Annotated in this window: 98 protein-coding genes, 2 tRNA genes and 1 pseudogene; 42 read left to right on the top strand and 59 right to left on the bottom strand. The window is 69.1% G+C overall.

All coding sequences use genetic code 11. The annotated features are described in order from the left end of the window. The 6 genes and pseudogenes from amrb99_RS26080 to amrb99_RS26055 form a co-directional block, all read left to right on the top strand. Positions 1–285 (top strand): annotated as a pseudogene (locus amrb99_RS26080) (hypothetical protein); the annotation flags it as partial. 18 nt (positions 286–303) lie between these two features. Further along, positions 304–705 carry a hypothetical protein gene (locus amrb99_RS26075; protein ID WP_190860664.1) on the top strand — a complete coding sequence of 134 codons (402 nt, stop codon included), beginning with the start codon at positions 304–306 and terminating at the stop codon, positions 703–705. Continuing rightward, positions 702–992, top strand: coding sequence for a hypothetical protein (locus amrb99_RS26070; RefSeq protein ID WP_190860662.1), 291 nt, complete (start codon positions 702–704; stop codon positions 990–992). Before amrb99_RS26075 ends, amrb99_RS26070 begins: the two co-directional genes overlap by 4 nt. Before the next feature lie 103 nt (positions 993–1,095). Next, positions 1,096–2,499, top strand: a complete 1,404-nt coding sequence (locus amrb99_RS26065; protein ID WP_347256864.1) for a replication initiator — start codon at positions 1,096–1,098, stop codon at positions 2,497–2,499. Then, positions 2,496–2,678 (top strand): excisionase family DNA-binding protein, encoded by a 183-nt coding sequence (locus amrb99_RS51440; protein WP_190860660.1) that lies wholly within the window; start codon positions 2,496–2,498, stop codon positions 2,676–2,678. Before amrb99_RS26065 ends, amrb99_RS51440 begins: the two co-directional genes overlap by 4 nt. Next, positions 2,678–3,937, top strand: coding sequence for a site-specific integrase (locus amrb99_RS26055; RefSeq protein WP_241755932.1), 1,260 nt, complete (start codon positions 2,678–2,680; stop codon positions 3,935–3,937). Before amrb99_RS51440 ends, amrb99_RS26055 begins: the two co-directional genes overlap by 1 nt. A gap of 64 nt (positions 3,938–4,001) precedes the next feature. Here the strand turns inward: amrb99_RS26055 and amrb99_RS26050 are convergent. The 3 genes from amrb99_RS26050 to amrb99_RS26040 form a co-directional block, all read right to left on the bottom strand. Then, positions 4,002–4,077, bottom strand: a tRNA-Thr gene (locus amrb99_RS26050). Positions 4,078–4,160: 83 nt separating this feature from the next. Next, positions 4,161–5,687 (bottom strand): alpha/beta hydrolase, encoded by a 1,527-nt coding sequence (locus amrb99_RS26045; protein WP_347256863.1) that lies wholly within the window; start codon positions 5,685–5,687, stop codon positions 4,161–4,163. A 44-nt stretch (positions 5,688–5,731) separates the two neighbouring features. After that, positions 5,732–6,646: a TetR/AcrR family transcriptional regulator C-terminal domain-containing protein gene (locus amrb99_RS26040; RefSeq protein WP_347256862.1), complete on the bottom strand. Its 915-nt coding sequence runs from the start codon at positions 6,644–6,646 to the stop codon at positions 5,732–5,734. Between the two features lie 101 nt (positions 6,647–6,747). Here amrb99_RS26040 and amrb99_RS26035 point away from each other — a divergent pair, with 101 nt between their 5' ends. Further along, on the top strand, positions 6,748–8,250 hold the full coding sequence (locus amrb99_RS26035) for an MDR family MFS transporter (RefSeq protein ID WP_190860658.1): 1,503 nt from the start codon (positions 6,748–6,750) through the stop codon (positions 8,248–8,250). A gap of 283 nt (positions 8,251–8,533) precedes the next feature. On the opposite strand, the gene amrb99_RS26030 is transcribed toward amrb99_RS26035, so the two are convergent. From amrb99_RS26030 to amrb99_RS26010, 5 genes are all read right to left on the bottom strand, one after another. Further along, positions 8,534–8,992 carry a hypothetical protein gene (locus amrb99_RS26030; protein WP_190860656.1) on the bottom strand — a complete coding sequence of 153 codons (459 nt, stop codon included), beginning with the start codon at positions 8,990–8,992 and terminating at the stop codon, positions 8,534–8,536. A gap of 22 nt (positions 8,993–9,014) precedes the next feature. Next, positions 9,015–9,626 carry a hypothetical protein gene (locus amrb99_RS26025; RefSeq protein ID WP_190860653.1) on the bottom strand — a complete coding sequence of 204 codons (612 nt, stop codon included), beginning with the start codon at positions 9,624–9,626 and terminating at the stop codon, positions 9,015–9,017. 735 nt (positions 9,627–10,361) lie between these two features. Beyond that, positions 10,362–11,666, bottom strand: a complete 1,305-nt coding sequence (locus amrb99_RS26020) for an ABC transporter permease (RefSeq protein ID WP_190860651.1) — start codon at positions 11,664–11,666, stop codon at positions 10,362–10,364. Then, positions 11,663–12,469 (bottom strand): ABC transporter ATP-binding protein, encoded by an 807-nt coding sequence (locus amrb99_RS26015; protein ID WP_347256861.1) that lies wholly within the window; start codon positions 12,467–12,469, stop codon positions 11,663–11,665. Before amrb99_RS26015 ends, amrb99_RS26020 begins: the two co-directional genes overlap by 4 nt. Next, positions 12,466–13,665 (bottom strand): biotin/lipoyl-binding protein, encoded by a 1,200-nt coding sequence (locus amrb99_RS26010; protein ID WP_190860649.1) that lies wholly within the window; start codon positions 13,663–13,665, stop codon positions 12,466–12,468. Before amrb99_RS26010 ends, amrb99_RS26015 begins: the two co-directional genes overlap by 4 nt. Before the next feature lie 193 nt (positions 13,666–13,858). On the opposite strand from amrb99_RS26010, the gene amrb99_RS26005 reads away from it, so the two are divergent. From amrb99_RS26005 to amrb99_RS25995, 3 genes are all read left to right on the top strand, one after another. Continuing rightward, positions 13,859–14,611, top strand: a complete 753-nt coding sequence (locus amrb99_RS26005; protein ID WP_190860647.1) for a DUF427 domain-containing protein — start codon at positions 13,859–13,861, stop codon at positions 14,609–14,611. Positions 14,612–14,833: 222 nt separating this feature from the next. Further along, the gene (locus tag amrb99_RS26000; protein WP_190860645.1) at positions 14,834–15,916 is read left to right on the top strand and encodes a ferredoxin reductase; all 1,083 of its coding nucleotides are present in this window, start codon (positions 14,834–14,836) and stop codon (positions 15,914–15,916) included. A gap of 12 nt (positions 15,917–15,928) precedes the next feature. Continuing rightward, positions 15,929–17,047, top strand: coding sequence for an acyl-CoA desaturase (locus amrb99_RS25995; protein ID WP_190860642.1), 1,119 nt, complete (start codon positions 15,929–15,931; stop codon positions 17,045–17,047). Between the two features lie 17 nt (positions 17,048–17,064). On the opposite strand, the gene amrb99_RS25990 is transcribed toward amrb99_RS25995, so the two are convergent. Then, positions 17,065–17,886 (bottom strand): GNAT family N-acetyltransferase, encoded by an 822-nt coding sequence (locus tag amrb99_RS25990; protein WP_190860640.1) that lies wholly within the window; start codon positions 17,884–17,886, stop codon positions 17,065–17,067. 152 nt (positions 17,887–18,038) lie between these two features. Between amrb99_RS25990 and amrb99_RS25985 the strand changes: the two genes are divergently transcribed. Further along, positions 18,039–19,469, top strand: coding sequence for an MFS transporter (locus tag amrb99_RS25985; protein ID WP_206700103.1), 1,431 nt, complete (start codon positions 18,039–18,041; stop codon positions 19,467–19,469). An 84-nt stretch (positions 19,470–19,553) separates the two neighbouring features. Here the strand turns inward: amrb99_RS25985 and ricT are convergent, their stop codons facing one another. The 8 genes from ricT to topA all read right to left on the bottom strand — a co-directional run bounded on the left by ricT (position 19,554) and on the right by topA (position 31,014). Further along, positions 19,554–20,390 (bottom strand): regulatory iron-sulfur-containing complex subunit RicT, encoded by an 837-nt coding sequence (gene ricT, locus amrb99_RS25980; protein ID WP_190860680.1) that lies wholly within the window; start codon positions 20,388–20,390, stop codon positions 19,554–19,556. Positions 20,391–20,454: 64 nt separating this feature from the next. Beyond that, positions 20,455–21,489, bottom strand: coding sequence for a hypothetical protein (locus tag amrb99_RS25975; protein ID WP_347256860.1), 1,035 nt, complete (start codon positions 21,487–21,489; stop codon positions 20,455–20,457). 131 nt (positions 21,490–21,620) lie between these two features. Beyond that, positions 21,621–22,481 (bottom strand): fructosamine kinase family protein, encoded by an 861-nt coding sequence (locus amrb99_RS25970; protein WP_190860638.1) that lies wholly within the window; start codon positions 22,479–22,481, stop codon positions 21,621–21,623. 1 nt (position 22,482) lies between these two features. After that, positions 22,483–22,962 (bottom strand): low molecular weight protein-tyrosine-phosphatase, encoded by a 480-nt coding sequence (locus amrb99_RS25965; RefSeq protein ID WP_190860636.1) that lies wholly within the window; start codon positions 22,960–22,962, stop codon positions 22,483–22,485. A gap of 114 nt (positions 22,963–23,076) precedes the next feature. Beyond that, positions 23,077–24,780: a S8 family serine peptidase gene (locus tag amrb99_RS25960; protein ID WP_190860634.1), complete on the bottom strand. Its 1,704-nt coding sequence runs from the start codon at positions 24,778–24,780 to the stop codon at positions 23,077–23,079. A 208-nt stretch (positions 24,781–24,988) separates the two neighbouring features. Continuing rightward, positions 24,989–26,131: a DNA polymerase III subunit delta' gene (locus amrb99_RS25955; RefSeq protein ID WP_190860632.1), complete on the bottom strand. Its 1,143-nt coding sequence runs from the start codon at positions 26,129–26,131 to the stop codon at positions 24,989–24,991. Positions 26,132–26,231: 100 nt separating this feature from the next. Further along, a complete protein-coding gene (gene tmk, locus amrb99_RS25950) occupies positions 26,232–28,349 on the bottom strand; it encodes a dTMP kinase (protein WP_190860630.1) in 2,118 nt (705 codons plus the stop codon). A gap of 28 nt (positions 28,350–28,377) precedes the next feature. After that, on the bottom strand, positions 28,378–31,014 hold the full coding sequence (topA, locus tag amrb99_RS25945) for a type I DNA topoisomerase (protein ID WP_190860676.1): 2,637 nt from the start codon (positions 31,012–31,014) through the stop codon (positions 28,378–28,380). 313 nt (positions 31,015–31,327) lie between these two features. Here topA and amrb99_RS25940 point away from each other — a divergent pair, with 313 nt between their 5' ends. Beyond that, complete coding sequence (locus tag amrb99_RS25940) at positions 31,328–31,513, top strand: DUF5703 family protein (protein WP_151540728.1); 186 nt, start codon at positions 31,328–31,330, stop codon at positions 31,511–31,513. A gap of 380 nt (positions 31,514–31,893) precedes the next feature. On the opposite strand, the gene amrb99_RS25935 is transcribed toward amrb99_RS25940, so the two are convergent. The 3 genes from amrb99_RS25935 to amrb99_RS25925 all read right to left on the bottom strand — a co-directional run bounded on the left by amrb99_RS25935 (position 31,894) and on the right by amrb99_RS25925 (position 36,550). Next, positions 31,894–34,233, bottom strand: a complete 2,340-nt coding sequence (locus amrb99_RS25935) for a chaplin family protein (protein WP_190860628.1) — start codon at positions 34,231–34,233, stop codon at positions 31,894–31,896. 132 nt (positions 34,234–34,365) lie between these two features. Beyond that, positions 34,366–35,139 (bottom strand): hypothetical protein, encoded by a 774-nt coding sequence (locus amrb99_RS25930; RefSeq protein ID WP_190860627.1) that lies wholly within the window; start codon positions 35,137–35,139, stop codon positions 34,366–34,368. A 100-nt stretch (positions 35,140–35,239) separates the two neighbouring features. After that, positions 35,240–36,550, bottom strand: coding sequence for a M20/M25/M40 family metallo-hydrolase (locus amrb99_RS25925; RefSeq protein WP_347256859.1), 1,311 nt, complete (start codon positions 36,548–36,550; stop codon positions 35,240–35,242). Between the two features lie 122 nt (positions 36,551–36,672). Here amrb99_RS25925 and amrb99_RS25920 point away from each other — a divergent pair. Continuing rightward, a tRNA-Leu gene (locus tag amrb99_RS25920) sits at positions 36,673–36,758 on the top strand. Here the strand turns inward: amrb99_RS25920 and amrb99_RS25915 are convergent. The 4 genes from amrb99_RS25915 to amrb99_RS25900 form a co-directional block, all read right to left on the bottom strand. Further along, positions 36,723–38,438 (bottom strand): recombinase family protein, encoded by a 1,716-nt coding sequence (locus tag amrb99_RS25915; protein ID WP_190860623.1) that lies wholly within the window; start codon positions 38,436–38,438, stop codon positions 36,723–36,725. The genes amrb99_RS25920 and amrb99_RS25915 overlap by 36 nt on opposite strands. After that, positions 38,435–38,596, bottom strand: a complete 162-nt coding sequence (locus tag amrb99_RS25910) for a hypothetical protein (RefSeq protein ID WP_190860621.1) — start codon at positions 38,594–38,596, stop codon at positions 38,435–38,437. The genes amrb99_RS25915 and amrb99_RS25910 overlap by 4 nt, the downstream gene beginning before the upstream one ends. Before the next feature lie 166 nt (positions 38,597–38,762). After that, positions 38,763–39,674, bottom strand: coding sequence for a DNA methyltransferase (locus tag amrb99_RS25905; RefSeq protein WP_190860619.1), 912 nt, complete (start codon positions 39,672–39,674; stop codon positions 38,763–38,765). Further along, on the bottom strand, positions 39,671–40,585 hold the full coding sequence (locus amrb99_RS25900; RefSeq protein ID WP_190860617.1) for a hypothetical protein: 915 nt from the start codon (positions 40,583–40,585) through the stop codon (positions 39,671–39,673). The genes amrb99_RS25905 and amrb99_RS25900 overlap by 4 nt, the downstream gene beginning before the upstream one ends. A 476-nt stretch (positions 40,586–41,061) precedes the next feature. Between amrb99_RS25900 and amrb99_RS25895 the strand changes: the two genes are divergently transcribed. The 10 genes from amrb99_RS25895 (at position 41,062) to amrb99_RS25850 (ending at position 52,831) form a co-directional block, all read left to right on the top strand. Continuing rightward, positions 41,062–41,913, top strand: coding sequence for a hypothetical protein (locus tag amrb99_RS25895; RefSeq protein ID WP_190860615.1), 852 nt, complete (start codon positions 41,062–41,064; stop codon positions 41,911–41,913). A gap of 216 nt (positions 41,914–42,129) precedes the next feature. Then, positions 42,130–42,555: a pilin gene (locus amrb99_RS25890; protein WP_241755931.1), complete on the top strand. Its 426-nt coding sequence runs from the start codon at positions 42,130–42,132 to the stop codon at positions 42,553–42,555. 233 nt (positions 42,556–42,788) lie between these two features. Beyond that, positions 42,789–44,252 (top strand): hypothetical protein, encoded by a 1,464-nt coding sequence (locus amrb99_RS25885; protein ID WP_190860613.1) that lies wholly within the window; start codon positions 42,789–42,791, stop codon positions 44,250–44,252. Beyond that, positions 44,249–45,220: a PrgI family protein gene (locus amrb99_RS25880; RefSeq protein ID WP_190860611.1), complete on the top strand. Its 972-nt coding sequence runs from the start codon at positions 44,249–44,251 to the stop codon at positions 45,218–45,220. The genes amrb99_RS25885 and amrb99_RS25880 overlap by 4 nt, the downstream gene beginning before the upstream one ends. Beyond that, the gene (locus amrb99_RS25875; protein ID WP_190860609.1) at positions 45,217–45,642 is read left to right on the top strand and encodes a hypothetical protein; all 426 of its coding nucleotides are present in this window, start codon (positions 45,217–45,219) and stop codon (positions 45,640–45,642) included. The genes amrb99_RS25880 and amrb99_RS25875 overlap by 4 nt, the downstream gene beginning before the upstream one ends. Next, positions 45,639–47,465 carry an ATP-binding protein gene (locus amrb99_RS25870; protein WP_190860607.1) on the top strand — a complete coding sequence of 609 codons (1,827 nt, stop codon included), beginning with the start codon at positions 45,639–45,641 and terminating at the stop codon, positions 47,463–47,465. The genes amrb99_RS25875 and amrb99_RS25870 overlap by 4 nt, the downstream gene beginning before the upstream one ends. Continuing rightward, a complete protein-coding gene (locus amrb99_RS25865; protein WP_190860605.1) occupies positions 47,462–49,924 on the top strand; it encodes a type IV secretion system DNA-binding domain-containing protein in 2,463 nt (820 codons plus the stop codon). The genes amrb99_RS25870 and amrb99_RS25865 overlap by 4 nt, the downstream gene beginning before the upstream one ends. Continuing rightward, positions 49,921–50,844 (top strand): replication-relaxation family protein, encoded by a 924-nt coding sequence (locus tag amrb99_RS25860; protein ID WP_190860603.1) that lies wholly within the window; start codon positions 49,921–49,923, stop codon positions 50,842–50,844. The genes amrb99_RS25865 and amrb99_RS25860 overlap by 4 nt, the downstream gene beginning before the upstream one ends. Continuing rightward, positions 50,835–51,893: an NlpC/P60 family protein gene (locus tag amrb99_RS25855; RefSeq protein ID WP_241755930.1), complete on the top strand. Its 1,059-nt coding sequence runs from the start codon at positions 50,835–50,837 to the stop codon at positions 51,891–51,893. The genes amrb99_RS25860 and amrb99_RS25855 overlap by 10 nt, the downstream gene beginning before the upstream one ends. A gap of 167 nt (positions 51,894–52,060) precedes the next feature. Then, on the top strand, positions 52,061–52,831 hold the full coding sequence (locus amrb99_RS25850; RefSeq protein WP_190860598.1) for a transposase family protein: 771 nt from the start codon (positions 52,061–52,063) through the stop codon (positions 52,829–52,831). 1,472 nt (positions 52,832–54,303) lie between these two features. Here the strand turns inward: amrb99_RS25850 and amrb99_RS25840 are convergent. Next, entirely contained in the window at positions 54,304–54,504 is a 201-nt protein-coding gene (locus amrb99_RS25840) for a DUF397 domain-containing protein (RefSeq protein WP_190860594.1), read from the bottom strand. Continuing rightward, positions 54,501–55,400, bottom strand: coding sequence for a helix-turn-helix transcriptional regulator (locus amrb99_RS25835; RefSeq protein WP_241755929.1), 900 nt, complete (start codon positions 55,398–55,400; stop codon positions 54,501–54,503). Before amrb99_RS25835 ends, amrb99_RS25840 begins: the two co-directional genes overlap by 4 nt. A 314-nt stretch (positions 55,401–55,714) precedes the next feature. Between amrb99_RS25835 and amrb99_RS25830 the strand changes: the two genes are divergently transcribed. The 4 genes from amrb99_RS25830 (at position 55,715) to amrb99_RS25815 (ending at position 57,943) form a co-directional block, all read left to right on the top strand. Beyond that, positions 55,715–56,083: a hypothetical protein gene (locus amrb99_RS25830; protein WP_190860592.1), complete on the top strand. Its 369-nt coding sequence runs from the start codon at positions 55,715–55,717 to the stop codon at positions 56,081–56,083. Beyond that, on the top strand, positions 56,080–56,718 hold the full coding sequence (locus tag amrb99_RS25825; protein ID WP_190860590.1) for a MerR family transcriptional regulator: 639 nt from the start codon (positions 56,080–56,082) through the stop codon (positions 56,716–56,718). Before amrb99_RS25830 ends, amrb99_RS25825 begins: the two co-directional genes overlap by 4 nt. Positions 56,719–56,735: 17 nt before the next feature. Continuing rightward, on the top strand, positions 56,736–57,197 hold the full coding sequence (locus amrb99_RS25820) for a hypothetical protein (RefSeq protein WP_190860587.1): 462 nt from the start codon (positions 56,736–56,738) through the stop codon (positions 57,195–57,197). Positions 57,198–57,685: 488 nt separating this feature from the next. After that, a complete protein-coding gene (locus amrb99_RS25815; RefSeq protein ID WP_190860585.1) occupies positions 57,686–57,943 on the top strand; it encodes an STAS domain-containing protein in 258 nt (85 codons plus the stop codon). A 700-nt stretch (positions 57,944–58,643) separates the two neighbouring features. On the opposite strand, the gene amrb99_RS25810 is transcribed toward amrb99_RS25815, so the two are convergent. Beyond that, on the bottom strand, positions 58,644–59,249 hold the full coding sequence (locus amrb99_RS25810) for a hypothetical protein (RefSeq protein ID WP_190860583.1): 606 nt from the start codon (positions 59,247–59,249) through the stop codon (positions 58,644–58,646). Between the two features lie 70 nt (positions 59,250–59,319). On the opposite strand from amrb99_RS25810, the gene amrb99_RS25805 reads away from it, so the two are divergent. From amrb99_RS25805 to amrb99_RS25795, 3 genes are all read left to right on the top strand, one after another. Then, positions 59,320–59,976: a hypothetical protein gene (locus amrb99_RS25805; protein ID WP_190860581.1), complete on the top strand. Its 657-nt coding sequence runs from the start codon at positions 59,320–59,322 to the stop codon at positions 59,974–59,976. A gap of 154 nt (positions 59,977–60,130) precedes the next feature. After that, complete coding sequence (locus tag amrb99_RS25800; RefSeq protein ID WP_190860579.1) at positions 60,131–60,304, top strand: hypothetical protein; 174 nt, start codon at positions 60,131–60,133, stop codon at positions 60,302–60,304. Between the two features lie 191 nt (positions 60,305–60,495). Beyond that, positions 60,496–60,690 (top strand): hypothetical protein, encoded by a 195-nt coding sequence (locus tag amrb99_RS25795; protein ID WP_190860577.1) that lies wholly within the window; start codon positions 60,496–60,498, stop codon positions 60,688–60,690. Here amrb99_RS25795 and amrb99_RS25790 read toward each other — a convergent pair. The 21 genes from amrb99_RS25790 to amrb99_RS52595 form a co-directional block, all read right to left on the bottom strand. Next, positions 60,687–61,673, bottom strand: a complete 987-nt coding sequence (locus amrb99_RS25790) for a hypothetical protein (RefSeq protein WP_190860575.1) — start codon at positions 61,671–61,673, stop codon at positions 60,687–60,689. The two genes, amrb99_RS25795 and amrb99_RS25790, sit on opposite strands and share 4 nt — an antisense overlap. Positions 61,674–61,679: 6 nt before the next feature. After that, complete coding sequence (locus amrb99_RS25785) at positions 61,680–62,618, bottom strand: hypothetical protein (protein WP_190860573.1); 939 nt, start codon at positions 62,616–62,618, stop codon at positions 61,680–61,682. 56 nt (positions 62,619–62,674) lie between these two features. Further along, positions 62,675–63,655, bottom strand: a complete 981-nt coding sequence (locus amrb99_RS25780; protein WP_190860571.1) for a hypothetical protein — start codon at positions 63,653–63,655, stop codon at positions 62,675–62,677. Positions 63,656–63,721: 66 nt separating this feature from the next. Then, positions 63,722–64,198, bottom strand: coding sequence for a hypothetical protein (locus amrb99_RS25775; protein WP_190860569.1), 477 nt, complete (start codon positions 64,196–64,198; stop codon positions 63,722–63,724). 571 nt (positions 64,199–64,769) lie between these two features. After that, positions 64,770–65,159, bottom strand: coding sequence for a hypothetical protein (locus tag amrb99_RS25770; RefSeq protein WP_190860567.1), 390 nt, complete (start codon positions 65,157–65,159; stop codon positions 64,770–64,772). Between the two features lie 105 nt (positions 65,160–65,264). Continuing rightward, a complete protein-coding gene (locus tag amrb99_RS25765; RefSeq protein WP_190860565.1) occupies positions 65,265–66,284 on the bottom strand; it encodes a MarR family transcriptional regulator in 1,020 nt (339 codons plus the stop codon). Positions 66,285–66,958: 674 nt separating this feature from the next. Further along, complete coding sequence (locus amrb99_RS25760) at positions 66,959–67,444, bottom strand: ATP-binding protein (protein ID WP_190860563.1); 486 nt, start codon at positions 67,442–67,444, stop codon at positions 66,959–66,961. A gap of 804 nt (positions 67,445–68,248) precedes the next feature. Next, on the bottom strand, positions 68,249–69,721 hold the full coding sequence (locus tag amrb99_RS25750; RefSeq protein ID WP_190860559.1) for a protein kinase: 1,473 nt from the start codon (positions 69,719–69,721) through the stop codon (positions 68,249–68,251). 265 nt (positions 69,722–69,986) lie between these two features. Further along, on the bottom strand, positions 69,987–72,728 hold the full coding sequence (locus tag amrb99_RS25745; RefSeq protein WP_190860557.1) for a BTAD domain-containing putative transcriptional regulator: 2,742 nt from the start codon (positions 72,726–72,728) through the stop codon (positions 69,987–69,989). Continuing rightward, positions 72,725–73,120 (bottom strand): pilus assembly protein TadG-related protein, encoded by a 396-nt coding sequence (locus amrb99_RS25740; RefSeq protein ID WP_190860555.1) that lies wholly within the window; start codon positions 73,118–73,120, stop codon positions 72,725–72,727. Before amrb99_RS25740 ends, amrb99_RS25745 begins: the two co-directional genes overlap by 4 nt. 56 nt (positions 73,121–73,176) lie before the next feature. Then, on the bottom strand, positions 73,177–73,566 hold the full coding sequence (locus amrb99_RS25735; protein ID WP_347256865.1) for a TadE/TadG family type IV pilus assembly protein: 390 nt from the start codon (positions 73,564–73,566) through the stop codon (positions 73,177–73,179). A gap of 47 nt (positions 73,567–73,613) precedes the next feature. Next, complete coding sequence (locus tag amrb99_RS25730) at positions 73,614–73,952, bottom strand: pilus assembly protein (RefSeq protein ID WP_190860553.1); 339 nt, start codon at positions 73,950–73,952, stop codon at positions 73,614–73,616. A 53-nt stretch (positions 73,953–74,005) separates the two neighbouring features. Continuing rightward, complete coding sequence (locus tag amrb99_RS25725) at positions 74,006–74,245, bottom strand: hypothetical protein (protein ID WP_190860550.1); 240 nt, start codon at positions 74,243–74,245, stop codon at positions 74,006–74,008. Between the two features lie 15 nt (positions 74,246–74,260). Then, positions 74,261–75,154 carry a type II secretion system F family protein gene (locus amrb99_RS25720; RefSeq protein WP_190860548.1) on the bottom strand — a complete coding sequence of 298 codons (894 nt, stop codon included), beginning with the start codon at positions 75,152–75,154 and terminating at the stop codon, positions 74,261–74,263. A gap of 10 nt (positions 75,155–75,164) precedes the next feature. Then, positions 75,165–76,034 carry a type II secretion system F family protein gene (locus tag amrb99_RS25715; protein ID WP_190860541.1) on the bottom strand — a complete coding sequence of 290 codons (870 nt, stop codon included), beginning with the start codon at positions 76,032–76,034 and terminating at the stop codon, positions 75,165–75,167. After that, entirely contained in the window at positions 76,034–77,221 is a 1,188-nt protein-coding gene (locus amrb99_RS25710) for a CpaF/VirB11 family protein (protein WP_190860539.1), read from the bottom strand. The genes amrb99_RS25715 and amrb99_RS25710 overlap by 1 nt, the downstream gene beginning before the upstream one ends. Before the next feature lie 167 nt (positions 77,222–77,388). After that, positions 77,389–78,060 carry a hypothetical protein gene (locus amrb99_RS25705; protein ID WP_190860537.1) on the bottom strand — a complete coding sequence of 224 codons (672 nt, stop codon included), beginning with the start codon at positions 78,058–78,060 and terminating at the stop codon, positions 77,389–77,391. A gap of 134 nt (positions 78,061–78,194) precedes the next feature. Then, a complete protein-coding gene (locus tag amrb99_RS25700; RefSeq protein WP_190860535.1) occupies positions 78,195–78,839 on the bottom strand; it encodes an SAF domain-containing protein in 645 nt (214 codons plus the stop codon). 857 nt (positions 78,840–79,696) lie between these two features. Then, positions 79,697–80,245, bottom strand: coding sequence for a hypothetical protein (locus tag amrb99_RS25695; RefSeq protein ID WP_190860532.1), 549 nt, complete (start codon positions 80,243–80,245; stop codon positions 79,697–79,699). A 1,024-nt stretch (positions 80,246–81,269) separates the two neighbouring features. Beyond that, on the bottom strand, positions 81,270–81,950 hold the full coding sequence (locus tag amrb99_RS25690; protein WP_190860530.1) for a dihydrofolate reductase family protein: 681 nt from the start codon (positions 81,948–81,950) through the stop codon (positions 81,270–81,272). Further along, positions 81,947–82,072: a hypothetical protein gene (locus amrb99_RS52595; protein WP_277820021.1), complete on the bottom strand. Its 126-nt coding sequence runs from the start codon at positions 82,070–82,072 to the stop codon at positions 81,947–81,949. Before amrb99_RS52595 ends, amrb99_RS25690 begins: the two co-directional genes overlap by 4 nt. 272 nt (positions 82,073–82,344) lie before the next feature. Between amrb99_RS52595 and amrb99_RS25685 the strand changes: the two genes are divergently transcribed. Beyond that, positions 82,345–83,016, top strand: coding sequence for a DUF433 domain-containing protein (locus amrb99_RS25685; RefSeq protein WP_194737176.1), 672 nt, complete (start codon positions 82,345–82,347; stop codon positions 83,014–83,016). Continuing rightward, positions 82,976–83,434 (top strand): hypothetical protein, encoded by a 459-nt coding sequence (locus amrb99_RS25680; RefSeq protein WP_190860528.1) that lies wholly within the window; start codon positions 82,976–82,978, stop codon positions 83,432–83,434. The genes amrb99_RS25685 and amrb99_RS25680 overlap by 41 nt, the downstream gene beginning before the upstream one ends. A 557-nt stretch (positions 83,435–83,991) precedes the next feature. Here amrb99_RS25680 and amrb99_RS25675 read toward each other — a convergent pair. The 7 genes from amrb99_RS25675 to amrb99_RS25645 form a co-directional block, all read right to left on the bottom strand. Beyond that, on the bottom strand, positions 83,992–84,948 hold the full coding sequence (locus tag amrb99_RS25675) for a hypothetical protein (RefSeq protein WP_190860526.1): 957 nt from the start codon (positions 84,946–84,948) through the stop codon (positions 83,992–83,994). Continuing rightward, the gene (locus amrb99_RS25670; RefSeq protein ID WP_190860524.1) at positions 84,945–86,261 is read right to left on the bottom strand and encodes a hypothetical protein; all 1,317 of its coding nucleotides are present in this window, start codon (positions 86,259–86,261) and stop codon (positions 84,945–84,947) included. Before amrb99_RS25670 ends, amrb99_RS25675 begins: the two co-directional genes overlap by 4 nt. Positions 86,262–86,265: 4 nt before the next feature. After that, positions 86,266–89,712, bottom strand: coding sequence for a DEAD/DEAH box helicase family protein (locus tag amrb99_RS25665; protein ID WP_190860521.1), 3,447 nt, complete (start codon positions 89,710–89,712; stop codon positions 86,266–86,268). Between the two features lie 30 nt (positions 89,713–89,742). Beyond that, positions 89,743–90,951, bottom strand: a complete 1,209-nt coding sequence (locus tag amrb99_RS25660) for a restriction endonuclease subunit S (protein WP_190860519.1) — start codon at positions 90,949–90,951, stop codon at positions 89,743–89,745. Beyond that, positions 90,948–92,465: an N-6 DNA methylase gene (locus tag amrb99_RS25655; RefSeq protein WP_190860517.1), complete on the bottom strand. Its 1,518-nt coding sequence runs from the start codon at positions 92,463–92,465 to the stop codon at positions 90,948–90,950. The genes amrb99_RS25660 and amrb99_RS25655 overlap by 4 nt, the downstream gene beginning before the upstream one ends. A 541-nt stretch (positions 92,466–93,006) precedes the next feature. Beyond that, positions 93,007–93,474 (bottom strand): NUDIX domain-containing protein, encoded by a 468-nt coding sequence (locus tag amrb99_RS25650; protein WP_190860515.1) that lies wholly within the window; start codon positions 93,472–93,474, stop codon positions 93,007–93,009. Positions 93,475–93,497: 23 nt separating this feature from the next. Then, complete coding sequence (locus amrb99_RS25645; protein ID WP_190860513.1) at positions 93,498–94,724, bottom strand: helix-turn-helix transcriptional regulator; 1,227 nt, start codon at positions 94,722–94,724, stop codon at positions 93,498–93,500. Between the two features lie 114 nt (positions 94,725–94,838). Between amrb99_RS25645 and amrb99_RS25640 the strand changes: the two genes are divergently transcribed. The 8 genes from amrb99_RS25640 to amrb99_RS25605 are packed head-to-tail and all read left to right on the top strand — an operon-like array spanning position 94,839 to position 103,331. Continuing rightward, positions 94,839–95,990 (top strand): glycosyltransferase, encoded by a 1,152-nt coding sequence (locus amrb99_RS25640; RefSeq protein WP_190860511.1) that lies wholly within the window; start codon positions 94,839–94,841, stop codon positions 95,988–95,990. Positions 95,991–95,998: 8 nt separating this feature from the next. Next, positions 95,999–97,234, top strand: coding sequence for a methionine adenosyltransferase (locus tag amrb99_RS25635; RefSeq protein ID WP_190860509.1), 1,236 nt, complete (start codon positions 95,999–96,001; stop codon positions 97,232–97,234). A gap of 16 nt (positions 97,235–97,250) precedes the next feature. Further along, a complete protein-coding gene (locus amrb99_RS25630; protein ID WP_190860507.1) occupies positions 97,251–98,153 on the top strand; it encodes a sugar phosphate isomerase/epimerase in 903 nt (300 codons plus the stop codon). Beyond that, the gene (locus amrb99_RS25625; protein ID WP_190860505.1) at positions 98,150–99,268 is read left to right on the top strand and encodes a Gfo/Idh/MocA family oxidoreductase; all 1,119 of its coding nucleotides are present in this window, start codon (positions 98,150–98,152) and stop codon (positions 99,266–99,268) included. The genes amrb99_RS25630 and amrb99_RS25625 overlap by 4 nt, the downstream gene beginning before the upstream one ends. Beyond that, on the top strand, positions 99,265–100,293 hold the full coding sequence (locus amrb99_RS25620) for a Gfo/Idh/MocA family oxidoreductase (RefSeq protein ID WP_190860503.1): 1,029 nt from the start codon (positions 99,265–99,267) through the stop codon (positions 100,291–100,293). Before amrb99_RS25625 ends, amrb99_RS25620 begins: the two co-directional genes overlap by 4 nt. An 8-nt stretch (positions 100,294–100,301) precedes the next feature. Next, the gene (locus amrb99_RS25615; RefSeq protein WP_190860501.1) at positions 100,302–101,195 is read left to right on the top strand and encodes an AAA family ATPase; all 894 of its coding nucleotides are present in this window, start codon (positions 100,302–100,304) and stop codon (positions 101,193–101,195) included. Then, positions 101,192–102,817: a carbamoyltransferase C-terminal domain-containing protein gene (locus amrb99_RS25610; protein WP_190860498.1), complete on the top strand. Its 1,626-nt coding sequence runs from the start codon at positions 101,192–101,194 to the stop codon at positions 102,815–102,817. Before amrb99_RS25615 ends, amrb99_RS25610 begins: the two co-directional genes overlap by 4 nt. Positions 102,818–102,866: 49 nt before the next feature. Next, entirely contained in the window at positions 102,867–103,331 is a 465-nt protein-coding gene (locus amrb99_RS25605) for an NUDIX domain-containing protein (RefSeq protein WP_190860496.1), read from the top strand. Here the strand turns inward: amrb99_RS25605 and amrb99_RS25600 are convergent. From amrb99_RS25600 to amrb99_RS25585, 4 genes are all read right to left on the bottom strand, one after another. Beyond that, complete coding sequence (locus tag amrb99_RS25600; RefSeq protein ID WP_190860666.1) at positions 103,273–104,256, bottom strand: MEDS domain-containing protein; 984 nt, start codon at positions 104,254–104,256, stop codon at positions 103,273–103,275. The two genes, amrb99_RS25605 and amrb99_RS25600, sit on opposite strands and share 59 nt — an antisense overlap. A gap of 187 nt (positions 104,257–104,443) precedes the next feature. After that, entirely contained in the window at positions 104,444–104,938 is a 495-nt protein-coding gene (locus amrb99_RS25595) for an RNA polymerase sigma factor (RefSeq protein WP_190860492.1), read from the bottom strand. After that, positions 104,928–105,140 (bottom strand): hypothetical protein, encoded by a 213-nt coding sequence (locus tag amrb99_RS25590; RefSeq protein WP_190860490.1) that lies wholly within the window; start codon positions 105,138–105,140, stop codon positions 104,928–104,930. Before amrb99_RS25590 ends, amrb99_RS25595 begins: the two co-directional genes overlap by 11 nt. Positions 105,141–106,285: 1,145 nt before the next feature. Further along, complete coding sequence (locus amrb99_RS25585; RefSeq protein WP_190860488.1) at positions 106,286–107,434, bottom strand: beta-propeller fold lactonase family protein; 1,149 nt, start codon at positions 107,432–107,434, stop codon at positions 106,286–106,288. A gap of 599 nt (positions 107,435–108,033) precedes the next feature. On the opposite strand from amrb99_RS25585, the gene amrb99_RS25580 reads away from it, so the two are divergent. Both amrb99_RS25580 and amrb99_RS25575 read left to right on the top strand, forming a co-directional pair. Next, positions 108,034–108,333, top strand: coding sequence for a hypothetical protein (locus amrb99_RS25580; protein ID WP_190860486.1), 300 nt, complete (start codon positions 108,034–108,036; stop codon positions 108,331–108,333). Between the two features lie 129 nt (positions 108,334–108,462). Continuing rightward, positions 108,463–108,921, top strand: a complete 459-nt coding sequence (locus amrb99_RS25575; RefSeq protein ID WP_206700100.1) for a hypothetical protein — start codon at positions 108,463–108,465, stop codon at positions 108,919–108,921. Positions 108,922–109,037: the final 116 nt, after the last annotated feature.

Raw genomic sequence — 109,037 nt, 5'->3', positions numbered from 1 at the left:
CCGTCCGCGTCGCCGTCCGCGTCGCCGTCCGCGTCGCCGTCCGCGTCGCCGTCCGCGTCGCCGTCCGCGTCGCCGTCCGCGTCGCCGTCCGCGTCGCCGTCCGCGTCGCCGTCGCCGGCGGCTGCGCCGCTGGTCGACTTCGCCCGCCGCGTCGCCACCGAACACCACAACCGGCACGGGCGCCCCATCACCCGTGACGCGCTGCGCGCCCGGCTCGGGGTGTCCAACCAGCTCGCCTCCGACCTGCTCCGCCAGCTCCGCACCGAATCCGCGCCCGTCGCCTAACCCCTGGAGAGACACGCCATGACCACGCCCAACGCGCCCCGCACAGACAACACGTCTCGCCCGGTCGTGCCCGGTGACCTGTTCACCCGGCACCAGGTGATCAGCGGCCTGCGCGCCCTGGCCGACTTCCTGGAAGCCAACCCGGCCGTCCCGGTCCCCGAGTACGGCGACACCTTCGACGTCTTCCCCCGCGACTGCGACGACGCCTGCTCGGTGGCCCTGGTCAATGACGTCGCCGAGCTGCTGGGTGTGGCTGTGGATGACGACCGGCCGTTCGGGGGCCACTACACCGCTTCCAAGAGCTTCGGTCGGATCGCCTACCGCATCGTCCACATCCCCGACCGCAACCGGCGCGAGTACGAAGCGCGCATGAGCTACCGCGACAACGTCCGCGTCGACGAGGAAAGCGCCGCCCGATGACCGCCGACATCTCGACCACATGGCGGCTGCGGTGCCGGGCCTGCAACGTCACGAGCGGTGGCCTCACCTGGGTGACGCTGCTCGCGCTGCGGAGCGGCCCCGCGTGCCCGGCCTGCGGCTCCGATCAGGTGACCGCGCAGGATGCCGCGACCGGATCGGCCATCGCCTTTCCCCGTCCGCTCGCCTCGCTCGGCGAGTGGTGGCAGTGCTGCGACTGCGGCGGGACCGGCCTGGACACCTACGGCGACACCTGCCCGCACTGCCAGGGCCTCGGCAACTGCCAGTGATCTAAAGCGCCCCCGGCGTGGCCGCACAAGCCGCCAAGCACACACGTGCCACGTCGGGGGCTATCCCCATCCCGCTTCACATCGGTTAGGAGACCCGTTCATCGTGCCTCACGCGGTCATCACACCGCAGGACGCCCGGCTGATGGCGAAGGTTATCGACCGGCCGGATTTCGAGCGCTGGGCCGCTCGTGCCCGCGCCACCGGCGGTTGCTCACAGCCGGTGTTCCTCACCGGGACCGTGGACCACGTCCACACCGGTACCGGGGAACTGCTGCACCGCTACACCACCGATCACGAGCCGGACGGCGCGCTTCCGGTGGCCTGCAAGACCCGGCGGGCCTCCCGCTGCCCGGCCTGCGCCGAGATCTACCGGGCCGACACCTATCAGCTCATCCGCGCGGGCCTGGCAGGCGGGAAAGGCGTCCCTGAGAGCGTCTCTAGCCACCCGGCCGCCTTCATCACCCTCACCGCGCCCTCCTTCGGTCCCGTCCACGGGCGGCGGGTACGCAACGGCGGGCGGGTCGAACGCTGCCACCCTCGGCGAGACGCCCGACCGTGCCCGCATGGCGTCGTAGCCTCCTGCGGCGTCCGGCACAGCGAGGATGACCCTCGGCTCGGTGAGCCGCTGTGCCCCGACTGCTACGACTACACCGGATCGGTGCTGTTCAACGCCATGGCCCCGGAACTGTGGCGGCGCTTCACCCTCGCGCTGCGCCGCTACCTGGCCAAAGCCGCAGGGCTGACACAGAAAGAGTTCCGCGAAACTCTCGCCGTCTCCTTCGCCAAGGTCGCCGAATACCAACGACGCGGCGTCGTCCACTTCCACGCTGTCATCCGCTTCGACGGACCCAACGGACCGACCACCGCCCCGCCCGGCTGGGCAACCATCCGGCTCCTGGAGGACGCTGTCCGGCACGCTGCGGGCGCGGTGTCGGTCACCACTCCGGCGGCTCCTGGCATGCCCGCGCGAACGCTGGCCTGGGGTGCCCAGGTCGACATCCGACCCATCACCTCCTCGGGCGCGCTCACCCAACAGGCCGTCGCGGGCTACATCGCCAAGTACGCCACAAAGGCGGCTGAGTGCGTGGGCACGCTGGACCGGCGGCTTCGTCCCACTGACGACCTGGCCGCGCTGCCGGTCACGCCGCACGCACGGCGGCTCATCGGGGAGTGCCTGCGCTTGGGTGCCCTGGAGGAGTTCGCGGACCTGCGGCTGATCCAGTGGGCTCACATGCTCGGGTTCCGCGGCCACTTCTCCACCAAGTCCCGCCGCTACTCCACCACCCTCGGCGCACTCCGCCAGGCGCGCATCGACTACGTCCGCGAGCAATTCCCCGGCTGGCTGCCACCCGACGACCAGGACCCTGACCTCATCCTCGCCATCGGCGAATGGCGCTTCCACAGTCAGGGCCTCACGCGCGGCGAGGCACTCGTCACCGCCGCACTCACCGGAAGTCCCCTCCCACCCCCCGATCCGTCCGCCCTGCCCTCACGGAGTGCCGCGTGACCAAGCTCCTGCTAACCGTCCCGGAAGCCGCCAAAGCGCTCGCCATCTCGCGCAGCAAGCTCTACGAGCTGCTCGCCTCCGGCGCCATCCGCTCTATCCGCATCGACGGCTCGCGTCGCATCCCCCTCGACGCCCTGACCAGCTACATCAACACCCTGATGGAAGAGGCTGCTGCCTGATGACCAAGACTGCCCCGGCCACGCCTGACGAGCCCCGCAAGCCCACCAACACGCGCAAGTCCACCAAGAGCAAGCCCAAGCTCCGTGACGGGGTCATGAAGCGCGGCAAGACCTGGTACTACGTCGTCCGCGTCACCGACCCTGACACCGGCATCTCTAAACCCAAGTGGGTCGGCGGCTTCCCGGACGAGGACGCTGCGAAAGAGGCCAGGGACGAAGCACGCGTGAGGGCCCGACGCGGAGAGTACATCGACCGCAACGCCATCACCGTGGCCGACTACCTCGATCAGTGGATCGAGTCCCACGCCGTCGAGATCCGGCCGCGCACACTGGCCAGCTACCGCACCATGATCCGGCTCTACATCAAGCCGCACATCGGCGGTCTGCGCCTCCAGGCCGTGCGCCCGGCCCGGATCACGAAGCTTTACCGCGACCTCCTCACGAAAGGTGGTGAGGACGGGAAGCCACTCGGCATCTCCACCGTGACGCGAACGCATGCGATCCTCCGCAAGGCGTTCGGTGACGCCGTCCTCGTGGACGAACTCATCCCGAGCAACCCTGTTGAGCGGGCCAAGCGGCCAAAGGTCGCGCTCAACGAGCCCGGCGCGGTCTGGACGGCGGCGCAGCTCCGCACGTTCCTCGCAGCCATCCGCCGACACCGGCTGTTCGCCTTCTACCACTTGGCCGCCTACACCGGCGCCCGGCGCGGGGAGCTGCTCAACCTGCGGTGGTCTGCCCTCGACCTGGGCGCGAAGCAGATCACGATCAGCGGGTCAACAGGCGTCGTCGCGGGCGAGCGTATCGAGGGGGCGACCAAGAGCGGCCGGTCCCGCGTCGTGAGCATCGATGACGAGACCGTGACCGTGCTCCGGGAGCATCGCAAGGGCCAGGCGGCTGACAAGCTCCTCGTCGGCGACAAGTGGCGAGGCAGCGGAGACGACTACCTGTTCGCAACCGCGTGGGGCGAGCCGATCCATCCTGACTCGGTGGGCTGGCTGATGACCAAGACCATCCGGGCCTACAACAAGCCGCAGGACGGGCCGCGTCCGGCTGAGCTGCTCCCCCATGCCCGCGTTCACGATCTCCGGCACATCCATGCGACGACGCTGCTCCTGGCGGGCGTCCCCGTCCATGTGGTCGCCGCCCGGCTCGGGCACGCTGACCCGGCGATCACGCTGCGGGTCTACGCGCACGTGATCCGGTCTGCCGAGGTGGCTGCGGCAGACGTGTTCGCGCGGGTCATGAACGAAGCGGCGTAGCGGCCGCTGTTAGCAAGCCTGTTAGCAAAAGCCCCCTTGCGAAGATCGCAAGGGGGCTTTGAGCTGGAGCCGCCTGTCGGAATCGAACCGACGACCTATTCATTACGAGTGAATCGCTCTGCCGACTGAGCTAAGGCGGCGCGCCGTGCGCGAACACGGCTGGATGCAGTCTACCGGGTCCGCGGGGGTGGATGCGCACTGGTTAATCCGCGGCACGGCTCGGTCAGTGGCAGAGCGTTCCGTTCTTCGGCGGCTCCGTGGTGACCAGGTAGGTGTCGGTGGCCTTGGTGATGCAGGCGTTGCCCTGCAGGTAGGCGGTGTGGCCGTCGCCGTCCAAGGAGAGGAGGACGCCGGAGTCGAGCTGCTTGGCGAGGCTCTGCGCCCACTTGTACGGGGTGGCGGGGTCGCGGAGGGTGCCGATGACGACGATGGGCGGGGCGCCCTTGGCGTGCACGGCCTGGGGCTGCTGCTTCGGCTGGACGGGCCAGTAGATGCAGGGGAGCCCGCCCCAGACGACGAAGGGGCCGAAGTGGGGGGCGGCCTTCTTGGCCTGGTCGGCGGCCTGGCCGTAGGCGGCGAGGTTCGGCGGGTTGGGCTTGTCGACGCAGTTGACGGCCATGTTGGCGTCCGTCTGGTTGCTGTAGCTGCCGTTCGGCTTGCGCTCGACCATCTGGTCGGCGAGGGCCAGGAGGAGCGTCCCGTCGCCCTTCTGCATGGCCTGGCTGAGGGCCTGGCGCAGGAGGGGCCAGTAGTCCTTGAGGTAGAGGGCGGTGGCGATGCCCATTACGGCGAGGGACTCGGTGACCTTCCGCGAGTCGCGCGTGTTGGCCAGCGGGGTCTTGTCGGTCTTGGCCATGAAGGCGGTGAGGTTCTTCTCGGCCTCGCTCGTGGACGTCCCCAGGGGGCAGCCGGCCGACTTCACGCAGTCCTCGGCGAACGCGCGGAAGGCCGTCTCGAACCCCTTGGACTGCTCCACCAGGGTGCCGATCGCGGACTCCTTGGGGTCCACGGCGCCGTCCAGTACGAGGGCACGGATGTTCTTCGGGAACTCCTCCGCGTAGATGGCGCCGAGGTAGGTGCCGTAGGACGCGCCGTAGTAGGTGAACTTGGAGTCGCCTACGGCGGCGCGGAGGATGTCCATGTCGTGAGCGGCGTCCTTCGTGCCCACGTAGGGGAGTTCGGCGGACGCCTTGCTCTTGCAGTTGTTCGCGAACTGCTTGCTCAGGCCCGCGAAGGCGTCGACCTCCTGCTTGTCGTCCGGCGAGGAGTCGGCGGCGAAGAAGCCGTCGAGCTGCGGCCCGGTGTTGCAGCGGACGGGGTCGCTGGCGCCCACGCCGCGCGGGTCGAAGCCGACGATGTCGAAGCGCTTGCGCAGGTCGGCCCCGAAGCTCGAGGCGGCCTGGCGGACGAAGTCGACACCGGAACCGCCCGGACCGCCCGGGTTGGTGAACAGCGAGCCGATCCGAGCGGACTTGTCCTGGGCGGGGAGCCGGATCATAGAGATCCCGACCTTCCCGCCGGACGGCTTCGCGTAGTCCAGCGGGACCTGCGCGGTGGCACACTGGAACCCGCCGCCGCAGCTCTTCCAGTCCAGCTTCTGGCCGTAGAAGGCGCCGAGCCCGGACGGGGCGGTGCCCGGCGACGTCGCGGCCGTCGCCTCGCGGCCCCCGCCGCCGTCGCCGCCGCTGCACCCGGTCGCCGCCGCCAGCGTCGCCGCCATGGCCACGCCGATGTACCTCGCTGCCCGCACCTGGACCCCGTCTCGTCGTAGCGGCACGTACCCCGGCGCCTACGCTACGTCGGACTGCTGGTCGAGGGCCACTTCCCTCGGTGATCGTGTTCGATGCCGTCGAGCAGCCATTTGAGCCCTAGGTCGAAATCCTCCTGGTTGTAGATCCCCGTGTCGAGGGCCGACCTCAGATGCGGGAACTCCCCGCTCTCCAGGAGTTTGGCGATGTAGGTCTGCTCCAGCGCGCTCTGCCGCGCCTCGCCCAGGCCCGTCGCCCCCATTTCGCGAAGTCGCTGTTCGCGCAGGACGAAACCGAGCATGTAGTGGTCGACGGTCGTGACGATGGCCAGCATCTCCTCGGGATCGTCGGTGAGCCTCGCCGCGGCGGCCATCGACTGCTCCGCGTGCCGCAGCCCGTTCGGCCCGATCCGCGGCGACCGGCCGGCCAGCTCGAACATCCAGGGATGCCGGAGGCCGGCGGCGCGCTCCTTCCGGGTGATCGCGATCATCGCCTCGCGCCAGTCGTCCGGCAGCCCGTCCTCGACCAGGACCTCCACGGCGACCACGTCGTACATCAGGTCGAGGAGGTCCTCCTTCGCCTCGATGTGCGTGTAGAGGCTCATGGCGCGCACGCCGAGCTCGCTCGCGACGCGGCGGATGGAGACCGCCTCCAGCCCCTCGGCGTCGGCGATCTCGACGGCCTTGTCGACGATCGCCTCGCGCGTCAGCTTCGGACGCCGGCCGCCGCGCGGACGTGCCCAGATGTCGTTGGGACGGGCCCGTTCGCGACGCTCGGCCCGCTCGCCGCGTTCATCGCTCGCGGCCCGCTCGCCGCGCTCGGCTTTTTCGGGGCGCTCGCGGCGCCCGGCCTGCTCCACGCGTTCCGTCCGCTCTGTGCGGTCGCGGCGCTCGGGCCGCTCGTGCTCGTCTCGCTCCGGCCGTTCATGGTCACGCTCGGGCGGCTCACTGCTCTCTGCCACGCCAGCGATCCTAACCGATACGGCGTATCGATACGGTGTACAGATTGGGCGAGACGGTGTACGGTGTGACCGATACGGCGTACGGAAACGGAGGGTTGATCTTGACGGCCACTCAGCAGGCGCCCCCGCCCGAGGCGAAGACGGGCATCGATCCACATCTGCGCAACCTGGCGATCGTCGTCGTCCTCGGCGTGATCATGACGGTGCTCGACAGCACGATCGTCAACGTCGCGATCACCGCGCTCGGCAGGGACTTCGACACCTCGCTGTCGACCATCCAGTGGGTCGTGACGGGCTACACCCTGGCGCTGTCCATGGCGATCCCGATGACCGGCTGGTCGGTGCGGCGCTTCGGCGCCCGGACCATGTGGCTGGTCTCGCTCGGCCTGTTCATCGGCGGCTCACTGCTGTGCGGGCTGGCCTGGTCGGTGCCGTCGCTCATCGTGTTCCGGGTCCTGCAGGGACTGGGCGGCGGCATGCTGATGCCCGTCGGCCAGACGATGCTCGTCCGGGAGGCCGGGCCGAGCCGGATGGGACGGGTGATGAGCATCGTCTCCGTGCCCGCGATGCTCGCCCCGGTGCTCGGCCCGCTGCTCGGCGGCGCGATCGTCGACCACCTGAGCTGGCGCTGGATGTTCTACGTCAACGTCCCCTTCTGCGCCGCGGCGCTGCTGGCGGCCGTCCGGATGCTGCCGCGCGACACCGAACGCGACGCGGACGCGCGGCTCGACGTGGTCGGCATCCTGCTCCTGTCACCCGGGCTCGCCGCCCTCGTGTACGGGCTGTCCGAGGCCGGGAACGGCAGCAGCCTCACCGGTGCCCGCTTCCTCACCAGCGTCATCGCCGGCGCCGCCCTGGTGATCGCGTTCGCCCTGCACGCGCTCCGCAAGCGCGAGGGAGCGCTCATCGAACTCCGCCTCCTGCGCACCCGCGCCTTCACCACCGCCACCGGCGGGTTCTTCCTCTACAGCGCGTCCGTGTTCGGGCTGATGATCCTCATCCCGCTGTTCGCCCGGATCGTCCGCGGGGAGTCCGCGCTGGACTCGGGATGGCTGCTCGCCCCGATGGGCGTCGGCGCGATGATCACGATGTCGGTGGCCGGACGGCTGGTCGACCGGTTCGGCGGCCGCTGGATCGCCGTGGGCGGCGCGGCGATCGTCCTGGCCGGCACGCTCGGCCTGACCGCGCTCGATCCCGCGACGGGGCGGGCCGTCATCATGGGCGCGATGTTCGTCGTGGGGCTCGGGCACGGCATGATCGCCCCGTCCCTGATGGCGGCGAGCTACCAGGGACTCCCCCGCGAGGCGGTCGCCGCGGCGACCACGGGCGCGAACATCCTCATCCGGGTCGGCAGCTCGTTCGGCACCGCGGTGATGGCCGTCGTCCTGCAGATCGCCATCCGCCACGAGATCCCCGGCGCCGGCGGCAACCTCGGCGAGGCCGCGTCCCAGCACACCGCCCGCACACCGGAACTGCTCACCAACGCCTTCACCGAGACCTTCTGGTGGACGGCGGCGATCCTCGTGGCCGCGCTCCTGCCCATCCTGGCCGTCCCTGGAAAGGCGAAGGCCGTCCCCGGGACGGCGAAGGCAGCCGAATCATGACGCCCTCAGCCGCGCCGCGCGCCCGGTTCCGAGCAGCGGCATGCGAACCACGCCGGCGCTGAACGACGCCGACCGCGCCGGCGCCGGCGCGTGGTCTCACGTCAGCCGGGGCGGTGGGGCCCGCGGAGGTGGACGGGCCCCACCGGCGCGCACCGCTACGGGGGATCGGAGCGCGCGTCTCAACCGGCAGCCCCGCCGACAACACGAACCTGCCGAACCAATGCCCTCCCGGCACCCCAGCGGTTAGGAGGCCGGGGTGGCGTGGGCCGGGGTGCAGTGTCGGTTAGGAGGCGGGGGTGGCGGAGTTCTGGCCTCCGTTCGGGGGGTTGCCGGGCCGGCCGCCCCAGCCGCCTCGGCCGCCCTGCGGGGCCAGAGAGGCGCAGGCCTGCATGGCCTTCTGCTGCGCCGCCGAGCGCGTCGGGCGGTCAGTGGGGCGACCCGACGGACGGCCCGAAGGTGCACCGCTGGGGCGTCCCGACGGCGGCGCGCCGCCGGGTCCACCGGACGGAGCACCGCTCGGACGGCCCGAAGGTGCCCCGCTCGGGCGGTTGCCGCGGTCCGGCATCGTGACGCCCTGCTTCTCCAAGCAGGCACGGAACGCCGACATCTGGTCCGTGCCGGCGGCCTTGCTGGAACTCGCGTTCGCCTTGCCGTCGTCGCCGCCTCCGCAGGCCGCGGTGAGCAGCAGCGTCCCGGTGACGGCGAGACCGCCGAGCAACCGGCCCACGCTGGCCTTGTTCATCTCATCGTCTCCTCATCGGTGGTCAGCGGCCGGCGCCCTGGTTGACGGTGGTCGCGGTCACCGAGCCGTCCTTGCCGGTGGTGCCGCGCACGATGACCGTGGCGCCGGAGCCGAGGTCGCGGAGCTTGCCGTCCTTGGTGACGCTGATCCTGGTGCTGCCGCTCGTCTTGACCTTCACGGTCTTGCCGTCCGAAGTGCGCAGGTAGAGGGTGTCGCCGACGACCTTGGTGACGGTGCCGAATGTCATGCCGCCGCCCGCTCCGGCTCCCGCGCCGCCGCCCGCCTGGCCCGGGAAGCCGCCGCCGGGGCCGCCGGTCCCGCCGCGGCCGCCCTGCTCCGTGCCCGTCCCGCCGCCGCCCGCCTGTCCAGGGAAGCCGCCGCCGTAACCGCCGAAGCCGCGCCCGCCCGTCCGGCCGTAACCACCCGCCGCGGCGGGGCCTCCGCCCGGCGAGCCGGAATCATCGGACGTCCATTTCTGCGCTTGGACACCGCCGAGGAAACCGGCCACGAGGAGGAGCCCGGCGCCCAAGTAGAGGGTCGGACCCGGCAGGGAGCGCTTCGCCGGCTTCGCCGCCAGTTCCGCGTCGAGGTCACCGTCGAACGGAGAACTCGCGAGGAGCTCGGAGTCGCCCATCGGCCTTTCGAGCACCGGCTCCGGCCCTCGACCCGGCCCTCGTCCCGGCTCCCGGTCGAGCAGCGGCGCCGCGCCTTGCCCTGGGGGCAGGGCTGCCCCCTGGCCTGATGCCGGTCCTTGGGCTGGGGGCTCTCCCTGGCCTGGTGTCATGCTCTGGCCCGGCGTCGCGCTCTGGCCCGATGTCGCGCTCTGGCCCGGCGTCGCGCCTTGGCCGGGTGCGGGTGGTTGCCAGGAAGCCGCGCCTTGGCTCGGCCTCGTGGGCTGGCCTGGGGTTGCGGCTTGGCCTGGGGCTTCGGTGTAGTCCGGTGTCGGGGCTTGGGTCGGCTCTGCGGGCTGGCCTGGGGTTGCGGCTTGGCCCGGGGTGGGGTGCCAGGGGGCTGGGGCTTGGCGGGTGTGCTGGGCGGGGCCCGTGCTCGCCCATGGGCGGACGTGTTCCGGGCCGGATGCGCCGGGGGTGTCCGCGGCGTCGCGGTCTTGTCCGTCGTGCCCTGAAACGCTCATCCGCGCCTCCTCTCCGTCGAAGTCCGAGGGCATCGGCTGCTCTGCCCGCCCGGCGTCCGGGGCGTGGGCGGGCGGCGTGTCCTTGGGCGGGGTAGGGCCGCTCGGGTTCGTGCGTCCCGCCGCCGAGCGGTCGCCCGGCTCGGCTCGCGTATCGCGGCGGGCGGGCGGCGGCGTGGCGCGGTCGGGGCGGGTGGGTCTGCGGCGTCTGCGGGTCATGGGCGGTTCCTTGGTCGGTCACTCATGGCGGAGCGCCTCGATCGGGCGGAGCTTCGCGGCGCGGTTGGCCGGGTAGCTGCCGAAGAACAGGCCGATGGCGACCGAGACGGCCAGGGCGAGCACGATCGACGACGGCACCAGGACGGGTTTGACGCCGACGATCGTGAAGAGGCTGCCGACGACGCCCGCGACGACGCCGAGGACGCCGCCGATGAGGGACAGGACGGTGGCCTCGGCGATGAACTGGCCGAGGATGGCGCCGCGGGGCGCGCCGATGGCCTTGCGGATGCCGATCTCGCGGGTCCGTTCGGTGACGGTGACCAGCATGATGTTGGTGATGCCGATGCCGCCGACGAGGAGGCTGATCGCGGCGACGGCGCCGAGCAGGACGGTGAAGGTCTTGTTCGACTCGGAGACCGCGGACTGCACGCTGGCCTGGCTGGAGACGGTGAAGTCGGCGGTGCCGGACGAGGCGATGTCGTGCCGCTGCCCGAGGATCTGGGTGACCTCGGCCTGCGCGGAGTCGACGGCGTCGCTGTCCTTGGCCTGGACGATGATCTGGCTGAGGGCGCCGTAGCCGGTGAGGGTCTCCTGGACGGCGGGCAGCGGCGCGATCGCGATGCTGTCGGGGTCGGAGAAGCTGGAGGAGGACGAGCCGGTCGCCTTGAGGACGCCGACGACGGTGAAGCGGATGCCGCCGACGTCGATCTTCTTGCCGAGGGGGCTGACGCGTCCGAACAGGTCGGAGGCGGTGGTGCTGCCGAGGACGACGGTCTTGTTCGCGGCGGTGACGTCGGCGGTGGTGAACGCGGCGCCGGACGCGACGGTCTTGTTCGCGGCGGCGAAGTAGGTGGGGGTGGTGCCGACGAACTGGTTGATGGTGGCGCTGGTGCCCTCGTAGCCGGCGGTGACGGACTGGCTGGTCACGACCGGGGAGGCGCTCTTGACGGACGGGGCGTCGGCCGCGTTGACGAGGGCGGCGGCGTCCTGGGTGGTGAGGTCGTGGGCCTGGGTGCGGGGGCCGGAGCCCTCCCCGGAGCCGGAGCCGGCGCCGGCGCCGCCGAACCCGCCGAAGCCGCCCGGGCCGCCGCCCGGGCCGCCGCGCCCGCCGCCGCCACCGGTCGTCGACTTGGTGACGGTGAGGGAGTCGGCGCCGAGCCGCTGGATGCTCTTCTTGATCTGCTCGGACGAGCCGTTGCCGACGGCGACGAGGAGGATGACGGCGCCGACGCCGATGAGGATGCCGAGGGTGGTCAGGGAGCTGCGCAGCTTGTTGGCGGACAGTCCGCGCAGCGCGAACCGCAGGATCTCGAAGGGGCTCACCGGGCGCCCTCCGGGTTCCAGGACGCGTCCCCCACGGTCCAGGACGCGGCGGGCGTGGTCCAGGACGCGGCGGGCGGCGGGCCGGCGACGGGGGTGCGGCGGACGTCGTCGACCACGCGGCCGTCGACGAGCCGGACGACGCGTTTGGCGTGCGCGGCGACGTCGTCCTCGTGGGTGATGACGACGATGGTGCGGCGGGCGAGGCTGAGCCGGTCGAAGACGGCGAGGACGTCGGCGGTGGAGCCGCTGTCGAGGGCGCCGGTGGGCTCGTCGGCGAGCAGGAGGGTGGGCGAGGTGACGAGGGCGCGGGCGACGGCGACGCGCTGCTGCTGCCCGCCGGAGAGTTCGTTGGGCTCGTGCCGGGTGCGGTCGGCGAGGCCGACCTCGCGGAGGGCGGCGAGGGCGCGGCGGCGGCGTTCGGGGCCTTTGACGCCGCCGTAGGCGAGCGGGAGTTCCACGTTGGCCTGGGCGGTCATCCGGGGGATGAGGTTGAAGGACTGGAAGATGAAGCCGATGCGGCGGTTGCGGAGGATGGCGAGGCGGCGCTCGTCGAGGGAGCCGACGTCGATGCCGTCGAGGAGGTAGCGCCCGGCGGTCGGGACGTCCAGGCAGCCGATGATGTTCATCAGGGTGGACTTGCCGGACCCGGACGCGCCCATGATCGCGACGTAGTCGCCGGGTTCGACGGTGAGGGTGACGCCGCGCAGCGCGTGCACGGCGGTGTCGCCCTCCCCGTAGACCTTGCCGACGTCGCGGATGCTGAGGACGGGCTCGGGGCCGTCCTGGCGGGCGGCGGGGATCACCTGCGGCCCCCGCCGCCGCCCGGCGCGCCGCCGCCGAAGCCGCCGGCGGGTCCGGCGCCGCCGCCGGGGAAGCCGCCGCGCTGGGTGGTGCCGCTCGTCCCGGTGCCGGTGGAGGTGACGACGACCTGGTCGCCCTCGTTGAGGCCGGAGGTGATCTCGGTGCCCTGGTCGCCCTTCACGCCGGTCTCGACGGTGACGGTGCTCTGCCTGCCGTTGCGGACGACGGTGACGGTGCTCTGCCCGCCGGCCGTCCTGACGGCGGCGGTCGGCACGTAGAGGACGTCCTCGGCGGACGCGGTGGTGATCTCGACGGTGGCGGTCTGGCCGAGCCGGACGCCGGACGGGACCTTGGTGAGCGAGATCGTCGCGGGGAACTTCACGACGTTGTCGGTGGTGGTCGGGGACAGCCCGATCGAGGTGATCTTGCCGGTGGCGGTCGTGCCGGTGAGGGCGTCGAAGGAGATGGACGCGGTCTGGCCGACCTTGAGCTTGGTGGTGTCGGCCTCGGTGAAGTCGCCTTCGATCTGGAGGTGCTTGGTGTCGACGAGCTCCATGAACCCGGACGAGGACGACGACCCCGACGACGACGAGGAGGACGACGAACCCGACCCGCCGCCGCCCGACGCCCCCGCGCCGGACGCCGCGGAACCGGACGAGCCGGACCCCGACGAGGACGACCCGGACCCGCCGGAGCTGCCGCCGACGGTTCCGTTGACGGCGGTGACGGTGCCGGCGAACGGCGCCTTGATGACGGTGCCCTGGTAGGCGCGCAGCGCGGAGTTGTAGGCGTTCCTCACCTGCAGGTAGCTGGCGTAGCCCTTGGCGGACGTGGTGTCGCCGTCCTCGGCGGCCTCCAGGTTGGCCTTGGCCTCGTCGATGTTCTCGAGCGCCTCGGTCTGGTCGAGCCGGGCGAGGACCGCCCCGGCGACGACCTTCTGGCCCGCCTTGACGTAGATCTTCGCGACCGTGCCGGACGTGCCGAAAGACAGGTCGCGGCTGCGTGCGCTCTCCACCGAGCCGGACGCCGACACCGACGCCGACACCGTGCCGCGCTCCACCCGCGTGACCCGGGTGGCCGCCGCGGCGCCGTCACCTCCGTCGCCGAGGGTGAGGTATGCGGTGCCGGCCCCGGCCACCAGCAGCACGCCGAGGGCGCCGTTGATGAGCGTGGTCCGGCGTTGGAACGGCCATTTCATGCGAGAAGGCTCTTGGCCGCGCATGGGGCTCTCGTGAGGTGAATATGAGAATTGGATGAGAGAGCCGGGACGGGTGTGACAGGACGGGCCCGTGCGGGCAGGTACAAGGGTCGCCGTCCCGCGTCGCGGCGCCGGGCGGACGGCGGCCGCATGCGGTCGAAATAGGGGCGTCGCGGGGGCGGTTGGCCCAGTCATGAGTGCAGCGAAGGAGCGGACCCGCGTCCGCATCGAGCAGAGCGGCAAGCGCGTCCGGGCGTACCTCGGCGGCAACCTGGTGGCCGACACCATCGCGCCGACCCTCGTCTGGGAGATCCCCTACTACCCGACCTACTACGTTCCGGTGGCGGACGTGCGGGCCGAGCTCGTCGAGGACGGCCCGGGCGAGCGCTCGCCGAGCCGCGGCGACGCGACGGCGTACACGGTGAAGGTGGACGGCGCCGAGGCCCCGGGCGCGGCGCTCCGCTACCTGGAGTCGCCGGTCGAGGAGCTGCGCGGGCTCGTCCGGCTGGACTGGGGCGCGATGGACTCCTGGTTCGAGGAGGACGAGGAGGTGTTCGTCCATCCCCGCAACCCGTACACGCGCGTGGACGTGCTGGCGAGTTCCCGGCGCGTGCGCGTGGAGGTGGACGGTGTGACGGTGGCGGAGTCGTCCAGCCCCAGGTTGCTGTTCGAGACGGGTCTTCCGGTGCGGTACTACCTGCCGAAGACGCACGTCCGGATGGATCTGCTAGAGCACACGGACACCGCCACCCACTGCCCTTACAAGGGGACGGCGGAGTACTGGTCGGTGCGGGCGAACGGGAAGGTCCACGAGGATCTCGCCTGGTCGTACCCGACGCCGCTGGAGGAGTCCCGGAAGGTGGCGGGGCTGGTCTGCTTCTACAGCGAGAAGGTCGACATCTACGTGGACGGGGTGCTGCAGGAGCGGCCGAAGTCGCGTTTCTGAGCGGAGCCGGTCCAGGGCGATCTCGTCACCAGGCTGAGAAGGGTTAGCCACCAGGCCACATTCGAGCGCGGAAGTTATCACCGGGCATTACACCATCGGATGGAACATCATGCGATGGTGTGATGCCTGTCGCTTTCTCCGAGCAGGACTTGCGACCTTCCTACGGCTACGTAACCGTAGGTTACTAAAGCGTAAGTTAAGCGCGCCGACGGGGAGGCACCCTTGACCCCTGCACTCTCAGCACGGCCGGAACGGTCCGGAGCGGGCGGCCGGCTCGCCGCCGCCGCGCGCCTGCTGACGACGCCGCTCCTGCCGGAGGACTACCTCGGCCTGCTCAACCCGCTGTGGTCCACCGCCGAACCGCGCGGACGCGTCGAGGCGGTGCGGCACGAGGCGCCCGGCGCCGCCACCCTGGTGATCAGGCCCGGGACGGCCTGGCGCGGGCACCGCCCCGGCCAGTGGGTGAAGCTCGGCGTGGACATCGGCGGCATCCGGCACTGGCGGACGTTCTCGCTGTCGTCCCCGCCCCGGCCGGACGGCCGCATCACGATCACGGTCAAGGCGGGCGAGGACGGCTTCGTGTCCGCGCACCTCGTGCACCGGATCCGGCCGGGCGCGATCGTCCGGCTCGGCGAGGCGGACGGCGACTTCACGCTGCCGTCGCCGGTGCCGTCCCGGCTGCTGTTCGTCACGGCGGGCAGCGGGATCACGCCGGTCATGGCGATGCTCCGGCACCTCGCCGCCGCCGAGGACGCGCCCGACATCGTGCTCGTCCACTCCGACCGGCACGCCGGCGACGTCATCTTCGGCGAAGAGCTGCGGACGATGCCGGGGATACGCCTGCACGAGCGGCAAACGTCCACCGCCGGCCGGCTCGCCCCGTCCGGCATCGCCGGCCTCTGCCCGGACTGGGCGGAACGGGACACCTGGGCCTGCGGCCCGTCCGGGATGCTCGACGGCCTCGCCGAGCACTGGCGCGCGGCCGGGATCGAGGACCGGCTGCGCGTCGAGCGGTTCCGGCCCGCGCTGGCCGCCGGCACGGGCGGCGAGGGCGGCCGCGTCCGCTTCACCGAGAGCGGCGTCGAGACCGACGCCGGCGGGAGCACCCCGCTGCTGGACGCCGGCGAGCGCGCCGGCGCGCTGCTGCCGAGCGGCTGCCGGATGGGCATCTGCTACAGCTGCGTCGGCCGCCTCCGCGCCGGGCGGGTCCGCGACCTGCGCACCGGCGAGGTGCACGGCGAGGAGGGCGAGATCGTCCAGACCTGCGTCTCGGCCGCCGCCGGCCCCGTCGACATCGAACTCTGAAAGGGACCGACGATGCCCGCAACGACCGACCACCTCACCCCCGCCGATTACGCCGCGATCGCCCGCGAGCTCGACGCCCTCCGCGACGAGGTCACCGCCGATCTCGGCGAGCGCGACGCGGACTACATCCGCAAGGTGATCCGCTGGCAGCGCGGGCTGGAGATCGGCGGCCGCGCGCTGCTGATGGCGTCCGCGCTGCCGCCCGCCTGGCTCGCCGGGACCGCGACCCTCGCCGTCGCGAAGATCCTGGAGAACATGGAGATCGGGCACAACGTCATGCACGGCCAGTGGGACTGGATGCGCGACCCGAAGATCCACTCGACGACCTGGGAGTGGGACAACGTCTCCCCCGCCGAGCAGTGGAAGCACTCGCACAACTTCGTCCACCACACCTTCACCAACGTCCTCGGCAAGGACAACGACGTCGGCTACGGCATCCTGCGCGTCGCGCCCGAGCAGCCGTGGCACTGGGGCAACGTGCCGCAGCCGGTCTACAACCTGCTGCTGGCGATGTTCTTCGAGTACGGCGTCGCGCTGCACGACCTGGAGCTCGACAGGATCCGCGAGGGCACCCACGACGAGGAGGTGACGAAGGAGAAGCTGCGCGCGATCGGGCGCAAGATCCGCCGCCAGTGGGGCAAGGACTACCTGGCGTTCCCGCTGCTCAGCGGCCCGCAGTTCCTGTCCACGCTGTCGGCGAACCTCACCGCGAACATCGTCCGCAACGTCTGGGCCCACATGATCATCTTCTGCGGGCACTTCCCCGGCGACGTCGACGTGTTCGAGGAGGACTACCCGCTCGACGCCGAGACCAGGGGCGAGTGGTACGTGCGGCAGCTGCTCGGCTCCGCGAACATCACCGGCGGCCCCCTCTTCCACCTGATGACCGGCAACCTCAGCCACCAGGTCGAGCACCACCTGTTCCCGGACATCCCGAGCAACCGGTACGCGGAGATCGCCCCGCGCGTCCGCGACCTGTGCGCCCGCTACGGCCTGCCGTACCACACCGGCTCGCTGGCGAAGCAGGTCACGAGCACCTGGAAGAAGATCTTCCGCTACGCCCTCCCCGGCGGGGCCGCGAAGCCGAAGCCCGCTCCGAAGCCCCCCGCGCGCGAACCCGTCGCCGCCTGACGCCCGCCCCGGTCGCCCTAGCCGAGGGCCTGGGCGACCGGCAGGAAGAGCCGGGCCGGGTCGTTCTCGATCGGTTCGCCGTACTCCATGACCGTGGTCGTGAAGAACGGCCTCAGCCCCCGCCTCTCCGCCCACGCGACCAGCTCCGGGTGCCGGTGGTCGATGTCGAGGCGCACCGGCCCCGGCGGGACGATCTCGTCCACGAGCGCCAGGGCGGTCCCCTCGTCGCGGGCGACGACGGGGCCGACGAGGGCCCGCCCGTCGTTCCACCACACGCCGCCGAAACCCGCGATGCCGGACCCGTCGCGGACGACGTTGAAGGTCGCGCAGAACGACGGCAGCCCGTCCACGACCTGCGTCCGGTCGGCGCCGAACACCTCGGCGTCGAGCGCGCGGACGGCGGGCATGTCCGCGGGCGTCGCCGGCACGGACACGCCCTGCCGCGACGGCCCGTCGGCCTCGCCCGTGTACGTGGTGCAGGTCCCGACCGAGCGGAAGCCCAGACGCTCATACAGCGGACGGCCCATCTCGGTGGCGGTCAGGCAGAGGCTCGCCGTCCCCGCCTCGTCCATCGCATGGCGCATGATCCGGGCGCCGAGGCCGCGCCGCTCGTAGCGCTTGGCGACCAGCACCATGCTGATGGCCGCGACGTCCTTGCCGTACGGCGTCGACACCACCGTGGCGGCGAGACTGCCGTCCCCGTCGTCGATGCCGTAGATGTCGCCGACGGAGAAGAGGAAGCGCCACTTGCGGTCCTCCCTCCCCCACTCGCGGTCCTCGGCGAGCCGCTGGCACGCGGGAAGGTCGTCGATCGAGAGCCGCCGCACCGGTGAATCCATGGGACGCGACGCTAGGACGCCCCCGAACCCGCCGACAACCGAATTACCCGGCCGCTCACGTCCCGCATTACCCCTCACGTCATCGACCCGATGACCGTCCGCGGGAGATCGTCATGGTGCACGCACCGAGACGGACGAACCGGGGAGATCCCTTGTCAACCACCGCGACACCGCGAGCGGGCAGGCGGCCGCAGGGCGGCGCGCCCGCGCACGCCGCGCCGACCGGCGGCCTGCTGGTCCTGCTGATCGGCATCTTCATCACGACCCTCGACTTCTTCATCGTCAACGTCGCGATCCCCGACATCCAGGCCGACCTGCACGCGGGTACCGCCGCCACGCAGTGGGTCGTCGCCGGGTTCGGGCTCGCGCTCGGCGGCGGGCTGATCACCGGCGGGCGGCTCGGCGACATGGTCGGACGCCGCCGGATGTACGCCGCCGGGCTCACCGCGTTCACCGTCGCATCCCTCGCCTGCGGCCTCGCCCCGACGCCGGGCGCGCTGGTCGCGTCCCGGGTGGCGCAGGGCGTCGCCGCGGCGATGCTGATGCCACAGGTCCTCGGCATCATCAACGGCGCGTTCGAGGGCGCGGCCCGGGTCCGCGCGTTCACCGCCTACGGCCTCACGATGGGCTTCGGGGGCGTGTTCGGGCAGCTCATCGGCGGCGCGCTGATCCAGGCGGACGTCCTCGGCAGCGGCTGGCGGAGCATCTTCCTGATCAACGTCCCGATCGGCGCCGCCACCGTCGCGCTCGTCCGCCGGACCGTCCCGGCCACCCCCGCCGCCCGCGGCACCCGCCTCGACCTCGCCGGGACCGCGCTGGTCACGCTCGGCCTCGTCGCGCTCGTCCTGCCGCTGATCGAGGGGCGCCGGCTCGGCTGGCCCGAATGGACCTGGTTCTCGTTCGCCGGCTCGGCCGTCCTGCTCGCCGCGTTCGCGCTGTGGCAGCGGCGCAGCGGCGCCCCGCTGATCGCCCCGGCGCTGTTCCGGGAGCGCGCCTTCACCGCCGGCGTCGGCATCGCCCTCGCCTACCAGCTCGCGATGGCGTCGTTCTTCCTCTACCTGGCCCTCTACCTGCAGCAGGGACGCGGCCTCAGCGCCCTGCAGTCGGGCCTGCTGTTCACCGCCCTCGGCGCCGGCTACTTCGCCGCCTCGACCCGCGCCGCAGCGGTCGCGGCCCGGATCGGCCGGCAGGTCCTCGCGCTCGGCGCCGCCGTCCAGGCGGTCGGCTGCCTGCTGCTGATCGACGGCGTCGCGCAGGACGGCGGCGTCGCCTGGCTGATCCCCGGCCTCGCCCTCGCCGGTGCGGGCATGGGCCTCGTCCTCGCCCCGATGTCGGCGATCGTCCTGGCCGGTGTCGGCGAGCGGCACGCGGCGTCGGCCGCGGGCGTCCTGTCGACCTTCCAGCAGGTCGGCGGCGCGATCGGGGTCGCGGTCGTCGGGATCGTGTTCTACGGCGTCCTCGGCGCCCACCCGCTCCCGGCGGACGTCGCCGGCGCCTTCAAGGCGGGCCTGCTGCCGATCATCGGCTTCTGCGCCGCGACCGCGGCCCTCGCCCAGCTCCTCCCCAAGCCTCCCCGCCCATGACCCGTCCCTCCACCCGCCCCGGCGCCCGCCCGCCGGGGCGCCCGCATGCCGCCAGCCGGACCGCAGCGGCCCAACGCGGAGGGGTCAGTCGGCGGGGTCGTCGGCCGAGGTGGGGTTGTAGTGGGCGTCGTGTTGCTGGCGGGGGGAGCAGACGGAGGCGGACGGGCAGGAGCAGCGGCGGGAGCCGACCTTCACCGTGATGCGGTCGCCCGGGACGTTGTAGCCGATGACCTGGCCGTCGCCCTCGGGGGTCGAGACCTTCGCGCCGAGGCGCGGCGCCTTCTCCTTGAACTCGGTGTAGAGCGGGTGCTCGTACTTGAGGCAGCACATGAGGCGGCCGCAGGCGCCGGCGATGCGGAGGGGGTTGACGGGGAGGTCCTGCTCCTTCGCCATGCGGACGGAGACGGGCTCGAAGTCCTTGAGGAAGGTGGCGCAGCACAGGTCGCGGCCGCAGGGGCCGATGCCGCCCTGGAGGCGCGCCTCGTCGCGGGGGCCGACCTGGCGGAGCTCGACGCGGGCCTTGATGTTGCGGGCGAGGTCGCGGACCAGGGCGCGGAAGTCGACCCGGTGCGGGGCCGTGAAGTAGATCTTGAAGACGTTGTCGGCGTCGAGGTAGTCGACGCCGATGACCTTCATCGGCAGCTCGTGCCGGCGGATGAGGCGCTTGGCGATCGAGCGGCCCTCGGCGCGGCGGCGGCGGTTCGTCTCGTCGCGGGCGAGGTGCTCGTCGGTGGCGGGCCCCGCGCATTCGGGCAGGCCGCCGATGTCGTCGGACACCCACTGCGGCGCCCACACGCATTCGGCGACCTCCGGGCCCCCGTCGGTCGGGACGAGGACCTTGTCGCCGACCTTCGGGGTGTGCGGGCCCGGATCGAGATAGTAGAGCCGGCCGTAACGGGTGAAGCTGACGGCCATCACCATGCCCACGGTTCCGCTCCGTTCGCCCGGTTTCGTGCGTCCACTGTACGGCGGACCCGGGCGGAGATCACCAGGCCGCGTCGGCGAGATCCGTTCCGGGGAGCGTTCCAGCGCCCTCGGCGTAGAGGCGGCCGTCGCCGCCGGTGATCAGGAGCTTGCCCTCGCCGCCGGTGTCGAGGCCGGTGATGAGGCCGTTCAGCCGCTGCTTCCAGACGACCCTGGCCGGCGCGCCGGTGGCCGTCGAGTACGCCTGGACGGACGCGACGGAGCGCTGGACGACGCCCGCGGCGGCGGTCTTCCCGTCGCGGCTGAGGACCGCGCTGGTCGTGCCCTTGGGCAGGACGGTGACGGGCTTGCTGGCCTTGAGGTCGCCCCCGGCGCCGCCGGTGTCCAGCGTGCGGAGTTCGTGGCGGACCTCGGTGTACTTGCCGCCCGCGCGCCGGACGGGGTTCCACACGAACGCGAGCGTGTCGCCGGCCCAGGAGAGGCTGCTGACGCGCGCGGAGTAGCCGGTCGTCCACGTCTTGCGGGCGCCGGTGCGGGCGGACACGACGTCGATGCGGGCGCGGGCGCCCTTGTAGGTGACGTAGGCGATGCGGTCCCCGTCGGCGGACACGGCCAGGTCCGACCAGGGCGCGGAGGCGCCGGGGATCGTCGCGGCGGGGATCTCGGTGAGGGACTCGGGACGCCCGTCGGCGGCGAGCTTGAGCCGCTGGAACGTGACCTTCCCGGCGCCGGAGGACGCGACGACGTAGGAGTCGCCGTCGCCCGCGACATGGTGGAACCGGCGCCCGTCGGGGGCGGCGACGGGCAGGCCGAGGGCGGCGCCGGTGCGGGCGTCGCGGACGGTCAGCGCGGTGCCCGCCCGGGTGACGCCGACGACGGCCCGCGGGCCCGCCGGCGTGGTGTCGGCGGCGGCGGCCTCCGCGTCGTGCTTCTTGTTCGCCTCGCGCTGGTGCCGGTGGACCAGGTCGACGCTGCCGCCGGCGAAGAGCGCCGCGGCCGCGGCGACGCTGACCGGCAGGGCGGTCCGCCACACCTCCCGGAACCGGATACCGCTACCGCCCTTGTCGTTCCCGCCGTCCATGGGGTCGGTCCGCACCGCCTCTCCACTGCTCGGCATCTGATATATCGCGCGGCATCGTCCCGGATGGGCGGAGTTACCACTTCGAGTCCGAGCCCGGTGCCGCGAGGCGCAACGACCCTAGTGGATCGCCGCGCCCGACCGTAATGTCAGCCCAGGGCCGAACGGGCCGCCTCCACGAGCGAGGCGCGGTACGAGCCGCCGAACAGCGCCACATGGACGAGCAGCGGATGCAGCTGGTGCAGCGGGACGCGGTCCCGCCAGCCGGGCGCGAGCGGCGCCTCCCGGTCGTAGGCGGCGAGGATCCGGTCCAGGTGCGGCGTCCCGAACAGCGCCATCATCGCCAGGTCCGTCTCGCGGTGGCCGCCGTGGGCCGCCGGGTCGATCAGCATCGCCCGGCCGTCCGTCCACTGGACGTTCCCGGACCACAGGTCGCCGTGGATACGGCTCGGCGGCTCCGGCGGCCCGGTGAGGTCCTCGACGGCGGCCATGACCCGTTCGACGAGCCGGACGTCGTCCGGGGACAGGTGGCGCTCGGCGCGGCGCAGGAACGGTTCGAGGCGGCGTTCGGCGTACCAGCGGGGCCAGCCGCGGTCGTCGAGGGTGTTGTCGAGGGGCAGGTCGGCGATGAACCCGTCCCAGGGCGCGCCGTAGGCGTCCGGACGGGCGCGGGTGTGCAGGGCGGCCAGCTCGCGTCCGAACCGTTCGGCGGCCTCCCGGGTGGGCGACGCGGACGGCAGCCATGGCAGGACGAGCATGTGGTCGTCCGCCGCGAGGACGTCCGGGACGGGCGCCTCCGGCCCCGCCTCGCCCAGCCAGCGCAGCCCTGCCGCCTCCGCCGCGAACACCCCCGCCTGGTCGGGCGCGGCCTTCACGAACACCTCGCGGCCGTCGTCCAGGGACGCGCGGTGCAGCGTCCACGCGTGGCTGGAGCCGAGCCCGCTGACCGCCCCGACCGGGCTGCCGAGCAGCCGCGCGACGCGTTCCCGCAGATCGGCCGGGCCGGGCATGTCAGGCGGCCTTCAGGCCGGCCCGGATCTCGTCCAGCAGGCCGGGGATCGCCGCCTCCACCTGCTCCAGCACCAGGTCGAAGTCGGCGCGGCCGCCGTAGTAGGGGTCGGGGACGTCCAGGTCGGCGCCCGCCTCGGGGTCGAACTCGCGCAGCAGCCGGATCCGCGCCCGCGCCGCGTCGTCCGGCGCCATCGACCGCAGCGCCCGCCGGTGCCCCTCGTCCAGCGCCAGGATCAGGTCGTAGCGGTCGAACCAGCCGTCCTCGAACTGGCGGGCGATGTGCGCCGACCGGTACCCGGCCCGGGCCAGCGCCGCGATCGTCCGCTCGTCGGCGCCGTCGCCCACATGCCAACTGCCGGTGCCGGAGCTGTCGACCTCGACGTCCAGGCCCTCGGCCTCGACATGGTGGCGCAGGATCGCCTCCGCCATCGGCGAGCGGCAGATGTTCCCCGTGCAGACGAAAGTGACTCGGTACGGCATGGCCCCATCATGCCCCAGGTCACCGCACCCGGCTCACGGAGGCGGCGGGCGCGGGAACGGACGAGCGCGGCCCCCGGCCGGGAGGGTCCCGGGGGCCGCGTGTCGGGAGAGGGCCTACCGCTGGACGGCGTGGAGCGCGTCCACGATGCCGTTGCCGAAGAACCCGTTCTGCTCCTTGGTCCCCTCACAGGTCTGCGTGGAGGTGTGCTTCACCCACTTGCCGCCGGTCTGCGTGTACCAGACGTATTCGACGGTGCCGGGGCTCGGGCACGCCTTGGGCGTGGCGCTGCCGCGCAGCTTCCACTCCACGAAGTCCGGGTCGAGGGTGAGGCCGCCCTGGCGGTCGCGGTGCCCGTACTTGCTGATGATGAGCGCGGCGACGCCCACCGCGTGCGGCGACGCCATCGACGTGCCCTGCAGCGACTGGTAGTAGGCGCACGTCTTGCCCTTGCAGCTGCGGATCACGTACGACACCTTCGGGGTGCCGTCCGCGTTCAGCTCGCCGCGCTCCTTGGCGAGGCGCTCGGGGTAGGCGGCCCAGATGCCGCCGCGGTCGTCCGGCCGCTGGGCGGCGTTGTCGACCTTGTCGCCGCCGGGTGCGGCCACCGCGACGTACCCGTTGCCGAAGCTGCTGTAGTACGACTTGCGGGTGCTCGGCCCGGTCGCCGAGATCGCGATGACGTGCTTCCCCTCGGACGGCATCGACTGGCAGCTCGCCGGGATCGTCCGCTCGTACGGCTTCTCGCCCGGGTAGGACGGGAAGTCCGGGCTCGTGTCGTCGATGTTGGTCTTGGTGTAGTCGACGAAGTCGTTGCCCGCCGCGGAGATCAGCGTGACGCCGTGCCGGTGCGCGAAGTCGAGCGCCCGCTGCGTCGCCTGGATGATGGTGCGCTGCTCGAGCTGGTCCTCGGGCTTGTCCGCCGGGTTGTCGGCGCAGTTCCACAGCCACGGGTCGATGTAATAGGACATGTTGACGACGTCGATGCCGTGCTTCGCCGCGTAGGTGAGCCCGTCGACGGTCGGCTGCAGGTAGAACTGCCCCGAGTCCTGCCCGACGCGCAGGTTCACCAGGGTCACGTTCGGCGCGACGCCCGCCGTTCCGAGGCCGTTCCGCGGGGAGGCGATCTCGGACGCGACGTGCGTTCCGTGGTCGTTGTCGTCCCAGTCGACGGGGTCGACGCAGGACGTGAACTCGCATGGGCCGTCGAGCTCGTTGCCGTCGGCGTCGGTCGGGATGTCGTGCGTGAAGTTCCGGCTGAGCCCGCGGTCGAAGTTCGGCTTGATGTCGGGGTGGTTCCCGTCCACGCCGGTGTCGAGGATGCCGACGAGGACCTTCTTCGAGCCGGGCTCGGCCTTGTACGACCCGTCCGCCGTCGCGTGGATCTGCTTCATGTCCCACTGCAGGTCGGCGAGGGGCTCGGTGTCCTTGGACGGCTTGCCCTTCACCGCCACCGGGCCCTGCGCGCCGACGGTCTTCTCGACCTTCGCGGCGGCCTTCTTCTCCTTCGGGGCCTCGCCGATGACCCGGTTGTGCGCGGCGCCGTCGAGGGCGCCCTGCCTCATCACCGCCTGGACGAACGCCGGATTCGCGGACCGGACGGTGGCGACGCCCACATCGGTGTTCTCCTGGACGATCGAACCGCCGGCCGCCTTCACCGCGTCGTGGGCCTTGCCGAGGGAGACGCCGTCCTTGTAGAGGACGACGTACTCCGACGCCTCGCCTTTCTCCCGCGGCTCGGCCGGTGCCGCGGACGCTGGAATCGCGAGCGCCGCCGTGGTGACGACGGCGCAGGCGGCGGAAATCAAGGCTCGCCGCAAAGCAGACCTCCTGGCCATGGGGGGAGCTCGCCCTTGTTCGGCGTGCTATGGCCAGCAGACGGTACGGGTGCGTCTGTTGAGAGACGCGCTCAAATTTGTAACAAAAGAGGAGGATTTATGTTAATCCAAGACGAGTCGTCGAATAACGGTGCTCATCCGGCGCTCGGCCGGAACTCGGCCGGAGTACGCGGAAACGCGGCGCGGGCGCTCAGCCGGTGCGGAGCGCGAGCGTGAGCGCCTCGAACGCCAGCTGCGGATTGACGTTGGCCGCGACCCGCTCGCGGCACTCCATGATCGCGTCCAGGCGGCGCAGGGTGTCCTCCGGGCGGCCCGCCGACGCCGCCGTCCGCAGCTCCGGGCCCAGCTCGATGTTGACCAGGTCGCTGCCCGCGCCGAGCTGGAGCGCCAGCACGTCCCGGTAGTAGGACGCGAGGTCCAGCAGCGTCCGGTCCAGCGCGTCGCGCATCACCCGCGTCGCCCGCGACTTCTGCCGCCCTTCGAGCTCCTTCAGGGCGCCCGCCGTCCCGCGCGGCATCCGCCCCTTCTCGCTCTCCCCCAGCGCCTTGCGCAGCGCGGACGTCTCCGTCTCGTTCAGCTCGACCGTCTGCGCGTCCCGCTCGGCCTCCGCCGCCTTCACCAGGACCTCCGCCGCCGCGACGGCCGGGCTCACCCCGGTCAGCCGGCGCGGGATCGCCACCACCCCGTCGCGGACCCGGCGCATCCGCGGGTCGCTCGCGAGCAGCCGCGCCCGGCTGATGTGCCCCTGCGCGGCCCGCGCGACGATCTCCGCGGTCTCCCGGTCGACGCCGTCGCGCTGGACGAGCATGTCCGCGACCGCCGCGATCGGCGGCGTCTGCAGCGTCACCTGCCGGCACCGCGACCTGATCGTCACGAGCAGGTCCTCCGCCGACGGGGTGCACAGCAGCCACACCGTCCGCGCCGGCGGCTCCTCGATCGCCTTCAGCAGCGCGTTCGCCGCGCCCTCGGTGGCCCGGTCCGCGTCCTCGAACAGCACGATCTGCCAGCCGCCGCCGCTCGGCGACGACGACGCCCGCAGCACCAGCGCGCGAGCGTCCTTGATCCCGAACGACAGCCCCTGCGGGCGGACGACCTCGACGTCCGCGTGCGTCCCCTGCAGGACCTGGTGGCAGGACGCGCAGTGCCCGCACCCGCGCGGCGTCTCGGTGCACTGCAGCGCCGCCGCGAACGCCCGCGCGGCGGTCACCCGTCCGGACCCGGGCGGCCCGGTGAACAGCCAGGCGTGCGCCATGCCGCCGCCGGTCCCCGCGGCCGCCGAGGACAGCTGCTCGACGACCGGCGCCTGCCCCACCAGGTCATCCCACACGCTCATGGAACAAGGCTAAGGGCTGCGCGCCCTCCGCCGGGACGCGTCGCCCATGCCCGGCGGCGCCGCCGGGCCTCCGGACGCGGCGCGGGCCGTGGACGCGCCGCTAGACGTCGGTGATGGCCGGGAAGGTGCTCGTCGCATCCTCGGTGCCGGCCGGGATCGGGTCCGGGAGGATCTCGCGGATGCGGTACTGGATCTCGCGGCTCAGCTCGGCCTGCGGGCGGCTCGCGTCCAGCACCAGGTACCGGTCAGGATCGGCCTCGGCGAGCGCGCGGAAGCCGGCCTGGACGCGCTCGTGGAACTCCTGCGGCTCGGACTCGATGCGGTCGGCGGGGGCCGACAGCCGGCGCAGCCCGTCCGCCGGCGGGACCTCCAGCAGGACGGTCAGGTCGGGCAGCAGGCCGCCGGTCGCCCACGCGTTGACGCGGGCGATGTCGTCGACCGGCTGCCGCCGCCCGTACCCCTGGTAGGCCAGCGACGAGTCCAGGTAACGGTCGCTCACCACGATCGCGCCGCGCTCCAGCGCCGGCCGGATCACGTTCGCGACGTGGTCGGCGCGGTCCGCCGCGTACAGCAGGGTCTCGGCGCGGTCGGATAGCCCGGTGGTGTCCCGGTCCAGCAGCATCGCGCGCAGCCGCATGCCGATCTTGGTGGCGCCCGGCTCGTGCGTGGTGATCACGTCGTAGCCGTGGTCGCGCAGCCAGATCGCGGCGAGCCGCGCCTGGGTGGTCTTGCCGGCGCCCTCGCCGCCCTCGAACGCGATGAACACGCCGTGCTCGCGGCGGACCGGCTCCGGCTCCGCGACCTGCGACGGCGGGACGTACACCTCGCCGCGCAGCGCGGCCCGCAGGTCCGCGACGAGCGGAATGCCGCGCCGGTCGTCCAGCCTCCGGTAGGCGACGGCCCCGGCGACCAGGGCGAGGACGGCGGCGATCAGCAGCGCGGCCATCGAGCCGTCGAGGTCGTAGCCGTCACCGACGTCGATCCGGTGCGAGCCGAGCGCGCCCGCGACCGCCGGGACGGCCGCGACCGAGACCAGCACGACGACGAGCGCGATCGACCGCAGGAACGCGCGCGGCCGGTCGGCCCCGGATTCGTCGCCGGGCCCGCGGACGGCCGCGGACGCGGTGGACCAGGCGGCCCCGGCGGCGACGCCGAGGAACGCCGTCACGAACGCCACGACGACGAGGTTCCGCACGAGCGCGGCCACGATCAGCAGCAGCGCGGCGGCGATCACCGCGAGGCCGAGGAGCCGGCGGCGGCTGAACGGGCCGAGGACGCGCGGGCCGAGGAACAGGCCGGACGCCAGCCCGGCGGCCAGCCCGGTGAGGACGGCGCCGTAGCCGGCGTCCCCGCCGCCCAGCTCGCCCGCGTGCACCCGCGCGACGGCGGCGACCGCGCTCGCGGCGAGCGCCGCGCCGCCGATCGCCAGGCCGAGGCCGCGGCCCGCGCGGTCGAGCCCGGTGCCCTGGAAGAGCAGCTTGAGCGGCGCCGGAACCGTGATCGGCTCCGTCGCCGGGACCTCCCTGACCAGCGCCGTCAGCGCGGCCGAGACGGCGAACACCACCGCGGTCGCGTACAGCGGGAGGTCGGCGCGGTGCGGCGCTCCGAGCGCCGCGTTCGCGATCACCGCGAGCAGCGCGAACGCCAGTGCGGCGAACGGCGCGGGCCCGAACGCGGCGCGGGCCGCCGAGCGGCGCGCCCCGGCGCGCAGGTCGTCCTCCGGGGCGCCGCGCGCCACCACGGCCCCGCCCGCGGAGGCGCTCACGGTCGCGTCCGAGACCAGCGCCGGGAGCCCCGCGGCCGCCGCCGGCGTCCACAGCAGCGACAGGCAGCCGACCAGGAACGCGGCGGCCAGCGTCCACGGCAGCGCGTCCACCAGCGGCACCGTCAGGACGACCACGAACCGCAGCCCGTCCGCGATCAGCAGCGCCAGCCGCCGGTCGATCCGGTCGGCGAGCGCGCCCGCGAGCGGCGCGAGCAGCACCGCCGGGAGCACGAGCAGGGCCAGCACGCCGCCGACCGCCCGCAGCCGGGCCCCGGTGTCGTCCTCCGGCAGCACCGCCATCGCCGACAGCGCCGGGACCGCGAGCCATTGGCCCAGGCCGGACACCGACAGCGCGAGCCGTAGCCGCCGGAACGTCCCCGCCGCGGCGGAGAGCGACGTGGCACCCGGCTGCGGCGCGGCGGGGTGCGGCCGGGTGGCGTCCGTTCTGGTCATGTCGGTCAGGGTATCGGCGCGAATGTCGTTATGAGCCGGACTTTGCAGAGGTGCGGCGGCGGGTCGGCGTCTTCTTCTTCCCGCCGCCCGCGGCCACCTTCTCACGCCGTTCCGCGAGCAGTTCCGCGGCGCGCTGGATCGTGATGGACTCGACCTCGTCGCCCTTGCGCAGGCTGGCGTTCGTCTCGCCGTCGGTGACGTACGGGCCGAACCGGCCCTCCTTCACCACCACCGGCTTGTCGCTCGCCGGGTCCTTGCCGAGCTCGCGCAGCGGCGCCGCCGCGGCGGCCCGCCGGCCCCGCTGCTTCGGCTGCGCCAGCAGCTCCTTCGCCTGCTCCAGCGTGACGGTGAAGAGCTCCTCCTCCGACCCGAGCGAGCGGCTGTCGGTGCCCTTCTTGATGTACGGCCCGAACCGGCCGTTCTGCGCCGTCACCGGCTCGCCGTCCAGCTCGCCCAGCGTCCGGGGCAGCGACAGCAGCTTCAGCGCGTCGTCCAGCGTGATCGTGTCCAGCGACATCGACTTGAACAGCGAGCCCGTGCGCGGCTTCGGCGCGTCGGCCTTCTTCGTGCGCTTCTTCTTCTCGCCCTCGGCGGGCGGCGCGGCCTCGGGCAGGATCTCGGTGACGTACGGGCCGAACCGCCCCGACTTCGCCACGATCATGTGCCCGGTCTCGGGGTCGACGCCCAGCTCCCGGTCGCCGCTCGGCTGCGCGAGCAGCTCCTCGGCCTTCTCCGCCGTCAGCTCGTCCGGCGCGATGTCGTCGGGGATGTTGACCCGCTCGCCGTCCCGGTCCAGGTACGAGCCGTACCGGCCGACTCGGACCACGATGTCGGAGCCCTTCACCGGGAACGAGCTGATCCCCTTGGCGTCGATGTCCCCGATGTCCTCGGTGAGCTCCTTCAGCCCCTCTTCGCCGTTGTCGCCGAAGTAGAACCGGGTCAGCCACCGGACGCGCTCGGCCTCGCCGCGGGCGATCTCGTCGAGACCGTCCTCCATGTGCGCGGTGAAGTCGTAGTCGACCAGGTTGCCGAAGTGCTGCTCCAGCAGGTTCACCACGGCGAACGCCAGGAACGACGGGACGAGCGCCGTGCCCTTCTTGAACACGTAGCCGCGGTCCAGGATCGTCCCGATGATCGAGGCGTAGGTGGACGGGCGGCCGATCTCCCGCTCCTCCAGCTCCTTGACCAGGCTCGCCTCGGTGTAGCGGGCCGGCGGGCGGGTCGAGTGGCCCTCGGCGTCCACCGCGTTCGCCGACAGCGGGTCGCCCTGCTCCAGGTTCGGCAGCCGCCGCTCCTGGTCGTCGCGGTCGGTGGACGGGTCGTCCGCGCTCTCCACGTACGCCTTGAGGAACCCGTGGAAGGTGATCGTCTTACCGGTCGCGCCGAACTCGGCCAGCTCGTTCTGCGTGGACGTGCCCGTCACCCGGATCGACACCGAGCGGCCCGCCGCGTCCTTCATCTGCGACGCGATCGTCCGCTTCCAGATCAGCTCGTACAGCCGGAACTGGTCGCCGGACAGGCCCGTCTCGGCGGGCGTCCGGAAGCTGTCGCCCGCGGGGCGGATCGCCTCGTGCGCCTCCTGCGCGTTCTTCACCTTCGACTGGTAGACGCGCGGCTTGTCCGGCACGTACTCGCCGCCGAACAGGGTCGCGGCCTGCCGCCGCGCCGCCGTGATCGCCGTCTCGGACAGCGTGATCGAGTCGGTTCGCATGTAGGTGATGAAGCCGTTCTCGTACAGCTTCTGCGCCACCGACATCGTGTACTTCGCGGAGAAGCCCAGCTTGCGGCTGGCCTCCTGCTGCAACGTGGTCGTCCGGAACGGCGGGTACGGCTTGCGCGTGTACGGCTTGGACTCGACCGACTTGACCTCGTACGGCCTGCCGCGCAGCCGGTCGGCCAGCGCGCGCGCCGACGGCTCGTCCAGGTGCAGCGCGTCCTTCGTCTTCAGTGTGCCGTCGGACGCGAAGTCGCGGCCCTGCGCGACCCGCTTGCCGTCGACGGAGACGAGCCCGGCCTTGAACGCCTTGGGCTCGTCCTCCTTGCCGGTGTCGAACTCGGCGAGGATGTCCCAGTAGTGCGCCGGGACGAACGCGATGCGCTCGCGCTCCCGCTCCACCACCAGCCGCGTCGCCACCGACTGCACCCGGCCCGCCGACAGCTTCGGCATGACCTTCTTCCACAGGACCGGGCTGACCTCGTAGCCGTACAGGCGGTCCAGGACGCGGCGCGTCTCCTGCGCGTTCACCAGCGGCATGTTCAGCTGGCGCGGGTTCGCGGCGGCGCGCTGGATCGCGTCCTTGGTGATCTCGTTGAAGACCATCCGGTGCACGGGGACCTTGGGGTTCAGGACCTCCTGGAGGTGCCAGGCGATCGCCTCGCCCTCCCGGTCCTCGTCCGTCGCGAGGAAGAGCTCGTCGGCCTCCGCCAGCAGCTTCTTGAGCTTGGCGACCTGCTGCCTCTTGTCGGAGTTGACCACGTACAGCGGCTCGAAGTCGTGCTCGACGTTCACGCCGAGCTTCGCCCACGGCTCGCCCTTGTACTTGGCCGGCACCTCCGAGGCGCTCCCGGGCAGGTCCCGGATATGGCCGATACTGGACTCCACGATGTAGCCACGGCCCAGGTAACCCGCGATCGTCTTCGCCTTCGCAGGCGACTCGACGATCACCAGGCGCGTTCCGGCGCCGTTCGCCCGGCCACTCTTCGCAGTGCCGTTCTTGGCTGGCACAGTCGCTCCAACCTCGCTGTCTGGTCTTCTAGCTCACACTCTTCTTACACAGGCTTCCTACAACGTCGCATCATGGCGGGTTCATGCCCGGATGCCCCACTGCCGCCCCTTCGGTTCCGCTCCGCCCGCGGCGGGCGCAACTCTCATCCGCCGCTCGCCTCCGGACAGGATGACATGCCGCCACCACCCGTGCGGACCGGGCCGCCCACCGTACGATGCACAACACCCGGTCCACCAAGTAATAATGGTCGCAATGGTGCAGTACACCTACCTCGTCCTGTCACTGCCGGCCGGCACCACGCGTGACACCGCCCGGCAGATCCTGACCGAGCACGCCGAACACGGCGGCTGGGAGATCGATCGGTTGCGCCTCTACCCGGACGGCCGCCGCCGTATTCAACTGCGCCGCAAGGTCATCCGGGCCGTCCGCACGTTCTGACCGCCCCGCCGGGCGTTCCGGCCGTTCCGGCCGATGGCGGAGGTTCGCTCCGTTTCCCCCGTTCCCGGTGATCAGGGGCCGTTCGCGGCGGGTCCGCCGAGTCTCGGACGGATCGTAGCACTACGTACGAATGCTATGACGTCCCGTAATCATAGTCGCCGGGCGGCGTGCTCGGACCGGCGTCCGGAAAAGGCTTCGCCCGCCCCGGACCGCGCCTCCGGGACGGGCGAAGCGTTCGTGGACGGGCCTGCCGGGCGGGAGTGGATCACCGCCCGGCAGGCCCCGCTGGACCGGCCCTCACCCGCCGGCCGTGACCGGCGGGCGCGGGCCGGGCCCGGTCGGCGGCCGGCGGGAACCGGCCGGCCGCGGACTCGGATCGGTCAGCCGCGCGCGGGGCGCCGGCGGCGGGTCAGCGCGACCGCGCCGGCGAACGCCGCGGCGATCACCGCCGTGCCGAGCGCCCACAGCGACCCGTCCTCGGCGGCGGGCGCGATCGGCGTGCGCTCGGCGACGGTCCGGACCGGGCCGAGGTCCTTCACGGCCCCGGGCGCCTGGACGGCCCCGGCGGGCAGCGCGGCCTTCCCCGCCACGGGCAGCTTGACCGCACCGGTCTTCGGGAGCTTGACCGCACCGGTCTTGGGCAGCTTGACGGCGCCGGTCTTGGGGAGCTTGACGGCGTTCGTCCCCGGCAGGCCGGTGTTCGGCAGCGGGTCGCCGGAGCGGGACGTGCGGGCGTTCGGGCCCACCGGGACGACCGGGGCTACGGGCAGCGCCTTCCCGGCGTTCCCGGTCACCGCGCCCGGGTTCAGCGGCAGCGTCGCGATCGTCATGCCGTTGCCGCCGGTGCCGCCGGTGCCGCCGGTGCCGCCGGTCCGCCTACCGGCGGCGAGGCCGTTGACCTTGGGCGTGATCTTCGGCGTCATGGCGCCGCCGAGCAGGGCGTTCACCGTCGGCAGCGAGCCCTGGACGGGCAGGCTCCGCACGCCGGGCAGCTGCGAGGCGGCGACCGGGCCCAGGGACGGGGCACCGGTCCGCTGCGCGGCGGCGGTCCGCTGCGCACCGGCGTTCGGCAGCAGGTTCGTCGCGGACAGGACGTCCGAAACCGGGACGCTCTTGGTCGCGGGCACGCCGTTCACCTGCCCGACGACCCCGGACAGGGCCTGGCCGGCGTCCGGCAGCCCGGTCACCGGCAGCCCGGCCGCGGGCGAGCCGGTCGCGGGCAGGCCGGCCGGCCCGCCGTCGCGGTGGTTCGCGGTGGCGGGCAGCTTCGGCAGGACGGGCAGCCCAGGGTTCACCGGCAGCGGGGCCGGGTTCTGGCCCGCGGACCGGGCATAGGGGTGGTACCCGCCGAAGCCGGGGCCGTCCTGGCAGTGCCCGAGGGCTCGGCCGACCACGGCGCCGGCGTTCCCGCACGCGTCCACGGGAGCCTTCGCCGGGGCGTGGGCCTGGTTCCCGCCGCCGACGCTGCCGTTGCCGGACGTCCGGCCGCCGGACCCCTGCGGGCCCTGGACCAGCGTCTGCCCGTTGCAGTGCGCGGCGGCCGCGCCGACGACCGCGGCGGCGTTGCCGCAGACGTCGACGGGCGCGGTGATCGGCGCGTTGCCCTGGTTGCCGCCGCCGACGCTGCCGGTGCCGGAGGTGTGCTGGCCGCCGCCGGAGCTGCTGCGCGCGTGCGCGCCGCCCTCGCAGTACGCGCCCGCCCGGCCGACCAGCGCCGCGGCGTTGCCGCAGACGGTCGCGGGGACGCTGATCGGCGCGTTCGCCTGGTTGCCGCCGAGGACGCTCGACACCCCGTCGGTCTTCTGCCCGCCGGACCCGTGCCCGCCGTTGCGCACCGACGCGCCGCCCTCGCATTCGGCGAGGGCGCCGCCGATCGCGTTGCCGCACACGTCCAGCGGCGCGCTGACGGGGGCGTTCGCCTGGTTCCCTCCGATCACGCTGTGCAGCCCGGACGTCTGCTGGCCCGCCCCGGTGCGCCCGCCGTTCTTGACGATCGCGCCGCCCTCGCAGCCGGCCACGGCCTGGCCGACGATCGCGACCGCGTTCCCGCAGACGTTCACCGGCGCGCTGATCGGCGCGTTGACCTGGTTGCCCGCGATGACGCCGAGCGCGCCGTTCGTCGTCTGCCCGCCGCGGCCGTGGCCCGACCCGCCGCCGTTGTGCACGGTCGCGCCGCCCTTGCAGCCCGCCTCCGCCTTGCCGATGATCACCACGGCGTTGCCGCAGACGTCCACGGGCGCGGAGATCGGTGCGTTCACCTGGTTCCCGCCGATCACGCTGTGCTCACCGGACGTCTTCTGCCCGCCGGACCCGCCGCCGTTGACCACCGACGAGCCGCCCTTGCAGCCCGCGTCCGCCTTGCCGATCAGCGCGACCGCGTTGCCGCAGGCGTTCACCGGCGCGCTGATCGGCGCGGTCACCTGGTTACCGCCACCGACGCTGCCTCTGCCGGAGGTGTGCTGGCCGCCTCCGCCGCCGCCGTTCAGCACGGACGCGCCGCCCTTGGACGCGCCGTGGCCGCTGCCGACGATCCCGGCGCCGTTCCCGCTGACCTCGACCGGCGCCGAGATCGGCAGGTCGACCTGGTTGCCGCCGAGGACGCTGCCGTCGCCGTTGGTGGCGTCGGCGAAGGCGTTGGCGGGAACGACGCTGACACCGAGGGCGACGAAACTCGCGGTGAGCGCCGCCGTGCGCGCGGTGCTTTTTGCCCACGTTCGCATGATGCTCCGTTCGGGTGATGAGGAAAGGAATGCCGAGACAGCGGTTCGGTCTCGGGAAAGGACACGCCTGACGGCACGCTCCGACCGGGCCCGAGCCGCACGGGCCCACGCCGGGAGCGTTCTGATCAGGGATTAGTCAGGCGCGAAGGAGGGCTCGTCCGCAGCGGTGCGGACGGCCGGGGGAACCGCGCCGAAACGGCGCGGAACGCAGGCTCGCGGCGGAGCCGGAGCCCAGGGGAGAACCGTCGGCAGGCCGGCGGCGGCACCGATAGGAACACCGCCGCAGGTCGCCGAATGCGTGCCGGACTGGCCCGGCGCCTGGAAGGGCGCGGGGTGCCGCTCGATGGCACGGTGATGCCGGGTATGGGACGCCTGGCGCGTCCCGGAGACCTCCTGTGACCGGCCCGGCGACCGGTGCACCGCCACCACGCTCCTCGCCGTGCGGCGGGGAGCGCCGTGCGCCTTCTGCGGACCGGTGGCCCGTTCCGCCGACGCCGCGGCCTTCGCCGCTCGCGCCGGCCGTTGGGGCGCCGCCGGCTTCAGGGGGTCGACCGGTGCCAGTGCCTGCACGGGCGTCCGGTGCTTCACGGCCCCGGCCACCGACGGGAGCGGTGTCCGGGGGGCCTTCAGCACGCCGGCCAGCGCCGGAGCGCCGTCCGCGACGGCCGTGGCCGACGTGGCCGGGACCGTCTCACCGGCCGGTGCGGCCGGGACGGACGGCACCGGCCGGACGGGCGGCGCCGGAAGCTCGGCGGCGCGGGCGGTGGCGTGCTGCGCCATGCCGCCGAGGAGCCAGCCCGCGATCAGCAGGCCGGCGAGGACGAGCAGCCGCCGGGCGATCCGCCCGGTGACGGCACGGCGCGGCAGGACGGGGACCGCCCCTGCCCGCGCCGCGACACCCGCCACCGTGAGACCTCCGTTGCGACCGCCGCCCATCCCTCACGGGACGGGCGGTTCCCTACGAACGGTGACGATAGCACCACGCATCGCATTGGCAACGGGAATTTCAAGACCGGTCGAGGAATTGGTCGAGAACGCGCGCTCCGAAGCGGAGACCGTCCACGGGAACGCGCTCGTCGATGCCATGGAACATTCCGGAAAAGTCCAACTCTGGGGGCAATTTCAGCGGCGCGAAACCGAAACACCGCATCCCCAGCCGCGCGAACGACTTGGCGTCCGTCCCGCCGCTCAGGCAGTACGGGACCGGCAGGGCACCCGGGTCCTCCGAGGTCAGCGCCGCCTCCATCGCGGCGACCAGCGCGCCCTCGTACTCGGTCTCCACCGCGTGGTCGTGATGCACGAATTCGCGCTCGACGCCCGGCCCGAGAAGTTCGTCCACCGTCGCGAAGAAATCGTCCTCGAAACCCGGCAGGAAACGTCCGTCCACCTGAGCCGTCGCGCTCTGCGGAATCACATTCGTCTTGTACCCCGCGTCCAGCCGGGTCGGGTTCAGCGTGTGCCGCAGCGTCGCCCCGATCATCCGCGCCAGCGGGCCGATCTTCTCCAGGGCCTCCTCCGGGTGCTCCGGATCGAACTCGACCCCGTACGCCAGGCACGCCCGCTCCAGGAACGCCCGCACCGTCTTCGTGAGCCGCACCGGGAACTCGTGCTCGCCGAGCCGCGCCACGGCCGCCGCCAGCGCCGTCACGGCGTTGTCCGGATGCACCATCGACCCGTGCCCGGCGGTCCCCTTGGCGGTCAGGTTCATCCACGCGATGCCCTTCTCCGCCGTCTCGATCAGGTACATCCGCTTGTCGCCCGGCACGGTCAGGCTGAACCCGCCGACCTCACCGACGGCCTCGGTGCACCCCTCGAACAGCTCCGGATGCTCGTCGACGAGCCACTGCGCGCCCCACTTCCCGCCGGCCTCCTCGTCCGCCAGGAAGGCGAGCACCACGTCCCGCGGCGGCCTGCGCCCCTCCCGGAGCCGCTGCCGCGCGACCGCGAGGATCATCGCGTCCATGTCCTTCATGTCCACGGCCCCGCGGCCCCAGACGCACCCGTCCGCGATCTCCCCGCCGAACGGGTCCCGCGTCCAGTCCTCCCTCCGCGCCGGCACCACGTCGAGGTGCCCGTGCAGCAGGAGGGCGTCGCGCCCCGGATCCTCCCCCTCGATCCGCGCGACCACGCTCGCCCTGCCCGGGTGCGACTCGAGGATCCGCGCCTCCAGCCCCACCTCCGCGAGCTTCTCCGCGACGTACTCCGCCGCGACCCGCTCGCCGGGTCCCGAATGATCTCCCGGATTGCTCGTGTCGATCCGGATCAGCTCCTGGCAGAGCCCGACGACCTCGTCCTCAGCGGTCGGCTGGTGGGCCACAGTGATCACCTTCGCGCTAGCCGTCCTCGTACCCCACCATCGTGCCCGCTCGATCGACTTCGCCGCGACTCGGCTCCTTTGGTATGGTGAAGCCCGCCGCAGCACGCTGCGGCCTGCGACCGGTCCGGGTGGCGGAATAGGCAGACGCGCTAGCTTGAGGTGCTAGTGCCCTTCACGGGGCATGGGGGTTCAAGTCCCCCCTCGGACACAAACCATCTGCACATGTGGAAGCCGGGGCCACCCTGGCTTCCACAAGTTTTTTCTCGGGGTAGTACGTCATCGTGAGCCCGAGCTTGGTGTAGAGATCCGCCTTGTCGTCCGGACGCGCGCGCACGACCGCGTCGACCAGGCCACCGGCCCGCCGCAGCAGCTCCGCCACCACATCTGGAGAGACCGCCTGGTCGGTGGGCACGGCACGGAGCTCGCCTACCACCCGCTGTCGTTCCTGTTTGGTCTCGTTGATCCACTTGGCGACCTGGACGGCGTCGGCACCGGCGTTCAACGCCGCCCGGTACTGGGTGAGACGCTGGTCACAGGCGGCGAGCTGTTTGCAGAGCTGGGTCTCGGCCGGGTTCTCAGTAGCGCGGGCCTGCTCGGTCATCGCCGCGATGGTGGCCTGGATCCGGGCGGGTGAGAACGCGGTCGCAAGCCAGGTGTCGATGTCCTCGATGATCTCTGCTTCGCGCAGGTAGACGACCTTGGGGTGGACGATCTTGTTGACGAGCGCGTACTCGGCCGGGAACCGGCACCGGTAGTACGCCTGGTCGTTGTTCCAATTGCCCTGCATCCTTCGTTCGCAGTATCCGCAGTACAGGCGCCCCCGAAACGCGTACGGGCGCCGGGTGCGATGCGGCTTGTGGGTAGCAGGGCCGCGCCCCCGCGAGGCCAGGATCGCTTGGGCGCGTTCGAACTCCTCGATGGACACGAGCGGCTCATGGGCTTGCTGTTCGGACCAGACCCACTGGTCGCGGTCGTTCCAGCGCAGCTTGGTGGTGTGGCCGAGGGCGACGTCGTCGACGTCGAGCAGGACCTCGTCTTTGCGCTGCTTGTTCCACACTTGGCGGCCGGTGTAGCGCGGGTTGGTGATGATGACCCGCACCGCCGACTTCGACCAGGCGACCTGAACGCGATGCGAGTTGCGGTCCGGGTCGGCGGCCGAGGGACTGGGGATACCTTCGCGGGTGAGTTCCTCGGCGATGTCGAACAGCCCGCGCCCGGCGATGAACTGCACGAAGATCCACTTCACCACCAGGGAGTACGCCGGATGCGGGACCAGCCTCCGCAGGCGCTTGCCGTCCGCCGCCTTGGCCGGGTTGGGGTGCGGACCGGCGTCCACCAGCTCATACCCGTAAGGCGGGCGCCCGCCCAGGTAGCGGCCCTCGGTCGCGGTGATGGCGGCCATGGCCGACCGGACGCGGATCTTGATGCGGTTCCGCTCTCCCTTGGATAGGCCACCGAAAACTCCCATGATCATGTCGTGGGCCTCGTTGGCCGGGTCGATCGGCCCTCCGACCTCGGGTACCCACAGCGGCACCCGGAAGTGCTCGAACAGCGGGAACGTCAGCGAGTACTGGTTGCCGTAGAACGCGCGGTGCGGCTCCCCGACCACCACCGCGTCGAAGTCGCGTGCCGGGTTCTTGAGGGCCTCGACGAGGGCCGAAGCCTGCGGACGGCGCGCCCACGGGATCGAGCGGGACTTGTCGACGTCGAAGTACTCAGCGACGATCATCCCGCCCTTGGGTTCGACCAGCCCCTGCGCACGGCGGAGCTGCCAAGCGCGGGAGGCGGCGGGGTCCTGGTTGTCCTCGGTCGAGACCCGCCCGTAGAAGGCGAACCGCAATCCTTGCGGGGCGGGCGCCTTCGGGAGCGGTGCGCTCGGCTGCGTCATCTGTCTTCCTCCTGCCGGTGTTGCGATCCGGAAACGGGTGCGGAGCGTGCGGCGAGCACGATCCGCAGCAGAACGCGCGCCACCTCCGGCGTGAGGCGTGGCGGCTCGTCCGGCACCGAGACCTGGATCCGTCGTCTGGTCTTGTCCGGGGCGCTCATCGAGTGACCACCCGGCCCGTCCCGGTGTCGTCGCCGAACCGGGACCGGCCGGTCGATCCAGCCCGACCTCGTCCGACAAGGTCAAGCCCCGTCAAGCCCGCAACCGCAGGCCGCGAACGCCTCTTGAGCCGGCCTTCCGCCTGCGCTTCAGAGCGACCGGGAAGAGTCATCGGCCGCCTCCGGCGCCCGGCTCGGTCCGGGCCTGGAACACCAGGAGGTCTTCGTGGGCGGTGGCCATGGCGGGAATGCCGTGATCGCGGAGGCGGCGGGCCTCGGTCATCTGGAAGAACGAGGCGCGGGTGATGATCCGGCCGTCGCGGATGGCGCACAGCAGGGCGGCGAGGCGGTCGACCAGAGTCAGGCCGTGGTGTTCGGCGGTGGCGATGACCTGGCCGGGCAGGTCGACCAGTTCCCCGGTGACCCGGAAGGGGCGGACGGTGACGGCAATGAGCCCGCCGGGTCGCAGGAGAGTGGTGCAGCCGGCGAGGATGCGGCCGAAGCCGTTCAGGAGTTCGGTGGTGGGTCGGTGGGCCAGGTTGGCGCGGTCGGTGGAGTAGCGGTTGTGCCACTTGTCGACGCGGCCGCCGCCGTTGTCTCTGGCGGTGCGCACGTGCCCGTGCGTGGTGGATCCGTAGGGCGGTGAGGTGAGAACGAGTGCGGCACGGCCTTCCCGCTCAGCGAGTGCGGTGGCTATGTTGCGGGCGTCGCCGTGGACGACCTGTGCGGTGCCGGTGGCGCCTTGGGCTCGGGCGTGGCGGAGGTTGGCGGCCGCCATCTGCGCGAAGTGCGCCTCGTACTCCATGCCGATGGCGTCGCGTCCCTGGTGGACGGCCTCGACGAGCGTGGTGCCGATCCCGCACATGGGGTCGATCACCAGGTCACCGGGCTCGGTGTAGGCCGCGATGACCTGCGCGGCGATCGCGGGCAACATCTTGGCAGGGTGGGCGATCGACTCGGGGGTGTAGCGGCCTTTGCGCTGGACGCGTGAGGGCTGCTGGCCGGTGAGCAGCACGGAGGTGAACACGCGGCTGTTCACGCCGGTGTTCATGTTCATGCCCGTGTTCATGCCGGTGTTCATCGGGCGCCTCCCTGGCCGTTGCCGCCGGGTCGAGTCAGCAGGCAGACGTCAGCGTGGACACGTGCTGTCGGAGGCAGGGCGCGGGAGCGGATGTCGCGGAGTTGGCCGAGGTCACCAGGGCTGGCTTGGATGAGGAGGGTGTCTCCTTCGACCGGGACGCGGACGGCTATGACGTGCTGGCTGTAGCGGAAACCGGCGGTGCGGGCCTGCTGGATGATCACCGGTGCCGGGTCGACGAGGCGTCCGCGGTGGTGACGGGCGGTGGTGACGACCGCCAGGTGCCCGCCCGGGCGCAGCAGGCGGAACGCGGCGGGCAGGAACGAGCGGGCCTGGAAGGCGCTGTTGACCAGGACATCGGACAGGCAGGCCGGGCACGCGCCACGAGCCTGGCGGGCTCTCGTTCCGGTGTCGGTCGCGGTGGCGCCGGGCGTCGGCGGTGTCGCGATCACCAGGGAGACCTGGCCGAGGTGGTCGGCGATTCCGCGGTGCATCTGGTCGGCGCGGCAGGGCCGCATCTTCACGCGGCCGAGGTGTTCGGTCGGCAGTGCCGCGCGGAGTTGGGTGCCGATGTGGCGGGCGAGCGGGAAGTGCGGGACGCAGGCGACGGCCCGCCGGTCGAGCTGCGCGGCGGCGTGGAGGGTGGCGGCGTTGGCGGTGAACGCCTCGGCGACCAAGTCTCCCTGCTGGGTGGCGGTGGTGATGAGGTGTCGGGCCAGCGCGGTGTTGATGCAGGCACGGTGCCAGTCGCAGGTACGGACCGGCGCGGCGGTGTGCGCTGGCCCCGGACACTGGTGTCCGTCGTGGCGGAACGGCTGGTCGGTGGTGTCGTCGGGACAGAGCCAGACGGTCAGCGGCAGGAGTTGCCGCGCGCCGGTGGCGGGCGTCGGCTCGGGCTGGTCGGTGTTGGTCATGCTGGGTGGCCCGTGATGGCCACCCGGTCCCCGTGTCTCAGCAAGTAACCGACATCCTCAAGCCCGTTCTTGGACACTCGCTGGCGCGATTTCCTGCCCGGTGAACGTGAACACGTCCTGGACATGCGCGGGTCACGGCATCGGGCGTCGGTGGACGCGGAGTGCCCTGCAAGAGGTTCTGAGCAGAGTTTGATCTCTCTTTGCGTGTGCAGCTTCGGAAGGCGTGTTCACGCAGGCGAGCACGGTTGTGTGCAGATGGCTTTCTTTGACTCGCCGGGGCCGTCTTTCGGGCGTTTATCACATGAGCTCGGCGTTCATGCAGGTCACAGCGATTTCGAGCAGATCGCTGACAGGCTCGATCGCGGCTTGGACGAGCGTCTGTCCATAGGGACGGCCGGAGAAGTGTCGATCTTCTGTTCACGGCCTCTGCGGAGATGGCGGCATCCGATCCCGAACCGATCTCTCCGGGGGTTTCCATGCGCACCACCTCGACCCGCCCGACCGCTCCTTCCACCGCTGGCACCGTTGAGTACGCCGAGCGGCCGGCGCGGCAGGAGGACGCCGAGACCACGCACGTCCTGGACGTCGCCGAGACGACGTTCGCGCTGCTGACGCGGGGCCCGGCTCCGCTGTCGGTGGACGGCGCCGTGCTGGGGTGCGGCCTGCCCGCGCGCAAGATCCCGCTCGACGAGCTGCGCGCGATCCTGCTGCACCCAGCGACCGGCCACCACACGCGCGACATCGTGTGGAAGGAGCTCATCGAGCGCGCCCGCCGCAAGGGCTCCTCCTGGGTGATGGGCTGCGTCGGGATCGCGCTGCCGGGTCTGAAGGCGGTCGTGCGTGACCGGCTCCGGCGTCTGGACAACCAGCCCGGCACCGGAACCTGCGACGTGGCCGGTGAGTTCCTGACCGCGTTCTACGACGCCCTGCTCACCATCGACCTGGAGCGCCCGAAGATCGCGGTGCGCCTGCTGGCGCAGTCCGCCAAGGTCGTCGAGCGGCAGTACCGGCCCCGAGCCCGGGTCGTGCCGGTCGACCCCAGCACGCTCGCCCGAGTCGCCCCGTGCTCGTCGCCCTCGAACGGGACCGTCGATGAGCTGCTGGAGGCGGCCGTCCGCCAGGACGTCATCAGCCGCGTCGATGCCGAGATCATCGCCGCGACGCGTCTGGACGGCGTCGCGCCCGCCGAGCTGGCCGAGCGGCTCGGAACGTCGTACGACGCGCTGATGAAGCGCCGCCGCCGCGCCGAGATGCGGCTGGTCGAGGCCATGCGCGGCAACGGTCTCCGCGATGACCTCGGCTACCTGATGTCCAAAACCGGGGTCTGAGCTGTCGGTTACTTAGTGAGAGGAACCCCGGGGGGCGAAGACGGGGCTCGGGCCGGATGCTCACCCGGTCCCCGCCGTCCGACCATCGCCGAGTGCCTTCGAAGGAGGACACCCGCAAGGCCCGGCCCGTCTTCGCCTCGCGGTCCTCTCTCCACCGCAGCCATTCGTCGTTCCCGCGCTGTCCGCGCTTCTTCGTTCGCCGCATCGTGCTCGTGCTTGGAGGGCTCCCAGTTGAGCGTCCGCCCGTTCTCCGATCTTCTTTCGTTCCGCCGGCCGCGTGTGAGCAAGCTCCGTCTGGTCGTCGCCGTACTCGTCGGCAGCATCGGCCTCGTGCTGTCGGGCTCGGTGCTCGTGGTCACGGTCACCTCGGTTGCGCAGGCCAGCGCCGAACCGGCCCTGCTGGCCGCCAACGCGCAGCTCGTGCAGGTGATCAACAATCTCCGCAATGTCATCGTCGGGCTGCTGATCGCGCTGGCGACGCTGTTCGCCACGATCGGCGGTGTCCGCTACTTGCTGGCCGGGGGCGACCCCAGCGAGGCCGAGGCGGGTAAGCGCACCCTGCGCAACGCCGCGATCGGATACGGCATCGCCGCGCTGGCCCCAGTATTGGTACAGATCCTCCAGTACATCGTCGGATCCTGAGCGTGCGCGCCTTCCCGGGGAAGGGCTCGCGCTTGCTGGTCCTACTCGGTGCGATGGCACTCGCTAGCGTCTGCGTGCTGAGCGCGGTCCCGCACGCCAACGCGGTTGAGCCTTCACCGAGCCCGTCGCCATCAGCGGCACCGAGCATCACCCCGTCCTCGACGCCGTCCGCGGTCCCGAGCGAGACGCCGTCAACGACGCCGAGTGGGACCGACACCGGCGATGGTGCCCAGGTGGGCAAGAAGGACGAGTGCGGCTGGATCGACGTCGGTTGCAAGACCAAGCAGGCCATCACCGGCTGGTTCCAGACGCTGGCCAGTGCCGCGCTCAAGCCGGTGATGGACACTCTGGCTGCAACGGAGTTCTCCACGCCCGAGATCGGGTCGGGGCCGATGAAGCGGACTGAGCAGATCTGGGGCACGTCACTGGCGATCGCCGACACCTGCTTCGTGCTGCTGGTGACGCTCGCCGGCGTGCTGCTGATGGCGGGGCAGAGCGTCGCGGGCGAGACCTCGCCCGGCCCGGTCATCAGGCGCCTGGTGCTGGCGTTCGTCGCGATGAACACCAGCCTGATCTGGATCGGCTACGGCATCCAGTTCGCCAACGGGCTGGCTACCGCGATCCTGATGAACGGCACCGACAGGATCGACCCGGATCAGGCCGGACGAGTGCTGGCCGAGGGCATTGAAGCGTCCATCAACACCGGCGGCGCCTTCTACACGATCATTTCGCTGATCATCGTGGTGCTGGCGACGATCCTGCTGTTCGGGTACGTGATGCGCCTGGCGATCATCATGGTCCTGGTCGGCTTGGCGCCGGTCGCGCTGATGTTCCACGCGCTGGCGCTGACCGAGGGGCTGGCGCGGTTGTGGTGGCGCGGGATCTCCGGCACGTTGGCGATCCAAGTCTGCCAATCGTTCGTGTTCATCACCGCGCTGCAACTGCTGCTGTCGCAGCACGGCGACAACAACCACTTCTTCATCGGTGTCCCGACCGAGCGGGCAGAACTGATCGACCTGCTGCTGGTCATCGCGCTTCTGTACATGCTGATCCGCATTCCGCGCTGGGTCGCCCGGACGGTGTGGCAGTCCGCGCAGCCGCGCATGCTCCGTCAACTCGTCCGGACGCTGCTGGTCTACAAGGTGTTCGGCGCCGTCAACAAGGCCGCCGGCCACGTCCTTCGTAGCGGGAAGAATTCGCGGGCTGCGGCAAGTGCCGGAACCAGCCGACCGCGTCCAGGCCCCAGCGGAGGAGGACACCGGGGGCCCGGCCCGCACCGTGGGCCCAACGGCGGCGGCCCGAACAACCCGAGCGGCGGGCCCCGTCCCGATCGCGGGCACGACCGTGGTCCTCAGCCTGACCAGCGGCACGGTGCCGATCGTCGGCACCCGCGACGCCCCATCCCCGGCCCGACGCCCCGCAACGCCACGCACACGGCAGGACCCACGGGCACCGGCACCCCACATAGGCCCAACGGCGACGCGCCCGGACGGGCCAACCAGCGGCCCCGCCCGTCCGGGCTACCCAGCCCCGGCCGGGCAACCGGCCACAGCCCCGCCCGGCCGCGACCGCCGGTCCCGCCGCAGCCCCCGGCGCGGCCTTACCAGCGCGCCGACCATCCGCGCCGTCCGGCACCGCGCGTGTTCGTGCGCCTTGAACCACCGCGCCGAGGCCGTTACGGCAGGAGGAACCGTTGAACGACGACTACGAGCCGCTCTCGGCACGCGTCCCGGCCGACATCGAGCAACCCGACAAGATCATGTACGGGCTCACCGCCCGCCAACTCGTCATCCTCGGCACCACCGCGGCGCTGACGGTGTCGCTCTTCATGGCCACCGCACCGGTCCTGCCGGCCCCGATCGTCGCTGGATTGTGTTTCCCGCCAGTGGCCGCCGGGTGCTCGATGGCGCTGGGCCGCCGCGACGGGATGGGCCTGGACCGCTTCGCCCTGGCCGCCCTCGACCATGTGCGCCGCCGTCGGACCCTGGTCGCGGCGCCCGAAGGCGTGTCAGCGCCTCCTCGATGGTGCCGGGTGCGTGGCGCGCTCCCGGGGCCGCTGCGGTTCCCGGTCCGCGCCATCCGCCAGGACGGCGTCATGGAGCTGGACGGCGGCGCGACCGCTGCACTCGTCCGGGCGGGGACCATCTCGCTGGGGCTGCGCACCGCCGCCGAGCAGGCCGCGCTGGTCGGGTTCTTCGGGCGGTGGCTCAACTCCCTGGAATCCCTGGTGCAGATCGTGGTGCAGGCACGTCCCGTTGATCTGTCCGGGCTGGCCGGACGGGTGGCCGAGGCCGCCGCCGACCTGCCACATCCAGCGTTGCGGCAGGCCGCCGAAGGCCACGCCGCCTACCTGGACGAGCTGGGCGCTTCCCGCAATCTGCTGATGCGCGAGGTGCTGATCGTCCTGCGCGACCAGCCCATGCCCGCAACACCCGGCGCCGGGCGAAGAGGCCGGGGTCGGGCACGCGAGGCCGGCGCCGCGATCGTCGCGCGCCGTGCCATCGACACCGTCCGCACCCTGACCGGATTCGGGATCAGCGCTCAAGCCCTGGACGCCGACGAGTGCGTCCGCGTGCTGACCGAAGCGCTCTCGCCCAGCGAGGCGCGCCCCATCCCGTCCGCCGATCTCGACGAACCCATCACGAGCGAGGAGTACCAGTCTTGACCCGCTTCCATCACCGTCCGCGGCGCTGTGAGCTGACCGGCCTGGTCGCCGGGCTCCGCGCGCACGCGCAGGGGGTGTGCGCCGAAATCGCGGCGGTCGAGTTGCTGATCGCCCACCGGTTCTGGCTCACCCGCGACGACTTCCGCGACCAGTTCGTCCATCACGACAGCGCCCCGCGCACGCCGGGCGTGGCCGCCCTGGCTCGGGTGGACTGGACCGGCGCCGCCGCTGCTCTGGAGTCCGGGCGTCTGGCTTGCTCGTCCGGCGAGGGCGCCGTCCTGCACATCGCCATCGCACTGGCGACCGGCGGGCCGTTCTCCGCGTCCGTTCTGACCAGCCTCGACCGGGGCAACTTCGCCAAGGTCCTGACCGCGACCGTCCGCGCGGGTGGCCACACCGACGCCAACGTGGCGATCAGATGACCACAACTCGCCGTTCACCGGCGCGCGCGGTCTTCTCCCGGATCGCCGGCGCCATCGCACCTCCGGCCGAAGACACCGGCGAGGAGACGCCCGACAGCCTGGGGGATCTGCTCGCGCCGTCCGCGCTGCGGATCAACGCCTCCTCGCTGGACCTGCCAGACGGGTGCTGCGCGTCGTTCGCAATCGCCGGATATCCGCGCGAGGTCGGCGCGGGCTGGTTGGAACCATTGCTCACCTATCCCGGTCGTCTCGATGTCTCGCTTCACATCGAGCCGATCCCGCCAATAGTGGCCGCGCAACGCCTGCGTCGACAGCTCGCGCGGCTGGAGTCCAGCGCACGCGCAAACGCCGAAGCCGGCCGATTGGCCGACTTCAGCGTCGAGGCCGCCGCCGATGACGCCGCCGACCTGGCCGCCTCGCTCGCCAGAGGGCATGGCCGCCTCTTCCGCGTCGGGCTCTACCTCACCGTCCACGCCCTGGACGCCGACGAACTCGAAGGCGAAGTTCAGCAGGTTCGCGCGCTGGCCGGGTCGCTGCTGCTCGATGCCCAGCCCACGACGTTCCGCGCCTTGCAAGGCTGGACTACGACGTTGCCGCTCGGTGTCGATGCACTCCGGCAGCGCCGGACTTTCGACACCCAGGCGTTGGCAGCCTCGTTCCCGTTCGCCTCCCCCGACCTCAACGCCCCGGCCGGGTCGACCGGTGTGCTGTACGGGGTGAACGTCGCCAGCTCCGGGGTGGTGGTGTGGGACCGGTTCGCGCAGGACAACCACAACTCGGTCGTCCTGGCCCGGTCAGGTGCCGGCAAGAGCTACTTCACCAAGCTCGAAGCCCTGCGCCTGCTGTACCAGGGCGTCGAAGTGTCGGTGATCGATCCCGAAGACGAGTACCGGGCCCTGGCCGAGACCAGCGGCGGAACCCACCTGGGCCTCGGCGCCCAAGGCGTCGCGTTCAACCCGTTCGATCTGCCCACCGACCAGGGCGACGACACGCTGATCCGGCGAGCGCTGTTCACCCAGACACTCGTCGCCGCCATGCTCGGCGAGCCGCTCAAGCCGTCCGCGCGACCCGTCCTCGACCGCGCCATCTTGGCCGCCTACGCCGCCAAGGGCATCAACTCCGACCCCGCCACCTGGACGCGCCCCGCGCCGCTGCTGGCCGATCTGGTCGAACAGCTCGCCATCAGTTCGCACACGGAGGGTGTGGAGATCGCCGACCGCCTCGCCCCGTACGTCGCCGGGTCCTACAGGGAGCTGTTCGCGCAGGCGACGACGACCCGACCCGACGGCCATCTGGTGGTGTTTTCGCTGCGGGACCTGCCCGAAGAAGTCAAGTCGGTCGGGGTGCTCCTCGCGCTGGACGCGATCTGGCGCAAGGTCGCCAACCCTGCCGACCGCAAGCCGCGCCTCGTCATCGTCGACGAGGCGTGGATGCTGATGAAGGAAGCCGAAGGCGCCCGCTTCCTCTACCGGCTCGCCAAGTCCGCGCGCAAGCACTGGGCCGGGCTGACGGTCGTCACCCAGGACGCCGCCGACCTACTCGCCTCCGACCTGGGCCGCGCCGTCGTCGCCAACTCCGCGACCCAGATCCTGCTCCGCCAAGCGCCCCAAGCCATCGGCGCCGTCGGTGACGCATTCGGCCTCTCCGAGGGCGAGCGGGCTTACCTCCTGTCCGCGGAACGCGGCGAGGGCCTCCTGTGTGGTGGAAACGCTGGCGACCGTGCGGCCTTCGCCGCCATCTCCTCACCCGAAGAGCACCAAGTGATCACGACCGACCCCGCCGAGCTGCTCGACCACCACGACGGAGAGGGCGACCCGCTATGACCGTGCTCCAGGACATCCCGCGCTGGACCCACGTCTTCAACAAGGCCCATCAGATCCCCGCGCTCGTCACGCACGACGGCCCGATCGTCGTCGCCGCTGTGGGAGCCGCCGCCCTGGCGTACCGGGCGGCGCTCGAAGCACTCTGGCAGTGGCAGGCCCCGAAGTTCGATCGAGGCGCACGCCTGATCACGGTATCGATACCGCCGCAGGTCGACCCGGCCAGCGCGCCCACCTGGTGGGCTCATCAGACCGGCCAGCTCGTCCCGAAGTGGAAGCGTTGGCTTCAGCGCCAACCTCACTTGGCCTTCGAGTACGTCGCCGACGCCTCAGGGGTCCGCGTCCAGATCTGGGTTCCCGGGACGGTGCCGCCCGGCATGGTCGAGGACACCATCCAAGCCGCCTGGCCCGGCGCCACCACCACAACAAGCCGACCCGCCGAGCCACCCATCCCGTTCGGCACAGCGGCAGCCGGAGGACGCCTCGTCCTATCCCGGGACGACTCCCACCCGTTGAAGACCGACCACAAAACCGACCCGATCCGCTCACTCCTCGCCGCGATGTCGGAACTCGACAAGGGGCACCACGCCGCCGTCCAGATCCTCGCCCGTCCCGTCACCGGCCGCCGCCTGGCCCGCGCCCACCGCATCGCGTCCCGGCTCAAGGGCGGGAACCCTGCCTCGTCACGGGGCCTCTTCTTCGACCTGCTCACCCCCGGCCTGCGCACCAGCCCTGCAGGACGAGCCTCAGGTGCCGCCCAGGCGAACGCGCACCCCGAGCGCGCCGAGCAGGTCCGCGCGATCCTGGGCAAGGCGACGCAACCGCGTTTCGAGGTCGACATCCGGTACGCCGTCGGGTCACCCAACACCGAACCCGCAGAGAAATGGCGGCGCGGTCGAGCCCATGCCATCGCCTCCGTCGCCGCGCTGTACGCGTCCGGCCACCAGCACCTCCGCCGCCGCAAACTTCCAGAGCCGACTCTGGCCCTCGCCCAGCGCCGCCTCCGACGCGGCTACCTGCTCGGCGCCGCCGAGCTGGCAGCCCTCGCGCACCTGCCCTTGGACGCCGACGCCCCCGCCATCACCCGAGCGGGCGCCCGACCGGTCCCGCCATCACCCGACGTCCCGACTGGCCCGGACGCCGTCAACGGCCCCGCGCGGCTATTGGGCGACGCCGACGCCAGCAACCGGCGCCCGGTCGCGCTCCCCGTCGCCGGGGGCCGCCAACACCTTCACGTCCTGGGACAGACCGGTGTCGGCAAATCAACCCTGCTCGCCTCACTGGTCCTGGCCGACGCCCACGATGGCCGAGGCGCCCTGGTCGTCGACCCCAAAGGCGACCTCATCGCCGACGTCCTGGACCGGCTCCCCGCCCGCATGGCAGGCCGGACGGTCGTGTTCGACCCATCCGACTCAGCGCCGCCACCCTCGGTCGGCATCCTGTCCGGCTCCGACCCTGCGTTCGCCGTCGACTCGGTCGTCTCGACCTTCCACCGCTGCTTCCGCTCCTCCTGGGGCCCGCGGCTGGACGACCTGTTGCGCTCGGCCTGCCTGAGTCTCATGCACGCCCACGGCCCCCGCGCCACCCTCGCCCAAGTCCCGCGACTGCTCACCGACTCCGCCTTCCGCGCCCGCGTCGTCGGCCGCCTCTCCGACGATCTCCTACGCGACTTCTGGGCTGGCTACAACGAACTGTCACCTGCAGGCCGCGCGACCGCGATCGGCCCCGTGATGAACAAGCTCCGAGCCGTCCTGCTGCGCCCATTCGTCCACCAAGCCCTCTCGGCAACCGGCTCAACCGTCGACCTGGCCCGCCACCTCGACGACGGCGGCCTGGTCCTGGCCCGTCTGCCCAAGGGCGTGCTCGGCGAGGACGCCGCCCGTCTCCTGGGCTCGCTACTGCTCGCGCACACCTGGCAGGGCATCACCCGCCGCGCCTCCGTCCCCGAACACCAGCGCCCGGACTCAGCCGCCTACATCGACGAGTGCCACAACTTCCTCAACCTGCCCGGTTCGGTCTCCGACATCCTCGCCGAGGCTCGCGGCTACCGGCTCTCCATGGTCCTGGCCCACCAGCACCTATCCCAACTGCCCAAGGACCTGCGCGACGCCGTCTCCGCCGACGCCCGCAACAAGATCTACTTCGCCACCTCACCCGAAGACGCCAGCGACCTCGCCCGCCACGCCGGCCCCGTGCTGTCCGCGCACGACCTGGCCCACCTCGGCGCCTACCAAGCCGTCGGACGCCTCATCACCGCCAACCAATCCACCGAAGCCTTCACCTTCCGCACCCGCCCACTCCGCGCCTCGATCCCTGGCCGCGCCGAACAGATCCGCGCCGCCTCACGCCAACACTTCACACCCCGCGTGACGACGACCAAGACACCCAAGAACAGCCCCAAGCCCTTGTCCGTCGACCCGCGCGCCGAGGACCCCACCGCCGAGGAGGACCGCACGCAGTGAAGAAGACCATCCGTCACCGCCAGGAGCCCGCCACGGCCAGACGGGCCACACCGGAACTGTTCCTCGAACTGCGCAGCCGCCTCACCAAACGCGACCAGGCCATCCTCGAACTGGTCTGGGAACACCGCGTCCTCACCACGCACCAGATAGCCGCGATCTTCTTCACCACACCCGGCAAAGCGCGCGACCGCCTCCTGCAACTGTTCCGCCTCAAAGCCGTGGAACGCTTCCAACCCTGGGTTCCCGTTGGGGCCGCCCCGTACCACTGGGTCCTCGGCCCGCTTGGCGCACAGGTGCTGGCTGCCCACCGCGACACCACCCTCGCCGCCCTCGGCTACCGCCGCACCACCGCACTCCAGATCAGCCACTCCCGCCACCTCGCCCACCAGATCGGTATCAACGAGTTCTTCACCCAACTCCACGCCCACGCCCGCCACACGCCCGGCGCCCGCCTCGACCAATGGTGGCCCGAACGCCGCTGCATCCAACTCTGGGGCGACCTCGCCCGCCCCGATGCCTACGGCCGCTGGACCGAAACCACTGACAACGGCCTGGGGTCGGCGACGGTCGACTTCTTCCTCGAACACGACACCGGCAGCGTCACCCTCGCCAAGGTCGCCGCCAAGCTCACCGGGTACGACGCCCTCGCCGAGGCAACTGGCATCACCACGCCCGTCCTGTTCTGGCTACCTAGCACCCGCCGCGAAACCAACCTCCGCGCCCTGCTGGGAACACCACCGGTTCCTGTCGCCACCGCCGTCCACACACCCGCCAACGACCCCGGCGGCGGCCCCGCCGGGCCCGTATGGCTACCGGCAGGACACGACGGCCCCCGCCGCCGCTTGGCCGACCTGACCTCCGCGCCGCCGCGCACGTCCGAACCCCATACCGACAGCACGGGGGATGCCGGTTGCCGATAGTCGCGCTCCTGGTCGCCCTCGTCGTCCTGGTGGTCGTGATCATCGGCGCCGTGACCGGCTCAACGCCCCAACCCGACGCCTGCGAATCACAGGTCAACGGCCCGCCGGTCGCCGGAGTCCCCGCCACCTACCTCGCGATCTACCGCAGAGCCGCAGCTGACTACGGCATCCCCTGGGAGATCCTCGCCGCCGTCGGATCCATCGAGTCCGACCACGGACGTTCCACAGCGCCCGGCATCCACTCCGGCGAGAACCAAGCGGGCGCCGGAGGGCCCATGCAGTTCCTATCCGCCACCTGGGCCGGCTACGGCGTCGACGGCAACCACGACGGCAAGACCAACCGCTACGACCCCGCCGACGCCATCCCCGCCGCCGCCAACTACCTCCGCCACAACGGCGCCCCGCCGAAGATGCGTGCCGCCCTGTTCGCCTACAACCACAGCAACGCCTACGTCGAGAACGTCCTCAACCGCGCCCACAAGTACAAGACCACACTCTCCACAGGCTCCACCCCGGTGAACACCTCACCACCAGCCGAGTGCGCCGAGGCCGCCGCCATCAGCGCGCCCAATGCCACCATCGCGAAGATCATCGCCTTCGCCATGGCCCAACGCGGCAAGCCCTACGTCTTCGGCGCCACCGGCCCCAACGCCTGGGACTGCTCTAGCCTCGTCCAAGCCGCCTACGCCGCCGCCGGCCTCACCATCCCACGCACCACCTTCGCCCAATGGCCCTTCGGCGTCCGCATCCCCAAGAACGCAGCCCACCCCGGCGACCTGGTCTTTTTCAACTCCGGTCCCGGAACCTCCACCACCAGACCAGGACACGTCGGCCTTGTCATCGGCAACGGCCAAATGATCGCTGCCCGCTGCTCCACCTGCCACCCGGCCATCGGTGTAGAGACCTACCAACGCCCCGACTGGATAGGCGCCACGCGACCCATCCTCCGCTTGACAGCACGTCCCAGCCGAAACCAGCCCTCCCCGGGGATGACCGCCAACCCTGAAAATCCACGTCATCGGTTAGACGGCTCACGAGAGCTCCAGTGAAGGTGAAGTGAAACTCCATTCCACAATTACTGAGCCTTTTTCAGGGGCAGTTCCGTGTGCGCTGATCACAGCATGATCGCGGGCGGCGTGGGCGATGCCGGACGTCAAGAAGCCCCTGGTAGGACGGCTGGTCTCTCACAACGTCCCGTCCCCACCAGAGGCTTCACGTGCTTTTGTACCGTGCTTCTCTGCCGTTGTCGCGTCGGACCCTGGCCTACGCCACCGGTGTCGTCCGCCGTCACCGCCAGGCCCTCGGCAGCAAGGGCCGGTGCCTGCCCTCGGGCATGCAGGCTCTGATGACCCTGGTCTATCTGCGCAAGGGCGAAACCTACGCCGAGCTGGGCGCCGGATTCGGCGTATCGACCACCACCGCGTGGCGCTACGTCAACGAGACCGTCGACCTTCTCGCCGCCCGATCGCCCAAACTCGGCGCGGCGCTGGCCAAAGCGGTCAAAGCCGGGCTGCCGTACCTGGTGCTGGACGGCACCCTGGTCTCGATCGACAGGGTCGCCGCCGACCGGCCCTATTACTCGGGAAAGCATCGCCGCCACGGTATGAACCTCCAGGTCATCGCCGCACCGGACGGGACCCTGCTGTGGGTGTCGGGACCGCTGCGCGGATCGGTTCACGACCTGGCCGCGGCCCGGATCTGGGGTGTCATCCGGGCCCTGGCGGCCGCCGGGCTGCTGGTGCTGGCCGATAAGGCCTACCAGGGCGCCGGCACGCACATCCTCACGCCCTACAAGGGACGTGACAAGCCCGAGCCGCAGAAGGACGCCAACCGTGCACACGCCAAGCTCCGCGGACCCGGCGAACGCGCGAACGCCCAGCTCAAGTCATGGCGAATCCTGCGGAAGCTGCGCTGCTGCCCCTACCGCGCCGGCCGCCTCGCCAAAGCCATCCACACCCTGCAACTCCACGAGACCGCATCACACTGAAAAAGGTTCACTAGAGGCCAAATCTATTTGACCGCAAAAAGTTTAGCCAGGACAGTCGCCAGCGCCATCTTCAGAGAATCGTCACGGAAGACAATAATTAGCTAGCTTCACGGTCACGCGCAGGCGTATGATGGCTATCTCACATGAGGAGGACACTTGGCCAAACGAGTTCGCCGACAGCACGTCGTGTCGCAATTTTACCTGAAGGGATTCGCGAACGACTCGAGTCGCGTCGCCCGGGTGACACTACCCGGCGACGAACAACTTATTCTATCAACCTCAGATGCCGGAGTCATCAAGGACTTCTACACCATAACTCTTCCGGACGGAACTCGCTCAGACGCGTTCGAACACGCCTTTAGTGAGGTGGAAGGAGTTGCAGCCGCAGCCCTCCAGGCAATCAAAGTAGGAGCTTGGCCCCTGACGAGCGAACACCGTGTCGCGCTATCCACCTGGATAGCGCTTCAGCATCTACGGTCAGAGGATATCCGCGCAAACCAAGGAACAATGAATGCGGAGATCATTAGACTTATAGTAGGAGTGTCCGGGAAAGAGGCTCTACGTCAAATCATCGAGAAGGCGGAGAACCGTTCAGTTTCCGATGAGGAGCTGGACTGGGAGTGGGAAGACTTCACAAAGCCGGGCGGCCCTGATCTGATGCCCGAACCGCACGAGCATCTTCGCCTTCTGACATCCCTCTTGCCACAAACGAGCGAATACCTGCATGATTGCCATTGGACGCTTTATCAGTTTTCTCGTCGAGTCCTCGTGACATCGGATCACCCAGTATCTCTAGTGGTGAGCCCAGACTACCCAGCATGGCGAGGAGTTGGGCTTGCGACGGCCGACCTGTTCCTTGTCCCGCTTGGTAGGCGACTTGCTCTAACGATCCAACCTCGACATCGCCTCCCCGCCGAGCTGGGCTTTGCTTCGGATTTTAGATACCCAGGCTCCACCAAATTGGCCCGCTCTATAAATCAGGAGACCGCACTTCGGGCACACAGGTACATCTATCATCACCCTGACGACGCGCCCTTGGATGGACTATTCGTGCCAGAGCCAGAGTCGCACCAACCCAGAGTGTCGAACACTGATGGCTTCATCCACGAGAAGGGATTGCTCCATAGCGTGACGCGGGAGGCTGCAAAATCTGCTCCTACCGCAAGACCAGAAGACGCCGATAGAGGTATGTCGATCGATGACCTAGCATGGCCGATCCCTGGTCGAAGAACGTCGAGCAAGCCGCGATTTCCATAAGCTGCATTTATCTGCGGCCCTAATGTGGCCGCACAGAGTACCCTAAATGTAAACCAACTGGCGAAGGTTAGACTAATCGCCATGACTCAAAAGGTCATACCGAGTCGCATCCTCGAATGCAACTCCAGATAACTTCGCGGTCCGTAATCATTTTGACGCCGCCTGTTCCAAAGAACGCACGATGGCCCCGGCCGTGGGCCGGAGCCATCGTGGACTCAAAGATCTAGGCCGCCAGCTTTCGCGTGCTCAAGGAGGTCGGCGAACACGGCTGGGGTGAGGGTGAGGTGACCGCCATCGGGGTTCCTGCTGTCGCGGATGCCGATGGCGGTCGGTGTCTGGGCGATCTCCACGCACTCTTGCTCGGAGTTGCTGCGACTGCTCTTGCGCCACTTGGCCGCAGCGAAGTCAGCACTCATGTTTCGTTCATCTCCCTTGCTAGCTGCCGGAACAGCGCCGAGCTCTCCTCCGGGGGCAGGGCGTTGTCCCAGATGGCCGCGAATGCCTCGGCGTAGCGGTCGACCTCGCGGGGTTTGTCCAGATACAGAGCCCCCGTGAAGCCTTGCACATAGACCGTGGGAGGTTCGTGATCGCGTCCGTCTCCCGTGGTCGGGAAGCGCAGGATGATGAACGGTCCCGTGTCGAGGCCCTTGTGTGCGCCGGCCGAGAAGGGCACAACAGAGACGGCGACGTTGGCACGTTCGTTCATCTCAGCCAGGTGGCTGAGCTGGGCCGCCATGACTGCCGGCCCACCGACGGCCCGGCGGACCACGGCCTCGTTGAGGGCTACCTTCAGCGCAGGGGGCGCGGACGGACGAGTCACCAGCGTCTGCCGCTGGATTCGCAGCTGGACGCGGCGGCCGATCTCCTCTTCTTGAAGGCGAGTGTTGTTCTGGATGACCGCGCGGGCGTAGTCGGGAGTCTGGAGGAGCCCGGGGATCAGTTCGGGTGAGTACTCCTCTCGGCTGCGGGCTGCTTCCTCTAGGCCGATGAAGAGGTCGAAGCCGTCGGGGATGACGTCGCCGTAGGCGTGCCACCAGCCCTTGCCCTTGGTCTCCTTGGCGAGGCCCATCAGGGCCACTTTCATGTCGTCGGGCGCCCCGTACACGCGGCACATGGTCTCGACATCGTGGGACCGGAGGGAAGTTTGCCCGGTTTCGATCCTCCACATCTTCGCCTCGGACCATTCGAGCGCCGTTGCGGCCGCTTGCACCGTAAAGCGCGCGTTTGTCCGAAGCTCGCGAAGGTACCGGCCGAGCTGCCTTCGGGGGACGGTCGACCCCATCGCGGCTTCTGTCACCCGCATCACCTCCATCCCGAGGCGGTCTTTCACTCGAAATGAAAGCATCCGCCCGCACGATTCGCAATGAGCCTCCGACCTGCGGAAATTCAGTCCGGAGATTGCGTCTGAAGCCTTGCAGACGCGGTTTTCATGGTGCTCTACTCGGAGTCAACACGGAGGTGGTTCGCAACAATCCGTGTCCCCCGGCGAGCCGGTCAGGGCGCCCGTTCCGCGCTTCGCCACAGCAGAGGAGCAGACACCCCACGCACGGAAGAGGCCGATCATGACGACCATCGACGGACACCGAGCCACGGACGGCGACGACCGTTCCCTTGGCGCGTGACCCCGTGGGAGCACACGCGTGGACTTCGGAAGCGCCCTACATCCCCTCGCCCCCGGAACCGACGCGGGCGAACGGTCCCGGGACGCTGATTCCCCAGCGCGAGCGCATCACGTGCCTGGTCCACCTCTCGAAGGCGTTCGCCCACATAGAGGGCATCGTCACGGCCTTCGCGGTGATCCAGGGATACGCGGTCCTCAACGTGATCCCGCTGGGTTGGCCCGGAAGGTCTGTCACGGTCGGGTGCCGCTACTGCCGAGATGGCGCGTGGTGGCTCTACGACATCCGCACCGGCCAGTCCATCCGGCCGGCGAACGAGGCGAGGCTGGCGGCCCACCGGATCACCACTCAAATAGAAGAGGCGGCAGCGGCATGACCTTGGTGGTAGCGGACTACCCCCGGAAGCGGTTCGGCAAGGTCGCCGAGATCAACGGCATCACCAGTGACGACGGCCCGTGGGTCAGCGTGCGGGAGGCGGGTGACATCACCGGTCTCAAGTCCGGCGTCCTGTTGCGCTGGGAGGAGGAGGGCCTCATCTCGGTGGCCCAGGCCGCCGAGCGAGCGCAGCGGCGGTACCTCAAGCAGGAACTGGAGATCGTCGCCAAGCTGGGAACCGACGGACCTCCGACCCTGCGGACCCTGCGCCACTACATCGAGACCCGTCCGGGCACCGAGGACGAAGGCGACTTGACGGCGAGCCCCGCGGCCACTGAGAGCCGGGAGGAGGACGCGCCCGGACCTGATGTTTCCGAGGGCGCGGTACAGCTGGCCGGGCTGGCGAATCTGCTACGCGGACAGAAGCTAACGGCCGCAATGGTCGACGAAAGCCGGATACGAGTGACCAGGGACGCGGGCTCGCGTGGGGTCGCGATCGAGTGCCGTCGCCGCGCGAGTGACAGTGACCGGTGGTGGTTCAGTTGGGGCGGCGGGGTCTGGCTGTGCGAGGCCGATAACCCGACCGAGGCCGTGGTCCAGGTGAAGGCGGCGCTCCGCACGATCGGAGCTCCCTGATGCCGACGCCTGGACCGATGGGGTACGCGGCCAAGCCGCTGGCCATGGGCGCGCTAATCTCCACCTTGTTCGCCGACCGGCTGTTCGAGCACGGCATCCCGTACCTGCGAGTCGGCCTGATGACGGTCTACGTGGAGGACCGCGCAGCGTCGGAACTGGCGGATCTGAAGCGCCGCCCCGCCGACGAGGCCATCGGCGCGGCCCTCGGCGTCGTGGCGAAAGCGTGGGACGAGGCGATGACCATGCACGGCATGTTCCGCCGGACGATCGACGAGTGCCAGCGGCAGGTCCGCCTGGAGCTGGAAGAACTCGTCGACGAACACGTCACGCTCGTACGGAACGCGGCCGAGGGCGGGCCGCCCGAGCCGGATCCACGGTTGGAGGCTGAACAGGCCGAAGCCGAGCAGGACGAACGGTTGTACGCGCGGATGCGCACCTCGGGAGCAGACCCCGTCCCACACAGCTGCGGGCAACCATAGAAGGCACGCCCCGTGCGCGCGAGGAGGTGAGCACGCGCGGGGGGCGGATCCTGGAACCAGTCGGCTAAAGTCCGGCCCCAGGACCCATCCAGTCGCCGGGCGGGGTTCCGTGCCCCCGTCGGACCCCGCCCGGTCACCCTCGCCTCGTAGAAGTGCACCGCCCGTCCGCCCACGCTGCTGGCCGAGGAGTACGCCAAGCTCCTGCGCGCCGGTGCACCGCGGGTGGTCACCCATGCTGTCGAGCGCGGAGAAACGTCCGCCGGTTCGGCGGATCAATCGTCAGTTGGTTGCTCCGGCCGGGCGTCCCCGCGCGGCGAACGGGGCATCGCGCGTCGCAGGGGGCGCCAGCGGGTCCGAGAAGCGGTGCCCGGGGCGGGTGGGGCAAACATCGACCTTCCCTCCATGGAAGGCAGCTTCAGGTCCCCGAGCCGCCCTTCTAGCTGTCTGGATCGGACGGCGAGCGGGGGAACCAGCCGCGGAACCGCCAGATGGCCACCGCCCCGGCGGCGTTCCAGCAGGCCGACACCGCGATCGCGATGACGGGGACGCCGCGCCTGGCGCTTGATCCGTCACAGACCACCTTCTGCGACCCCTCCGGGCTCAACGCCTTAATCCGCGTGTGGAAACGGGTACGGCCAGCGGGCGGGGAACCGGTGCTGCTACGCCCACACCGCGGGGTCGCCACCGTGCTGCAGCGCACCGGACTGAATCACATGCTGCCTATCCACGACGCGCTACCGGACTGAACGGCACCGGATCGAGCGCCCGGCCCCAGCAGCCGCTCCACGCCCCCGGACGGTCCAGCCCCTGGCCGCCGGCTGTCATTCCAGCCGGCGCGCTGCCGGTCTCTTCTCTTCCCCGGCTGTCCGGCGCAAGTGTTCATCGCCGGTGTTCATCGCCGCAGTGGGAACAGCCTGACGGTACGGATCGTGTAGCGGTCCGGGGTCGTAGGGGTCCATATGGACGACCAGCAGGCGCCGGCTCCAGGTGACGCTCGTCCTGCCGGAAGCGATCAGCCTCCCCCTGGGGGCCAACTTCGCCGAGGCCCAGCGGACGCCCTGGGGGGCTCATCGTGGCGGGCGTGCCGGCGCTCTGTCTCTTGTGCGCGGTCGGCTTGGTCGAGCGGCGCGGGGGGAGTGGAGAAGAGAAGGCAAGGACGACGGGAGAAGACGGTGCAGCCGATCCCGGCGGACGTTGTCCCCAACCCCGAGCCGGAGCCCGTCGTCATCGAGCAGCCCAGGCCCGGGGCCGAAGCCGAAGCCGAAGCCCGTGAAGAAGCCTGCCAAACCGAAGCCGCCCGTCTCGGTGGACGAGCTGCTGGCGCGGGCCAATGAGGCGGACGCCACGCACCGGAAGCAGCACGGCAAGAGGATCAGTCGGTCCGTTTTGCGGACGGCACTGTCGTGTTCGACTGATACGGCAAGGACGGTGCTCAGAGAGTTGCGATCAGTCTCCTGATGCGTCGTCCTGATGGCGAGATCCCTCCGGCCTCGCCACCTCAGGACCATACGTGATCTTTAATTCGTCTCGTATGAGTTTGAGAAGGATCGTACTCTGCTCGTTCAGCTTATCGAGCAGGTGCCTGCGCCGGGCATTGAGCGGTTCGGGACGTTCTGGGGAAGTCAGCCGGATTTGGGCGTTCGCCTTGACGACCTCCAGCAAGAGAGCACGAACGGATCGATCGACCTCGCGGACTCTGTTAGAGGCGAAAGCGGCGACCCTCGCGTTGATCCGGTGGGCGTTGATCGATTCGGCTGGCGGGCCCTCCGGTGCCTCTTCGCCGAGTAGGAGGCGGCTCTCGAAGAGGTCGGCCAGCTCCAGGACGTTGTATAGCAGCCATTCCAGAAGATCCACGTAGAGGGCGGCCCGTTCCTGCCACACCCGCTCATCGTGCGCCAACGCTCGCTGGTGGTTCAGAGTCGCCTCGGTCAGATACTGCTGCTCTTCAAGCGTGTCCCTCGTGCTCCGCCGGTTGGACCAGACGGTCAGGAAGGCCATCGCCGTGGTGAGGATCGAGCCGAACAAGGTAACGCCGTTTGCGGAAAGACTCATGGAGACGATCCTGACGGACCTTCGCGGTAGTTGCCGCCCTACATAGACTTGAGCCGAATCGTGGGCGAAGGTGCTGATTGTCCGCCACGATGCTGAGGTGAGTGCTTTCTTCGACACGGCGGTCTTGACATGGGTGAACAAGGGGACAGGCGTCGTGGTTGCCTTCGTCGGGGCACTGGTCGTATCGCCCGACGGGACGCGCTGGTTCGCCCGCAGGGCATGGGGCAAGATCACCTTCTGGCGTCATGACGTCCACTATGGGCATGCCACCCTGAATGCTGCCTTCGGCCTATCCGCTACCGGTCACGTTGTCGTCACCCGCACCTGGCCACGGGGCACACCAGTAGGCGACCGAATCAGGATGCTCCAGCAGTGGCTCGTTGACGTCGAGCACAACATCGATCGGGTAAAGTCCGAGCTCGTCGAGCACAAGAGGGACACCAAGAGGGCCCTTGAGGAACTGGAGCGCAAGCACGAGGCCGGGCTCGGGGAACTCCGCTCACTTATCAAGCAGATGGAGGCGTCCGATGCCCGGATCGACGGCCGGGCACTACCAGTGATCGGCTGGGGCGTCGTGCTCAGCGGGATCCCGGAGCTGTTGGCCCTCTCGTGTTGGATGACCTATCCCGTCTGCCTTCTCAGCATCGGCGTCACGATCACGGTCGCCCTGAGCGTGCTCCGTGATTACCGCCGGGCCACTACGGGGGCGGGCGGCAGAACACCGTGAGGGCTCGCGCCTCACATCTTCTCCACTTTGCTTACGTCAGAGACACGGCACGTGCCTACCCTGGGAGTACGAGCAACCAGGAAGACACGGGCCGATGTCTGATGATCTCACGTGGGATTCCAACACGAAACAACGGACGTGGACGTGGAATCCTATGCGCGTCCTGGACCGGCGGCTGAACGCTCTGCTGCCGACCATCATCACCACGAACGTCTTCCCGAAGGAGCGCCTCATCCAGGTCTTCGGAGACCACCTGGTCTCCCGGCTGGTGGGCGGCTCGACTCTCGTCCTCGTCGGTGGCCCTGACCGCCGGTACGCCACCGTCTGAACCCCTCCGGATGCCCCGGAGGTTCCGTCTCCACCCGGGGACGCGGCCGGGCCTGTCGTCGCGCTTACTGTGAGTAGTCTCCCGAGCGCCCTGCCGAGCTGTCCCCCGCGATCTACCGTGAGAGATGCGATGAGCAGCGTGATTCTGACTTCCCCGGCGACTGTAAAGTCTGGTCCGAGCGGACGGGCAAGGTGTTGTACGAGCGTGGGCACGAGCCGCTGCGGGCGTCCCGTGGACGCCTCGTCCCGGTCCGAGACAGGGCGGTGCTCTACGCCCTCTTCAAGGCCCGCTGGATCCGCAGGCAGCTCGTCACCATGCCCGAGCTGACCGCGTCCCAGCGGGCCCTCGGGGCTCGTGTGAAGCGGGACCTGGCTCGGCTGCGCTAGTCCACGGTCCAGGGACCGTTGTCGTAGAAGTCGTCGGAGACCTCCAGACCGTCGGTCATATACATCCGAACGTCGTCGATTTCCAAGCGGGACGGGATACCAGCAAGTCGCACTTCATCCGTGCTGCTCAGGTGCACTCCGCAGACCCCGCATTGCAGATCTTCAGGCTCAATCCAGAGGGCGACGAGCTCCATGTCATCGGGCTCGTCGTGGCGGCGAGACGGCACAAACTCGCGGTCCTCGCGCAGGGGACCCGTACATAAAGCCTCTGGGTGGTTGCAGACTGGGCAGTCCACATGGTTGCCGACATAGAGCTGCCCTGAAGGGTTGTAGAATCCCCGTTGCGCGCGTACGGATAGATCTCCCTGCCGGGCCGTAGCGACGGCGGTCTGCTCGAACTCGGGAATCTCGGACATCAGCGCGCGGAGGCGGGCCTTAGCAGCCGTCACCTTCCGATGGAACTCATGCTCGATGTCGCTCAACGACTGCTCCACCAGTCGCACGACTGACTCGATGTGCTCGCCCCACCGTTCGCCCACACCAAGAACGTCGTAGACCTCCTCGCAGTAGCGCAGGCACGCGGTCAGCAACTGCCGAGTCCGGGTCGCATCGAACGCGCCGGCATGCACGATGCCGTTCCGGACGTGGAGCACCTGGTCGAGGTCGGCCTTGGAGGTGCGGATGTCCACGATCTTTTGGACTCGGGCCACGGCCTCGTTCGCTCCGATGGTCCTCAACGCGCCCACCTGAGGTGCCCGCTCGCCGCGTCCGGTGAGATGCAGGAGATGGTCGAACCCTCCGGGCTTCATCTCGACCAAATACGCCGCGTTCGCCTTGATCAGCAGTGCTTTGGAGACGTGCTCCAGCAGCGTGCCCGCGTCCATGAGCACCGCACGATGATCGCCCTCGGTGTAGTCACGCAGGGCGCGGTTGGCGAAGAACCGTGCGCTATCGAGAAGCCCTTCATAGGTGGGGGTGGTCACCGAGGCTCACCGGTCGTAAGGATCGAAGTCCGGCTCATCGAACTCACTGAGATCGATGTTGGTCTCAAGTCCGGCGGCATCTAGTTCCTCGGCATTGACCAGGTCGAGCTCACAGACGCCGCAGTGGAAGCTGTGGGCGGCTAGGAACCTGTGCCCTCCCAGAGTCGTGGCGGTATAGCCGCCCATGCCATCAGGTTCGACATCTACGTCTACATCGAAGTCTTCGAGGCCGATGTAGACGGCGTCGGGATGCTCACAAACGGGGCACTCAGCCTCGGCCGTCTCCTGCCCGTTGATCAGAGAGATCTTGACCTGGGCCTGCCGTGCGTTCATCACCGACCTGCGCTGGCTCTCGGGAATGCCCGCGAGCAGGGCGTTGATTCTGAGCTTGGCGGCGGCCATGCGCTGCTTGACGTTGCGCTCGATCTCGCTCAGGGACCGGGAGATCAGCGAGTCCACCAAGTCAGCGTGCTTTCCCCACTTCTCGGTGTCGGGCACTTTCAGCTCGGTGAACAGCTTGTCGGCCAACCGAAGGTAAGCCGAGAAGATCTCGCGGACGTCGTCCTTCTGGTGCTCGCCGATGTGCAGGGTCATGTTGCGCACGGCGATGAGCCTCTCGATCTCCTTCGGCACCTTAATCGCGGCGGGCCACAGGCTCTCGACCCGCTTGATGGCCTCGGTTCCGCTGATCGTGTACGGCCCCTCCTGGGGCTTGCGTGCCATCTCAGGGAAGCCCGCGAGTTGGACGAGGGAGTCCAGCTTGCCCCGCTGGATGTCCATGAGGAGGACGGGGCTCCGGCTGCACAGGAGCGCCTTGGACAGGTGCTCCAGGCTCGTGGCGGCTTGGGGGAGGATGAAGACGGTGTCTTCCTTGACGTAGGCGGAGAGTGACCGGTCGGCGAACGTCTTCGCCGAGGCCAGTAGCCCATCGGGGGTGATCGTCACGGGGTGGACGTTAGCGAGCAGCAACAGAAGATCGCACCCGGGTTTCCCCGGCTTTCCTAGGGAAGCGCCGACAGGATCTGACCGATCTGTGCGGCGTTGATGCGGGGCCGAGGGAGGCCGGTGATCTCCAGGCGTTCGGGGATGCCGGCGACGCGCAACTCGTCCGCATTGCTCAAGGTAAGGCGGCAGACGTGGCATATCAGCCCCATTGGTTCGAGCCACATCTCTACGGGCGATGCGACCTCATCAGCTCTGTCCATTGGATCCAGCTGGTCGGGCGCCTCGCACTCTTCGCGTACGCGTCCAGCACATACGGCCCCCGGGTGCTCGCAGGCGGGACAGGCCACCAGTTCGCACGTTCGGCTCTCGCCAGTCGCCCCCATCTGAAGATGGACGAGGGGAGCCAAAACCGCTTGGCGCGCCTCGGCCACCGCCGCCTGTTCGGACTCGGGGACGAGCAGCGTCAGGTCGTGGAGGTTCTCCAGGGCAGCGGTCATCTTGCGGTGAACCTCGTGCTCGATCTCGGTCCACTGTTGCTCGACCAAGGACTTGACGAGGACAGTGTGCCTGCCCCAGCGGTCCTCGTCCGGAACGTTCAGCTTGTCGTAAATCTCGTCGGAGAAGCGCAGAAAATCCGTCAGGAGTTCGCGGGTGCTTGTCGCGTCGAACGCGCCCACATGGACGACGCCGTCGCGGACTTCGACGAGGTGGTTGAGCTTATCCTTAGTCACGCTGGTGTCCATGACCTTGCTGACCCTGTCAACGGCTTCTTTCGCGCCAATGGTCCGCGGGCTGTTCAGCTTAGTCGCCTTGTCTCCGTGTCCGGTCAGGAGAAGCAGTGAGTCGAAGTGACCATTGCGTACGTCCACCAGATATGCGGGGCTGATGCTGAAGAGCAGCGCCTTGGAGACATGCTCCATGCTAAAAGCGGCGTTGACGAGGATCGCGCGGCTCTCGCCGCTGGTGTACGCCTTCAGCGCGAGGTCGGCGTGGTATGCCGCCGACGCTACTAGCTGGTCGAGGGATGGGGAGGTCACCTACATGACGATATGGATCAACCTCCGGTGATCGCATCGGTTTTCCCCATCTTCATGGGGTATATGTCACCGCCAGACGATGTCGATCCGGTCGGGGTTGAGGACGCTGTAGGGCCGGGTCGCCGGGGAGATCCGGATCTCGGAGATGTAGGCCATGAGGGTCGCCCGCTGCCGGGCCAGCGGCCACTCCGGGTCGTTCCATCGCTCGCGCAGCTTTGCCGCCGTGAGGTCCAGCCGGATCTTCACGCCGAGCTTGGCCAGATCCCCGCTGACGTCGTCCATCTTGGAGTCGAGCAGGGCCAGGGTCTGCTTGTACTCCCGGGGGGACCACTCACCCTCAGCGAACTCCTCGCGCAGGCCCTCCTTGCGCTGCCCGTAGCCCAGCAGCTTGTCCTCCAGGGCCTTGCGCCGGTCGTCGGCCTCCGGATCCTCGCCCACCTCGATCTGCTCCAGGACGGCGCACAGCAGGCTGATGACGTGGTCGCCCATGTCCTCCATCTTGATCGAGCGTCCGCCGCAGCCGCCCGCCTTCTGGACTTGCACTGGTAGATCGGGTCCCGCTTGGCGTCGCTGGACTTGGCGGGCTTCAAGAGCGGCCTTTGGACAGCCGTTGGCGCTGATCGTGATGGAGCCGCCGGTAGCGCTGTCCGCCGCCGGGCTGCGGCGAATCCGCGCGCCCGGCCGCGTTCCGCCGCCGGGAAGAGCTCGGCCGGCAGGATGCTGTTCACCTGCACGGCAGCGCCGGGAAAAGGCTCGGCGACGGGCAAGGCCGCAAGGAGTCGGGCACGACGAGGCGTGGGACCTGGTGGGGCCGAGGTGCGCCGCGCTAGCACCGGGATTTCGGGCTCGCGGCGGAGCCATGTGCTCGTGGAGGCGATGATCTCGGCCATTGCGAGGGGATGGTCACGGTGCGGACGGGCACTGAGGGCGACGAGCCGGTGCGCCTGGCGGTCCCGGCGACGCGCACGGGGCCGCACGCCCGGCGACGCGCACGGGGCCGCACGCCCGGCGACGCGCACGGGGCCGCACGCCCGGCGACGCGCACGGGGCCCGGGTGGCGTTCCGCCTACCCGGGCCCCTCGTGCGTGGTGCGGTGTGTGGTTCGTCCGGCGGCCTACCCGCGCCGGTTGATGCCGCCGCCCATGAGTCGGCAGGCTCGTTCGTCGGCCTCGTTCAGGATGATGACCGGCAGCTCGGTGACGCCGGTCTGACGGGCCTTGTGGATTCGGTGCCACCCGTCGATCACGATGGGCCTGTCGGGGTGCGGGATCGGGACGGCCAACAGCGGGCGGGACAGATCGACCGTCGCGGCGTGGTCGGCGTCAATGCGGATGATGGCACCGAGTGCGCCGATCTCCGACACGTTCGCGCGCGTGACGGGGTAGCGGGCGGCCGCCCGCGCGGCGGCCGCGACGTCCCATGCCCACCCGAGCAGGACGAACACCTGGTCGTACGGGTCGTGCGCCGTGTCGTCCGAGGTCCTGTCGACCTGGTCACCGGACATGTAGCGTCTCCTTCGTCATGACACCTCATTGGCTGGGGAAGTGGCCCGTCGGGCCCGGTCATGACGGGGCGGACGGGCTACCACCCGTCCGCCCCGCCTATGAGGTCACGCAGCGTTCTTGCTGTCCCCGTCACCGCTGCTGGTGGTGGTGCCGTCCCCGGTGGCGCGGTCGGTGGTGGGGTTGGCCGCGCGGAACCGGCGCGGGCGTTCGCACGTCAGGACGGCCTCACCGTGTCCGACGAGGGTGTCGAGGGCGTTGGCGACGGCGCCGGATGACCGGTCGAGCACCTTGGCGATCTCACCGGGCGTGAATTCCAGCTCGGGGAACGCGTTCAGGTGCTGAACGACCAGGGGACGCAGGGGCGACGGCGCGCTACGGTCACCGGCCGCGCGCGCCGTCCGCGTCCCGGTCCCCGTGGTGGTGGCACGGGTGGTGCGCCGGACGCTACCGGCGTACCGCGCGATGTCGTCCATGCCGCGCGCCACCTGCTCGTCGTCATCGGCCGCGATCGCGGCGAGGGTCGTGGTGACCGTGCTGAGAAGGTCGGTCAGGATCACACGGGCGGATTCCCGCTGCTCGGCCTTACGCAGTTCGGCGTCAACCCGCGCACGCCGTTCGGCCTCCTCCTCCTGCGCCTTGCGCAGCGACTCGGCCGCCGCCGCCCGCCGGTCCGCCTCATCGGCCAGAACCTGCATCGCGGTCGCCAAGGTGTCCGGTGAGATGACGCCCGCTTCGGTGGCGCCCGGCGACGGAGCGGCGTCGGTGGCCGCGTCGTCCGCCGGGGCCGCCGGAGGGGTGTCACCGGCACTGGTGGTGCTGGCCGCGCCCGTGGTGACCGTGGGGACGACCGGGGCCCACACGTCCGGCGTGCGGCCCCGGCCGGTGCCCTCACCGGGCGTCCGGACGGCGCGTCCGGCGTCCGCGAACGCCGTCAGTGCTTTGGTCACCGTCGCGCGGCTGCTGCCGGACGCCTCGGCCAGCGCCGACACGGTCGCACCGTCCGGCGCGGCGTTCAGCGCGTCCCACACCGCCCCGGCCGCCCCGTCCGGACGTCCGTCCGCCGTGCCATTCGCCGGGGCGGTGGTGGCCGTGTCAGCGGTAGCGGTGGTGTTGGTGTTCGCCATTGTTTCTGCCTCCTGAATGGCGGCCGGTGCGGCGGGACTTTCCCGCCCGGCGTCGTCCGCCATGACGACCATTTCTCGACGTCGCGGTGAATGCAACACGGAGCGCCGACGAATTGTGTCGCCGGAACGGCTGGAGAGGCTCACTTCAGTAAACATGATTTTGATAACCGCGCCGACTCCGCCGACCTCGGCCTCGAGACGGCCTGCCGTCGCGCGAACTTTAGGCGTTTCTTTCTCGCCCTAGCGGCGGGCGTCGACTCGGCAGCGGTGCAGGATCTCTCGCCGCATTCGGCAGACGGAGCATTGCCGCCGGCCCCCACGTAGCCTTGGAGGATGGAGTAAAGGAAGAGGCGGAGTGGAGTCCACGGAAAAAGCGGAAAAGATGGCTTCGTTGCGAACGCCCGTCCCCTATGTAGTCACCCTGTAGGGGTATCCGGGCGCATCACCGCCCCATCCCGCAGGCGCGCTGACCTGCATCAACACCGCATGGAGGGGGGAGCGTCCATAGATGACCCCCCGGTTACTCCCCCGATCGCACCCCCGGTCACCCCGGCTATAACAGCGCCAGACGCGGCGCGGGCCCCGTCCGCACCTGGTGAAGGTGCGGACGGGGCCCAAGCCTGGCCCTTACCCTGGGGATGGGACCAGCCTGCTAGCTCCAGGCTGGTCCCGTCCTATGCGACCGGGGTCATCGATGCGGACAGCGGGTCTTCGTACGGCTTGTCGATGCAGATCAGGTCAGCCCAGACGGTGTGTCCCTCGAGGGGGCTCCCGTGGACGCCGAGCATCGCGGCCATCTGCGAGACCGCCCGCAGGCCGCGCCCGCCCTCGCTCTCGACCGGCCCGTTGAGCGGGTCGTGCCTCACCGTCGGGTAGCCGCCACCGCCGAGGTCGCTGACCCCAACGTAGGCCAGGCCGCCGAGCACCAGCTCGACGGTGAACCGGCCGCCGTGCTGGCCCGAGCGGGTGTGACGCACCGCGTTGGTGGCCAGCTCGGTCACCACGAAACCTACCTCCGCGGCGATCGAGGTCTCGGCGAAGAGGAACATCGCGAACTGGCGCGCCAGCGGAACCTGGTCCGCCCGCCCCGGGAAGACGCGCCGCCACAACATGGATGCGCCCATCACCGACGCCGTGGGTTCGAGCTTGAATCTGGACATTCCTTGAATCCTCCTGTCCGGTCGCCCCGCCGCCGCATCCCGTTAGCGGCGAATCACCGTGGCGAACCGGCCGCCATCAAGGAACACCTCCCACCAATTAGTCAAGTCTACGCACCCCCCATAGTGATCGCTGTTCCCATCAGCACATACTTGTCCATTCGATGTTCGCTCGAGATGGTAGACAGCCGCAGGCCCACAACCGCATGGGCTCCCTGAGCGGCAGACTGCCGGCCCAGTTGGTCGATGGCTCGACCGAGATCATCCGACTCGACCCACACGGGCCAAGCGGCTGTCACCGGCTGAGCCCCAGAAATTGGAACGGCATCAGTTGTAAAGACTGGGATCACCGGTCAATCATTCATCTGGCTTGCCCGAGGCGCAATCTCGGAGCCGCCTTCGGCCACACTCCTGTGGCCGCTGTCTGGAAACGGCCCGTAGGTTGGCAGGTGTGAGCGGTTATGCCTTGATCGAGTATGCGAGGAACGCGTAGGACGTGGTGTTGATGCGTGCCTTCGTCGGGCGCCGGGGTGGGTTCTTCGTGGACGTCGGGGCCGGTGAGCTCGGCAGTGGTTCGCTTTTCAGAACCTGGTCGACCGCCTGGGCCGGCGCGGGGGTAAGCACTGGGTCTCCTCCCGTAACCGTGGCCTGCGTGCCGGATCCCCCGGTCTGGGCAGGCATGTCAGCGTCTGCAAGGCAGGAGCGCGAGATAAGAGACTGATGTTCTCACGACGGACCTTGGCGCGATCCAGAGGACCTGGACAGCCTTCAAGACGTCAGTCGACTGCGGCTGAACGGCGACTGTGATCAAGCTTCACGCAGGTCGTTGATGTACCAGCTACTACTGATTTTCTCGACCTTAAGTCGATAGGTCTGCTGCCGCTCGGAGGAGGTGGAAGTGGCGCCCTGCCATGTCACCGTCGCCAGGGCTTCGGTGGTCTTCCCGGTCCGGTACACACCCAGCCTGGTGAGTCGGACGAAGGTCAACTGTGCGTGCGGTGGTGTGATTGCGGCCGGTCCGTTGGAATATCGTGCGAGTGCGTTGCTGTCGTGCGCGCCGAAGGCCCTAAAAAAGCCACCCAGCACCGGAACGAGCTCCGCTTCCGCGGCGGGGTCGCGGATCCTGCTGGTCGGTGGGCCAGTCCGGGTGCCGGGCGTACGAGGCGGGGAATCGTTCTCGGCCGACCACGGCTCGGTGATGATCAGCAAGACGACGGTGAGGGTGGTCGCCACCACGGCGGCCACGGCGATGATGAGGGGGCGCCGCCGGGCAGAACGTCGCCGGGCGGAGAGGACCGGCGGAGAAGATGGCCCCTCAGGATCCGCCTCCTCACCCGCCGCCCGTTGACCATCCTCCAGAGCCGGGCCGGACGGCTCGTGGCCTCCTTGGATCGTGTCGATCGAGACCATCGACAATTCCGGTCCCTGGGCGGACATGATGGCGCCTTCACGTGGTGGTTCCCCAAGGGCCGGTTCATGGCTTGCGAGGTGTTGGAGGACTTGAGCCAGGGCGGGTCGGTCGGCGGGGTGTTTGGCCAGGCAACCGGCGATCACGTCACGTAGGCCATGCCCGGTGGGCACGCCGTCCAGGTCGGGCGGCTCGGTGGTGATGCGGTGGACGATGGTGGCGACCGAGCCGCGGCCGAACGGGGCACGGCCTGTGGCGGCGAAGGCCAGGACCGCGCCGAGTGCGAACACGTCACCGGCGGGTCCGACCGGTTCACCGCGGACCTGTTCGGGTGACATGTAGGCGTAGGTTCCCAACACGGCGCCCGAGGCGGTCATCGTGCTGATGTCCAGGGCGCGGGCAATGCCGAAGTCGATGACGCGGGGTCCGTCATCGGCCAGGATCACGTTGCCGGGTTTGAGATCGCGGTGCACCAACTCGCAGGCGTGGATGGCGGCCAGCCCCTCGGCCAGCCCCGCTCCCAACTCCCTCACAACCTCAGCCCGGAGGGGACCGTGGTCGGCGACCGCCTCGTGCAGGGAGGGACCGGGAATGTACGCGGTGACCATCCAGGGCGGGTCGGCACGCGGGTCGGCATCGACGACCTGGGCGGTGTGAAAGCCACCTACACGGCGGGCGGCTTCGACCTCCCGCGCAAAGCGCTCGCGGAATGTCTCGGAGTCGGCATGGTCGGCCCGGATGACCTTGACCGCCACAGGGCGGCCACCAAGGGACCGACCGTAGAACACCTGCCCCATGCCGCCTGCACCCAGCCGACCTAGCAGCCGGTACCCGCCGATTTGCGCAGGGTCGTCGGGCTGGAGTGGATCCATCGGCGCCCCCATCATCGAAATCCCCGATAGCCGGGTCTGGTCAGTGTCCCTCTGCCCAATCTTCCCAGGAACTATAGCCCTTGCTAACTCGGTCCGGTTCGCCAATCTGCGTTGCCGCCTACCACCATTTCCAAGTGGCCAGTCGTACCTAATCAGCGCACCACTCGCGGATGGGAGTGTCTGATGAACGGCGGATCCAGCGATCAAGGAGACGCCCGGAGACGTATGCCTGTGGGTGGCCGTGGGCGGTCACCCCCTCTCGCCCTCAGTCCCGTTTTGACGACCGCATCAAGGAATGCACGAGCTGAGAGGTTTCCTCTTCGGGTTCTGCGTCGATCGCAGCGAGACGAGCCTCGAGAAGTCCGTAGGTGCGCCGGACGGCGTCCGGACGGCCGAGGCGGGCTTGCAGCCGCATGATGTGGCGGTACAGGGGCTCAGCGAAGGTGTCGTGCTCGATGGCTCGTTCCAGCACGGCCAGCGCTCGTTCCGGGTCGTCTTCTTGGACGATCCGGGCGAGGCTCGCAAGGGCGTCGCCGACGGTACGGCGGAGGTGTTCGCGCTGAGTTTGGGCCCACACGCCGTCCAGAGCAGTGGCGAACTCGCCGGTGTAGAGGTCGCCGACACGGAAGAGCGCCTCGGTTCGGGCATCGTCGTCGGTGCCCGGCCCGGCTGCCGCGAGCGCAGCCATCAATTCCCAGAGGTCGACGTCGACGACGTCGGAATCGATGCGGTAGTGGCCGGCACTGTAGAGGACGTACTTGGGTTCTTCGAGGCCGGTGGCGTTCCGAAGGACGCCGCGGATGTTGTTGACCGCGGTGTTGAACTGCGCGACGACCCCGCCGGGGCTCTCGTCCGGCCACAGGTCGGCGATGGCTCGGTCGCGGGTGACGCCGTCCGGATGCAGGCTGAGATAGGCGAGCAGGTCACGGGCGCGCCGACGGAGTCCGGTGTTGATCGGGCCGTCGAGGGTGTGCAGGCTGATGTGCCCGAGCACGTTGAGGCGAACCGGGCGGTGCCGCTCCTCTCCGGACGGACACGGTGGCGGCACCATGGCCGGGACGTGCTGTGCTTCGGGTGCCGGCGGGTCGTCCGGACTCGCGGTCGGAGCGGCAGCGGCGGGCTCGTTGCCGGTGGCGGTGCGCAGGGTCCGCAGCATGTCCATGGCGTCATCGGCGGTTAGGTGGAACATGCGGGCGCCGGTGAACCGTGCGGCGTCGGGGCCGGCAGCGTCGGTGACGGTCGCGCCCGCGGCGAGTTCCACGGTGGTGCCGGACGGCCAGGCGCCGAGCACCAGGACGCCGATGCAGTAGCGGCGGCCGAGCGCGGCGATGGCGGGCAGGACATCGCCGTCCGGCGGTGCCGACGCGACCAGAAGCATGGTCTCCAGAGGTTCGCCCTGGTCATAAGCGCGAAAGCCGGGCACGTCGGAAACTTCGCTCGTGGCTATCAGCCGACCGCGCCGGAAGAACTCGGCCTCCACGTGGTCGCTGGCCTCCCGCAGAGACGGCGTAACGATCAGACCTTCGAGCTCCGCGCCCAAGCCGATGATGTCGTCGCCGGGGAAGAGTGTCTGCGCATCGGCGCGCGGAATGATGACCTCCGCTCGGTAGCGCCGAGCCTGGCCGAGAAGTTCGGTGGTGATGGCGCGTGCGACGGCGTGGGCGCCGTCACCGGTCACGCCAAGGCTGAGCCCCGCGAAAGACGCCGCGACGGCGTTGCCGTCGCGGGTCCCGAGGACGATCTGATCGGGGTGTGCGCTCAGCATGTCCTTGCGCGCGATGTCCGGGTCGGACGGGACGGCGGCGCCCTGGTCGGCGTATGTCTTCAGGTGGGCTTGGTGGGCCTTGAGGACCGGGGCGGGTATCGGAGCCTCTTCGGCGGGGCTCGGCGGCGAGCCGGGGTCGAGGATCAGCGGGCGTCGACGGCGCCGGTGCAGGCGGGTCGCGGCCACGGCGATGCTGACCACGGCGGCGAGGCCGATGCCGATGCGGGACCCGGACGGCAGGGAGATCTCCAGCGGCGAGTGGTGGTCGTCCCGGTGGTGGTGCGGTGCTGCGGGTGTGGTGTTGTCGGAAGGCTGGGCGGGCGGTGCCACGACCGGCGCCTGTACTTGGGGCGGCTTCGACGAACTGGACTGTGAGCCGACCGGGGCCGGAAGCCGAGTGCCGCTTGTCGCCGGGGCTGAGCTTGCGGGCCCATGCGCTGAGTGCGATCCCGCCTCCGACGCAGGGGCCCCATGCGTACCGGGTCGCGGAAGCAGGACGCGCTGGCCCGGACGGACCAGGTCCGGGTCGGTGAGGACCGGTAGCCCGTGGGTCTGGCGAACATCCTGGCTGGCCTTGAAGATCTTCGGATAGAGGGCCCCGGAACCATAGGCGCGTCGGGCGAGATCCCAGAGGGTTTCGCCTCGCTTGACGATGTGCGTCCGCCAGGGGTGATGATCCGGCTCTGGCTCGCTGGGCTTCTCGTCGACCAGCAGGGGCGTCCACTCGGACGCGGACGTCCCCGGCGCCGATGCGCTCTTCCCGAACGTTGAGTGTCCCTGCGCACTCGGTTCGGGGTCGGCAGCGGCATGGACACCTGTCGCTGCGTGCATGTGCGTCGCGGCCGAAGCGGACGAAGCGAAGGACGCCGCGACGCTGAAGGTCAGCGTGGCCGTGGCGACCAGGTCACGGATCAGCTTCTGCATCGGCCACGCCGAACGCGGTAGGGCCGGCTTGGAACGTCCGGACACGTAATGCACCAGCTCGACGCAGACGGTGACGATGAACAGGCACCATGCGCCCCATCCGACGAGCCGGATCGCGCCGATGAACACGGTCTGGTCGGTGTCCGGCCGCATCAGCGTCGTGCTGATCTCCGCCCAGGTCGGGAGCTTGTCCGGAAGCGGGGAGCGGAACATGCCGTACATCGCGACCGGGAATCCGAGCACCAGGAAGGCGAACAGCGCCAGGGCGCCGAGTCCGCGTACGAAGTCGGCGAGGCGGCTATGTCCGGCGTAGGTCACGGTTGCTGGGGTCCTTCCACTCCGGTGGTCAGATTCGCGGTCGCGGCGGCGTCGGCGTGCAGCGCGGAGATGCCGATCAACGACAGGAACCGCGCGGGTCGCGTGACGGAGACATGGACGCGGATGGCACGGCTCCCGGCCCTGGTCACGGTGCCGGTGTAACCGCTGGTCCGCAGGTAGTAGCGGGCCGCCTGGATCGCGGACTCGCGATTGACGAGGAACTGTCCACGGTCATAAGCCCGGTCCCGGTCGACGCGTCCGGCGCCGGCGCGGGCGGCCTCTTGCGCGGCGGTGTTGGCGTCCTGCCGGGCCTCGAGAACCTGCTCGAAGTCGACGACGGCGCCGAAGAACACCACTACGACCAGCGTGATGATGACGGCGAAGACGCTCACGCTCCCGCGATCAGGGCGCGCGTCATCAACACGTCGCCGTGTTCGCGTTCTTCTGCTCATCGGGCCGTCCGGTAAGGGTCGATCGGCGATCGGTGGGTCTTGGTGACGGTCCGGGCGCCAGGCATTCCCGGTAGGCCGACGTCGCTGAGCCGAACCACGCAGGTCACCCGCGCGGAGACCGCGGCCGGCTGCCCGACGGGACGGTTGAAGCCGGACAGGTCGAGCCGGACGGACGGTGCGCAATGCAGCCCCCGATCGTGCAAGGTGTGCATCGCGCTCGTGCTCGCGGCGGCTTGGGCTTCTCGGGCCGTCCGGGCGATGGAGGCTTGCCGTGCCGCGTCGGCGGCGGCCTGCGCGACCACGGCGCTGCCATGAACAATCCGCATGACCACGAGCAGCCCGGCCAGGAACATGATGAACACCGGCGCCAAGATCGCAGTCTCCACCACCGCGTTCCCCGCGTCCCGCGCTGACGGCTCGTTCCGTCGCGCGTTCACGCCGGCCCCGGCGTGGTGAACCGCTCACGCGCGGCTCGTACGGTCCTGGACACGGTGATGTCCACGCCCGGCAGCAACGACGGGGCACGTCCGGTCACCCGCACAACGATCGTGTTGCTGCCGGACACGGTGACGTCGGGCGTTTGCAGGACGGGCTCACGGCGTGCGAAGGACGCGGCGGCGGCACGTCCTTGTGTGAAGGTGCCCTGGCGGGCGCGGGCGACGCGGAGCCCTTCCTCAGCGGCTGATTGCGCCACGTCGCGGGCGACCGACACCATCACCGCCTGTGCCAGCGCCAAGAACAGCAGCCCAACGGCCGGGAAGGTGATGGCCATTGCGATCGTCGCCGAGCCCGCGTCCTTCCGCCGTCGTACTCGTCGAGGTGTGTTCACGGGCCGGAGGCACCGGGAATCTTGCCGATCCAGCCGTGGACCTTGCTGGACACGGCCATATAGACGACGAACGCCAGCCCGGCGAAGCCCGCCACGATGATGATCGTCTCGACCACGCCAGAGCCCCGGTCGCCTCGCTCGCGCAGGGCGGCGGCGAGACGGCGGCCGCGGTCATGGACGGCGAGTGCCGCACGGATGGCGGCGGCGTTGAGTGCGTTCATGATCCCCCGATGCATGAAGGCTCCGGCGTGTCAGCCGGACGCCAGGAGTTTGGAGAAGAACGGGAAGCCGACCAGGATCACGAAGCCGAGCATGAGCAGGCTGGTCGGGACCCACATGGCGGTGGTGCGGGAGTTGGCCTCGGCGCGCGCGGCGGCGGACGCCTCGTGCCGCATCGAGGTGATCTTGGCGACCAGGACGTCATGCATTTTCGCGCCCTCGTTCCCGGCGATCTCGGCGGTGTGAGCCAGGTCGATCAGGTCCCGGACGCCGATCTCCCCGCCGAGTTGGGCGAGGGCGCGCCAGGGCTGCTGCTGACCGTGCCGGGCCCGCGTCAGTGCCTCATGGACACGCTGGAACGGCCACCCGTCGGTGATCTTCGCCGGGTTCTCCAGCGCGGCGTTCAACGCGGCCCCGGCCTCCCGTTCCAGCACAACAAGCTGGAGATACGAGGTGAAGGCATACCGGAAGTCACGGCGACGCTGGCGAGCCTGTGACCGCACGTTCCAGTCCGGCACGAACCACAACACCACGGCAAGGACGACCCCTGCGACGACGGGGAACGCCCAGGGCAGCGAGCCGCCCGTCAACGCGACCAGGCCGCCGAAGACCGATGGCACGACGAGTCCGGTGACGAGCAAGGCGAGCTTCTCCAGCATGAACCGCTCGACCGGGCGCCTGAGCAATGCGAGATCAGTCCTGGGCAGGGCGAGCAGCCCAGCCGGACGCACGACGCGCTCGGCCAGCCACCGTCCGATGCGGTCGCTGACGCTCACCTCCTCGGCAGGCGCCAGCGGATGCGGCGCTGGCTGGATGCGCACCAGCACGGCGTCCAGACGCGGCGGCAGCGCGGGGCGCAGGCCGTAGACGAACATGATGAAGCCGACGGCGCCGAGTGCTCCGGCAATAGCGGCAAGGACGGTCACGACTCAGCTCCTAAACGGCGGTGGTCTCGCCTGGCTCTTTGTGCAGGAAACGGCCGCCGGTCGATAGGACGGCGAATCGGCGCATCCACCACAGGCCAGCCCCGTAGATCGCCGCGACGACGGCCAGGACCGTCTGCCCCAGCGCGGTGCTGTAGGGATCGGCGAACGTCCGAGACGACGCGAACAGCACGCTCAACCCGACGACGGACGCCACGATGACGATCAGCGTTGTGCGCAACCCGGCGCGTTCGGCCTCGACGTCCCGGCGCACCAGCACCTCGTGTTCGACGGCGTCGGCCAGCAGGCTCAACGCCTCCCGCGTCCCCGGCCCGCGACGATGGGCGGCCAGCACCAGCGCGCACGCGATCAGATCACCGATCGGGTCGTCCAGCTCGTCGGCGAACGACCGCAGCGCCCGCTCGGTGTTCGCGTGGTTGTTCAACCGCGCGGCCAGCACCTCCACCGACCCGCGGATCGCCTCGGGCGCGATGCGGGCGCTGTCGGCAAGGGCCTGCTCAAGTCCGCGGCTGGCGCCCATCATCTCCGCCAGCCTTCGCGACCACTGCGCCAACGCCTCCAACCGCGCGATCCGCCGCTGAGGTTCACGTCCCGACAGCATCGGCGGAACCGCATGCACCCCGGCCCCAGCGGCAACGGCCGCCACCGGCCAACCGGACAGCAGGAACGCCACGAGCGCGACGGCGAGACCAGCGACCAGCCGGTTCCGGCGTCCAGGCCAAGCCGGCGAACGCACGAGCATCTGCAAGCGGGACGGCGGACGCGCCTGCCGCGCCTCGGGCTCAGCCCCTCGCAGCCCGGCCACGAACGTCAGGACCGCACCGGCGGCGCACAGGCCGGCCAGCGCGGCGAGGACCACCATCACAGCCAAGCCTCCGAACGAGAGTCGAGCAGCTCGGGATCAAAGCCCTGCGCCACCAAGTCATCGAGGAGGGCGGCACTGATGTGCCCACCCGCGGGAGTGGCTCGCCCGTCCGGGCTAGGCCGGAAGATGAGGTTGCGGGTCGGCTCCACCGAGTCCGCCGGCGGCCCGATCTCCATCACCTGCGACACGAACCGCTCGTTGCTCACCTGGTCGCGCTCCAGGTAGACGACCAGCGGCTCGGCCAGCCCGAACATCAGATGCACGTCATCGGCGCCCAATCCGAGATCGGCGCGGCGACCGAGCTGGACGACGCGGCTGAACACGTGCTCGGGCCGGTGGACGTGGAGGGTGCACATCGAGCCGCGAGCCCCGGAGTACATGACCTCGAGCATCGGCGCCAGCTCTCCCTGCCGTGCCTCACCCACGATCACCCGATCCGGGTTCAACCGCAGGCACGCCGGCACCAGATCCTGCAGCCGGACCTCGCCCGCACCCTCGGCGTTGGCCTGCCGCGCCTCCAACGCCACGACATCGTGGTGACGGTGCGCCAGGCGCGGGTCGTCCAGGAACAGCTCGAAGTCGCTCTCCAACGTGATGATCCGCTCCTGCGGCGGGATCTCGTTGGCCAGCGCCCGCACCAGCGTGGTCTTGCCGGTGTTGACCTCCCCGCACACGATGACGTTCCGGCGCGCCCTGATCGCCGCCTTCAGGAACGCCTCCAGCGGCCCGGTCAGGGTGCCGAGGTCGGTGAGCTGCCGCAACGTCACATCGACCAGGCGGTGGACGCGGAGCGCCAGATGCGGACGCCTTGACACCCACCCCACCACGGCCAGCCGGACACCATCCGACAGCGCGACGTCCAGCAGCGGCGCCGCGTGGGAGAACTCCCGGCCGGTGTTCCCGCGCCGCGCGAGCAGTTGCACCCATTCGACGAGGTCATCGTCGGTCTCAGCGACCGGTGGCCCCGGCCGCTTGGTGCCGTCGGTGTAGCTGATCCAGGTCTGCCGGCACCCGTTGACGACGATGTTCTCCACATCGGAGCGTTCCAGGTACGGCTGCAACGGGCCAAGGCCGAAGCGACGGTCGAACACCAACCGCGCGACCTTCTGTAGCGCCTCGGCCGACAGCACCCGTCCGGACGCCAACTGGTCGTGCCCCCACGCCTGCACCTGGGCATCGATCAACTGCCACGCCCGTACGCGGTCGACACCGTCCCGCAGAACGTCAACGAGTTGGACGGACACCTCGCGGACCGCCGCCCAGAGGTCCGCATCGTCCGCGCCATCCCGCGGCGCCGTGGGTTCCGCGTGAGGTGCCCTATCCGGCCAGGCGAACGTCCATCCCGGCGCGCTCACCGCTCACCCCCACCGGCGACACTCACGCCCGCCGGAAAGGCCCCGGCCACGTCTCCTCCGTCGATGGACGCGGTGCTGGCGGTCGCGCGGAGTCGTCGTCCCAGGCATCTCAACGACCGCAGCAACAGCGACGTCTTGAACGTCCTCCGAGGCTGAACCCCATCGGAGAAGACGGACGCATCAGCAGGCGAATACGGCAGCTCCGCCAGTACCGGTGCTCCGAGAACCTGCTCGACCTCCGCCGCGCGATACGGCCCGTCCGAGATCAGACACAGGCCGATGGTCCCGCGAGCGCCCCTGAGACCCCTCAACGCGTCGATCCGCGACCGAGCGGCGTCAAGCTGCCTCAACGTCGGCTTCAGCACCATGACCACGGTGTCCGCCGCCCGCAGCAGATCATTGGGTGTATCGCTTCCACCGATCCGGCCCAGGTCGGCGATCACATCGCCCTCTCGCGAAGCCAGCGCCTCAGCCAGGCGACCCCACAGCGCCCCGAGCCGCACCCCGTGCCGAGGGTCGCGAACGCCGTGCAGTAGTTCCACGGCATCCTCGCCGGGTACGCGGACCACATAGTCGTCCAGCGGAAGCCGCGGCCGTGCGCCGGACTCGGCGGCCATCGCGAGCCCGAGCAGCCCAGGGCCGGCTGACTCATTCATCCGGTCCGCCATGAAGCCAGGCAGAACTCCTCGCCCCATGGGATCGCACTCGGCCAGCAGTACCCTCGTTGGCCACGTGATCGCGAGCCCCAACGCGGTGCTGGTGACGCCCGGTGATCCGCCTGGCGAGACCACGCAGTAAAGCGTCACGTCCCGTTCTGCCTTTCCGTGGCCACCAGGACGACCATCCCGGCGGCCGCCTGTCGCGCGACCGTGCTGCTGTCGGCTTCGGGCACCATCAGGGACACCGTCGTCGCCCCCTCGGTGTCCGGCCCGTCCACCTGGTCGACCACCGCGGCAACATCCCGAGCAACAACGGACTCGGCGCGACCCTGCTCAGCGCCCGCCCCCGCATCCTGGCCCTGGGCGCCGGCGGTGAACACCACGCGGACCTTCCACCCCGAAGCCAAGCCAGGTGGCATCGAACCGGGCTTCAACGACATGCCCACCAGCGTCCGTCCCGCCGGAGGGCTCTGCTGCGTCGACAGTTGCGACGCCGCGAGGAGCGTTCCCCTACGCAACGGCATCGCGGCCCGCCGCCCGACCACCTGGTCCAGCTGATGTGCCGGAATGACCTCCACGCCCGGCTCCACCGCGACCCTGACCCGCTCGAGGTCGGCCTGCGTGATCTCGTGGTCCGCGGCGACGTCGCGCGCCACCTTCACGACCGACACCCGGTTGCCCGAGGAAACGAACAGATAGACGTTGGTCGCCACGGCGAACAGCACCAACATGGCCGCCGCCAGGAGCATCCCCGGGCGACGCTGCCGCGGCAACCGCTTGAACGCCACAGAACCGGCTCCAGTCGCCGCCTTGGCAGCAGCAGGCCCGGACAGCGCACCGTTACTCGACCTCATACCAACTCTCATCCGTAGAGCGCCTGTGCCTCGGCCACCCGCAACCGGAAACTCGTAGACCGGCTCAACGGCGGAAGCGCACCGCCAGACCCGTCCGAACCACGCCACGTGCCGCCCCAGACGACGGTCACTCGAACCCGGTAGGCGTGGCCGGGCTCGTACAACGACGACCGCGCGAAGGTGTACGAGCAATCCGTGCGCTGCGACGCCGCCGGCCGTGCCTTGTCGTACGCCGTCCCGGGCCCCGAGCACTGAACCACCGGCTCCCGAGGCCCCGGACTGATGGTCATGCTCCGCGGCCGTGCCGTCACCTCAGCCCACACATCACGAGCAGAGACGCGGCCGCCCAGTGAGTGCCAGTTGGTCACCCAGAACCACTCCGGCAAACCCACCAACCCGTCCCGCACGCGAGGCGGCGCCGTGCGCACCACCGGCGTTGGAATCGGCATGTGCGCCCACCTGGTCAACGCCAACTCGCGTGGCGAAACCTTCGGTGCCTTGTTCTTGCCCTCATGCACCGGCGAGCAGACAACCTGGACGTACTCGCTCAGCTCCTGGCAATCACGCGGCGCATCCTGCGGCTCGCTCGCGCGGCCACCGCTCACAGGGCCGCCGCTCGGCGACTCCGCGGGTGCTCGCCCGCCCGTCGCCGGTGCTCCATCGTCCTGGGCACCGAAGTTGTAGCTGTGGGAGTTCGCGTTGGGTGGCAGAGGATCCTGCGGCGGAGGCACAGCAACAGAAGAGCTGACGAGCAGGCCAACGCCAAGCACGGAGATGACCGCACCCACCCGTCAGCACCCTTCGCCGATCGTGATGGACTTGCTGACCCGCCACTGCCCATCGGAACCCTTGACCATCAGAGCCTTGGTGTTCCCGTGACTGACCCCGCGGTTCAGCTTCTTACCCGTAGCGGAGTTCATAAGCCCCGAGTCCCGCGAATCTTGGCAGTCAAATAGCGTCGCGCCACTGGTCGTGAGCTGAACGCTCTTCACGTGAACGATGATGCGACCATAGGTCGCGATGTGATGGCTCTTCATCGTGTCGATACGTAGTAGCACCCGCGAAAGCTGGGGATCGACCATAACGGTCGCGAGTTCCTGCTTGCGCGATTCCGTCGGCAGAGAATCTGCGCGGTCCAGCAGCGCGGCGAACCTCGTGTAAGCCGCAGCCACAGCCTTCTCCTCAGCCGCCGTAGACGACGAAGAAGCGGCCGCGCTGTCAGTCACCGGCGGCAGGGCGGCGGCCTTTGGCGAGTTGCCACACGCGGACAGAGCCAAGCCGGCACTTGCGAAGCTCAGCCAGTGGATTCCAACAGCTACCCGCCGACCGATACCCGTCAAGTCTTCACCCTCACTCTTGATCAATTAGCCCGCTGCGGCAGGTGCAACGATTGCGACGTTGAGCGATCGTAGAGCAGGTGAAGCGCCTCGTCTTCCCAACGAAAGATCAAAAAAGGTAGATCTATCCACAACCGAAAGCGGGCAGTCTCGATCACGCGAGCGAGTTCGTCGCCGACTACACGCCGGACCATTCGAGACAGAAGACTCAAATCACCAAAGTCCGGTGTAGCTACGATCCAGACCAAACTTGGATATTGTGACGCCGACCCGGGATGCTAATGCCAAACCATGACCAGGGATGGCGAGTCACAGAGCAGCGGATCCGCTACTCCTGATAGCCACAAGGCATGCCGTCCTCAGCCCCTCAAGAACGCTCACCCTTCGAACCGTACGAGCCTTGGCTCGTTGGCTCCCGCCACCAACGCCCAGACCGCCAGCGACGCCGTAGATGGCTGCTTCCCGTGGTCGCTGGCGCCCTGGCCTCCTCTGCAGCAGCCCTCGTCCTGACGCTCGGCGGGCACTCCCACACAACGGCGGCGCGCCCCACCGCCCGCGACATGACAACCGGTGCGATCAACCCCCCGCGGCCGCGCCCATCGACAGGCCCTACACGCGCTATGCCGCACCCGTCACGCCATCAGCCACCGGACCAGGAAGCCCGAAGGCACCGGCGGGTCAATGTGTCCCCGCACCCGTTCATGGCACAGCCGCCCGCCCCGGCCCGTCGCAACGGCCCAACCATAGGCCGTGACATCGGGAAGCCCAGGCACGTAGCCCACAGTCGTCCCCGGCACCGTAAGTCGGCCCACAGCCACAGGACACCAGCCTGGGTCGGCCCCGAGTGCCGCCGCCGCTTCCCCCACGACCGCACCCGCCAGGCCGCCTGCATCGCAGCGCTTCACAACTACTTCAGCAGGTAGCGCACCGTATCTCCGCATTCGCACCCGCGGGCACGATCCGTACTGGCCGCCACGTGCCCGCGGGAGTCCGCCCTCGATCATTCGACGGCCCAAGGACCTGACGGTCAGGAGCGGGTTAGGAGGTAGCGGGCAAGAATGACGTCGCCGATGGGGCGGACCTCTTCGAGGGCCATCCGGTTCCCGGGGTGGTGCGGGAACTCGCCCGTTCCGACAAAACGCGGGGCGGCGGAGTCGCCGACGAAGAACGGTGCGATCACGAGCTGTAGCTCGTCGGCCAGCCCAGCGGTGAGGAACTGGGTGTGGACGGTGCCGCCGCCTTCGACCATCAACCGCTGCACACCACGGCCAGCGAGGTCGGCGAGCACGGTGTTGAGGTCCACGGGGTCACCGGTGTCCACGACGGTGGCGACGTCGCCGAGGTTCTTGCGGCACTCGTCGACCGCGGCGCTTGAGCAGTACACGATCTTCTCGACGTCGCCGGCGGCGAAGAACTTGGCGTTGGGGTCGAGGTCGCCGCGGGCGGTGAAGGTGACCTTGATGGGGCTCTCGGGCAGGCCGCGGGCGACGCGGGCCTTGCGGCGCTCCTCGGTCCGGACAAGCAGGCGCGGGTTGTCTCGGCGGATGGTGTTGGCGCCGACGAGGATGGCGTCACAGCCGGCGCGGACGTCGTCGACGCGGTCGAAGTCCTCGTCGTTGGACAGCAGGAGCCGTTGGTCGGTGGTGTCGTCGATGTAGCCGTCGATCGAGGCGGCGCAGGACAGCAGCACGTAGGGGCGTTCAGTCATGTGGTGCTCCGAGGGTCGTTGTTGATCAGGTTTTCGACGATGCGGACGAAGTCTTCGTCCGGGTCGGCGCAGGCGTTGAGGGCGGCGAACTGTTCATCGTCCAGCGGGGCGCGGGCCGACAACGAAACGTGTGGATGATCGCCAGGGTGGCCGGTCGCCGCGCAGGCGTCGCTAATGCTTCCTCGCCTATCGAGCGATGCCCAGGCATCGAACCACCGTCGGGAGCCTGGAGCCTCACCGATTGCCCCACAAGCCAGTCTTCACTGTGTGTCCGGAACCGGTCACAAGGCGGCGAGACCTACCCAACACGGAGAAGCTAACGGCAGGCCACTGATGACCTTCCTTACCGGGTAGGTGATGATGTACACCCAGCGGGCTGCGGGAGGTGTGAACCATGGTGGAGAAAGACCTGAGGTTCAGCGCCGGACTGCTCAACATGTCCGATGCATCCCGCTACCTGGGCATCCCCCAATCGACGTTTCGCAACTGGGCCCGCGGCTACGACCGAGGCCAGCCCCTTCTCCATGTCTTGGACCCCGAACCTCGAAGAGCGAACGTCACCTTCATCGCCTTGGCCGAGGCCTACGTCCTGGAGGCTCTCCGCAACGCCGGCGTCCGACCCACCAAGATTCGCCCCGCACTTCGGCGCCTGCAGCGCGAGTTCGGCCGCGAGTACGTCCTTGTCTCCCGAGAACTCGCCACGGACGGGATCGACGTCCTCTGGGACTTCTCCCGGACTCACGAGGGCGAGGGCCTGATCGAGGGCAGCACCGGGCAACGCGTCATGCGGGAGATCGTCGAGGACTACCTCGCGTACCTCTCCTGGGCACGCGACGGATACCCCAACATGATGGAACTTCGAACGTTCCTGCCGTCAAAGGTTGTGGTGGACCCGGAGAGGGCGTTCGGCCAGCCGTTCTTCGAAGGCTCCCGAACACGTGTGGGCGACGTGGCCGCAATGCTGAAGGCTGGCGAGACCGGCGAGGTCGTCGCGGATGAGCTCGGAGTCCCGCTCCACGACGTCCGTGCCGCCGCCCGCGTCCTGTTGGGCCGGCGACCCGCCTGAGTTCTACCTCGACGAGAACGCCGTTACGAAAGCCGTGCGTCGGCGCCTCGTCGCGCTCGGCTACCAAGTCCACACCCTGGGCGAACTCTACGGATCATGGGACGAAGCCCGTGGAACGAAAGACGAGCGATGGCTGCCAAAAGTCGGAGAGCACGGCTGGGCAGTGATCGGATCGGACCTGAGGATCTTCGAACGTCCACACGAACTGGAGGCATACCGCACAGCGAAAGTGCACGTGTTCCTGCTGCCGGGCCAATCCACAGTCGCCGAGCGGGTCGCCCTCATTGATACCTGCCTCTCCGACATGTGCGCTCGCGCCATAAGCAAGCAGCCCGACGTCTGGAAGCTCACACTGGGCGGGGTCGAGCCCTACGAGATACCACGACGGCCAAGGACCGGGCGGCGTCCCAAGGAGTGAGGCGCCGGACGAGGCCGCCTCGCAGCTCGGCCGCCATGTCCCCGCACCTCTAGACGAGGAGCCTTTGAGCCCCGGCGAACGGACCGGCTCGACGACGTCCACGCCGAGACCCGTTGTCGCCGCCACATGCTGGCAGCCCTCCTGGTCATCGCGCTTGTCCTGAAGGGAATTCCGGAAGACCAAAGGCGCGCATCCGTGCCGAGGAACACCTCCGGCCCGGTCAGGAGTCGGCCCGTAGATGATCCATGTCCGGCTTCCGAAGGACGACCAGGGCGGCAGCATCTGGCGTCATGGTCAGCCTCACCCACGAGCCCCTGAGACGACCTGCCGAGGCCGACGCTGGAGGGCCTCCATCGAGCCCCCGCCGACGCCATTACTGTGCCCCGCGGACCGCCCTCGACGTAGCGGGCGGACGGCACCAGCCTGTCAAACGTCCAAGGGTGGAGTTGATAGGTGGAAGCCTTGGCGCGACGCCGTGCATGATAAGGACGGGCAGGTCAATCTCGGAGATGTCGGAGCGGAAGTCTGCGGGCAAGCCAGCGGGCTGGCGGCCGCAATCAACCGCCGGCCACGCCTCCCGTGATCGCGATCAGGATCTGAGCCAATGCGGACTGTGAGGCATCCGTCAGGATGGTCCGGCCCCAGTTCATGAGCTGCTGCACACGACTCTGCGGAAGCTCGTCGCCCTCCGCCGCCTCCTCCATTTGCGTCGCGACATGCGCGAGTTCGGCCTGCTTGGCCTCAGACAGCCCCAAGACCGGCGCGGCCTCGCGCAACGCCTGAGCAAGCAGCGCGAGGTCGGCACCGCTCATTCCCTCGACACGCTGGTTCTGCTGGACGTCATGGTTCCCCTGCGCCAGCTGGAGGTTCCCCACCTGCTGGTGGAAATGAGTGGTGAAGTTCGACCGCGGCTTCTGATCCTCGAAGTATTGGGACACATCGCCTCCATGGTTGTCGACGCAGTCGTTACCAGCTGCAGTGAGTCTGAGCGGGGCGTCTGCTACCAGCTTCTGCGCCATGAGGTACTCGCAAGCTCCCACGACGTCCCCAATGGTGAGGTACTCGCCTTCGTAGGTGCCCCATGGACTGCTGAATATGGTCTGGAGCTCCGGCCAATAGTGCACGTCAGCAGATACATCGTCGAGCCAGCGCAGCACACCTCGACGAGCTACTGCCCTCCGCGCTGGACGATCCCGCCTGCGCTCCGCTCGCTCGGCTATATCACGCAGGCCCTCGTCGGTGAGCTGCAGGCCGAAGTCCAGGTAGGAACTCAGAACCTTGTGGAGGTTGACCAGCCCTGAGGAACCGAGGGTCGAGAGGACATGCGGCAGCCACTCAGGAGCCTCCTCCTCATCAACGTCCGTGGCCAGGTCAAGGCGTGCTAGGAAGAACCGCACGTCAGGGAGGACGTTGGGCCTCTCCAGTCGCATGTCGCTCAACCAGTCGAGGAGCTGGATACAGCGGAACCCGAGCAGAGTGTTCGGGTCCGGGAGTGGGCTCATCCTGCCGTTCAACTCCAACTCATAGAGTTGTTGCCGAGGGGGCGTTCGCTGCGGTGAAGGCCGAAGACCAGGCTTCCGCGCGTGCTGAGACTGAGCCGCGCCTGCTCCCGTACGAAATCTGAACCGATGCCGCAACTGCCGATCCACCCGTGCGCGAGAAGCATCGTGAACGCGGTCGTGTTCAGGTGGCGGGGAACTTCGCCCTTGCCGAGGCGGTAGCGGCTGCCGCCGGGCAAGCCTTCCCCTCCGGCGAAGATTCGCTCGAAGTGCGGACGAGCGAGGTAGACGCCTTTCAGCATGTCGATCGAGCCCGGATCGAACGGACTCGGTTCACAGAACTTGAAGAACGTCGGCTGGGCATGCAGCCGGATGTCGGCCACCGCGTCGCCGGGCGGGCACGCGTCATCGATCGCACGAAGGCGGGCCAACTGCTGATCGAGTCCGTGATCACCCGGATAGGAGAGATGTCTGCCTTCCCTGAAAAGGCGCTTGTACTGCACCAGTACGAAGCAGGAATGAAGTTCGTTGTAGTAGAGCAGGTCGACCCCGTCGACCTGTTCCGGCAGCCGCTTCGTCAGGTTACAGACGACGAGTTCCTGGTCATGGGGGCCTACGAAGCGGCGGATACCGGTGCTGACGTCACCGAACCCAGGCCAGTCCGCGAAATGAAGCCAGTCGTAGTTGACGTTTCTGTCACCCGGCATAGCCTCGACGAACGGCTCGCTCTCGTGGAGAAGACCGGCATCCCGGACGGCGCCGCGGTCACCGAGGACGGCCTCCAGCAGCGTCGCGGTGGCGTCCTTCTCGAAGGAGCGGACCTCGGCGGCGGCATCGCCCAAGGCCGGAACCGTCAGACCAGCGGCGAACCCGCTGATGAGGACGCCTACCGACTCGCTTAGGCCCTCCAGCACGGCGAGCAACCGCCTGGCGCGCGCGTCGGTCGGTGGTCCGTCGTTGAGGGCGTCCTGATATCGATTGCCCAGCATGTCACGGATTCGGGAGGCCGGGATCGGGTGCTCCAGAGTATCGAACTGCTCCACCCGAACCTTTCGGGTGAAGTTGCTCGCCATCTTGGACGGGGTCATGACACCGAGGCCGACGACTTTGACCTCACCGTCCACGTCGGTTTTGAACACTCCGAGATAGCGGCGATCGCGCTTCCAGGTGAGTCCGGCGGTGTCGGCAATCGTGAACGTGGGTCGCTTGATGAATGTGCGATGCCGTACGAGATGTTCGCGCATCTCGTCGGTCATCCGGATGACCGCGACTGAGATGCCCTCGTACCTGTTGAGCGCCTCACCGGAAGCGGGGCTGAGCGTTCCCACGCGATCAGCCGGCCTGTGCGTCGGTCGGTACGGCGGTGGTACGGACCGCATGCAGGACATCCACGATGGACGTTACCTCCCCTTCGGTGAAGAGGTCTTCGGGGCCGCCCGGCGCATGGGTGGTGAAGGGGCGTTCGTACAGGGCGCCGACGTCGACGATCCCGTTCTTGGCGAGGTAGTTGATCAGGAGCTGGAGGAAGTGGAGCTGCGAGGCCGAGAAGTGCTTGCCCCGTTGGAACCGGTCGAATGCGGCGGCTGCGGCCTCGTACTCCAGGCCGGTGAGAGAGCGCAGGAACAGGCCCAGGTCGCCGTGCTCCTCCTTGACCTGCTCGATGTCGTCCTCGGTGCCGAAGCCGGAGTCGATGAAGACGTGCTCGAGGTGGTTGATGTCGGCGGTCGTGATCTGGCGGTTGCGCAGTAGTTTCTGCACGGCCAGCTCGTCCTCGTGGCTGCGCAGGTAGAGGCGTACCTTGTTCTCGAACCGGGTGCGGTTGGTGCCGAGCGAGACCCCCTTGAGCTCGGACTGGGTCAGCTCGCCGAGCTCGTCCTCGAAGTTGGCATACAGGACGCCCTTCCGCTGCTTGGGGATGAGCTTGACGAGACCGCGGAGGCGGCGGCGCATCAGTTCCAGCATCGGCAGTGTGACGTCCCGCCACCATTCGTCGGTGACCAGGTCAGACAGGAGTTCGCCCTGCTGCGCAACGACCGGGTTGTTGAACGTCGTGGGGTCGAGGAGGGATTCGGCGATGCCCTGGACCTGCTCGCGCAGCCTGTCGTACTCGGGCTCGCCGTTGAGGAGGCCGAGCTGGAGGCGGAGGGCGACGAGGTCGAACCGCTTGGCCTCCTCGCTGTTCTCGTCTTCGCGGAACTCGGTCGGCAGGCCGGCGAGGTTCTCGGTGATCTCGTCGCGTTTGTCGGCGTTGATCTGCCGCCAGCTCTCCGGGTCCTGGTAGCGCTCGACCTCTTCGAGGCGGCGGCGTACCTCGATGTTGCTGTGGTTCATGCCGGACACTTCGAGTTGGAGGCGGGACGCCAGGTCCCAGCGCAGGCCGGTGTCGGTCTGCGTGCCGTCCGGTGCGTCCTCGGCGGGTGGCTCCGGGGCTGGAGCTGGGCTCTGCTGGTCCAGACCGTAGAGGAGTTCTGTGCGCTTGCGGAAGAGCCGCTCGGACAGGGACGGCTGAACGCGTCCCTCGGCGGGCGCGATGTCTTGGTTGAAGAAGTCGACGTTGCGGCACAGGTCGAAGACGAGGAAGCCCTGCTTGTCGTTGTTCGGGCCGAACAGATCGGGACACAGTCGGGTGCCACGCCCGATCATCTGCCAGAACTTCGTCTTGGACCGGACGAGCTTTGCGAACACCAGGTTGACGACCTCAGGCACGTCGATGCCGGTATCGAGCATGTCGACGGAGACCGCGATGTGCGGGGCAGAGTCCTTCATCGAGAACTTGTCGATGAGGTCCTGCGCATAGATTTTGTCATGCGTGATGACACGGGCGAAGTCGCCCCGGTGCTCCGGATAGAGCTTGTCGAACCGTTCGACGATGAACTCGGCATGCTTGTTGTTGCGCGCAAATATGATCGTTTTGCCCAGTCGGTCGCCGCTCTCCACTTTGGCGCCGTACTCCATCAACGTCTGGAGCATCTTGTCGATGGTGTCGCCGTTGAACAGGAAGCGATTCACCTCTTCGGGCGTGATCCGGTCGGGAACGCCATTCTCCTCATCCCACTCGAGGAGATCCCATTCTTCCTTCTCCTGCGCCGACAGCTCGTCGTACCTAAGACCCAGCAGCGGGATCTTCAGCGGGACGTTCACGGTGTGCGGCCGGACGAGATAGCCCTCCGAGACGGCCTCGTCGAGGCCGTAGACGTCGGTCGGAACGCCCTCCTCCAGGTTGAACAGGTGGTAGGTGTTGCGGTCGACCTCGTCCTTCGGGGTGGCGGTCAGCCCGACGAGCAGTGCGTCGAAGTACTCGAAGATCGTCCGGTACTTCTGGTAGACGGACCGGTGAGCCTCGTCGATGACCACGAGGTCGAAGTAGCCAGGGCCGAACCGGCGCAGGTCGCCGTCCGTCTCGTTGATCAAGCCCATCATCGTCGGGTACGTGGACACGTAGACGCGGCCCTCGGTGTTCCGCTCGGTCAGCAGATTGACCGTGGGCGTGCTGCCGAGATGGTTCTTGAACGCGTTCGTGGCCTGGGTGACGAGGGCCTGCCGGTCCGCGAGAAAGAGGACGCGCTTCACCCAGCCCGCGCGCTGGAGTTGGTCGACCAGCGCGATGACAGTGCGGGTCTTGCCGGCACCCGTCGCCATGACGAGCAGCGCCTCGCGCTGCTTGTTCTTCTCGAACGCCTCACCGATACGACGGATCGCGCGGCTCTGGTAGTGGCGGCCGGCGATGTCCTCGTTGATCCCGACACCGGACAGCGACTGCCGGCTCGTCCGCCGCTGGATCAGCAGGCGCAGCTGGTCCTTGGTGTAGAAGCCCTGGACCTCACGAGGCGGATAGGTGGCGTCGTCCCAGATGAAGGTCTTGTAACCGTTGGTGTAAAAGATGACCGGCCGCTGTCCGAACTCGCGCTCGAGGGCCTCGGCGTACAGCTTGGCCTGCTGCTGGCCGCTCATCGCGTCCTTAGTGGTGCGCTTGGCCTCCACCACGCCGAGCGGCTTTCCATCGTCGTCCCACAGGACATAGTCGACCTTGCCGGCCCCGGACTTCGACGGCAGCCCGCTGACCGGGTACTCCCGGTCTTCCTTCTTGTCGAGCGGCCAGCCTGCCTCTTTCAGCAGAAGGTCGATGATGAGGTCGCGGGTCTTCGCCTCGTCGTAATCATGGGTGTCCGGCCGCATCTCGTTCGCGGCCTTGGCGGCTTTGATCTCGGCGCGAAGCCGGGCGACCTCCCCGTCCAGGTCCTGCGTCTTGCGACGCTCCTTGACGAGCTGCTCCTGCTGCTCGGCATACTGCTTCGCCTGCTCCTGGATCTCGGCCTGCTTCTTCTTCCGCACATCTGCCGAGACCGGCACCGGGATGTGCGTCTGGTCGAAGCCCAACCCGGCCGGCGGGATGTTCTCCTGGTCACGCGTGTAGTTCCGCGCGATCCAGTAGAGGACGTGGAAGAGCTCCGTGACCGTGCGGACGGCGTCGTTCTCCCGCACCGGCCCCGGCCGGTGCACGGCGGCATTGCCCTGCCGCCGGATGACGTCCATCTTCGTGCGGATCGCGGGACCGACCAGGTTCACCATGGTCGGCTCGGCAATCAACGCTGCGAGGTCACCGTGATGGGGGAGCCTCAGGGTCTCATCGGCGCGGTACAGCCAGTTGACCGCCAATTCGAGCGTCCGTCGCGCGTAGAAGCACGAAACGCGCGGATCGACCCGCGCCAGCCGCTCGGCCCGGACGGCCTCGTCATGCAGCTCGGGCCATTCGCCTTTGAGGAACCCGAAGTTGGACACACGGCACCCTTCCCTCAGGGAACAGATGCCTCAATCCTCCCACAACTCCCCCCGAAACGCCCGCTGCTGCAGAGACCCGAACAGCTCGTCAAGGTGACTAAGCTGGTCAATATCCTTTCGCTGCAGTTCGTGGCAATCCAGTGCGTGTTCAGCGAACTCCTTTTGGAGAACCATGGGTGGCTCTGGTATGGGTATCTTTCGAATATCGGAAAGATTAATGCCCTTAATTGAGGCGCCTTTGACATGTCGATGCATCCATGACTGTATGGACTGAGTGCGCAAACATGCCATGACATACGCGCTACTGTCCAGGGAGACCGCTAGACGGGCGGAATCCTGCGTAATATTAGCGCCGTCCAAGGTGTCGGGAACCTGTGCAAGGCGACCGACGTGGCCACGGATTGATACCAAAAGATCGCCTGTCATCACCATAGAGCGGCGGTATTGGCTTGCTATATCGCGAGAAGTTCGCCTGACTTGCGACTCGTCTATGTGTCCTTCCTTCATGTCGACTACGCGAATGTAGGGAACTCCGCCGGGAACGTCTGGACCTGGCTTAAGTATTCCGTAGGTGATCGGACGATCCTGGGGGACCCAGTCGGCTAGCGATTTCATGTTGAAGTCGAACGGGTTAGCGATCGGGTCACCGAACATGTCGAGGAAGATGGACTGCGTCAGCTCATCGGACAGGCTGATGGCCTCCCGCCGCTTCGCTCGCAATGCGTCCACTTGATCTAGCACCTTTGCGATATGCCGCTGCTCGTCCAGAGGAGGGAGTGGGATGGACATTTGGAGGCAGCGCTTAATGTCCAGATTTGAAATATTTGTTGTCTGGCGACCGAAGCTTCGAATCGTCGTTTGCACTCGACTGGACGAAAACCAGTGATAAAGATACCGAGGATGCAGCTTGCTGGTGTCAGCACGGAGCACCGAAACGAACCCGCCAAAGGTGGACTCGTGTTCCAGATTCGAAATCCAGCAGCATTTCCCCACTAGATTCCAACTGTTGGCACTGGACACGAGCAAGTCGCCGGCCGTCAAATACTGTTCCGGACGCTTGACAAATTCGGCGGGAATGGCCCAGATGCTGGAGAGGTCGAGTTGCGATTGAACGTTTTTAGTGCGCATGCACCATACGGCATCGGGAGAATCATGCGGGACGACATCGTCAGGCTTGAATGTTATTCCTCGAATGAAGCGAGCAACTTCACCGAGAGTAACATTTTTGATTCCTGTCATCCGAGCACCCCTTTCAAGCTAGAGATGCCCTGTTGGATTTCCAACTCGAGGCGTTCGAGGTCTTCGATGATTTCGAGAGGTGGGCGGTATTCCACCTCTTCGTGGACGACTTCCTTATAGCGGTTGATGCTGAGGTCGTAGTCCTGGCCTGCGATGTCGTCCTTGGGGACGCAGAAGCTCTGCTCGGTGCGGGTGCGCTGGAGTTCGCTGCTGGTGCGCTGGTTCCAGCGGGCAAGAACGTCGGGGAGGTTGTTCTTGGTGTGTTCATCCTCGGCGAGGGTTGTGTCAGGGCGGGGGCCGATCTTTTCTCCGGGCAGAAGCGGCGTTCGTTTGTCGTCGAGGCTGAAGCCGTCGGCGGCCATGTCGTAGAACCAAACGCTATCCGTGCCACCGCTATTGGTCTTGGTGAAGATCAGGATAGCGGTCGAGACGCCTGCATAGGGCTTAAATACGCCGCTGGGGAGCTTAACGACGGCATCGAGCTTCTGGTCTTCGACGAGGAACTTGCGGAGGCCCTTGTGTGCTTTCGTTGAGCCGAAGAGGACGCCTTCGGGGACGATGACCGCAGCTCGCCCACCGGGCTTGAGGAGACGTAGAAAGAGGGCCAGGAAGAGCAGTTCGGTCTTCTTAGTCTTGACGATCTGTTGGAGGTCCTTAGCGGTCGTCTCGTAGTCGAGGCTGCCAGCGAACGGCGGATTCGCAAGGATGAGGGAGTATTGCTCGGCCTCGGCGGCGACGTTTTCGGCCAGCGAGTCGCGGTAGCGGATGTCCGGCTGTTCGACTTCGTGGAGGAGCATGTTCATACTCGCGATGCGGAGCATGGTGCTGTCGAAGTCGAAGCCGTGGAACATGCTGGAGTGGTAGTGCCGCTGATTGGCCGTGTCCAGTAGTTCTTCGCTGTACTTGTCCTGCACGTACTCGGCTGCGGCGACGAGAAAGCCAGCCGTGCCGCAGGCCGGGTCGCAGATCTCGTCGCTAGGGCCAGGGTTCATCATCTCGACCATCAGCCGAATGATGTGCCGCGGTGTGCGGAACTGGCCGTTCTGACCAGCTGCGGCGATCTTGCTGAGCATGTACTCGTAGAGGTCACCCTTTGTGTCCCCCTCTCCGAGAGGGATGTCGTCCAGGAGGTCGACGGCCTTGGTGAGCAAGTTCGGCGTGGGGATCGTGAAACGGGCGTCCCGCATATGGTGGGCATAGGTGGATCCGTCACCACCTAGGCGACGCAGCCAGGGGAAGACTCCCTCGCCCATCATGGTGAACATGGCGTCCGGCTGCAGTTCCTTGAGCCGCTTCCAACGGAGGGCGTCCGTGTCCTCCGTGTAGATCGGATCTGAGATCGGCGTGCCGGTGCGGGTGGCTCGGCGCTCCTTTGCGGTCTGGATGTCCTCAAGTCTACGCAGGAACATCAGGTAGGTGATCTGCTCGATGACCTCCAGCGGGTTGGAGATCCCACCCGACCAGAAGGCGTCCCAGAGGCGGTCGATCTTGCTCTTCAGCTCACCCGTAATCACGGGTGAACCTTAGTAGATCCTGCCTCTGTGTGCCCGGGGCTCTCGCAGGTCACGGCAGACACAAAGCCCAGCCGGTGTCCAGCAAGTATGCCTACCGGCACGGGCTAGCTCTCCAAGGGGCTTCGGGGGGTTCGGCACGAAACGGCAGTGCAAGGTCTTGGACCTGTCCCGGGCCGCGGTTCTACCGGTGGTGCCAGGCCGCCCTCCCGCCCCTGCCCTGGCCGCACGCTGGTCTGTGGACCAGGGCATGGCGGAGCAGATCCGGCAGGTTCACGTCGGTTCCGGCGCGACGTACGGATCGTCGCGAGTGCAGGCCGGACTGCGGAGCCGAGGACATCGAGGAACCGCAAGCGGGTTTAGGAGGTGATGTGCGAGTTTCAGATCGTTGATGCGGAGAAGGCATTGGAGCCTCCAGCGATGCGGGCGGCTCCTGAGGGACTATCCCGTGCCGGGGTAGGCCACCTCGCTGATTCTGACCACAAGCTCGTTCGCAGCACCAAGCGGAGTACGAGTGGCGCCGCTGGCGCCGGATCGTTTGCCGTTACGGCTGCTCGCCGTGTTCGAGGTAGCGGGTAGTGCCGTCGTGGCGGGCGGCATGGGCGTGGATAAGGCGGCGGGCCAGGCGAGGGATGGTCAGGTCGTGGATCTGGGTGATGTCGTGGAAGTGGTAGTCGACCAGTTCGTTCGGGTCGAGGCGGATGGCGTTGAGGTGGTCAGGGGTAAGAGAGCCGCCATCGAACAGGAAGAGGATCTTGTCGCCTTCGGTGTCGTTGGGGGCCCAGTCGGCGGCCAGGAGCCGGCCGATCGGGGGGCTGATGCCGAGCTCTTCGGTGACTTCGCGCGCCGCAGCTTGGCGCGGGGTTTCGCCGTGTTCGACGTAGCCGCCGGGGATGTCGCGGTAGTCCTTGTAGGAGGGATCGACCAGCATGATGCGGTCGTTGTCGTCGAAGAACAGGACACCCGCCGCCGCGCGGGCGCGGGTGAAGCTCGCTGCCGGGTCATCGGTCACAGCAGTGAGGGTAGGAGATCGGGCTAGATGATGTTCATACGGCGGGCGAGATCGGCCAGGGGACGGTTGCGCCGGCCGGTGGTGGTGTCGCGAAGCTGGTGGACGAGCTGACGGCTCATGACGTGGGCGTGGACCTGTTCGGCGGCGCGGCGTTCGGCAGTGAGAAGTTCGCCGATGGCCTCGTCGATCTTGTTGCGGGCGCGGTAGGCGCTGACGACTTCGAGGCTGTGCCGGACGGCGCGCTCGGCGGGTAGGCGGGCGGTGTCGATTCCGGGGATGAGGTCGAGTGCGGTGGGGACGTCGCCGAGGGCCATCGCGATTGTTACGCGGTGGATCCGGACGTTGGTGGGGCCGAAGGCGGTCCATAGGTGGTTGGCGTCGGCACCGAGTTCTTCGGCCATCCGTTCGGCGCGAGCGAGGTAGTCGTTGGCGATGGCGCGGCTGTTGGCTCGGGCGGCGGCGACGGCGCCGGGAAGAAGCAGGGTGCCGTGGATTGACAGCAGCGTGGGTGAGCGGTGCGCGTACTGGCGTTCGAGGTATCCGGATGCGGTCTGGGCCATGGCGGCGGCTTCGTCGAGGCGCCCTTGGGATTGCAGGGCGTGAATGACCGAGCGGAACAGGGAACCGATGACGGTGGGATCGGCGGTGCGTTCAGCCATGGTGAGCCCGCGTTGGGCGGCGATCCAGGCGAGGTCGGTCTCGCCGAGCTTAGTGAGGATCATCGCTGCGGATTGGTTGGCCAGCGCGGCGAGCCGGTCCGCTTCGGGTTGCTGCTGGGCCTGTGCCTCTTGGGTGGCGAGGTGGGTTTGAGTGAGCAGCGCTGGCAACCGGGCCAGCATCTGTGCGTAGCGCGATTGCTGGTAGGCGGTCATGACCTCGGCGACGTCCCGGCGGAGGAAGTCGAGGCGAGGCGCCTCCGGCTCGGCGTCGAGGGCGCGCAGCAGCGGCGATAGCTGCCGGTAGTCGGTGAGCGCGGAGCGGACCGGGCCGACGTCGAGGGCGGACGGTTCTGCGCGGGTCGGTGTGCTGGGCTGCGGCCCGATGATGTCGAAGACCGAGATGCGCAGGGCGGCGGCGAGGGCTCGGATGACCGAGAGCCGGTCCAGTGGTGCGCGGTCGTTCTCGATCTTGCTGAGCCAGTCCTCGGTTCGTCCGACCAGGCCGGCCAGGACCTCTTGGGGCATGCCGCGGCGGACGCGGTGCCAGGCCACGCGTTGCCCGGGTGACAGGTCTTGCCAGTGATCGCTCATCACGGATCTCCGCCGAGTGACCCCGGATTTTCTTTCCGGGTGGTGGCCCTCCTGCGGTTCTAACTTCTTGGCGATCGCGCCGCAACGGGTTCGGCGCACAGAGCGAGTTCGGAGGTGGGCACCGTGATGATGACCATGCTGCGGCCCGCCATCGCATCGGTTGGTGATGCTGCCCGTCTGGTGCAGACGGCCGGGACATACGTCGGTGACGTCGTACGTGAACGAGCGCGAAGGTCGTCCGGCCCGCGCTTTGCGGCTCACCGGGCCGAGGGCTCGGCGTTGAAGCTTGCACAGGGCGAGAAGCCGCTGGTGTCGGTGGTCGTCTCGGTGCGGGGGAACGCGAACGCGCTGCATGGCCTGTTGACCGCGCTGGCGCAACAGAGCCTCGTCGGAAGTCGGTCTGCTGGCCTCGAAGTAGTGGTCGTGGACAACAGTCGGCGGGGCCAACGTGAGCGCCGCAGGGTGGTGGCCCGCTCGTGGCCGTTCCCCGTGCGGGTGTTCCACGAACCGCGGCCGGGCTTGAGCCGGGGACGGAACCGTGGCATCCGGGCGGCGCGTGGCCGTTACGTGGTGCTGACCGACGCCGACATCCGCCCGCGCCCAGGCTGGCTGCAGGCGCTCGTGACGGCGGCCGGCCAGCATGAGGCCGCGGTCGTGGGTGGCCGGGCGGTGACGTCCTATCCCGGCGGGACGGCGCTCACGATGGGCTGGGTTGCGGCTCGTCCGCTCGCTGAATGCCACGGGCCACTGGAGTGGCCTGAGAAGCTCAGCGACTACGGCTGGCCCTATTGGATCGTCGGCGCGAACGTCCTCGTCGACCGGCGCGCTTTTGCTCGGCTCGGGCTCTTGCGCACCGACCTGGGGCGTCGCGGTCGGCTGCCGCTCGATTGCGAGGATCTGGAGTTCGCCGACCGGGCGAGGCAGGCGGACCTTCGCGTGGTGATCGAGCCGAAGGCGGTCGTGGACCACCCGGTCGGCCGCGCGCAGACGCGTCCGGGGTGGTTCATCCTTCAGGGCGCCTGCCACGGAATCTGTGTCGCCCGCATGCGCACGACCGTGCACGTCCCAGCCCCCGCTCTGCGTGCGGGGGTCTCCGACATCGTCGACGTCCTGGCGCTGTTTGCCGCTGCCTGGGCCTTCCTGGACGACGTGCAGCTTGTGGTGGCGCTTCGCGACGCCGCGCGGATCTGCACCTATCACCTCGAACGCGTCCGGCTCGTCCTCACTGGCCGGACGCTGCTCCCACTCAGCTCAACCGATCCGTAGGGATGCACATGAACGTGATCACCGGTACCGGTCTGCCGCCCGCAGACCATGCCCTCGAAGTGGTCGAACGCAAAGGCGCCGGTCACCCCGACACGCTGGCCGACGGCGTGGCCGAAGCCGTTTCGCGCGCCTACAGCCGCTACTGCCTGGACGAGTTCGGTGCGATCCTGCACCACAACGCCGACAAGACCGCGCTGCTCGGCGGCGCCGCGAACGTCAGGTTCGGACACGGCGAACTGACCGCTCCGATCACAGCGCTGGTCAACGGCCGCTTCACCGCCGCGCTCGGTGACGCAGCCATTCCGGTTGAGGCGATCCTCAAGGAGGCCGTCCAGGAGTACTTGGCGGACGCGCTCCCGCGTCTGGACGTCACCCGTGACCTGGTGCTGCGTCCCCGAGTGACCCAAGCGTCCAGCCCGGGCGCGGTGCTGGGCGAGACCGACGCCCAGCAGGCCGGGAGGCGGTTCTGGTTCGCGCCCAGGAGCCTGGACGACCTCGCTGAGCGGACGAGGTTGTTCGCCAACGACACCTCCGCCGGCGTCGGCTACGCCCCTTCCGGGATCGCTGAGCAGGTCGCGATCGCCGTCGAGGCGGAGCTGACCGGCTCCCAGCAGGCCGGTACCCAGCCGTGGCTGGGAACCGACATCAAGATCATGGTGGTGCGGCACGGCAACCAGGTTCATGTGACCGCGTGCGTGCCGCAGATCGCCGAGCACACCCCCGACCTGTCCACCTACGTCGGACGGCGTGCGCGGCTGCGTGAGCTGATCGCCGAGATCGCGCAGGAGACCGCCCCGCACTGCGTGATCGAGGCCGCCGTCAACACCCGCGACAACGACGAGCGGCAGGAGCTGTACCTGACGGCGATCGGCTCGTCGCTGGAGTCGGGGGACGAGGGCGTGGTCGGTCGCGGCAACCGGACTAACGGGGTCATCTCGATGCTGCGGCCCTGGTCCGCCGAAGGGGTGTCGGGCAAGAACCCCGTCTATCACGTCGGCAAGCTCTACAACCTCGCCGCTCAACAGGCTGCCGAACGCCTGCACGCCGAAACCGGCCGAACGGTCGCGGTGGCCCTGGTGTCGCAGTCCGGCCGCGATCTCGACGACCCGTGGCAAACCGTCGTGCAGACCTCCGGCGAGGAGCCGCTGAGCGAACCACTCGTCCGCAAGGTGATCGCCGAGGTGCTGGCCAGCCTGGACTCGCTGCGTGCCCGGCTGCTGGCTGGCGACCTCGCGACGGCCTGAGCGGAGGCCGACCACCATGCTCACCCACAACGCGGAACCACTCACGCTCGCGGCGTGCCTGAACCCGGCGACTGTGAGCGGCCTGTCGTTCGAGCAGGTCGCTCGGCTGGCCGCCACCAACGGAATCGGAATGATCGAGGCATCGATCCAGCAGATCGTGGCGTACGGGACGACCCGGGCCGCCGACCTGCTCGACGAACTCGGTATCCAGGTCGCCGCCGCGTGCGGACTCCTGCCGGACGGTCCCGTGCTGCCGCATCCGCTGCTCGTCGACCCACCGACCTTCCTACATGCGGTGGACGGTCTGGAGACCCGGCTGGAAGCGTTCGGCGCGATCGGCTGCCGCGTCGCCACGATCGTGCTCAATCCGCGGACCGACCTGGACGGTTCTTTAGCCCACGACCTCGCCGCCGAACGGCTCGGGATGCTCGGCGGCGCCTGCGCGGAGCACGGGCTGACGCTCGCCGTCGAACCCGTCGGCGTCCAGGCCGGCCTCCCGCCATCCCTGGACGGGCAAAGTCCGTTCATAACCGGCCTGCAGGAACTCGTGCAGCTCCTCCACGCCGTGGGCGACGTCACTGCAGCCGCGGCCCTGGGGGTGTGCGTGGATTCGTTCCACTGGTCGGCGGCCGGTGCCGACCCCGCGCAGCTGACCGGCCTCGCGCCGTCGAGAATCGCGCACGTCCAGGTCGCCGACACGCCCGTCACCGTGACGCCCGAATGCTGGACCGACGAGATGCGGCTGTTCCCCGGCGACGGCACCCTGCCCTGGCCGGAGTTCCTTCACGCGCTGATCGACGCCGGATACACCGGGCCGTTGTCCGTCGAGCTGTTCAACCCTGCCCTGCGCCGCCTGCCGGACCATCTGATCGCTCAGCGTGCCCTGAGCGCGGTCACTGACGTTCAGGGCACGCCATGAAGCCCGCGCCGGACGGGCACCAGGACGCGGCCGTGACGCGGCGGCCATGGCGGGTCGCGGTGGTGGGATGCGGCGGCGCCGCGTACGGCATTCACCTGCCCGTCCTATCCGCCCATCCGGCCGTGGAAATCGCGGCCGTCTACGACCGAGAAATCGGACGCGCCGAACAGGCCGTCTCCCGATTCGGAAGCCGAGTAGCCGCGAACACCGCCCAGTTGCTCGAGGGCGCCGATCTGCTCGCCGTACTCACCGGCGTCCACGAGCCATGGATCGAGGCGGCTCTCGCCGCCGGCGTCCATGTGTTCACCGAGAAGCCGGTCAGCCTGGACCTCGACCGCACGCGTCGGCTTTGCCGTCAGGCCGACGCTGCCGCGCTGCTGCTGGAAGTGGGCGCCATCCGGGCATTCGACAGCGCTGTTGCGGAGCTTAGGCGTGAGCTACCTGAGCACGAGCTTCGAGGCGGCTGGATGGTCAAGGCCGACGGGCACGACGCGGCAGCACGCCAGCCCTTTCTCCCACCGGGTGCGGCGCCCTACACCTTCGGAACCGACCGGGAGCCGCAGCCTCCCGCGGTCCTTGGTCCAGTCGGCGGACGCGCCTTGAAGATCTTGTTGTGGCAGGGATACCACCTTCTCACCACTATGGCGCTGACCGTGCCGAACGCCCGGCCTGTCTCCTGCACCCTCAGCCAGGATCGCGCCACCGTTCACGGCATCGTTCGCGCCCCGAACGGGGCAACGATCGCGTGCACGATCGGCTCGGCTCCTCCTGGCGTGCACCTCGATCAGGTGACGCTCACCGGCTCGGACACGACCCTCACGGCCCAGTTCCCGCCCCCGTACGGGCCAGCAGGTGCGGGGACCTTAGCCGCCCACAGTGCGCAGCAACGGCCGCCCCTCCCTCCCCGAGGCGACGACCTGCCCGCACAGCGAATGTGGTCGGCCATCGCCGACCGCCTCACCGCGCATGGCCGACGACGAGCAGTTCCTGCAGGCACGCGTCACATCGCCGAGGGAGTCGAACAGCTCGCCTACGGCCTGGCACGCCTCACCACCGTGAACGACCCCGCATCGAGCACCGGAGAATCCGTCCCCCTTACCTCGGAGCAACCATGAACGACACCAAACCATGGCGCGTGGGGATCGTCGGAGCTGGTCGCATCGTCCGCACCGGGCATCTACCGGCCTACGCCCAAGGCCGTGTCCCCGTCACGGCGATCTGCAGCCAGACCCAGACCACGGCAACCCAGCTGGCCCAGCAGTTCAAAACCCAGTTTCCCGACCTCCGCGTGCACGGCAGCGCACAGGAGCTCGCCGCCGACCCGGACGTCGAGCTGATCGACCTCGCCACCCGGCCCGACGGTCGTCTGGACCTGATCCGCGAGCTGCTGCCCTACGGCAAACCGCTCCTGGTGCAGAAACCGGTCGCCTACACCCTGGACGAAGCGAACACCATCGCCCGCGAGGCCGCCGACGCAGGAGTCCAAATCGCGGTCAACCACAACCTGCGCTGGGCGCCGGCCCAACGTCGGCTCCTCGACTGGATCCGCGCCGGCGAACTCGGAAACCTGGCTCACCTGGCCCACGTCCACCACTTCAACGAGGACATCGACACCTGGTACACCCGCCACCCCGGCTACCTGTTCCTCGACCACGGACTGCACTACCTCGATCTCGCACGCCAGATCGCCTGCACGGAGCCAGTCGCCGTCTCGGCCCGAGCCGGCCGCCTTCCCGGCCAGGCCGCCCAGTGCCCGCTCTCCTACAGCATCATGCTGGCCTTCGACGGCCCGCTGGTTGCCTCACTCACCCTGCACAACCACACACGCACTCCGCACGCCTGGTCGAGCTCCTGGTACGTCAACGGAGACAAGGCCGACGCCGCCGCTACCTACGCCGCCGCGACTCTGCACACCGCTACCGGCTCCATCACCCACGCCCCCAGCGGCGAGTGGGTACCCGACGGCGTCCTCGGTGCCTACACCGCGTTCACCGCGGCGTTGGACGACGCAACGGTGCCCGAGCACGACCTGGCGGACCATCTGCGGACGCTCGCCCTGGCCTCCGCAGCGCTCGCATCGGCGAACGACCACGGCACCTGGAAGGACGTCCCTTCGACGTATGCGGGGGGCGGGCGATGACAAGACCGATGATCCTCGCGATCGAGGGGCCTCCCGGCGCCGGCAAGACGACACTGCTCGGCGCCCTCGTCCCCGCCTTACTGGACCGAAGCCTGTTCTTCCCGGAGCCCAACATCAAGGTCCGCCCCGTGGGCGCCGCCAGCCCACATGTCACCAGCGCTTCCGAAACGCTCTGGTACCTGCGGCAGGAGAAGCGCCGCGCCCTGGCCCTACGCCGAACTGACAACACCGCGCAGGACACAGCGCTCACCGACACCCACGTAGTCGTGTGCGACCGCAATCATCTGGGAGTCCTTGCCTACACCTGGGCCACGCGCAGAAACGACGGTTTCCCCTACGCCAAAGCCGTCGCCTACTACCAGCGACACATCGCCCCGCTCTGCACCGAAGCCGACCTGCGAACGGTGATCCTCCAGGTGAGCGTCGGCACAAGCCTCGAACGCCGCGGCGGCAGCCCAAGCCACCCGCGCTGGCGGCAATGGTACGACCGCGGCCTGCTGCAGCGACTGGCCGAGTTCTACACCGACAAAGCTCCCGCGCTGTGCCCGCAGCCGCCGCTCATCATCCAGACCGATTCACTCACTCGGGAGACCGTTCTCTCCCTCGTCGCCGATGAACTCAGCATTCGCGGAGCCGCTCTTCCTGTCGCCCCGCCCGTCGCCCGAACTCGGCCGGCTGTGGACGACCGATTCACCGAGCAGTACGCCGCCCTCGGCGGCACCGCCACGCTCGGCGAGCCCATTACCGCCGCCTTCGCCTACCGCGGCGGCCTGATGCAAATGTTCCAGCTCGCCAGCCTCTTCCACTCCGACGGCCACACCCGCCTGTGGGATCCCGACCAGGTCCTCGAGTCCCACACCGCCGACCTCCTCGAACACCGACTCACGGGAGCGCCCTCATGACCAGCAGCCACCCATGCGTGCTCGGCATCAACTTCGGCCACGACGGCGGCGCCGCACTCCTCACCCCCGACCGCATGGTGGCCATCGGCGAGGAACGGCTGAACCGCCACCGCTACAGCCCCGGATGGCTGAACGCCGTCATGTACTGCCTGCGCGCCGCCAACATCGCCCTGGCCGACGTCGACCTCATCGTCGCCAGCTCCTACGGCCGCACCCCCGCCAAGCCGGCCGACACCGGATTCAACCTCCTCGGCGTCCCCATGGAACGAATCACCACCGTCGACCACCACCTGTCACACGCCTACACCGCCTTCTGCCTCAGCCCCTACCAGCGCGCCACGATCCTGATCAGCGACGGCGGCGGCAACAACACCGACACCGAAACCTTCTACATCGCCGACTCCGACGGCATCACCCGGCTCGGCGGCAACGACACCGGACGCCCCAGAGCAGGCGGAATCGGCCCCACCTACGAGGCCTTCACCGAATACCTGGGCTGGTCACCCCAAGAAGCCGGGAAGACCATGGCTCTGGCCTCCTACGGAGATCCGCACGCATACACGGTTCCGCTGTTCGACCTCGATGGCACGCAGGTCCACGGGCGGCTCACCTCCACCCACGCCACCGGCGTCGCCGACCTCGCCGCGCGCACGAACTCCGACTTCGGCCCGCCGGACAGCAAGGGACATGACCAGCACGGCATCAACGCCGCCGCCTACCTCCAACACCACACCGAACAGATCCTCACCGAACTGGCTGAGAAGCTCATCGCCACCACGGGCATCGGCAACCTCTGCCTCGCCGGCGGCGTCGCCCTGAACTGCGTCGCCAACGACCGCCTCCGCCGCCTACCTTCCGTCACCAGCCTCTTCATCCCGCCGCCGGCGTCCGACCGCGGTCAAGCCCTCGGCTGCGCCCTGTACGGACTGCACCGCCTCACCGGCGAACTCCCACGCCGCGCCCTGACCGACGACTCCTTCGGCCGCACCTACGACGACTACGACATCGAGTTGGCTCTCAAACGCGACCCACGCTCGGGCCTCGTCGAGCGAACCGTGGCGCCCTTCACCTGGCGGCGCGACAACGACATCGCCGCCACCGCGGCCCAGCTACTCGCCGACGGCAAACTCATCGGCTGGTTCCAAGGCGGCAGCGAACTCGGCCCACGCGCACTCGGCCACCGATCCATCCTCGCCGACCCCCGCGGCCCCGCAGGCCGCGACGCGCTCAACCATCGCATCAAGCACCGCGAGCCTTTCCGCCCGTTCGCCCCGGCGATCCTCGAAACCGGCAGCTCCGACTGGTTCGACCTCGACGACACCCGATCACCGTTCATGCTGCTCGCCCCGACCGTCCAACCGGAGCGCGCCAAGATCATTCCAGGAGTCATACACATCGACGGCACCGCACGTGTCCAAACCGTCGATCCGAACGCCAATCAGCGCTTCGCCTCCCTGATCGACAACTTCGGGACGATCACCGGAGTGCCCGTCGTGCTGAACACCTCCTTCAACGACAGCGAACCCATCGTCGAAACCCCGGCCGACGCCCTGGCCACCTTCCAAGACACCGACCTGGACGCCCTGTGCATCGGCGACTACCTCGTGGAAAAGCTGCGCTGACCAGCCGTAAGGCGGAGTCGACCTCCGAGCTTCTGCCACCATGGAGCCCATGACCGATGCCCGGACACGCGACGCCGCTCGCGTGATCGTCCTTGACGAGGACGACCGCGTACTCCTCCTGCGCTACGACGAGGGCCACATCTTCTGGGCCGTTCCCGGAGGGGCTCTGGAGCCCGGTGAAACCCACGCCGCCGCGGCCATCCGGGAGATCCACGAAGAACTCGGTCTCGAGCATGCCCCGATCGGACCCCAACTCGCCACCCGCACGTCGACTCACCCGGTCTTCGGCGAGCAGGTCAAGCAGGTCGAGAAGTACTTCATCGCTCGCGTCCACTCAAAGCATGTCCGCCCAGCCGAAGCCACCCAGACCGACGGCATCCGCGCCTGGCGGTGGTGGGACCTGGACGAACTCGCCCACACAGACCAGACCGTCTACCCGATCGGCCTTGCCGATCTCATCGCTCGCTATCTGACGGAGGGAACACCGGCCGAGCCAGTCTCGCTTCCGACCTAATATTGTGCTCGGCCTTCTCCTCGCTCGCAGCCTTCGAGCTTCTGGTCGTGGCGGCATGACTTCCGTCGGTCCAGTCCCCAGCTTCCTTCCCTCGTGCCATCCCGGGTAGCTGGTCCCAGCCGACCATCTCGATGACGCTCTCCACATCCGGGGGCAGGTGGTCCAGCACCAGCAGCTCGCCAGCCGGCAGGACGGCGGCGTGCTGCGCCAGCAGGTTCAGGCCGCCGAGGTCGATAAATGCGAGCCGGGCCAGATCCAGGTGGACGCGGCGGCAGTCCTTGCTCACCTGGGTGAGCTGCTCAGCGAACACGGCGTACCGGGCGGCGTCGAGTTCCCCTTCGACGCGCAGCCCGTTCGGCTCGAAGGTGCGGACGAGCTTCAGGATCCCGTCGTCGAACTCGGGGTTCACTTCCACGAGCACCTCGTGCGTGTCGCGCAGGGCGGCGAGCTCGTCGCGTGGGCAGGCGTGCCGGTCGATCTGGCAGATCGCCATCGCCATGGTGCTGGGCGAGACGGCGTCGCCGACCCGGTGCTCGCAGCCCAGCATCTCGGCGATGTCGGGGCGGCCCGGCTCGCTGAGTAGCCAGCTGTAGTCGGTGGTCAGCCGGACGGCGCGGAAGCCCTCACCGAACGCCGCCTCCACCTCCCGACCGATCGTCTCCGCCATCCGGCCGGCCTGGAAGGCGCCGCGTCGGTCGAGGTAGGCGTCGCGCCGAGAGAGCACCCGGAGCTGGCCCGTCCTGCTGTAGGCCTGCACGTCCACGCGGTGCCGGGGACCGATGCCGGGCAGCCGCTCGGCGGGCGCGTCGGTCACGTAGATGACCTTCTCGTTGGTTTCGAAACCCTCGCGGACGAAGTGGCCGATGACCCTGTCGCGCTCTTCATGGCTGCTGTAGGCCAGCCAGCCGTGATCTCCCGGACTCATGGCGCTGACGGATCGTCTGGTCGCCCACAATGGGACCGATGCCCGCTTGTCCCTGGCCTCATCAAACACAGCGGCGAGCCCTGCGGACTGATCGACCGTACGTCGCAGCGTCTCGTCCAGTTGCGCGTCCGACGCGGAGAGCAGCGAATCCAATTCGGCGTCTGTGAGGAGAGATGACGGTTCCGCATCATGATGACGGCTCATCACGGGTCCCCCTCTCCAGTTGCTCTGCCAGCAGCTTCTTGAGCCGCTCCCGTGCTCGTTGCAGTGCTTTACGGACATTTTCGGCGGTCAACCCGAGTTCGAGGGCGATCTGCTCAGGTTCATATCCGTCGACATGCCACGCCATCACCTCCCGCTGTCTGATCGGGAGCATCGCCAGCGCGGCCAGCACCTGGTCGCAGCCGGCCGCGTGATCGGCCGGGTCGACCGCCGGCGTCGATGCAGGGGACCACTGTTCTCTCAGGCGGCTGGTCTTCCTAACCTCCTGGTAGTAGATGCGGAAAGCGACGCGGCGAAGCCACGCGCGGGGATGGGTGATCTGGCTCCATTGGACACAGGCCCGGGCGAAGGCTGCCTGGGCCACGTCTTCCGCGGTGGACTGCTGGGCACCGAGTCTCATGACGAACCCGACAAGCTGGTTGTAGTCCTGCTTGAAGTACTCGCTGATCTCATTTCGCACGGGGGTGTTCCAGCCACCCTCCGGCGACTGCCTGGCACCGTCCGTCGCCGGACTGTTGGGACAGCGCGGCCAACAGTGAGACGGTCAGGTCGTGTGGGCGCATGCGCTCCCCGACCTCGATCACGAGAAGGCGGCCGTCCAGGACATCGATGAGGCGGCCCTTGGGGGCGAGCCGTCGCACCATGGCCTCGCGGGTGCTCATCCGCTCTCGGTGGAGCCGCTCCAGCGAGCGCGTCCGTAACCACGTCGTAACCACGCCCGCGACGATGGTCGTTACGACCACCGCCGCACCGATCAGTGTTGGATCTCCCACTATGGCCCACCCTCCTCAGTCCGATCGTCTGCCGGTCGACAGCGGTCGAATCACCTCAGTTGACAGTGATGAGTGGGATTGAGATGAGACGTGCGTGACGCTCCGACCACAAAAAGTTGAGAGGGGCGCCTCCGGGGGGAGGATTCTCACACCGAGGAGAAGAATCTCTCCCCCCGAACGAATCTTGGCGAACTCCCAAGCGCCCAGTGCTAGCGGCTGCGCGTGCTCCTCCGGTCACCCTCCAGATCAGCTCAAGCCACGAGACATCGCCGCTTGACAGCGCACGGGCATCTTAACGACGCACACGAACGGTCAGGGGAGGCGGATGTGGGGCGGAATGGTTAGGCGGCCGCCGGGGGCTAGTCGAGCCGGGGTGGTGATCAAGCCCGTACTTGATTCGAGCCGACGCACGGCGAGATCTGTAACGTAGTGTTGCGGTCTGTTTGCAGTCAGAGACTGCAGTCCCCTATAGCCTCGGGCCCGCATGCGGGTTGCTTCGCATGCGGGCCCAGGCCAGCACAAGGGGTGCGGTATGGCTGGCTAGTCCCCCACCGTGATGCAGTGGACGTCGCCGATCGGGACGGCGGGCCCCAAGTGCAATTGGTCGTGGTCGCCCCTCGGACACCAGCGCATGGTGAAGCGCCAGGTCTCTGACCTGGCGCTTTTGCTTGTTCGCGACATGGGGGCTGGATCCGTCGAACGTTGAAGGCGCAGGTCAGCGCCGTGAGGGTTCAGGTCCCCGGATTCGCCCGATCGCGGTGCCACCGAACCGCCCCGCCGGCATGGCGGGCGCAACGACCACGGCGCCTGCCCCCTGATGTGAGCCTTTCCGGGCCGGACGCGGCAGCAGAGCCTCGGCACCGCCTCGCGTCAGTCAGCGAAGCTCCGCCGGCACGAGTGAGCGAAACGGTGGTGGCGAAGTCGGCCTCGCCGGCCAGGGCCGGGAGAGCCGCCATCGGCGCCGCAGGCAGAGCAACGGCCGCAGGCCGGCCGGCCGGTCCCGGTCGATGCCGCCGGGACCGGCCGGGGCGGCGTCAGGATGCCGCGATTCCCTCCATCCCGATGCCGTTGGCGAATCGCGGCAGACCGGTGGCCGTGGTGACCAGCCTCAGGGATCCGTCGCCATTCACGGCGTAGCCCTGCACGTTGCCCGCGGTCGCGTTCTGTACGTAGAGGAATCGACCGCTCGCGGTCATGTCGATGGTTCCGCCGCCGGGGATGGTCGCGGCCGTCCCGTTGAGCAGGACGGGCTTTCCGTTCTTGACGCGGTAGGAGCTGACCGTGGAGCTGGCGGTGTTGGCGACGTAATAGAACTTCCCAACGCGCTGGATCCAGCACGAGGCCTGCTGCCCGTTCGGCACCGGCGCGCCGATCTGGCGGAGCGAGCCGCCGCGGTCGAGTCGGTGGCGGGTCAGGGTGTTGGTCACGGCCCCGACGAGGAGCAGCGTGCGCCGCGTGTCGAAGGTGAACGCAAACGGCCCGTTGGAGTCCGCGGTGCTGACCGGCCTTCTCGCCAGTCGGCCGCCATGGCCGACCCGGAAGGCCAGGACGGTGTTGTTGGTCTTGGTGGTGACCAGCACGAACCGGCCGTGCGGGTCGACTCCCACCTGGGCCGGGGACAGCAGGAAGTTCGGCCGCTCGGGATTCCCGAGGCCCAGCGAGCGGTGGGCTCCCGCGATCGGGTGCAGCCGGTCGTGCCCGAGGCGGAATCCCTGTACGGACCCGTCGCCGCCGGCGTTGAGCACGTAGACCAGGCCGTGGTGTACCGCGATGCCGACCGGCAGCAGACCGCCCGATCGGATCACCTGGAGCCGCTCGAGTTCGGTCCCGCGGACGCGGAACAGGGTGATGGTGTTGCTGCCTGCGTTCACGGCGAACAGCAGCCTGCCGTCGTAGACGAGCGAGCCTTGGGACGCCAACGCATCGGTCGGCGCGCCGGCAACGGCACCGCCGTTTCCGCCGGTCTTGAACTCCCCGGCTGCCTTGAGCCTCCCGTTGTCGGCCCGCTTGAACACCCGGATCGTGTTGCCACCGGCGGACTTGGGCTTGTTCGTCTGGACGAAGACCGCGCGCGCGTGGTCGATGCCCCAGTGATGGCTTCTCCCGTCCGCGGTGGCCCGTCCAGTGCCGGCCAGCATCGTGGCAACCGCCAAGATCAGCGCAATTACCCCTTTTTGCCGCATAAAGCTCCTTTGCTCTGTCAAATCTGGTGCGATCAAAATCGCGGTACCACAGCAACCCCACCCCAAACATCCTCCCGCCCGCCCAGGGGAGACCCGATCGGACAAAATAGTATGACGAGATAAATATGCATATATATGTCTCTTAAATGCGGCCGCCACAAGTGGATGCGGCCGTCCGAACCGCCACCGGCCGGCGGCCTGCCGGTCGGGCTGACCGCTGCGGAGGTGGCGGTCTCAGCTTTCGGATTGGCGAGGGTGGCGATGACCCGCCGGAAGGGGACTGTCCCGAAAGACGACTCTGTCGCAGGGCGGGACGGCGTGGGAGCAACCACGGCGGCGCGCCGTGCGCTACGACCGGCCCTCTTGCTGCCAGGGCCGGGGAGAACGACGATGCCCCGGCGCGACCTCGGCGGACTCCGCTGATCCGGTGCAGGGTCGGGATCGAGCTGAAACGCCCGCGGAGTTCTTCCGGCGGGCGTTATGTCTTTCGAGAGCGGCTCCAGGCGGGCGGGGCGTCCGGCCGGTCGGTGTGGCCGCACCTGCGTAGAGTGCCTGCATAGGGTATGGCTACACCTTTGTAGTGAGAGGTAACGGCCCCCATGAGGCTCGAGCTCACCAACTACGAGGCCCTGTACGGCTGGGGCGTCGTCAATAACAGCGTCGCCTGGCATGCTCAGCGCAACCGCAAGCCCTCCGCGGCCGAGCAGGCGGTCGGGGACATCCTTTTCGCCGCTTACGACTGCCGGACCAGCACCACGACCACGGTCGAGCTCAGCGACGACGAGCGCGCGAGCCTCGCCGAGCTGGTCAGCGAACACATCGCGGCGTGGGTGAAGCGCGGCCAGGAGAACGCCGCGGCACCTCACCTGCGCTCGCTGCTCGTGAAGCTCGGCGGCTGACAAGGCGACGATGCCGTAGAGCTCGTGTGAAGGCTCCGATCCGTTCTTGCACCCTGCTTCGCCCCCGGGACTGTCTGTCCTGGACATAGAGGGCCGGGCTTCGGTCCGGCCATGGCGAGGGGTCAAAAGATGCGACTGATGGCGAAGATCACCACTACCGTCCTGGCGGCGAGCATCGCCGGCGCCGGGGTCGCCGCGGTGGCCGCTCCGGCGGACGCGGCGACCGGCTCGTGCGGCGCGGGATACCGCTACCTCAAGGGCAAGAACCACTTCCCGATCAAGCACGGCAAGAAGGTCGGCGGCTACGCCGACCTCTACTACAACGCCGGCAACGGGAAGAACTGCGCCATCGTCCGCGCCAGCGGGTCGGGCGCTTCGCACATCACCGTGCTGCTCGCCAGGTACGACAAGAAGAACCACGCGCCGGAGAAGACCGTCACCGACGGCTTCGGCAAGAACCAGAACTTCAAGTCCTACGCCGGGCCGGTGAAGATCTGGGCCAAGGGCCGCTGCATCACGGTCGTGGGGTCGCTGAAGAGGGGCTCGGTCTACTACCAGGGCGGCGCGACGAAGGTGCACTGCGGCTAGGCCGTGTTTCAGAAGTCGTTGGGCGTGCTGGTTGGCCGCGTTATCGGTGGGCTAGCCAGATGATGGCGTCTTTGGCGATTTTGCTGGGGTCGGTTTCGGTGGTCATCTGGTGGTCG

The organism is Actinomadura sp. RB99, from assembly GCF_014706005.1.
GTDB lineage: Bacteria > Actinomycetota > Actinomycetes > Streptosporangiales > Streptosporangiaceae > Spirillospora.
The sequence above is the reverse complement of the archived record's forward strand: the minus strand, read 5'-3'. Positions and strand labels throughout refer to the sequence as shown.

Coding starts and splice junctions, on each gene's coding strand:
- amrb99_RS26075 (WP_190860664.1), top strand. CDS start 304: ATGACCACGCCCAACGCGCCCCGCACAGACAACACGTCTCGCCCGGTC.
- amrb99_RS26070 (WP_190860662.1), top strand. CDS start 702: ATGACCGCCGACATCTCGACCACATGGCGGCTGCGGTGCCGGGCCTGC.
- amrb99_RS26055 (WP_241755932.1), top strand. CDS start 2,678: ATGACCAAGACTGCCCCGGCCACGCCTGACGAGCCCCGCAAGCCCACC.
- amrb99_RS26030 (WP_190860656.1), bottom strand. CDS start 8,992: ATGAACAAGGCCAGCGTGGGCCGGTTGCTCGGCGGTCTCGCCGTCACC.
- amrb99_RS26025 (WP_190860653.1), bottom strand. CDS start 9,626: ATGGGCGACTCCGAGCTCCTCGCGAGTTCTCCGTTCGACGGTGACCTC.
- amrb99_RS26010 (WP_190860649.1), bottom strand. CDS start 13,665: ATGAAATGGCCGTTCCAACGCCGGACCACGCTCATCAACGGCGCCCTC.
- amrb99_RS26005 (WP_190860647.1), top strand. CDS start 13,859: ATGAGTGCAGCGAAGGAGCGGACCCGCGTCCGCATCGAGCAGAGCGGC.
- amrb99_RS25995 (WP_190860642.1), top strand. CDS start 15,929: ATGCCCGCAACGACCGACCACCTCACCCCCGCCGATTACGCCGCGATC.
- amrb99_RS25990 (WP_190860640.1), bottom strand. CDS start 17,886: ATGGATTCACCGGTGCGGCGGCTCTCGATCGACGACCTTCCCGCGTGC.
- ricT (WP_190860680.1), bottom strand. CDS start 20,390: ATGGTGATGGCCGTCAGCTTCACCCGTTACGGCCGGCTCTACTATCTC.
- amrb99_RS25970 (WP_190860638.1), bottom strand. CDS start 22,481: ATGCCCGGCCCGGCCGATCTGCGGGAACGCGTCGCGCGGCTGCTCGGC.
- amrb99_RS25965 (WP_190860636.1), bottom strand. CDS start 22,962: ATGCCGTACCGAGTCACTTTCGTCTGCACGGGGAACATCTGCCGCTCG.
- amrb99_RS25955 (WP_190860632.1), bottom strand. CDS start 26,131: ATGAGCGTGTGGGATGACCTGGTGGGGCAGGCGCCGGTCGTCGAGCAG.
- tmk (WP_190860630.1), bottom strand. CDS start 28,349: ATGACCAGAACGGACGCCACCCGGCCGCACCCCGCCGCGCCGCAGCCG.
- amrb99_RS25940 (WP_151540728.1), top strand. CDS start 31,328: ATGGTGCAGTACACCTACCTCGTCCTGTCACTGCCGGCCGGCACCACG.
- amrb99_RS25935 (WP_190860628.1), bottom strand. CDS start 34,233: ATGCGAACGTGGGCAAAAAGCACCGCGCGCACGGCGGCGCTCACCGCG.
- amrb99_RS25915 (WP_190860623.1), bottom strand. CDS start 38,438: ATGACGCAGCCGAGCGCACCGCTCCCGAAGGCGCCCGCCCCGCAAGGA.
- amrb99_RS25910 (WP_190860621.1), bottom strand. CDS start 38,596: ATGAGCGCCCCGGACAAGACCAGACGACGGATCCAGGTCTCGGTGCCG.
- amrb99_RS25905 (WP_190860619.1), bottom strand. CDS start 39,674: ATGAACACCGGCATGAACACGGGCATGAACATGAACACCGGCGTGAAC.
- amrb99_RS25900 (WP_190860617.1), bottom strand. CDS start 40,585: ATGACCAACACCGACCAGCCCGAGCCGACGCCCGCCACCGGCGCGCGG.
- amrb99_RS25895 (WP_190860615.1), top strand. CDS start 41,062: ATGCGCACCACCTCGACCCGCCCGACCGCTCCTTCCACCGCTGGCACC.
- amrb99_RS25870 (WP_190860607.1), top strand. CDS start 45,639: ATGACCACAACTCGCCGTTCACCGGCGCGCGCGGTCTTCTCCCGGATC.
- amrb99_RS25865 (WP_190860605.1), top strand. CDS start 47,462: ATGACCGTGCTCCAGGACATCCCGCGCTGGACCCACGTCTTCAACAAG.
- amrb99_RS25840 (WP_190860594.1), bottom strand. CDS start 54,504: ATGAGTGCTGACTTCGCTGCGGCCAAGTGGCGCAAGAGCAGTCGCAGC.
- amrb99_RS25835 (WP_241755929.1), bottom strand. CDS start 55,400: ATGGAGGTGATGCGGGTGACAGAAGCCGCGATGGGGTCGACCGTCCCC.
- amrb99_RS25825 (WP_190860590.1), top strand. CDS start 56,080: ATGACCTTGGTGGTAGCGGACTACCCCCGGAAGCGGTTCGGCAAGGTC.
- amrb99_RS25820 (WP_190860587.1), top strand. CDS start 56,736: ATGGGGTACGCGGCCAAGCCGCTGGCCATGGGCGCGCTAATCTCCACC.
- amrb99_RS25815 (WP_190860585.1), top strand. CDS start 57,686: ATGGCCACCGCCCCGGCGGCGTTCCAGCAGGCCGACACCGCGATCGCG.
- amrb99_RS25810 (WP_190860583.1), bottom strand. CDS start 59,249: ATGAGTCTTTCCGCAAACGGCGTTACCTTGTTCGGCTCGATCCTCACC.
- amrb99_RS25800 (WP_190860579.1), top strand. CDS start 60,131: ATGCGCGTCCTGGACCGGCGGCTGAACGCTCTGCTGCCGACCATCATC.
- amrb99_RS25770 (WP_190860567.1), bottom strand. CDS start 65,159: ATGTCCGGTGACCAGGTCGACAGGACCTCGGACGACACGGCGCACGAC.
- amrb99_RS25765 (WP_190860565.1), bottom strand. CDS start 66,284: ATGGCGAACACCAACACCACCGCTACCGCTGACACGGCCACCACCGCC.
- amrb99_RS25760 (WP_190860563.1), bottom strand. CDS start 67,444: ATGTCCAGATTCAAGCTCGAACCCACGGCGTCGGTGATGGGCGCATCC.
- amrb99_RS25750 (WP_190860559.1), bottom strand. CDS start 69,721: ATGGATCCACTCCAGCCCGACGACCCTGCGCAAATCGGCGGGTACCGG.
- amrb99_RS25730 (WP_190860553.1), bottom strand. CDS start 73,952: ATGGCCATCACCTTCCCGGCCGTTGGGCTGCTGTTCTTGGCGCTGGCA.
- amrb99_RS25725 (WP_190860550.1), bottom strand. CDS start 74,245: ATGCATCGGGGGATCATGAACGCACTCAACGCCGCCGCCATCCGTGCG.
- amrb99_RS25715 (WP_190860541.1), bottom strand. CDS start 76,034: ATGGTGGTCCTCGCCGCGCTGGCCGGCCTGTGCGCCGCCGGTGCGGTC.
- amrb99_RS25705 (WP_190860537.1), bottom strand. CDS start 78,060: ATGGCGGACCGGATGAATGAGTCAGCCGGCCCTGGGCTGCTCGGGCTC.
- amrb99_RS25690 (WP_190860530.1), bottom strand. CDS start 81,950: ATGACTGAACGCCCCTACGTGCTGCTGTCCTGCGCCGCCTCGATCGAC.
- amrb99_RS25685 (WP_194737176.1), top strand. CDS start 82,345: ATGGTGGAGAAAGACCTGAGGTTCAGCGCCGGACTGCTCAACATGTCC.
- amrb99_RS25660 (WP_190860519.1), bottom strand. CDS start 90,951: ATGACAGGAATCAAAAATGTTACTCTCGGTGAAGTTGCTCGCTTCATT.
- amrb99_RS25645 (WP_190860513.1), bottom strand. CDS start 94,724: ATGAGCGATCACTGGCAAGACCTGTCACCCGGGCAACGCGTGGCCTGG.
- amrb99_RS25635 (WP_190860509.1), top strand. CDS start 95,999: ATGAACGTGATCACCGGTACCGGTCTGCCGCCCGCAGACCATGCCCTC.
- amrb99_RS25630 (WP_190860507.1), top strand. CDS start 97,251: ATGCTCACCCACAACGCGGAACCACTCACGCTCGCGGCGTGCCTGAAC.
- amrb99_RS25625 (WP_190860505.1), top strand. CDS start 98,150: ATGAAGCCCGCGCCGGACGGGCACCAGGACGCGGCCGTGACGCGGCGG.
- amrb99_RS25620 (WP_190860503.1), top strand. CDS start 99,265: ATGAACGACACCAAACCATGGCGCGTGGGGATCGTCGGAGCTGGTCGC.
- amrb99_RS25615 (WP_190860501.1), top strand. CDS start 100,302: ATGATCCTCGCGATCGAGGGGCCTCCCGGCGCCGGCAAGACGACACTG.
- amrb99_RS25610 (WP_190860498.1), top strand. CDS start 101,192: ATGACCAGCAGCCACCCATGCGTGCTCGGCATCAACTTCGGCCACGAC.
- amrb99_RS25605 (WP_190860496.1), top strand. CDS start 102,867: ATGACCGATGCCCGGACACGCGACGCCGCTCGCGTGATCGTCCTTGAC.
- amrb99_RS25600 (WP_190860666.1), bottom strand. CDS start 104,256: ATGAGTCCGGGAGATCACGGCTGGCTGGCCTACAGCAGCCATGAAGAG.
- amrb99_RS25590 (WP_190860490.1), bottom strand. CDS start 105,140: ATGAGCACCCGCGAGGCCATGGTGCGACGGCTCGCCCCCAAGGGCCGC.
- amrb99_RS25585 (WP_190860488.1), bottom strand. CDS start 107,434: ATGCGGCAAAAAGGGGTAATTGCGCTGATCTTGGCGGTTGCCACGATG.
- amrb99_RS25580 (WP_190860486.1), top strand. CDS start 108,034: ATGAGGCTCGAGCTCACCAACTACGAGGCCCTGTACGGCTGGGGCGTC.
- amrb99_RS25575 (WP_206700100.1), top strand. CDS start 108,463: ATGCGACTGATGGCGAAGATCACCACTACCGTCCTGGCGGCGAGCATC.